Here is a 115343-nt window from a genome sequence, read left to right as displayed (position 1 = left end):
TTTCCTGGTTGCGGACATAACGCACGGCAAAACGCTTTATGGCGCCCAGCACAAAGAATATGCCCGTGCCGATGATCGAAGCAATGATCAGCTCGACATAATGGAGGGTTATCCATTCTGTACTCGCGACAATGAAGCGGTCGATGGTTCCCGCGAAATCAGGAATTTCTGGGATAATGGTCGGATCTGTCGATGGGGTCATGGCGGTAATCGCTAATGAGGATGGGCTCGAAAAACAACCCGTGTGTTCGCTGGAACCTCGATCAACCGGCTTTTCGCGCCGCGATCAGAAATTCGACATTGCCCTTGGGCCCGGTTATCGGACTTTGCGCCAGGCCATCAACCAGCCAGCCCGCAGCTTCCAGCCATGCGGCAATTTTCTGGCAGACCTGATCATGAACAGCGGCATCGCGGACGACTCCGCCTTTCCCAACCGCATGACGCTCCGCCTCGAATTGCGGTTTGATCAGCGCCACCAGGATCGCGCCAGACTTGGTAAATTCCAGCGGCCGCTCCAGGACCTTTGTCAACGAAATGAAGCTTGCATCACAGACAATCACGTCAACCGGTTCGGGAATATGCTGGTCGGTCAGAATACGGGCGCTGGTTTGTTCATGGACGATCACCCGGTCATCCTGGCGCAGTTTCCAGGCCAGTTGGTTGGTGCCGCTGTCCACTGCATAGACTTTGCGCGCGCGCCGGCTGAGCAAAACATCCGTAAACCCGCCCGTGCTGCTGCCGACATCAATCGCAATGGCCCCTTCGACGCTCAGATTGAAATGATCGAGACCATGATCCAGCTTGATACCGCCGCGCGAAACCCAGGGATGGTCCTTGCCCTTCAGATCAATCGCGACATCGGCCGCAAATTTCTGCCCGGGCTTCTCCACTTTCTGATCTGCCACGATCACCAACCCGGCCATCACATAGGCTTGCGCTTTTGCACGGCTCTCCGCCAATCCGCGATCGACCAGCAACTGGTCGATGCGGGCCTTAACCGTCTTGCTTGGTTTGGTTTCTTCGGAGGCCATGGTCGAATGGGACTAGCCGAACGGAGAAGTTTTGACCATATTCAAACCCTATGAGAATCAAAAAACCCCTGTCCGCCCAAACGGTGGGATCCATCCTGCTTTCATCGGCCGTCCTGATCAGCTGTGTACCGGCCCAGTCTGAACCCACGCCGGCGCCGGCGCCTGCAAAAGCGGCCCAGCCCGCTGCGGCCCCTGCCCCGGCTATGCCGGTTGCCGTTGCGGCGACACCGGCCGTTGTTCAGCCCAGCGGTGCATGGACCGATTGGCCGATTACCTCGGGCGACTGGGTTTATCGCCAGGATGCGCGGGGCTCGATTGCGCTGTTCGGACCGCCCAATGTGGATGCAACCTTCATCATTCGCTGCGACCAGGCCCGCAATATGCTGTTCCTGTCGCGCGAAGGCACGGTCAGCGACGGCGCGCAAATGACAATTCGTGCGAGTTCGGGATTGCAGAGCTTTCCTGCACGCAATAGCGGCGGACCAGTCAATTATGCAGCGATCATGGTTCCAACCGACGACTATATGATGGACCGGATCATTTTCAGCCGCGGACGCTTCGCGGTTGAAACCGACGGTTTGCAATCGCTGGCTATTCCGATCTGGCCCGAGTTTACGCGCGTGGTTGAAGATTGTCGGCGCTGATCGCTCGGCTCAGCCGATCGATTCGATAACCGCTTCAAAAGGATTGGAATTCCCAAATCGCCCTCGGGCGAACCGGAATTTTCGATTGTGACAGCAAATAAATTAATTTCAAGCCTTGTTCCCGGTTGGCGAATGATTCACATTCCAATCATCGAACAAGCGGAGAAAATTCAATGCAACAGTTCGTACTTTTTCAACAAGCGAAAGGAGGTGGTCCGATGTCTCATGGTTCAGCACAGGGGTCGGAAAAATCCGTTCGGGGGGCACCGTTGATCTAGCGATCAAGCAACCCGGCAGCGGCACTTCCAACCGCTGACCCATGCTTAGAGGCTGTTGATCCCAGAGATCGACAGCCTCTTTTCATTGGACCTATCGGTTTTCCGCAGCTTCGGTTTTTTCGAGATATTCTTCGCGGATCATGAAGTCCTTGATACCGATCCGCACTTCCCGGAGGAACTGGATCAGCGCGATTGACAGCAGGCTCATCGCGATGATGAACGCCCCGGCGATCACGCCCGACAAGTCGAAGCCGGTCAGGCCCATGACAAACAGCAGACCGATCAGCACACAGGCGACAATCGCGCTGATGACGCTGAGATAGATCGCGCTGTTGACGATCTTGATCCGCAGCTGGAGGTCGTGCAGCTCGTCGACAATGCATTGATGTTCATAGCCTTCGGTTTCGCCAAAGCGGTCCTGCAATATCCGCGACCGGTCGATTATGCGCGCCAGCCGTCCGGCAAACAGGCTCAACATGCCGCCGACAGCGACCAGCAAGAAAGCCGGTGCCAATGCGGTCTGCAGCACCGTGATGATTTCGCCCTGTCCCAATGCCAATGTCATGCCAGCCCCTCTTCCCGTCTAGCGATAGCGGATCACCAATGTGAGCCCTGTGACCTGTGTCGCATCGAAGCGGTCCAGATCAAAACGCTCGGCATCGGCGCGCGCACGGACCAAAATCGCTTCAGGCACGCTGCTTTGCGCATAGATGGCATCCGCCTGCCCCAAGAGCCGTGCCTGTCTGATCGTCAGATCGTCGGGATCCGCGCTTTCCAGTAGAAGCTCCACCAACCCGGTCGGATTGCCTTCCCTGGGGTCGGCCAACCAGCGGTCCAACGCCTCAGCGCCATGGTCGACAAACGGGTCCAGCGGACCGCCGGGACTCAGCGCCGCATCAATTGCCCGGCGGCGATCGGCGCCGTCTGTCCATATCTGTTTCAGCCGGTCTCGCGCGGCGAATAGTCCTTCGGCCAGAGCGCCCAGTCCCGCCGGCAGCAACCGTTCCAGCCGCTGCCGTATCGCTTTGGCAAGCCCCGCGGACGCGCCGCCGGTCCCGATGGCAATCAGCACCGGGTCGCGATCAATGATCGCCGGGGTGGTGTAGTCACAAAGCGCCGACCGGTCGACGGCGTTGACCAGCAACCCGCGCGCCCTGAGACGCTCGACCGCTGCGGCCGCTTCATCATCCTCTTCGCAAGCGACGACGGCCAGAGCGGCATCGGCCTGCTCATCATCGGTGATGATTGCTCCGGCGCGTTCGTATAGCCGCCGTTTCGCATCCGCCATTTCTCCGCTGCCGAGCAATATGACCTTGCGTCCTTTCAGCGTCACAAAGATCGGTAGCTGCTCCATGGTCTATTTCAGCCAGTCCGGCACATGTTCGGCCGCCATGATCGTCGCCGGTTCAATCCGCTCGGCCACCACCGCAAATTTGGCGCCATCGACCAGCACCTCCGGCACCAGCGGACGGCTATTATAAGTATTCGCCATGGTCGCGCCATAGGCACCAGCGGTGCGGAAAATCCCGAGATCATCCGTGTCTACCCGGTCAACATTGCGCTCCTTGGCAAAAATATCGCTGCTTTCGCAAATCGGGCCAACGATCGATGCCGTCATGCTTTGCCCGTTTGGCTGCACCGCCTCAAAATGATGCCAGGCATCATAAATGGCCGGCCGCATCAGATCATTCATCGCCGCATCGACAATCACGAAATCGCTGTTCACGCCGGGCTTGATCCGGATGACCTGTGTCATCATCACGCCGCTATTGCCGGCAATCACCCGGCCCGGCTCGAACATCAAGGTCACATCCCAACCCTGGGTCACGCGCGCAACCATGGCGCCGTAATCGGCAGGGCTTGGAGGATTTTCCTCCGGCTTGTAGGGCACGCCAAGGCCGCCACCGAGATCAACATGAGTGATGGTGTGGCCAGCGGCGCGCAGATCGCCGACCAGCTGTCCCATGCGCGTATAGCATTTTTCCAGCGGATCGAGCTTTTGCAGCTGGCTGCCGATATGCACCGCGACCCCGCGCAGGTTCAATCCGTCCAGTTTCGACAATCGCGCAAAAATATCCGGGGCGACATCAATCGCAACGCCAAATTTATTCTCGGCTTTCCCGGTCGAGATTTTCGCATGGGTCCCGGCATCGACATCCGGATTGACGCGCAGAGTGGCAGACGCCGCTTCTCCGCGCGCCGCTGCGATCTCCGCGAGCATCTGGCCTTCTTCCTCGGATTCGAGATTGAATTGACCAATGCCTTTATCGAGACCCAGAGTCAGCTCCGCCCGGCTTTTGCCGACGCCGGAGAAGACAATATCTTCCGCCTTCATCCCAGCGGCCAGCGCCCGCTCCAGCTCGCCGCCCGAAACGACATCGGCGCCATAGCCCTGGTTGGCGAGAATCTTGAGCACCGCCAGATTGGGATTGGATTTGACCGCGAAAGCAAGATGCACCTTCCCGGCCTCTGCCAACCCTTCGCGAAACACGCGGGCGTGGCGTTCCAGCGTCGCGCGGGAATAGACATAAACCGGTGTACCCACCTGCGCGGCAATCGTCGGCAGCGGAACATCCTCCGCATGCAGCACGCCATTTTTCAATTGAAAATGATCCATCAGGAAGGGCTTTCAGACAAGGGCCCGGCAAAGGGGGCGGTTAAACAGGAAGGGGATGCTAGCCTGGAGGCGGCAGGTCAAACTTGTCGTCCTGCCGTTTTTCGGACCGCCGCAACAATTCGTCGCTGCGCTCGGGTTGCGCCTGGGACGACGGCGTGATCAGCTCTTCTCCGGTCGGTCTTTCGGATTCGCCATAGACCGCCTGCGGCAGCGACTGCCCCTTGGGGGGCTCCAGCGCGCCGCGATTGCCGCACGCCGCCAACAGGGTCAGGGTTACCAGAGCGGTGATTTTTCCAACTGTTTTCATAATCGATTCGTCTGTTCGAGCCTCATGATTTGCTGCCTTACCTGCTCGGGCGCGGTTCCGCCATAGCTGGTCCGGCTGGCGACCGACCCTTCGACGCTCAAATCCGGCATCTCATGGCCCGCCACCCGGGCATCGATGGCCACCAGATCTTCCGCGGTCAGATCGGCCAGGCCGCAGCCGCGTTCCTCGCAGAGTTTTACCGCCGCACCGGTGATATGATGGGCTTCACGGAACGGTATGTTCACCGCCCGCACCAGCCAGTCGGCAAGATCCGTGGCCGTCGAAAAGCCGCTATCCGCCGCTGCGCGCATGGCTTCAGGAACAAAGGTGATCGATTGAACGATGCCAGTCATCGCGGCCAAAGACAGTCCGAGCAGATCATGCGCCTCGAAAACCGGCGGCTTGTCGTCCTGCATATCCTTGGAATAGGCGAGCGGCAGGCCTTTCATCGTCATCATCAGCGCGTTGAGACATCCGGTGATCCGTCCGGCATGACCGCGAATCAGTTCCGCGGCATCGGGATTGCGCTTTTGCGGCATGATCGAGCTGCCCGTCGACCACTGATCGGAGAGCTTTGCAAAGCCAAAAGGCTGCGACGCCCAGATGATGATCTCTTCGGCCAGTCGCGAGAGATGCAGGGCGGTTTGCGAGGCTGCCATCAGATAGTCGAGCGCAAAATCGCGATCCGAAACGCTGTCCATCGAGTTGCTGGTGACCATCGCGATATTGTCATCATTGACTTTGGCGCTGAACCCCAGCGTCTCCGCCGTATAGTCCCGGTCGACCGGAAATCCGGTGCCGGCCAGCGCCGCAGCGCCAAGCGGGGATTGGTTCAAGCGTTGCTTCGCCGCCCAGAACCGGCTGCTGTCGCGCGCAAACATTTCATAATAAGCGAGCAAATGGTGACCCATGGTGATCGGCTGGGCGACCTGCAAATGGGTGAAGCCCGGCATGATTGTATCGGCCTGCTCCTTGGCCCGCGCGATCAGCGCCTCGCGCAACGCCCAGAGGCCGTCGGACACATCATCCATCGCATCGCGCACCCACAGACGGAAAGACGTCGCAACCTGATCATTGCGCGAACGGGCGGTGTGGAGCCGCCCGGCGACGGGACCGACAATCTCGGTCAGCCGCGCCTCGATTGTCATGTGGATGTCTTCCAGATCTAGATCTTCCGGAACACCCTGGGTTTCATATTCCTGCGCGATCTGATTGAGACCTTCGATGATCCGGGTCGCGTCTTCCGCTTCGACAATATTCTGCTTTGCGAGCATGGCGACATGAGCGAGCGACGCGCGAATATCCTGGCGCCATAATTTCTTGTCGAACGGGATCGACGCGTTTATCTCACGCATGATCGATGACGGGCCGTCGGCGAACCGGCCGCCCCACATCGTGTTGGAACTCTGATTATTGGAATCTGATTTGCGATTGGTAATACGACTATTCCTGTTTTTGAGCCTGCCAGCCATGCTGTCCGCTTGCGATAAGCAATCTGATCCAGCGGAGCAAGTTAATGATGGCGCGCCGGCAGGCGAGACATTCGAGAGCGACAGCGGTCTCGTCGGTCGTCTGGACATTGCGCAGCGCGGCAGCGCGATGGTCGACACGCCGTTCAAGGATCCGGACGGCAAGACGGTCCGCCTGTCAGATTTTACCGGCAAGCCGGTGCTGGTCAATATCTGGGCAACCTGGTGCGCGCCCTGTATTGTCGAAATGCCGATGCTCGACGCACTGGCAGCCCGGGAGAAAGACCGGATGAAAGTGCTGGTTGTTTCCCAGGACATTCAGGGCGCCGAGAAAGTGGACCCGTTTTTTGAGAAAGCCCAGTTCAGCGAGCTCGAAGCCTATACCGATGAAGAGAACGGATTGAGCTTCGGCTTTGGATCGGGCTTGATGCCAACCACTGTGCTTTATGATGCCAAGGGCAAAGAAGTCTGGCGCGTCATCGGCGCAATGGACTGGGACGGCCCCCGCGCGGCGATGCTGATGGAAGAAACGCTGTCGGAGGGGTGAAGCTGGACGGAGACTTTATTAGACCTCAGGCGCCGGGATTCTTTGTTTAACCTCAGGCGCCGGGCGGCGACATCCGTCGCCTTGGCTTTCCTCCCCCGGATCAGGTCCGGGGTCGGGCGCGCGGTCGCGCTTGCCGACGCGATGCGTCGGTTTGGTATTTTCGTTGGCGTCGGTGGCTGGCGGAGGATGGAGTCTTTTTTAACCTCAAGCGCCGGGCGGGCGCATCCGCGCCCTTGGCTTTCCTCCCCCGGATCAGGTCCGGGGTCGGGCGCGCGGGCGCGCTTGCCTCGCTTCGCTCGGTAGACAAACCTCATTGGCAGGCACCAAACCGAGCGAAGCGAGGCAAGGCCGACCGGCCGCCGCGCCTATTGGCGCGATAGCCAAGGCGACGGATATCGCCGCCCGGCGCCTTAGGTTAAGGAAATAAAAATGGTGGGCGATGACAGGCTCGAACTGCCGACATCTTCGGTGTAAACGAAGCGCTCTACCAACTGAGCTAATCGCCCTTCAGCGGGCGAGGCCCGCAGAACGTTTGGGGCCATTGCCAAATCACGAGCGCTTTGGCAAGCTTCTTTCCGATCTTCTTTTCATTGGTCTCTTGAACAGCAAAATTTTCGGCTTGGCGCACCAGCACCTAACACCTCTGGCGCGGCAGAATTGAAAACATAAGCTTATCCCGCGATCTCGCAATAGCTGCCGGATTATCCACAGCTATTTATTATTTATTTTCAATGACTTAAAAAGATCATGCGAAATTTCCACAGGTTGTCCATGTCAATCTAATTATTTCATTTTTTTTACATCCATGGCCTTGCTCGACTCGCTCGAAGGCGCTTACTAAGAAGATCGGCTGGCGGTCAGGAATTGGTAATTCGGGCCTCTATGAAATTTGAAACAAAGCGTTGAAAGCCTGTTTTTCAACTCTGGTTTTCTGTGTCTGTTGATTCCTTTGGCTGGGGATCATGTGGACGGACGGAGAAAGCTGTCTCGAATTTTTGCCGATCAGCGGCCCCGCCTCACAACGGTTGAAGCGGGTAAGAAAGAGATAATCGGGGGATGTTAGTGGTACAAGATTCTGGAAAACAGGGCGTCAACAAAGCCAATAAGGCAGTGTCTGTTAAAGTGAAAAGCGAACAACCGGTAGAACAGGACAGTCTGTCCGATGCGCTCGCCGCGCATTGGCAAACCATCTGTTCTGGCTTGCGCCGGGACCTTGGCGCTCAGATTTTTGGCCAATGGATAAAACCGATCAGCCTGTCCCGATCTCGATCTGACCACCGGCGCACTGCACTTTGTCCTGCCTTCCGAGTTTGCGGCCAACTGGGTCCGCGAACGCTATGCGGAGCGCTTGCTGCTCGCCTGGAAGACTCATTTTGCCGATGTGAAGACGGTGGCCTTTTCGGCCAAGGCCGGTGGCGCGCGCATCGCTCAGGTAAAACAGGACCAGCATCGCGTGGCTGACAATAACGCAGCAGGTCACGGCGCGGTTGCGACCCAGACCGGCAAATTTCGTCTCGATCTCGATCCGCGGATGACCTTCGACGAATTTATCGCCGGCCACTCCAATATTCTCGCCCAGAACGCGGCGCAGCGCATGGCGGCCCCTGAGCGGCCGCTGTTCAGCCCGCTCTATCTGCAATCTTCGACCGGACAGGGCAAAACCCATTTGATGCATGCGATCGGCCATGCCTATCGCGCAGAATTTCCAACCGCCCGGATCATCTATATGTCCGCGGAACGGTTCATGATTGAATTTGTGTCGGCGATGCGGCGCAACGAGGCGATGGAATTCAAGGCGGCGTTGCGGGAAGCCGATCTGCTGATGATCGACGATATCCAGTTCATCGTCGGCAAAAATTCCACTCAGGAGGAATTTCTCCACACGGTCGATTCTGCTGATCAGTCAGGGCAAGCGGGTTGTCGTGGCCGCGGATCGTCCGCCGCAAGCGCTGGACGGAGTTGATCAACGCCTGTTGTCCCGCCTGTCGATGGGACTGGTTGCGGACATCCAGTCCGCTGGCCTGGAACTGCGCCGCGACATATTGCAGCACCGGCTATCATCCATGCCGCACCAGGACGTCCCCGAAGATGTGGTCGAATTTCTCGCGCGCACGATCAGTCGCAACCTGCGCGAACTCGAGGGTGGTTTGAACAAACTGCTCGCTTATGCGCAATTGACGGGTCGCCCGATCACCAAGGAACTAGCCGAAGAACAGCTGTCCGACATTTTGAGCGCCTGTCGCCGGCGCATCACGATTGACGAAATCCAGCGAACAGTTTGCGAATATTATCGCCTCGACCGCAATGAAATGTCCTCCAAGCGCCGCGCCAGAGCGGTGGCCCGGCCACGACAGGTCGCGATGTATCTGGCCAAGGTCATGACCCCGCGCAGCTATCCGGAAATCGGACGCAAATTTGGTGGGCGTGACCACAGCACCGTCATTCACGCGGTGAAGCTGGTTGAGCAATTGCGCGGCGAAGACACCGAGATGGATAATGATGTGCGCATGTTGCTGCGGCAGCTGGAAAGCTGATCAGCCCAGCCGTTAGATCAAGGGTGACGGCGTTCCCGCCGCAACGGGAACGCGGACGTCATCCTGCAATGGAAACAGTCGGCCCTTGCCAGGCGCCGCCTCAAAGCGGTCGGTTTATTTCTTTTCCGGAGCGACCGAGATGCGGACTTTTTCACCGCTATTTCCAGGGAAATCGGTGAACATCGCTTCGACCAGATTCGGCACCAGATAAGTCAGGTTCTTCGAACGGGACAGCGCTTCCGCCTTGCCCTCGAACAACCGCTCGCCGTCAATCTGCCGATCAATCTTCATGTCCAGCTCGGTCGTGTAGACCGTAAAGCTGCGCACCCCGCCATAGCCGGAGAAGCCGTGGCCGCCGAACAGGAACGGGTCATGGAAACCGTAGCGATAGCGGTGGCGTCCGTAAAACAGGCCGCGGCGATACGGGCGGTACCCGACTGAGAAAAAGGGATCATAGTCGGACACGACTTTTTCCCGGCCCTTGTCAATGTCATAGTCGACGCTGACGACCAGCTGAGCGGCCGCCGGATCTTCGGTGCGTTGATAACCGAGATCAACCATCCGTTGTTCAACCAGCGCGGCATATTGGGCAAATTCCAGTCCGCCGGCCAATTCAGGATCCGACGCAACCACGGTGAAACTCTGTCCGGTCGTATCGGGAAGCGCAACGAACCGCTGCACATCGGCCCGAAAGGGTGTGGCGCATGCGCTGAGCGCCAATACAGCGATCGGAGCCAGCAAAAACGTCCTGCGTTGCGTGCTTTTGCTGATTACTGAACTTTTCTTACATGACCCTGTCATAATCAATCCTAACTCGTTGCCCACCACCGAATTTACGGTCTAGCAATATCATACTGAACCACCATTGAACGACAGAATAATGGCGTTCGTCGCAGATTGCATCCATTTTGAATATGTTACGACGGGATTCCGTCGGCCGCTATCTGCATACTTTTATGGTTAAAAGATGCGACTCGCGGGAATTTTGAGATTTTCCCGGATTGTCCATCCGCATCGATTGGAGCCGAAATGGAGGTTGATTGGTTCGACTTCCCTCCGAAACAGACCTTACGTCGGGAAAGGGGAAAGTTTTGGCGCAACAGGAGGGCAGAAAATAATGGCCGAAAACGACAAACCGAGTCTTCAGGAAACGATTCAGAGCTACTTTACCAACGACAATCACCTGGAGGCGACCGTATCGCATTTTGGCCCGGTTTCGTTGTTTGGGGACAGCCCATCCGTTCTCGAACAATGCAGGACGACGATCGGCATGACCGGGCATCGCGTGTCTGGCATAACCGGAATAGCCGCCGCTGCTGCCTGTCTGGAACGCCAGCTCAATAGCGCTGCAGTCGTTGTCCACGTCGCTAAGCTCGATCGCGCCGCGAAAACAGCGCTGAAACAGATTGAGGCGCAGTGCATTCGCGCAGCCACACCGTTGATTCTGATTCTGGACCTCGCGTCGCTTGATGAAATTCTGGCACTGATTGGCCATTCTCAGGTGGAGCATATATTCTTGGATGACAAAGCGGGTCTGAACAGCGCCGCTGTCGCGGAATTGACGGTGGCCCTGCCACAATCGATCCAGCGGTCGGACATTGGCACGCTGCATGATCGGGAAGAGATCGACATTGTTGATCTGAAGAAGATCTCCGCCGATGTCGAACGCATTGCCCGGGCCTTGAATCAAATGTCGGATGCGCCGCCGCGGTCCGATCCGGAACTGTCCAAAGGCCCTGGCTTCGAACCTTTTGTCCAGCCGCCCGAAGCCCGGGATTCGGTGATATTTGGAGCGCCGGATGCCATCGATCGATCCGATGACAAGGCCAGCGCTGCGGTCGCAACCCAGGAAGCCATGCAGCCGGTTTCTGCGGAACTGGTCCGCAAATTGATTCGGGCCCGGCGCATGCGGGATCAATATTTTGATGCTGAACTGTTTGCCGATCCGGCCTGGGACATGCTGCTTGATCTGCTTGCCGCGCGGCTGGAGGGGGTAAAAGTCTCGGTGTCGAGCCTGTGTATCGCGGCCAGTGTTCCGCCAACCACGGGTCTGCGCTGGATCAAGACGATGACCGAAGAAAAGATATTCCTGCGCAAGGCCGATGCCGAAGATGGCCGGCGGATTTTCATCGAACTGAGCGAAGAGGCAACCGCCGGGATGATCGGGTTTTTCTCGATGGTCCGGCGCAACCAGATGATGATGATCTGACGCGAATCGGATCCGTGCTCAGCAGGCATCTTCAGCGGGCAAAAGAAAACCCGCCGGAAACGGGCGGGTAATTTCTCTTTGGTTCGTGGCGGTGCGATTATCCGATCGCAGCAACGCTCTTGGTCAGACGACTGAATTTCCGTGAGGCCGTGTTCTTGTGAAACACGCCTTTGGCAACACCGCGCGCCAATTCAGGCTGAACCGCAGCAAGAGCAGCGGTTGCAGCGGCTTTGTCGCCCGCTTCCACAGCCAGTTCAACTTTCTTGATCTGGGTCCGAATCTGGCTCACGCGGTTCTTGTTGACCACGGTGCGACGCCCATTGCGGCGGATACGTTTCTTTGCTTGCGGCGTATTAGCCATGAAATTTCCTCAAATACTGAAATTGGTCTGCTGCGAATTGCCAACGCATCCGTAGCTCAAGTCGGCGGTCATTAGCGGGGTTGATGATTCCCGTCAATAGCTGAGTTGCGGGGATTTTGGAGAATGATCAACTTTGGCATTTCGCACAAAAAAAGGTCGAACGACCACTATCAACCTTGCGGCGAACCACCGCACCGCAAGCGCAATCCTCTCCCTCCCGGCCATAGACCAGCCAGGCTTTCGAGAAATAACCCAGTTCTCCATCCGGCTGAACAAAATCGCGCAGGCTCGATCCGCCGGCTGCGATCGCCGAATCGAGCACCTGCTTGATCGCCAGCACCAGCGCTTCATAGCGCGCCCTGGAAATGCTGGCGCCCGTCCGGCTCGGGCGGATGCCCGCCATGTGCAGCGCCTCGCAGACGTAGATATTGCCCAGCCCGGCCACGGTGCGCTGATCGAGCAGTATCTGCTTGATCGGTGCCTTGCGGCCTTTGGTGAAGGCCTTGAGATAGGCGCCGGTAAAATCATCGCTGAGCGGCTCGGGCCCGAGCGTCCGAAAGGGTCCGAACCCATCCAGTTCATCGGTGCGCACGAGATCCAGCGAGCCAAAACGCCTGGGGTCGTTGAGCACCAGCTGCCGGTCGTCTTCGGTTTCGAGGATCAGATGATCATGCTTCTCGAGTTCCGCCGGATCAATCCGCCAGCGCCCGGACATGCCGAGATGAAAAATCAGGACGTCCCCGCGGTCGGTTTCGATCAAGCCATATTTGGCGCGGCGAAAAAGTCGGGTCACTCGCGCGCCGGTCATGCGCTGGCGCAAATCAACCGGGATCGGGCGCCGCAAATCCGCCCGGCGCGGCTCGACGCGGGTCAGGCGCTTGCCTTCCAGCGCTGGCCGCAAACCGGCGACCGTTGTTTCAACCTCTGGAAGTTCCGGCATAAGCGCCCCTTATATATTCGTGCCTGAATTACTGACGACCGCCAATCGCCAGCTACAGGGAGATTGCAGTGCTGCCAAGCGTCGTCTAATGCAAGGGCAAGCGGTCCCCCGCGGCAAAAGATTCTGTGAACATGAGCAACCCGATATGATTGAAAGCAAAACCGTCTCCTTTGGCTATGATGAAGTGGATGAACGCGAAAAGGCAGGACGGGTCGGACAAGTATTTTCCAGCGTCGCGAGCAAATATGACGTGATGAACGATGCCATGAGCGGCGGCACCCACCGGCTATGGAAGGACCGCTTTGCCCGCCGGGTGAAGCCGCGCGCGGGCGAGGATATTCTGGATATGGCCGGCGGGACCGGCGACATTGCCTTCCGCATGGTCGACAGCGGCGCCCATATCACCGTGGCAGATATCAATCCCGACATGTTGTCCGAAGGCCTCGACCGGGCGATCAAGAAAGGCGAAGGCCGTCTGGTCTGGAGCGAGCAGGACGCGGAAGACCTGCAATTTCCCGATGCCCATTTTGATGCCTATACGATTGTGTTCGGCATTCGCAATGTCACCCATATCGACAAGGCCCTCGCCGAAGCGCATCGCGTGCTGCGGTATGGCGGACGGTTTTATTGCATGGAATTTTCAAAAACCCTGTGGCCAGGCTTTGACAAGGTCTATGACTTCTATTCACACCGCCTGATGCCCAAAATCGGAAAAGCCATCGCCAATGACGAGGACAGCTATCGCTATCTCGCGGAATCGATCGACCGGTTCCCGCCGATGGAAGAGTTTCGCGCGATGATCGCAGCCGCCGGTTTCAGTCAGACCAAGGTCGAACCGATGATGGGCGGTCTGGTTGCCATCCATAGCGGCTGGAAAGCCTGAGTAGCCAAAGCACATGACATCGGCCCGCACCCACATATTTCGCCTGCTCAAATGGGGGCGCACGCTCGCCAAACATGGCGCGCTGCGTGACATTGAACAGCATAAGAGCACCCCGCCCCAGGTCCGCCGCCTGTTCCGGCTCGCGCGGCTGGGCACAATCCAGCCCAAGACACCCAATTATTCCGCGGCGCTGCAAGCCATCGGCCCGGCCGCCATCAAGCTGGGCCAGACGCTCGCCACCCGGCCGGATATTATCGGCGTGGCCGCAGCGCAGGATTTGCTGCAGTTGCAGGACAACCTGCCGCCGGTCGCGTTTGCGGAAATCAAGGACGAGATCGATGCCAGTCTCGGCCGACCGGTCGAAGAACTATATCGCGAAATTGATCCCGAACCGGTTGGCGCCGCATCCATTGCGCAGGTGCACAAGGCGGTAACCGCCGACGGCAAACCGGTGGCGGTCAAGGTCCTGCGCCCCGGGATCATCAAGAAATTCTCGCAGGATATCGACACCTATGAATGGGCCGCAGCGCATCTCGAAGCCATGGGCGGCGAAGCCAAACGGCTCCGTCCGCAACTGGTCATCGCGAATTTCCGGCGCTGGACCATGCGCGAACTGGACCTGCGCCGCGAAGCCGCTTCGGCGTCGGAGCTTGGCGAATATATGGCCAATGTCGATCAGTTCGAGGTGCCGGCCATTGACTGGGAGCGGACTTCCGGCCGGGTTCTGACACTGGACTGGGTTGACGGGATAAAGATATCCCGCCGGGACGATCTGATCGCTGCCGGCCACGATCTCAACGATGTCGCATCGCGGCTCGTGCATACCTTCCTCAAGCAAGCGATCGAAGCCGGCTATTTCCACGCCGACATGCATCAGGGCAATTTGTTCGTGAAGCCCGATGGCACGATTGTCGTGATCGATTTCGGGATCATGGGCCGGATCAACAAAAAAGCGCGCTTCTGGCTCGCCGAGATTCTCTACGGCCTGACGACGGGCAATTATAAGCGCGTCGCGGAAATTCATTTCGAAGCCCAATATGTGCCGGACCACCATAATATGGAAGATTTCGCAACCGCCTTGCGTGCGGTCGGCGAACCGATGCGCGGCAAGCCGGTCAGCGAATTGTCGGTCGGCGACATGCTCGACGGTCTCTTCGCGATCACCCGCGATTTCGACATGGAAACCCAGCCGCATCTGTTGCTGTTGCAAAAAACCATGGTGATGGTCGAAGGCATCGCCACCGATCTCAATCCCGGCATCAACATGTGGGATACCAGCGGGCCTTATGTCAAAAACTGGATCCGCGGGGAATTGGGACCGGAAGCGGCGATTGCCGACCGGATCAATACCGATGTCGACACGCTGATGATGCTGCCGGATATTGTCCGGCGACTCGATGCCCAGCTGCCGCGCAAGGGTGGTGCGCCGCCGCCGCCGCCCGTGGCCGAGGTGGATCTGATCTGGGACAAGCGCAAACCCGGTCAGGGTGGCGGATTCTGGCGCTATGCCTTTACCGCGTTCCTGTCTGCGGCCGTGGGTGCCAGCGCCTTCTGGATGTGGGGATGACGATGATCACACGCTTTTTGACGATCCTGTTCGTTTCGGCGGTTTTGACCCATTCGGTTGCCGCTCAGGACAGGCCCGCAGCGGCTGCTGCGTCGCAATCCCTGTTTCAGAAATTTGACGGAACCTGGACCGCAACCGGCAGCAGCTTTGGCAAGAATACCAGTTCCACCATGACCTGGTCGGAGACGCTGAACCGCAAATTTTACCGGGTGGACTATAGCATTTCCATGCCCGACATCACGCCCACCGGGTTTATCGGCATAGGGCACTACAGGATCAGCGAAGGACCCAAAGTCGAGGGATATTGGGTCGACAATAGCGGTGATTTACACCCGCTCGCGGCAGCGCTGGAGGCCGATCGGCTGGTCACCATATGGGGCAAGGCTGGCAGCAAGATGGGCCGCACGGAATATCGTCTGCTCGGCGAGGATCAGATGCAGGTCAGCGACTGGCTGCTGACCGACAAGGGCTGGCGTGAATTCAACAACACGCTGTTCCAGCGGGAAAAAGCCGCGCAATGACTCGACTCCCCAGCCCCATCAGGCCAGAATGAGCCCATGACGCAAGCCAAACATATTCTTCTGATCATCGGGGGCGGAATTGCCGCCTATAAAGCCAGCGAACTCATCCGTCTGATCCGGAAGTCCGGCATGACCGTGCGCTGTGTGCTGACCGAATCCGGCGCGCAATTTGTAACCCCGATGACCTTGGCGGCCTTGTCCGAAAATGAAGTGCATACGACGCTCTGGTCGCTGAAAGACGAGACCGAGATGGGCCATATCCAGCTCAGCCGCGAAGCGGACCTGGTGGTGGTCTGTCCAGCCACCGCCAATTTGATCGCCAAAATGGCCGGTGGCATTGCCGATGATCTTGCGACAACCTTGTTGCTCGCCACCGACACGCAGGTTCTGGCGGTGCCCGCTATGAATGTGCGGATGTGGGATCATCCGGCGACCCGGCGCAATATCGAACAGCTGCGCGCCGATGGCCTGCAGGTCATGCCCCCCGATGAAGGCGACATGGCGTGCGGTGAATTCGGACCCGGGCGCTTGCCCGAACCCGATGCGGTCATGGCCGAGATCCAGCGACTCCTCGGAACATCAACCAACACCAAGACCGCGCTGACCCGATCCGAACTCGGACCGAACCCGCTCGACGGGCAACCCGCCTTTGCGCCCGATCAGCATCGCCCGCTCCATGGCAAACATGTCCTGATCACCGCTGGCCCGACCCGCGAGCCGATTGATCCGGTGCGTTATATCGCCAACCGGTCATCGGGACGCCAGGGTTTTGCGATCGCCGCAGCCGCCGCCGAAGCCGGCGCACAGGTTACTTTGGTGGCTGGACCGGTGCATCTGTCGACGCCGGCTGGCGTGATGCGGGTTGACGTCGAAACCGCGCTGGAAATGGAAACCGCCGTGCAGGACGCATTGCCAGCCGATATCGCGATCATGGTCGCGGCGGTGGCCGATTGGCGTGCGGACACCCGCTCGGAACAGAAGATCAAGAAAAAGGGTGATGCCCCTGCCCCGCTGCAACTGACCGAAAATCCGGATATCCTGGCGGGACTGGCCAAAAGCGACCAGCGCCCGGGCTTGCTGATCGGATTTGCCGCGGAGACCGAAAAAGTGACCGAACATGCCGAAGCCAAGCTTGCCCGAAAAGGCTGTGACTGGATTGTCGCCAATGACGTGTCCGGCGACGTGATGGGCGGGACCGAAAACAGCGTGCATATTGTCACACCCTCCGGCACCGAAATCTGGGAACGGTTGCCGAAACCGGAAGTCGCCAGACGGCTGATCGACAAAATTAGCAGAGAGATTTGAATATCATGTTCGAGCCCATCGAAATTGCCGTCAAACGGCTGGATCATGCGGGAGACCTCCCGCTGCCGAGCTATGAAACCCCGGGCTCTGCGGGCATGGACGTCCGCGCAGCCGAGGCGGCGGTCATCGCCGCAGGCGCGCGCGGCTTGATCGGCACCGGCTTCGCATTCGCGATTCCCGAAGGCTATGAGGTTCAGGTGCGTCCCCGGTCTGGCCTGGCGCTCAAGCAGGGCATTTCGGTGCTCAACACGCCAGGGACCATCGACAGCGATTATCGCGGCGAAATCAAGGTGATCCTCGCCAATCTCGGCGATGCCGACTTTGTCGTGGAGCGCGGTGATCGCATTGCCCAGATTGTGGTGGCGCCGGTTCAACGGGGCAATCTGGTGGAAGTATCGTCGCTGGATGAGACCGAAAGAGGCTCTGGCGGTTTCGGTTCAACCGGGATATGACGAGTATATAGTTTACAGGAAAGGAAAGATCATGTTTCAGCTTATCAGCATTGCATTGCTCTCGACCAGTACCGTCCCTGCGGACCAGATACCCACTAATGTGGATGAACTGGACACCGCGCAATTTCAGAAAAAAATCTATTATACGCAGCGCCACGAAATGGCTGCCGAACGGATTGCCAAGAAAAATGACTGCCAGTTTCCGGCATCTGCGCGATGGGTAAATGCCCGCATTGACGCCGCCATTCTGGTATCGCCACGCGGAAAACTGCTGAAGATCGTCCCGGTCGACAGCGGCTGCCAGGAGCTGGAAAACTATGCCATGAACCATCTGGCAAAATATGCCGGCCGCGCGAATCCGCTCACGTCGGGCTCCGAAGCCAAATGGTATCGCACGTCGATGCATTTTCACTGGCCTGAATGAGCAATCTTTCCGATGATCAGCTGGATCGCTATGCTCGGCATATCGTCCTCAAGGAAATTGGCGGTCTCGGGCAGAAAAAGCTGCTCGATGCCCATTTTCTGATCATCGGCGCCGGCGGCATCGGCTGCCCTGCGATACAATATCTGGCAGCCGCCGGGGTCGGCGCGCTGACCATCATCGACGACGACATTGTGTCGATTTCAAACCTCCACCGGCAGATTCTGTTCACCGCGGATGATGTCGGCAAAGCCAAAGTCGACGTCGCGCAACAATCGGCGCGAAAAATCAACCCTGATATAAAAATTAATGCTGTTAATCAAAGGCTTACCGCGCAGCATTTTTCCGATGACAGCGCCGCCTTTTTTGCCGATTTCGATGCGATTATTGACGGGTCCGACAATTATCAGACGCGGCTTCTGGTTTCCGACCTTTCCCTGCAACACAAGCTACCGCTGGTATCGGCGGCAATTGGTCAGTTTCAGGGACAATTAGGCACATTCCGCGGCTGGGAAGACGACAAGCCCTGCTATCGCTGCTTCGTTGGCGACGCTCTGGATCCGGATGATTGCGACAATTGTTCCGAACAGGGAGTATTGGGCGCCATGGTTGGCCTGATGGGCAGTTTTGCCGCGATGGAGGCGATCCGTGTTGTCACCGGCTTTGGTGAGGACCCGGCAGGCAAGCTGCAATTGTTCGACGGATTGCGTCCGGCGATGCGCACGATCAAATTGCCCAAGGACAAGCATTGCTCCAGTTGCAGCACCGGTGCCGCGGGATAGCTTGCCTTTTGCGCGCGGCTGAACAACTATAGGACCAATTGAGGGGGAATTATCATGACCATACCTGTTACCGGACTGGCCGCCGCCCTGTGCGCCCTGATGCTGATCTATACCGCTTACGCCACCGTCAAGGTCCGCTTTGCCAACAAGATCGGGTTCGGGGATGGCGACAATCCCGATCTCCTCGCCGCCCGCCGCACCCATGCCAATTTGTCCGAACATGCCCCGCTTTTTCTGATCATGCTGGCGGTGCTCGAACTGGCCGGTGCCCATCACTGGGGGATAACCGCAATTGCCGCGCTTTTCCTGATCGGACGGGCCGCGCATATTGTCGGCATGGCTATCCACCACAAGGGTGGGAAACCGACTTTTCGGCAATTTGGGGTGATCGCCACCTGGCTGACCACAGTGGCGTTGGCGCTCTGGATCATTGTCCTGTTTGTAACCCGGCACCTGTAGAGCCCGCCATTAGTGGGCTTTCGGTTCGCCGCGACCGGCCCGCGATTCAGCGGCGCATCGCCTAGCCGGAGAGCATGTCGCCGACCCATTCGGGCACCAGCGTGCCTGCCTTGCCCATCCGGCTCTCGGCAAAAAAACCGCTGCCGTCCGACGGATCGAGATTCATCTCCAGCGTTGCCGCTCCATAGTGCCGGGCGGTTTGGACAAATCCCGCGGCCGGATAGACCGCACCGGATGTCCCGATCGACACGAACAGATCACATTGCGCCAGCGCCGCTTCGATTTGCTCCATATGATAGGGCATCTCGCCAAACCAGACGATATCCGGCCGCAACCCGCCCGCCTGCCCGCATTGGGGACAGGACGGCGCCTCCGACAAGGGCGCGTGAACCGTGGAACGGTTGCCACAGAAAAGGCACAGGGCTGCCAGCAATTCGCCATGCATATGCACCAGCCGGCGGGATCCCGCCCGGTCATGGAGATCATCCACATTCTGGGTCACCAGCAGCAGCGCGCCATCCCACTGCGCATCCAGTCTCGCGAGCGCCTTGTGGGCCGCATTCGGCACCACGGTTGCGAGTTTGGCGCGACGTTCGTCATAGAATTTCTGCACCAGACGGGGATCACGCGCAAACGCCTCCGGTGTCGCGACATCTTCCACCCGATGCCCCTCCCACAGACCATCGGGTCCGCGGAATGTGGCAACGCCGCTTTCGGCGCTGATCCCGGCGCCGGTCAGGATGACAATATTGTTTATTTCGCGATCAAAAGCCATCATAAGCCTAAGCCAGCAGCTTCCGCGCACAAATGCAAGCCATTGGAACAACATCATGACAGCAATCGGAATTATCGGCAGCAAAGGCAGGATGGGCCAGGCACTGGGCGACGCGATTGCCGAGGCCGGTCACGATCATGCCGGTGGCATCGATCAGGGCGATGATGGCACAGCCTTGATCAGCGCCGCCGACGTGCTGGTCGATTTTTCTGCGCCGAGCGCGCTGTCCGATACGCTGGCTCTGTGCCGGCGACACGGCACGCCAATCGTGATCGGCACCACCGGACTGGAGTCCAGTCACCATGCCCTGATCGACGAGGCGGCCGGTGATATCGCGGTTTTGCAGACCGGCAACACCTCGCTCGGCGTGACCATGCTGGCCGCACTGGTCAAGCAGGCGGCGGCCCGGCTGGGCGATGACTGGGATATAGAGATTGTCGAAACGCACCACCGCCACAAGGTCGACGCGCCCTCGGGCACCGCGCTGCTGCTCGGCGAAGCCGCGGCGGAAGGCCGCGGCATCGACTTGCCATCCCAAAGCGAACGCGGACGGGATGGACAGACCGGTGCGCGCGCGCCGGGGGCAATTGGTTTTGCATCGCTGCGCGGGGGATCGGTTGCGGGAGATCATCAGGTCCTGTTCGCTGGTCCGGAAGAGCGGATCGAACTTGGCCACCGGGCCGAAAACCGGATGATCTTCGCGCGCGGCGCAGTGAAGGCGGCGGAATGGCTGACCACCCAGCCGGCCGGCCGATACACGATGAATATGATGCTGGGTCTGGACTAGGCCGAGATCCATGAAGAAAGACGATATATTCGAGTTTTACAGCCGGTTGGCGGCCGATAATCCGGAGCCCGAAACCGAGCTGAACTATGGCAATGTCTATCAGTTGCTGGTCGCGGTGGTGATGTCGGCGCAATCCACCGACGGCGGCGTCAACAAGGCCACCCGGCTGCTGTTCGAAGATGTCAAAACCCCCGAAGCGATGGTCGCGCTGGGCGAAGAGGGTCTCAAACAGCATATCAAGACAATCGGCCTGTATAATTCCAAGGCCAAGAATGTGATCGCCCTGTCCGAACAGCTTATCGCCGAACATGACAGCGTCGTGCCATCCGATCGCGAGGCGCTGGTCGCCTTGCCCGGCGTTGGCCGCAAGACCGCCAATGTCGTCATGAACTGTGCCTTTGGCGCGGAAACCTTCGCGGTCGACACGCATATATTCCGGGTCGGCAACCGTGTTGGACTCGCGCCCGGAAAGACCCCGCTGGCGGTCGAGAAGAAGCTTGAGAAACAGACTCCGGGACCATTTCGCGTGCATGCGCATCACTGGCTGATTCTCCACGGCCGCTATATCTGCAAGGCGCGCAAGCCGGAATGCTGGCGCTGTCCGGTCGCCGATCTGTGCCGGTTCAAGAAGAAGACCCCCGCACCAGCGACAAAAGCCGCGGCCTCCTCTTCATAAGGGCTGGTAAAAACCCTGCGTAATTGCCGTCAAACATGTTCAGCTTTGGGCAATCCGGGCGAGCGTATTTTTGCCAAAGGATGGGCGGTCAACCTTGCCAAAGGAGAAGCATGATGAAACGAGCAACCCCAATTATAATCGGAACAGTTCTGGCGATGAGCGGCATGGCCGTGGCCGGAGAAAAGGCGTCCAAGGATGACAAATATGTCATCAAGACCGTCGGCGAGCCGAAAAGCTGCGTCAACCGGTCACAGATCCGCTCCACCGACGTGATCAGCGACAAGATTATCGACTTCAAGATGCGCAACGGCGATATCTACCGCAACACCCTGCCCAACCGGTGCAGCGGCCTGGCCTTCGAGGAAGCCTTTTCCTATCGCACGTCGACCAACCGGCTGTGCAATGTCGATATCATCCGGGTGCTCGACCAAACCGCCGGCCGGATCGAAACCCGCGCCGCTTGCGGATTGGGCCGATTCCAGAAAATCGAGAAAACCAAGCGCGAAAACGCCGAAAGCTGAAGATCGCGGCACCGATGATTATTGACTAGCAAAGCGCCAATCGCGATGCTAAGCGCCTCTGCGTTGCTACAACACGCAGGCACCCGTAGCTCAGCTGGATAGAGCGCTGCCCTCCGAAGGCAGAGGTCAGAGGTTCGAATCCTCTCGGGTGCGCCATTATTTCCGTTGCTTCATTTTTCTACGATGGTGGGCCAGCGGTCGCAGAACCGGTTGATCATCATCCCCCGGCCTGCATCGCCAGAAACGCGCCGAAGCTCGGGTCGGGGAATAATTCTTTCACCACATCGCGGATGACTTTTCGTCCCCCGGCGCCATTGGTGAACAGCACCGCGCCCTGTCTTTTTGTCGGAGCGTAGAAGGCCAGGCTATGTTCTCCCGCATCGCCGCCGCCGTGCATGATAATCGGTGCGGATTCGGTTCCATAAATGGTCCAGCCCAGGCCAAATCCCAGGACCGTCGGGCAAAGCGATTTTTCGATCCGGCCGGATGCGCAAAGCCCTTTGGCCTGATTGTCGCGAACCGTGAATCGCGGAGCCGAAAGATCCGGTTTCCGACCGGCGCCGTCCAGTGCCGCCGCCATGAACCGGGCATAGTCGCCAATCGTGCTGTGAACGTCATCTGCGGCATTCCATTGCGCGCGCACCGACATCGGTAACGGCTCTCCATCGGGCCCGTGCGGCACCGCAATCCGCTCACCAAACCACGGCTTTCTGGTGAAACTGGTGCTTTCCATCCCGAATGGGCGGAACAGGGTTTCCGCAACCAGCTCTTCCAAAGGCGTGTTGAGCTTCTTCTCGACAAAGCGGCCGACATAGTTGAATCCCTCGCCCGAATATCCAAATTCCGTATCCGGGTCGGCCTTGAATGCCAGCTTGTCTTCGGTCTGGTAGCGCCAGTTTGGAAAACCGGTCCGGTGCTGCAAAACCAGACGCGGGGTCAGCGCCTTATGACGCGGATCGTCGGCAATATCCGGATCGACCCAGGCGCTCGCCATGCTCTCGTCGAGAGTAATGGCCCCTTGTTCGGCCAACCGCAAAACAGTTTCTGCGACCAACGGTTTGGTCAGCGAAGCGATGTTGTACAATGTATCCCGGTTCGCTGGCTGGCCCTGCGATTGGTTGCCGTAAACCGCCGTCCAGGCGACTTTCCCATCTTCCAGCCAGGCAATGGCAACGCTGGGCACGTTGGCGGCTTCGAGCCATTGCGGCACCAGGCGGTCGAGCCGAGCCCTGTTTGTCTGGGCCGCTGTTGCCGCCGCGGTCGCCGTTGAAGACGAGACCGATTCCGCCTTGGCTGGATTGAGCGAAGCCAGGGCCAGAACGGGGGCGAGCAGAACGGCAGAATAGGGAGTCATGAGGGAAGACCTTTAGCTGAGAACCGGTTATCGTATTTGTGTATTAATACAGCAATACAATCATCCGGCAACCCCTATCTCGGCTCCGACAGACGGATCGCCATCTGATCGAACGGAGGCGCACAGCGGCGTATTCTGACAGCGTGATGGGGGCGCGATCGTCAGACCGCTATTGCCCATTCAGCCAGGCCGCGTGCACAGCCGATTTGGCGATATCACGATCCACCCGGCCCAGATTCATGATGGTCCAGCCCCTTTCCCCCCATTTGTTGGGAACCGGTTCAAAACAGCCGGGATGCATCTCACAACGCATTGCTTGTTCCTCCGGGAGAAACAGCAAGTTTACCGTGGCCTGGTCGGATGCCAATGTTGCAAAATTGCGTTTCGCCTTGAACGCCGCGCGATCAAAATGGGGTTTCTCGGTCACACCGTCGATCGACAAGGCGATTTCCCGCAATACCGCGCCTGATATTGCCATGGCCAGCTCCTCCTGAAATGGGTTGCTCCGCCTGAGGATAGAGCAAAGGTCTGCCGATAGCCAATATCCGCTTTGCCCGCGAAAAGAGCATATCAGAATTTCGGCCCAATCTTGGAGATCACCTGGTATACCGCAAAATTATCCTATTTCGCTGGAAAGTCACAAAGCCGTGTTTTAGGATCGGAACTGTCTATAGCGCTCCCAGACTGAACCAGCCAAATTCCGTCTTTGGGGCCCAAAAATTCCAGGAGTTAGACTTTGCAAAAACTGTCAACCTATCTCATGGGCGCCGTTTGCGCATTGACCGTCATCCCGACCGCTGCTGCACAGGAAAACAAGGATATCGAAGCGCCCGCAAAGGCCGAGAACATTGCAGGGTCCTATCGCCTGACCGGTGTCATGGAAACCGCTTCGCGGCTTCTGCTGGACGCAGATGGCACCTATAAGTGGGTGATGGCTGTTGGCAGTCTGGACCTGTATAGCGAAGGCAAATGGACGCAAGTCGATGGCCAGGTGATATTGGGCCGCCATCAGTTTGCTAGCGGTACACCGGTATTTGCGCTGGGCAGCAGCTATGCCTGGGACCGAGAAGAAAGAACTGCTGCCTATGAAATGGCGCATATCCGGCTCAAAAATCGCGCGAAATGGAATTGTGCCTTTCTCACCGAAGGCGGCTATTACTCCTCTTCCGGTGAAGCGATCTTTCCGAAAGATCTGCCGCCTTCGGAGCAATATGACGCAGCGGTCAAAATCGAACGTGAATTGCGGGAAGCTTACAAGAAGGCGATTGCCGCCTATTTTAATCGGGACATGGCCAGCACGGATGACAGCCCGGAAATCGCTGCGCGCACGGCGCGCCAGGAGTGGCGCCGTGCGGTTGCCTTTCTGGCTGAAAGTGGCCGAGCGGTGGGCAAGACCGGTGAGTATCAACCGCCTTCACTCCCCGCCCAGTGTCTTTTCCTGTCTGACTACACGCCGGATTATTCAGCCGATCAAAACGGAGCCCAAGTGAACTGGAGCGGCGGTGTCGGAATATGGGTGAACCGCCGCGAACGGCCGAACGCCCGTCTGGATATTGATGCCTTGTTCTCGTTCACCGACGGCAGCACGGAAAAGGCAAACAGCTATGAGCTTGGTTTTGCCTTTGTACCCGCCGGCTTTGCTCGGCAGTTGCAATCGATCCGGCTGACATTGCGTCACGACGGAAAAGACTATTCCTCTGAATTTGATGTCCCGGCCGATAGAAACGCACGGGTGTACGAAGTGAAGCTGGACAATCGCGTGTTTGTGAAGCCGCCTTTTGAGGAACTTCGACTGACCGTTTCGGGCGACCGGTTGAACATGACCGATGGCAGCCGCGGTTATTACATCAGGAACAATTGACACGCAGATCGACAGATTTGCCTGGCTCCCAGAATTCGGAACCGTGCAAGTCCGATCGCCGCTGACCGCCCCATGGCCCCGTCAGCGCTTATTCGGTTGCATCCGCGACCAGATGGAAAAGCAGCACGGTCTCCGGCAAAGACAAAGGCAATTGCAGGCCCATCGTCATCAGCGCCTCACCAGTGAACCTCTTGCCTTCACCAGTCAGATCCAGGGCCTCGACGACCGACGGTGTGGTTACGGATTGCCAGTTTTGCGGAGCCAGCAGACGCAGGCGATAGGGCGTGGTCGGATCAAGGCCGTCCAGGATCAGCCTGGTGGGCAGCGTCTCGCGATGGCCGGTCAGCACCGCACAGGAGAACAGCGCTTCGCTCTTGTCCGCCGCAACAATCCCGACGGCGTTCAGATAGTCCGGTGAATCAAGGCGATACATGTCGCCGCTGTGCAGCAGAGCGCGATGGGTCTTGTAGGTCGCGATCGCGTCTTTCAGAATCTCGAGATCGGCTTGCGGTTCGGTGAGCAGGTTCAACTCCACCCCCATATGCCCCATCAAGGCGGTGCCGGCACGCATCGCCATCGCCAAGGTCCGGCCGGTAATATGGCATTGCCGCGGCCCGACATGGGCACCGAGCACGTCGAGCGGCAGAAAATAGCTCGCGCCTTTCTGGATATCCTGACGGTCGAGCGCATCGTTGCTGTCCGAGGTCCAGACCCGGTCGGTATGCGCCAATATGCCCATATCGGCACGGCCGCCACCCGAAGCGCAGCTTTCAATTTCAACCTCCGGATGGGCCGCGCGAACGCGACCGATCAGATCATAGAGCGCCCGCACATGCGCATCCGCACGGGCCTGCCCGCGATCGCCACCGGGATGGTTGAGGTCGCGGTTCATGTCCCATTTGATATAGCCAATGGCGTGATCCCGAAGGATCGCGTCGATCTGCCCAAATAGATAATCGGCGACTTCGGGACGAGCAATATCGAGCACATATTGGTTCCGAAACGGGATTTGGTCGACCCCGGGAATCTGCAGCACCCAGTCGGGATGCTGGCGATAGAGATCACTGTCCGGATTGACCATCTCGGGCTCGAACCACAAGCCCATTTCCATACCGAGACCGGTGACATGATCGACCAGCGGGCCAAGCCCGCCCGGATAAACCGCATCGGATACAAACCAGTCTCCAAGGCCTGCCCGGTCGTTGCGGCGGGATCCGAACCAGCCGTCGTCGAGCACGAACCGTTCGATGCCGATCGCGGCGGCCTTGTCGGCCATGGCTTTCAGGCGATCGGGATCATGATCAAAATAGACGGCTTCCCAGCTGTTATAATGGACCGGACGCGGGCGGTTGCGAACCGCCGGACGCAGCAGATTGTGCCGGACATGATGATGAAACTGGCGGCTGAGCGCGGACAGGCCGTTGCGGCTGTAACCGGCGATGATCGGCGGGCTGCTGAAAGATTCTCCGGGCGCAAGGATGATCTCTCCCGGGTGGAGCAGCGCGCCGAGACTGGCAAACACCCGGCCATCACTTAGCGTGTCGACCCGAATCTGGTGGTTGCCGCTCCACGCCAGATGGAGACCATAAGCTTCGCCCGCTTGCTCACGCGCATCGGCGCTGCACAGCAGAATCGCCGGGAAACTGTCATGGGATGTCCGGCCCCGTTTATTCTCGCGCAAATAGGTGCCGGCAAAGCGCGACAGCCGTTCGCGCTGAAATTCCAATGCCCAGCGGCCGGTAAAACCGATCAGGTCGGTCATCCTGTCCGGAATCGGCAAGCAGGCGGTTGCCATATGGTCGAGCGACAGCGGCTTTGTCCCGCGATTAGTGACATGGGACTCCAGCTGGATCAAACCGGATTCCGGATCGCAGGAAAGCTCATAATCGAGTGCCATGGCGGTGCGCGGATCCTGTGTCCGGATGGTTGCGCCATCGTCCCGGCGTTCGACGGCGTCGACGACAAACCGGCTGGCCCAGTCCTGTCCGTCCCGATGCGCCAAAAGCCCACCTGGCCCCATCAGCCCGAGTCCTGGCTCGAGCGCCAGCGATCCGGCAATCGGGATATTCTCGTTGCCATGCGCGTGCTGGCGGGTACCAAGCCGCGCAACATCATCGGGTTGCACAGAGGCCGACAAGCGTGCGCCCCAATAGACAAAGCGCGGCGGCTGGCCAATTGCGCAGGCCAGGATGAGGGTCATCTCGCCGGCGTCGAAACGGATATGATCGCCATAAATTTCCCGGTCATCGGCCATATCATCACCCTTTCAGTCCTGCCCTTAACACCCGCCTGTCGGGATCTCGATACTTGTGCTTTCGGAAAAGGAAAGTAGTTATTGGAGCCACAGGCCCATAAATCATATTATTCAAACGGGCGACGGTCGGGTGAGGACAGGTTCTTATGTTTGCAGATCAAGGCTCGTCCATCCAGCTGCTGGTCTTCTTCGGATTGATGATCCTCATCGCCGGGCTCGTGTGGAAAAAGGTCAGCAGTGACCGGCGCAAAGCCGGACTGGGCAGTGGCAGCGACAAGGAAGTTTTTCTCGCGGGCGGCGGTCTCAACTGGTTTTTCATCGCCGGAGCCATCACCCTGACCAATCTCTCGACCGACCAGCTGGTCGGGATGAACGGCAATCAGATGCTGCTCCTGGCCTGGTGGGAACTGGCGGGCTTTGCCGGGCTGCTGATGCTCGCCTTTATCTTTGTGCCCATCTATTATCGCAACAATTGCACCACTGTGACGGAATTGCTCGAGAAACGCTATAAGGGCGGCAGCATCCGGACAGTTATTTCGACGCTGTTCCTGATCGGCAATGCGGTCATCTATCTGCCTGCCGTCATCTATAGCGGCGCGCTGTTCATGCAGTCGCTGTTTGGCGTCGACCTGTCCGTCGTTGCAATTGCTGGAATCTTTGCCGCGGTGGGTGCGGCTTATGCGATATTGGGCGGCCTCCGCGCGGTGGCGGTGCTCGATACCTATAGCGGTGTCGGCATATTGGGGCTTGCGCTGGTCGTCGTCTATCTCGCGCTGAAAGCGGTTGATTTTGACATTGTCACGGATGTTCCGGCCGAACGGATCAGCATGATCGGATCAAACAGCTCGCCCATACCGTTTCACACCCTGTTCACCGGCATGATTTTCATCCAGATTTTCTACTGGAGCACCAACCAGAATATCACCCAGAAAGCGCTGGCGGCCCCGACCGTCAAGGAAGCCCAGAAAGGGGTGATGGCAGCCGCACTGATCCGCGTGCTTATCGTTCCGGTGATTGTGGTCGTGCCCGGTGTGGTCGCGTTCAAACTGTTCGGCGATGTCAATGACCGGGCCTATGGCATGCTGGTCGCGCAAGTGCTGCCGTCCTGGACCAGCGGCCTGTTTGCCGCGATGATCGCCGCTGCGGTGCTGACCACCTATTCGGCTGTGCTCAACGCAACGATCACGCTCTATACCGTCGATATTCACCGCAAATTCGTCAATGCCAATGCCAATGCGAAAATCCTGAACTGGATTGTCGGGATCGCGGCGACCGTCCTCGCGATTGTTCTGGTACCGGTCTTTGCCAGCGCCACGAGCATCATCAATCTGTTGCAGGAATTGAACGGCCTGCTGTCGATGCCAATCCTGTCGGCATTTATTGCGGGCCTTCTGTTCCGGGATGTCGATGCGCGGGCGGCGGTGGCGGGACTGATCTGGGGTTTCTGCGCTTATGCCTTCCACAATTTCGTGCTCTACAAGCCCAATGCCGCCTTTGACGGCCTGACCTATTATCAGCATTGGGGCTTGCCCTGGCTGCATTATATCGACGTCATGGTGCTGGTGCTGGCGAGCTCCGTGCTGGTGGCGCTTGCGGTCAACCGGCTGGTGTTTGGCAACCGCGCCATTTTCATCTTCAGTCCCGCCGGGCGCGCCTTGCGTCGGGCGGAAGACCAACAGACGAGCGTGGCGGCATGAGTGGCAATGCGCTGCCCGAGCGGTTCGACCGCGCACTGGACACCATGCCGGTCATCGCCATTTTGCGCGGCGTGCAACCGGATGAAGTGACCAGCGTCGCACAGGCGATTTTCGACGCGGGGATCCGGGTCATAGAAGTCCCGCTCAATTCGCCGGATCCGCTGGAATCAATCCGCCGTCTCGCAGCGCATTTTGACGATCGCGCGATCGTCGGTGCGGGGACCGTACTCCGCGCCGAGGATGCCATCCGCTGTCGGGAGGCTGGAGCTCAGATCATTGTATCGCCCAATATGAATCCGGACGTCGTGCAGGCAACCGTTGCTGCCGGGATGATCTCGGCCCCCGGTTGCCTGACTCCAACCGAAGCCTTTGCGGCGCTCGAAAACGGGGCGCATGCGATCAAGTTATTCCCTGGCGAACTAGTTCCTGCTGCCGCGGTCAAGGCGATGCGGGCGGTGATTCCGACCAACGCCAAGCTGCTCGTCGTCGGCGGCGTTTCAGAGGAATCGGTCGCCAGCTATCTGCAAGCGGGTGCCACCGGCTTCGGTATCGGCGGTGGCATTTATCGCGCTGGTCGCAGCGCCGAAGACGTCGGTGCCAGGGCGACAGCATTGGTGAGCGCGGTTCAGGCCGCTACCTGAACCACCTTATATGTCGCTCGGAATCTTGACCGGTCCGGTCAGCAGCTTCTGCGCTTCCTGCAACAAGGCTCGCATCGCCTCGCGCGCCTGATCAACATCCCCTGCGCGGATAGCTTCGGCAATCACCGCATGATCTTCCACGCTCGCGCGCCGCACGCCCTTGGTCTTGTTGGTCACGCGGATCGAAATATGCAGCGCCACATCGATCGTATGCCGCATATTGATAAAGAACCGGTTCCCGCTGGCATGCAGGATTGCGACGTGGAATTCGACATCGGCGTCCAGCGCATTATCCTCGCCCTGCTCGGCCGCTCGCATCCGATCCAGCGCCTTGAAGATCCCGGCAATCGTCTCCGGATCGCCGCGCTCCGCCGCCAGTGCCGCGGCATTGGGTTCAATGCCCATACGGAAATCGATAAATTCGCGGATCAACGGGACGGTGTTACCCTTGACGTGGAGAAACCAGTCGAGAACATCGGGATCGGAGAGATTCCATATGCGTTCGGCCTGGACAATGCTGCCGACGCTCGCCCGAGAGGTCACTAGCCCCTTGGCGGTCAGCGTTTTCACCGCCTCGCGCATCACGGTCCGGCTGGCGCCAAATTGCTCGCACAGGTCGGCAATCTGAAAAATCGCGCCAGTATCATAGGCACCGGACACAATCGCACGGCCCAGGGACTGCACGACCTGTTCTGTCAAATTGCCATTTTCCGTGCGTGCCAAGAGGGATACCTTCACAGGATTGCTTCGTGATTGCGTTACAGGCCCTTAACGCAAATCTCTTCCGGCCGTCCAGTCACATCCAACCGATAGACCAGCAGCGCGCCGGCCAGGGGTTCTTGCGCAAGCGCGGCCGCGTCCAGATCAACCCGCGCGGTGGTCACACAGAGCAGATCCAGATCGGCGCCCGCAAAGGTCACGCAACTGGGTTGGCTGACCGGCAGCGCCAGGCGCTGATCAACCGTGCCATCCGGGCGATAGCAGACCAGTTCGCCGCCGCCCCATTGCGCGTTCCACACATGGTCGCGGGCGTCGACGCAACTGCCATCGGGATGCACATCGGACGGCGTTCGGGCAAATATCTCGGGCGCACCAACTGGCCCAGCCTCGCTGTCAAAGGCATAGCGCCAGATCGCGTTGCGCGGGGAGTCGGCAAAATACATGATGCGGCCATCGCCGCTCCAGCACAGGCTGTTGGGAATGCGTACATCGTCAATATGTGCGGTGACCGCTTCCGGTCCGGCATAGCGCCACAAGGATCCCAGCGGACTGCCCTCTTTCTCGGCCATTGAGCCGGCCCAGAAATGCCCGGTGCGATCGACGCGGCCATCATTCATCCGGAGATGATCGGATTGCCTGGTAATCGGCGCAAGTGGTTCGAACAGCGGCTGCTTGACGGAAAATCTGGCAAAGCCGGACTCGAACGCGCCGAGATAGATATCCGGATCGGCGGTCAGCGCGAAACTGCCCAGCCGCTCCGGCAAGTCAAAGCGTTGCGGGGGCTGATCGCTAATGTCCCACTGCCACAAACAGGCCGATTCAATATCCGTCCATTGCAACAGCTGTGTCCGATGATCCCAGATCACACCCTCACCCAGTTGGTTCTGCACTTCGGCGATTCTGACGGGTTGAGTCATGAGGCTGTGTCGCTTTCGGCTGTGAACAATTTGACCAGGCCCGCAAGACTGGCGGCATGCCCCTCAATCTGCCGCGAGGGAATTTCGAACACCGACAAAGCTTCGGCATAGAGCGCGATCAGATTTTCCGACCCGATCAGATCAACGCCCTGGTTCAATTTATAACCGGCGTCCATCAGCCGCAGCGCCGACCGGATCTCGCACCCAATCGCGAGGCCAGCCAGATAGCCATCGGCATCATCCGCGGCCAATGTCCCAGTGATCTGGCGACTCCGGGCGGTGAACAGCAGCGATTCCAGTCCCCCGGCGCTGGCCCGCGCCGCGGTCACACCGTCCCGAAAAGCCGGTCCCGGCTGCGCCAGGACCGGTCGCTTCGGGTCGAGCAAGATGCTCTGCCGCCCGACTATGTCGAGCAGCTCGCCGGTCAGCGCCGTGTGAAAGCCAGTAACCTTGCCGCCGACGAGGCGTGCCCATTTGCTGTGCGTGCCTGGCAAACAGACCAGCCCATCCTCGGTCCTGGCACCAAAAATCTGTACTTCCTCGCCGCGCATAACATCGGGCAGACCATCAGGACGGACCGCAGAGAGGCCTGGAACGACGAGAAAATCGGTATCCCGCGCCCGGAACCGACAGATATTGGCGCTCAGACCCGCAATGTCTGCCGGTGTGGTAACGTAGCCAGCAGCCTGCCAGCCGATATTGGATCCGACCATGCCCGCCATCAGCACCGGAATGTCAGGATGCGTGGTCAGCCAGTCGCCAATAATCTCAAAGCAGGTCTGTTCGATCGCTTCGGCAACGGCGATCTGTGCGATTCCCGGTCCGGATCGCTGTTCCATAAGCGCGCCGTGCTGATCTATCAGCAGAAAGCGGCCATTGCTCGTGCCCCAGTCGACGCCGACAAAAGCCGCTTCTTGCGCCATGGCTCAGTGGGATTCCCGGGTCACGGTCGAGCCGCTTTTCCCGACCAGGAAATCGAGATCACAGCCATGTTCGGCCTGCATGACGTGCTGGACATGCAGATGCGCATAGCCGCGATCCGCATTGGGCGGGGTCGGCGGTGCAGGCAAGGCGGCCTGGCGGCGTGCAAGCTCATCGGCGTCGACCAGCAGGTCGAGCGCGCGACCGGGCCCATCCAGCCGGATGATATCGCCATTTTGCACCAGCGCCAGCGGTCCGCCCATATGCGATTCCGGAGACACATGCAGCACCACCGTGCCATAGGCCGTGCCGCTCATCCGCGCGTCCGATATCCGCACCATGTCGCGCACACCGGCTTCGAGCAGTTTCTTGGGCAATGGCATATTGCCAACCTCGGGCATGCCGGGATAGCCTTTCGGCCCGCACTGTTTGAGCACAAGGATTGAGGATGCGGTCACATCGAGAGCGGGATCATCGATGCGCGCCTTGAAATCCTCAATCGATTCAAACACCACCGCCGGCCCTTCGTGGGTCAGCAATTCCGGCGTCGCCGCATTGGGTTTGATGATCGCACCGCCGGGTGCCAGATTGCCGCCCAGCACCCAGGTTCCGGACGAAGCGCGGACCGGATTATCCAGCGTCCGGATGACATCATCCTGATAGCATTCGCCGCCGGCAGCGATTTCGCCAATGGTTTGGCCGGAAACGCTCAAAGCATCGGGCCGCAACCATTTTTCAATCCGCTTCATGATCGCTGGCATCCCGCCGGCATAGTCGAAATCTTCCATCAGATGAGCACCCGAGGGCAGCAGGTTGGCGAGCAGCGGAATATCCCGTGACAATTTGTCAAAGTCAGACAGCTGCAACTCTATCCCGCAGCGCCCAGCCAGCGCGAGCAAATGTACCACGGCGTTGGTCGATCCGCCGACCGCCGTGTGCACAAGGATCGCATTTTCAAACGCTGCGCGGGTGAGGAATGTCGACAGCGGCTTGTCCTGCTCGACCAGATCGACAATCGTCCGGCCCGCCATATGCGCCATCGTCCGCCGCCGCGCATCGACCGCTGGCATCGAGGCATTGCCGGGCAAGGCAACGCCCATGGCTTCGCATAGCGAGCCGATCGTGGAGGCTGTCCCCATGGTGTTGCACACGCCCGCGCTGCGCGACATGGCCGCTTCGGCGCTGTAAAATTCCTCCTCGCTGATCTCGCCAGCGCGGGCCGCTTCGCTCAGGCGCCAGACATCGGTGCCCGATCCGATCGTCTGCCCGCGAAACTTGCCGCTGAGCATCGGTCCCGAGGACACCACAATCGTCGGCAGGTCCACCGAAGCCGCGCCCATCAGCTGGCCCGGCGTGGTCTTGTCACAGCCGCCGAGCAACACCACGCCATCCATGGCATAGCCGCGCACGGCTTCCTCGACATCCATCGCCAGCAGGTTGCGGAACAGCATTGCGGTGGGTCGGATCTGCGTCTCGCCGAGCGAGGATACCGGAAATTCCAGCGGAACCCCGCCCGCCTGCCAGACACCGCGTTTGACATGTTCCGCCAATATCCGCAAATGGGCGTTGCACGGCGTCAGTTCCGACCAGGTGTTGCACAGACCGATAATCGGCCGGCCGTCAAAACTGTCATCCGGCAGTCCCTGGCTCTTCATCCAGCTGCGGTGAATAAAACCATCGCGATCCCGTTTGCCATATACAGCAGCGCTGCGGCGCGTCTTTCCTTTGGTCACTGCATCTTCTCCACCGCGCTGTCCGAAACCGGCCTAACACCCTCTGGCCATAGAATGGGCCTATCATGGGTTCGATAAATCATATCAATAAGATTATTGCAAAAGATAATCAGATGTTCGTAAACCAAAAAGCAGGATAGGGATATGCGGACTTTCCCCCTATGCCGATAATGCAGGAGCGTTCATGTGTCGCCAGTCAAGATTGCCATTGTCGGATACGGAAAAATTGCCCGCGACCAACATGCCCCTTCGATAGCCGAAACCGATGGCCTGGACCTGGTTGCAACCGTCAGCCGTCGCGGCGATGCACCGTCTGGCATTCCCGCCTTTCCTGATATCGACGCGCTGGCGCAAAGTGGCCTGGCGGTCGACGCCGTCGCGCTGTGCACACCGCCGGAAGGCCGCAGCGATTACGCCAGAGCGGCGGCCGATCACGGCTGGGACATCCTGCTCGAAAAGCCGCCAGGCACCGATGTCGAAGAGGTGCAGGCGCTGGCGGACTATGTCGCCAATACCGGGCAGATAGTGTTCACCACCTGGCACGCGCAATATAATGCCGCCGTCGCCGCCGCCGCCGAGCGACTGGCTGGGCAAAATGTGGTCGCCATGCGGATCGACTGGCGCGAAGATGTCCGCAAATGGCACCCCGGTCAGGACTGGATCTGGGAGAAAGGCAGCTTCGGCGTGTTCGATCCCGGCATAAATGGACTGTCGATCGCCACCAAGATCATGCCCCGGTCGCTGGTCGTGCAGGATGCAGAATTGATCATCGCTGCCAACCACCAATCGCCGATTGCGGCGCAGATCGGATTTGGCGACCGGCTGTCTGCCCATTTCGACTGGCGCGAAACCGGGGCGGAATGCTGGACAATCACCGTCGAAACCGAACGGGAACAGCTCCGCCTGGACAGGGGTGGTAGCGCGCTGTGGGTCGATGACGCGTGCCTGGTTGCCGAGCCATCGCGCGAGTATCGCGCAATCTACACCCGTTTCGTGGACCTTATCCGGACGCGCACTAGCCATATCGACACCGCGCCGCTGGCGCTCACCGAAGCGGCGTTCGAAATCGGCGTTCGCCATTCAACCGAGGCGTTTATGCCCTGAGGACGACTAACGGCATGGCCGCTCCACCTTAATCCTTGGGTTGGGCCGAGGGGAGAGTCGTTGCGCGTTTGTCCGACGGGGGATGCTGAACGGGCGGCAGGGCACCGATCATGCCATCCGGCGTCGCAATCGCTCGCATCCGGATATAGGCCGGGCGGGCTTCAATCCGCTTTTGCCACGCCTGGATATTCGGAAATTGCTCCGAATCAACCAGGTTCAGTTTGAACGCTACGTTGAGCGGCCAGTTCATCATGATATCCGCCGACGAAAACTCCGGGCCGCCAAACCACGGATTGTCCTTCAGATAATCTTCGGCATATTGCACGACATTCTCGCTATCGACCAGCATTGAACGCTGGGTTGGCGGGTTGACCCGCCATGCGCGATAGTCGCTGAACAGACGCGCCGCGAGCGATCCTTCGGCATAATGCATCCATTTGATATGATGCGGATAGGCCCGACTGTCGAGCGCGGGCACCAGCTTGCCTGGCGCGTGCCGACTCAGGATCGTGTCGATAATCGCTCCGGATTCAACAATGATGTCGTCACCGTAAACAACTGTCGGCGCCATCGGCATGCCATGGCCCAATGCATGAATTTGCATCATCGAGGCCCGCAGGTCGCCGCGAACAAATTTCAGTTCATAGGGCAGCTCGAGTTCTTCCATCAGCCAGATAATCCGTTCCGACCGTCGGCCTTCAAGATGATAGATGGTTATTTTCGGCATGGCATCCTCCGTTCCGGCATCTTGGGAACTGGCGGCGATAACCGCAGAACTGGTGGTATAATCCGACGCGCTTGCGGTCCCCGAAAAGCCAAAAGTGGCGAAGCTGACAGCCGCAAGGCTCACGATAATATTGTTGATCATAAAATCTCTCCCGATGCACATCTACCACACCAATCCCAGAACCGTAAACAACCGGAGATACGATATTGCAAAGTTCGTCAATAATGATAGGGCAGACGCCATCAACAATAATCATACTTTTGGGAGAGAGAACATGATGACCGACAAAAAGACACTATTCACGCGTCGCCTGTTATGCGGCGCCGGGGCTCTGGCGCTCGCCAATCCAGCTGCAGCGATTGCACAAAATGCCGGAGATGGCGCAGACGAGATTGCCGATGACAATGTCATCATCGTGACCGCGTCGAAACGCGAAACAACCCTGCAGGAAACACCGATCGCGGTTTCGGTGACCAGCGCCAAACAGATTGAAGAAGCCCAGGTCCGCGATTTGCTCGATCTGCAAACCCTGGTCCCGTCGTTGCGCGTCAACCAGCTGCAAAGCTCGGCCAATACCAATTTCATCATTCGTGGCTTCGGCAACGGCGCCAATAATGCTGGCATCGAACCATCGGTCGGCGTCTTTATCGACGGCGTCTACCGTTCGCGGTCCGCCGCCCAGATCGGCGATCTTCCAAACCTGCAACGGGTCGAGGTTCTGCGCGGACCACAATCCACGCTGTTCGGCAAAAACGCATCCGCAGGCATTATCTCCATCGTAACGCGCAAGCCGCAATTTGAATTTGGTGGCAGCGCCGAACTGTCTTACGGCAATTTCAACGCGATTGTTGCCAAGGCCGACATTACCGGCCCGATCAGCGACAATGTCGCGTTCAGCCTGGCCGGCAACTATAACCGGCGCGACGGCTATGTCGAAGATCTCGCGCTGGGCCGCGATGCCAACGAACGCAACCGCTATGGCGTGCGCGGGCAATTGCTGTTCGAACCAAGCGATGATCTCAGCTTCCGCTTCATTGCCGATTATGACAAGATTGACGAAGATTGCTGTTCGGTGGTCAATATCGTCGACGGCCCAACCGGCAATGCGGTCCGTTTTCTGGGAGGACAAATCGATTCCAACAACCCGTTTTCGCGGACCAGTTTCCTCAACTTTCCATCCACCAACGAAATCGAAAATTACGGCGTCTCGCTCCAGACCGACTATAGCACGGGTCCGTTCAACATCACCGCAATCACGGCCTATCGCGGCATCCGGTCCGACACCAATCAGGATTCGGATTTTACCAGCGCAGACCTGATCGGCGTGAACGACACCCAGGCGGCACTGGACACCTATACGGCGGAATTGCGGGTCGCATCGGACTTTGACGGGCCCATCAATTTCCTTGTCGGCGCCTATTATTTCAAGGAAGATATTGAAACCAGCGGTTCGCTGCTTTTCGGTGCCGATTTCAAAGGCTATGCGGATCTGCTCAGCGGCGGCCAATATAGCGCGCTCGAGCCCACATTGCGTGCGCTGGTCCCCGGCATTCCGGCGGGCACTTTTGGTGCCGAAGGCCAGGGCCGCTTCACCAACTTCACCTATGACAATGATGCGTTCTCGCTGTTCGGTCAGGTGGATTTTGAACCGCTTTACGGCCTCGTGTTCACCGTCGGCGGCAACTATACCAAAGACCGCAAGCTGGTTACGCACAACAACGTCTCGACCGATGTCTTCTCGAGCATCGATCTGGTACAAGCCGGTGTGAATGCCGGTGTTCCGGCCACGGTTGCAGCGGATCCCGATTTCAACCCGTTTCTCGGCCTGCGCGGGCTCCAGTTCATTCCGCCCTTCCTACCGTTCCCGAACGCGGTTGAAGACGGACGGACGAAAGATTCGGATTTCTCCTATACCTTGCGTCTGGCCTATGAAATCAACGATAATTTCAACGTCTATGCAACCTATGCAACGGGCTTCAAGGCGTCATCGGTCAACCTGTCCAACGACAGTTTGCCGCCACCCGAGCTATTTACACCCGGCTCGCCATTTCAGGTGCCACCACCAGCAGCATCGCCGATCAGAACCGCTTTTGGCGCTGATCTGCCAAACAATGTCGGTGTCGGCTCGCGCTTTGCGGAACCGGAAGAATCCGAAGTCTATGAAATTGGCCTGAAAGCCAATTTCCCGGGCTTGGCGTTCAACCTGGCGCTGTTCGAACAGTCGCTGAAAAACTTCCAGGGCAATATCTTCACCGGGACGGGCTTTGTCCTCGGCAATGCGGAGAAACAGTCGGTTCGCGGTTTTGAATTTGATGCTTCGGTTTCCCCGATTCCGAACCTGACCTTCACCGGTGCCTTGACCTATCTTGATGCGAACTATGACAGCTTCCCGGGCGGTACCGCGCTGTCACCCGCCTTTTCGACCGTGCCAACCGATCTGACCGGACGCCGGCCAGCAGGAATTCCGAAATATTCGCTGAGTGTGGGCGGTACTTATACCGCACCAATCGGTGACAACAGCCTGATTTTCCACACCGACTTCCTGATGGAAAGCAACACGCAAATTGCCGAGGGCTTGCCGGAATTCCGCCGCGCTGTCGAAACGCTCAACGCGTCGATCAGCTTTGCCATGGACAATGGCTTTTCGGTCACCGCCTGGGGTCGCAATCTGACCAATGATGTCTACACGTCGACCATCTTCCCGAGCGTTGCCCAGGGCGGATCGTTGTCCGGATATCGCAACCAACCGAGAACTTATGGCGCGTCGGTCAAATATAAGTTCTAACTCTTGCATTTGATCCTTCTCTCTCGTTGGATCGTTGGGGCGAGCGGTGCACACCGCTCGCCTCTTTTTATGGTGCGGCAGACATCCTGTTCAGAAAGGCTGATCCGATGAAAAAAACAACCATGGTTTTGGCGGCATTCGGAGTGCTTGTCGTGGGTGCGGGCACCACCGCCTATGTCGTGTCTCCCACGATCCATGCCGGACAGACGGGCGAAGCGCCGGAACTCGGCCGTACCGGCAGTTATGCGATCGGAACCAGCGTCGAACAATATGCGCTTTCGGGACGGACAAGGATCACCGCCTGGGGCGCGCTGTCGGGCAATCTTTCCGAGACCGAACGCACGCTTTCGGTGCGGTTCTGGTATCCGGCAACACCCCAAAAAAGCGCCAAGACCGCGCGCTATGAGCATATCATACAACGCGATGGTGAAGACAGCCTGACCATCGCCAGCGACGGGATTGCGGTACCGGATGCGCCGGCCATTGCTGACCAGAAATTCCCGCTTGTGCTGATGTCCCATGGCTATCGCGGATGGAATACCCAGTTCAGCCATCTGGCCGAGCATATCGCCTCGCATGGCTATGTTGTCGCTTCGATCGATCATGCCGACATGCCGATTGAAGGAGTCACCTCCTTCCTGCTGTCCTTTGGCAATGTGCTGGTCGACCGGACACTGGACCAGCGCCAGATCCTGACGCAGATTTTGGAGGACAGCCAGACCCGGTCCACCGGCTATGCGGCGCAGATCAACCCCGACGCGATCGGGCTGATCGGCTATTCCATGGGCGGCTATGGCGCGATTGCCTCGGCCGGCGCGGCTTATGACTATGCCAATGATCCGATGGCCAATGTCCCGGATAGCGCCAAAAGTGCGATGCAGGAGGCCGCCAAGCAGGATCTGCCGATCAAGGCGCTGGTTGCCATCGCCCCATGGGGCGGGCAACCCGATAGCCGGGCGTGGGCCGCCGAAAGCCTCGCCAGCATCACCCAGCCGGTCCTCGTCATTGCCGGCAATCAGGATGATGTCGTCAATTTTGACGAAGGCGTATCATGGCTGTTTGAAAACATGACCAGCGCGGACCGCCACATGCTGGTCTTCCGCGAAGCCCGGCATAATATCGTCGGGAATGATTTCACCGTCGACCAGGACACCGGCTTTGCCGCGCTGGAATTTTTCAAGGAACCGGTGTGGCGGAGCGACCGGCTAAATGCCATTAATCAGCATTTCGTGACCGCCTTTCTCGACAGCACGCTGAAAGATGATACGGAGAAAGTCAGCTATTTGAACGTGCCCACGGCGGATTCCAACGCCAGCGAATGGCCGGTTGGTTTTGGGGAGCAGTTAAATGGAAAATTGGCAGGCCCTGAGCAGGACAAGCATTGGCGGGGTTTTCAGCGGCGCTGGGCTGTCGGCCTCGAAATGCGGAAGCTTGATAAACAGCCATGAGGCGATGATCAGAACGGCGGGAGCGAGATTTGGCTGCGGATAATCTGATCCTCACCATCGCCAGCTGCCTGTTCTTCATGGGGCTGGTGGCGTGGATTTCGTGGCGCAAGACTCGCGGCGGCGTCGATGATCCGGATGGCTATTTTCTTGCCGGGCGCGGACTCAGCAGCGTTTTCATCGCCGGGTCGCTGCTGCTGACCAACCTGTCCGCCGAGCAGCTTATCGGCCTCAATGGCTCCGCCTATGGCTATAATCTCAGCAGCATGGCCTGGGAGGTCACCGCCGCGGTGGCAACCATCGCGATGGCGCTGATTTTCCTGCCGCGCTATCTGGCCGGCGCGTTCACCACCTTGCCGGAATTTCTCAACGACCGGTTTGATGCCGATGTCCGGCGGATGTCGGTGGTGCTGTTCATGCTCGGCTACGGGCTGGTGACCATACCGTCGGTGCTCTATTCCGGCTCGATCGCGGTGATGCAGCTGTTCAATGTCCCCGATCTGCTCGGTCTGGATTATTTCGAGGCGCTGGTCACCACCGTTATCGCGATCGGGCTGGTCGGCGCGCTCTATGCGATTTTCGGCGGATTGAAGGCGGTCGCCGTGTCCGATACGATCAATGGTATCGGGTTGTTGATTATCGGCATATTGGTGCCGGTTCTGGGTCTGATCGCTCTGGGTGACGGACAATTTGGAGAGGGCCTGGCCAAATTGGTCAATGACCATCCGGACAAGCTCAACGCGATTGGCACCCCGTCGGATCCGACGCCGTTCGGCACGCTCTTCACCGGCATGCTGTTCGCCAATCTGTTCTACTGGTGCACCAACCAATATATCATCCAGCGGACACTCGGCGCCGCGTCGCTCGCCGAGGGGCAAAAAGGTGTGCTGTTCTCCGGTTTCTTCAAGGTGCTGGTGCCGTTTCTGATGATGATCCCGGGGGTTATTGCCTATCATCTCTATGGCCCCGGCCTGGCATCGATCGACCAGGCCTATCCCCGCCTGATCCGCGATGTGATGCCGGTATATCTCGCCGGCTTCTTTCTTGCGGTCCTGCTGGGCGCGGTCTTCAGTTCCTTCAACTCGCTGTTGAACAGCGCCGCCACCTTGTTCTGTCTTGATGTCTATCGCCCCTGGCGCAAGGGCAAGGCCAGCGACCAGGAGGTCATTCGGGTCGCCAAGATTGCCAGTGTCGTCATCGCCCTGTTCTCGTTCGGGGTCGCGCCGCTGCTCTATTTTGCGGAACAGGGCCTCTGGCAGATCATCCGCATATTCACCGGTTTCTACAATATCCCGACAGTGGTCATTGTCATCATGGGCCTGTTCACGCGGCGTGTGCCCGCGCTGGGAGCGAAGCTGGTGATCGGCTTTCATGTCGTTGCTTACGGCTTGCTGCGCTTCGTGCTCGATGATGTGGTAACGATCCATTTCCTGCATCAATATGCGCTGCTGTTTGCCATCGAAGTCGCGATCATGCTGGTGGTCGGCTATGTCCGGCCGCGCGATTCCGCCTGGCAGTTCACGCCCAATGCCAAGGTTGATCTGACCCCATGGCGCTTTGCCAGACCGTTGGCGGTGACGCTGTTTTCCTGCGTTGTCGGGCTTTATCTGCTGTTCTCGTCGGTTGGCCTGGCATCGGCAGAAGGACCAGGAGCGCTGTTCGGATCGCTGATCCTGGCGATCGTGATGGCCAATATCATTTATTGGGTCTGGGCCGCCCGCCGCCAGCCGGAGCCCGCCCCCGCAGCGGTGCAATAAGAACCGCTAGCGGATCAGCGAAGCGAGGACCTTGCGGGTGCCCGTAAACGGCCGGCGGCCATGCATGACGCGGTAATTGTCGACCAGCGCGACATCGCCCGATTGCCATTCGAGATCGAAACTCAGGTCATCCGCCAGCGCGATCGCCGCCTGCATTTTCTCGGCGGCAATTTCCGATCCGTCGCCAAAGCAGATCGATTTGGACGGGTCATTGCGCTTGTCCGCCCAGCCGCGATAGGCGGCAATCAGCTGGTTGAAGAAGGACCGTTTGCCATCCGGCAGATCCCTGATCGCATGGAGCCGCGGCGAGGTGACGCGCAAGGCGCCGTCGTCCATCCACTGCCATTCATATTTGAGATCCTCGAGCCGTTGCTTGGCCTCCACGACATCGGTCACGCCCAAGGTGCTCCGCCAGCTGCGCCCCTGCCCCGATTGCGCGTCGTCTTCGGCTGGCATGACATGGGTGTAGCGGACGCCTTTCGCCGCAAATTCAGAGACCAGGTCGGGATATTGGGCGGATAGCTGGTCGAGCAATATATCCGACCGGCAGAGCGGCGTCGCACCGCCGGTTTTTGCTGCAATATTGCAGTAGAAAAACAACTTGGACGGAAAAATCGGCGTCTGTGCCATTTCGTGATGCAGGAAAATGCTGGTCTCGGGCGGCGCTTCATTGGCGGTGAAGACCCGCGGCGTCAGATTGATGCGCACGGCGTTGGACAGGGATTCGGCATAAGGGAAATTCGGTTCGCCATAAGCACAAACCGCAGAATCAAAGGCCGCAACGGTCGCCACCTTGAACCCGCGGAACAAGACCGCACCGGTTTCCGCCAGCGCCGCATTCACTGCGGCCTGATTGGCTGCGAGATAGTCCGCCAGCGTTTCTGATTTTGCAGCTTCGACAATCGCGGGGAAGGCAATGTCATTCCAAGTCTGTTGTGTCATCATCTGCGGATCAATCATATATCGGGTTGAAAAGGCCAAAGGCTTGTTCACAGAACACGCCCGGGTCATTGAACCGGCGGTCGGCGTTAAGCGCGGAGATATCAGCCATCTGATCGCCGCTCAGCGAGAAATCCTGGAGCGCCAAGTTTTCCCGCATATGCTCGGGATTGCTGCTTTTGGGAATCACCGCAGTGCCCCGCTGCACGGCCCAGCGCAGGACCACCTGGGCGGGTGTCTTGCCGAGCGCCTCCGCGGCTTGTGTCACCGCAGGCTCGGTCAGCACGCTGTCCGATTCCTCGGCCATGGCGATTTCGACATAGGATTTGGAAGCGAGCGGCGAGAAAGCGGTCACTTTCAAGCCATAGTCCCGCGCCAGCCGAATCAGTTTTTCCTGCGTCAAATAGGGATGCGCCTCGATCTGGAGCATCGCCGGTGCAATCCGGCAATAGGCCATGAGATCATGGATCAGCGCGCTGTTATAATTGCAGACCCCGATCTGCCGCACCAATCCGGCATCGACAAGGCCTTCCATTGCCCCCCAGGTGGCATGAAGCGGAACGGCGGCGCGGCGCATTTCCGGTTGATCCGCATCGGGATCCACCAGCCATTCGGGCGGATAGCGGGTCGCGAAATCGACATATTCCAGCGCGATCGGGAAATGGATCAGATAAAGATCGAGATAGTCGAGCCCGAGATCATCCAGTGACCGGCGGCAGGCTGGTTCGACATGCTCGGGCGCGTGAAACGTGTTCCATAGCTTGGAGGTGATCCAGAGGTCTTCTCGCGTGACCAGACCGTCGACGATCGCCCGCCGCAGGCCGGCACCGACCTCCGCTTCATTGCCGTAGTCGGCCGCGCAATCAAAATGCCGATAGCCCGCCTTGATCGCTTCGACGACGATATCGGCACAATCCGAACGGCTCACTTTCCAGAGACCAAATCCGATGTCAGGCATGCGTTCCATAGTCTATCCTTTTGTCATCACACCGAAATCCAGGGTCACTGGCAATCCGGTATCAATTGATTGATGCGCCGCTGCGCCCATCTGGACCGCCCGCAGGCCATCCAGAGGCCCGACGTCCGCCGTCCCGCCTTCGCTCATGGCCGCGTGAAAGCGGGACAGCTGGTAAAAAGTCGCACCATGATGGTCGCCCGCTTGCAAGGCCTGTTCGGGGGTGTCGATCTTTTCGACCACTGCGCCGCTTTTGTCGCGCGGAGACCAGGTCAGTTCGGCTGAAGGGATGCCCACTTCCAGCTTGCCAATGGCGCCGAGCGCATGGATTTGTTCCTGCTCTTGCGACCCCTCGGCAAACATGCACAGATCGAGCAGCGCGCGGGTGCCCGTGCTGAAGTCGACGACAACCAGCGCATTGTCGAGAATATCCGGTTGCCGGCCGTCATAGCGCTCGTCGAGATGGTTCACGTCCTGACCACCCGAGGCAAAGATACGCACCGGCTCGTCACGCAGGATGTGGCGCATCAGGTCAAAGAAATGGCAGCATTTCTCGACCAATGTGCCCCCGGTATTGGCGCTGAACCGATTCCAGTCCCCAATCTTGGGCAGGAAAGGAAAGCGATGCTCGCGGATGGACAGCATTTTCACATCGCCGGTAATCCCGCTATGCACCCGTTCGATAAAGCGCGAAACCGGCGGCATGTAGCGATATTCCATGCCAATCCAGATCAGCCCGTCATAGCTTTGCGCCATGCTGTGCAAAGCTTCCGCATCGGCAATGGTCGTGCACATGGGTTTTTCAAGCAGAATGGCGACAGGATGCTGCATGACCTCCTGCATGATCGCAAAATGGGTGTGATTGGGCGCAGCGATGATCACTGCATCTAGCTGGGTGCCGGCAAACATTTCGGCGATGGTCGGATAAACGGATGGCGCGAACCCATGGTTCTGCGCATGAGCGCCGGACTGGTCCAGCGATGGCCGATGGGGATCACACAGAGCAACCAGTTCCGCGCCGTCAACAAGGGCCAGATTGCTGATATGCTCCCGGCCCATCATGCCGGCGCCGATAATCGCGTAGCGTTTCACTCTATCGCTCCTGCCCGTTATATCCAGCCGCTGTTGCCAGCGGATTTTCATCGCTGCCTCTACATGCCCCACCCCCGATTAGGAAAGCGCTTTGTAGATCACAAAAATCGCTGTTTGATCCGCAACGGGAAAGTCAGTCGGAACTGCCCGGAAATTTCTGGGTACCCGGTTTCCGCCGCAGCTTCTGATGCCGCATGCTGTAGTCATTTTTCAGCGCGTTGAGCGTTCCGAGGATCATCGTCACGGTGATATTCTCGATCTCTTCGCGGCTCATGTCGCTGTGCAGGAAATAGGCGCCTGCAGTGGCCGGAATGCCAAAGGAAATATCGGTTGCCGCGCGGGCCAGATCGTCCGGCAGATCGAAATTGGTTGCGACAATGTCGGCGACATAATCCACCGCGTCATTCCGGCTGTAATCGGTCGGATCATGCCCGCCCGACACGCTCGGTTCCGATTGCAGGCGCTCGATAATCAGGCCGCGTTCTTCGATATATTTGAGATATTGGTGGGTGACCCCGCGCACCAAGGCCTCGAAAGTTTCGGCTTCATTCGCCTCTTGCGCCTGCAATTTGCGCAGCCGTTTCAATTCGCGCTTCAACAGGGCGCGGAGCAATTCCGTCAGATTGTCGAAATAGGTATAGACCAGCGACTTGCTGATTCCCGCCTCCTTGCCAATCCGTTCCATGGTCAGCGCGGCCACGCCGTCACGCGCCACCATTTCAGCCGTATGGTCGAGGATCAGCGACTTGCGCTTCTCGGGATTGAAGCGGCGGCGTTTGACGGGAAGCTGTTCATTCATATCAGTTTTCTAGCATATCGGAGCGATCTGTTGAACCATGTTTGCGATCAATCGGGTTACGCCTATCGCATTTAGAAGGTGGTTGGGTCGATCCACATCATGGCGTCAATCGACTCACTGACGGGCGCCGTCATATTCTGCTGAATAGCGATCACATTGCCGTCCGGGTCATAGGCGTAGTAGATTTTCCAGCCCTTGCTCATCCTGGCAGGCCCGATCATCGCAATACCAAGCTGCTCCAGACGGTCCCGTTCCGCATCGGCATCGGTCACTTCAAAAGCGGTCATGTTATAGCCGATCTGATCCACCTTGGCGGGCGCGTCCCGGACCGGAGTCGCGGGTTTGACATATTGCCAGAACTCGATCTCCAGATTGCGCACCACAAACCAGGAACTCCGCAGCACGAGGCCGTCAATATCGGCGACCTGGTCGAGTTTGGGATTGCCCGAATATTCGCCGCGTCGGCGGGCGCCATAACCGATGAATTTCGTATAGAACGCGACCATCGCGTCCACATCTGACGTGGCACCACCAATATGCGTGATCCACGCCCTGTCCGACCGTCGCGGCTTGTCCACGGTTTCATTCTCGATCATCGTGCCGTCCGGGTCCCGGCCATAGGCATAGGTCACGCCATAGCCGCCAATGTCGACCGGATCCTCCCCGCGAGTCACCATGGTCAGACCGGCTTTGCGGAATTTCGAGAAAGCGGGATTGGTGGCCGGGGACTGGAAGCAGATATGGGTGTAACCGGGGCCGTAGACCGGCTTTACGAAAGGGGATTCCTTCTTTGCAGGGTCAAAGTCGACCAGCTGGACAAAGACTGTGGGCGTCCGGATCAGCGCGATTTCGATTTCACCGTGCGGGTTGGCCATCATCTGTCGATCATAAACTTCGCGCGCTGGCACCCGATAGCGGCTGACCAGCGTGAACGGCACCGCCTGCTGATAGAAAGCAATCGTGTCATCAATGTCGGACACGGTCGACCCGATATAGCGAACCCCTTTGATCCGGGTATCGCCCAGATCAGCCGGCCGGAAAAATCCGGACTGGACCGTCCGTGCGGGCGCCTCGGGCGCAGGATCGACCGCCGCTTGAGCGGATTTCGCCGGAACGGTCTGCGTGCAAGATGATAGGCAAAAAGCCAGCCCCAGACCGGTCATTATGGGCTTGACGTTCATCGTCCTTCTCCTGTTCATTCCAGTCCGTATACCAGCATCACATTGCCGGGAATCTGGCTGAATTTGTCATAGCCGCTGTTGACGATCAGCAAACCGCCGGCAACCACCGGGCCGCCGGAATCGATCGATCCGCCTTTGGCGTCAATCGCGTTGACGGTCTTATAGTCCCGCCGGGTATCGCGGCTCCATAATATCGCCCCGTTCTCGGCATCATAGGCCCGCAACAACCCGTTCAGCGCACCGGCAAAAACCACGCCTGGCGTGATGGTGGGCGGCGCAGACAGGGCGGTCCGGCATTTATGCGCATCTTCATCGCAGACATTGGGTTCGAACTTGCTCCACAGGGCCTTGCCGGTGGCCGGGTCATAGCCATGGAGTCCCTGTCTCGACGGCCCCTCGGCAAAGCGATTGCCGGGCGTATCGGCAATACCGACAAACAGCGTCTCGCCGTCGGTTGCCATCCCCCAGTGGACGCCCCCATTAAAGCCGCCCATACCCGCGCGGGTCTGCCACAGGATCTTGCCCTCTTGATCGGGATCCATCCCGAAGAGCATGCCCGATTTCTGACCGGCGAGAATGATATCGCGCCCATCTGCCAGCCGGGTCAATATCGGGGGTGCGCCAAAATCAAAGTCGGGACCGTCTTCGGCCGGGCAATTGACCTGCGATCCGTATTTCCCGCAAGCGGCGTTCCAGGCGTCTCCCGCAATGGTCTGCTGCACCCACTGCACCGCCCCGCTGTCGAGATTGAGCGCGATGATCGAATCGCTCATGTCAGTGGCGGGAGAAGAATAATTCTCGCCAGTGCCAATATAGAGCAGCCCGCGCTTGGCATCGATGGTCGGGGTGGACCAGACCGGCACACCGGATGGCCCGAAGCGATCGGCCCCGGCGCTGTTCTTTCCGGTTTTCTGCGGCTCGGCAACGGAGTGAAAGCGCCATATCTGTTCGCCCGTTTCAGCATCCAGCGCGATGACACCGCCGCGGAAGGTACAGCATTCATAGGTCGTACCATAGGCATTGACGACTTCGGTCGACGACATCGGAACGAACAGGCGTCCGTCATGAAGGGTGAGCGAACCGGTGATCGTCCCCGCCGGATGATCCTTGATCGAGCGGGTCCACAAGAGCTTCCCGGTCGCCGCTTCGACCGCGTAGACATTGGCGTTGAAATCGCCGAAATACAGGGTTTTGGCGACCCCGTTGCTGTCGGTCGCGATGGTCGGTGCGCTGCGCACTTCTGCGGTGGCCTCAAAGGTCCACCAGACACAGCCGGTCTGGCTGTCCAGCGCATAGAATAATCCGCTCTGGCTGCCGGTGAATATCGCTTCCGGCGTCACCGCTGGCTGCGATCGGGCGCGCGCGGCGCCGGGAAACCCAAAGGCCCATTTCAATTTCAGCTTTGGCGCATCGCTGGCAGAAATACCGGCGCGCGCAGCGGTTTGAAACCGCGTATTGCGTTTGCCATTGCCCCAGCGATTCCACAGCGGCGCGGAAAGGGTCAGCGTCCCCTTGCACTGGTTGGCCTGGGCATTGGCGAGCGCGTCCTCGCTCCGCGGACTGGCGAGATAGTCGGCGAGGATGCGAATCTCGACGGGCGACAGCGCCGCTGCCTGTTCCTTCATGACGCCTGTGGTCATCGCCGCCTTGATGGATTCGATTCCGCCCAGTTGCAAAGCCGCCTTGGTTGGCGCTTCACCGGCGGCGCCGTCATGGCACGCCGCACAATGGGTTTTGTAGAGGATCGCGCCCGGACTGTCATCGATCGCCACTTCTGCAGCCGCTGCCCGATCGCCGCTGTCCGGTCCTTCGGAACAACCCGCAACGCCAATCAGCATCAATCCAATCAGGGTGAATATCGGCGGCAATAAGCGCATGACGGTCAGCTATCCTCGACTTTGACCCGCGCTGAAACTAAGGTTTGACAGCCGGGCCCTTTTGTTGTTGACTATTCTTACAATAACCCAGCAAGGCAATAAAGCAATGGGTAACATCGGCGACCGGGAGCAATCACCATGGCCTTGAAAATCACCATAACGGCTGTGGCTTTCCTCCTGCTTTCCGGATGCATGGCGACTGTTGACGATACAGACCGCACCCGATCCAGCACAGGCGCCGCGCAGACCATGACAGCGGCCGATCCTGCAGTTATTCTGGCCAATGCCAATCGTTCCGGCGCGCAAGCCTATTCGGAAGGCTATTTCGGATCCGGCGACCAGCGCCTGCACTATGTCGAGGCGGGCGAGGGACCGCTGATCATCTTTTATCACGGCTTTCCTTCCTTCTGGTACAGCTGGTTCGACCAGATGGAAGCGCTCAAGGACCGCTATCGGGTCGTCGCGGTGGACGCGCTCGGATCAGGGCTGTCTGCGAAGCCGCAAAGTATCGCGCCTTATAAAATCGAAAATCTGGCCGCCCAGCTGGATGCCTTTTCCCGTCATCTGGCTGGCGACGACAAATATATTCTCATTGGTCATGACTGGGGATCGGTGCTCGCCCTGACCTATGCTCAGGCCTATCCCGACCGCCTGCACAAGGTTGTCGGCATGAGCGCCCCGCCGCTCAACCTGTTTCTTGGCTTTACCGCGGGCAGCGCCGAGCAGCAGCGCCGCACACAATATATGCAGGTCATACGATCCACCACCTTGGCACAGCTGCAGGCGTCCAGGGCGGGAGAAACGGTCGGCCCGCGGTCCTACCAGAAACTCGCTGAGCGCGGCGACCTGACGCTAGAAGAAGTAGAGCTGTTTCATGCAGCGCTGGGCAGCGCCGAGACGATTTACACGGCGATGAACTGGTATCGCGCCAATGTGCCGCCCTTTGATGCAGTAACCGACGCGGACCAATGGCCTGGCCCCGACGCCAAGATCACCATGCCCGGCCTCTTCATATGGGGGGAAGCCGATCAGATTTTTGTGCCCGAACTGATCGCGCAGATGGACAGCACCGGACCCGACATGCGGACGGTGCTGCTTCCCGGGATCAATCACTGGACGTCGATGGAACAGCCCGAACGCGCCACCAGCGCCATTGTCGCTTTCCTCGAAGAATAGCGACACCGCAGCCACTATAGTCTGTCCAAAGCCGGAAAGATCGGCCTATACTGACCCAATAACAGAAGCAGAGCAGGAAACTGCCGGTGTTGGGAGGCACCCGTGATGACAACATCAGGCAATGCACTTTTTCGCGCAATCTCAAGGCTTTTCGTACCCAGCGCAGCCGCGCTGTTGCTATCGGCCTGTGGCGGAGCGCAGCAATCTGTCGCAACCGCCTCGGACGGTCCGGCGCCGGAAGCGTCTCTGGCAGAACGCGCCGCAACGATCCACCGCGCGAGCCTGGTGCTCGATGCCCATGCCGACATCGCCCTGCCCTCAACCTCGAAAACCTATCTCGGTGCGGATGGTCTTTCGAAAGTCGCCCCGGCGAAACTGATTGCCGGCAATGTCGGAGCGGTTGTGCTCTCGGTGGCGGTCTCGCCTGGCCCGCGGACAGCCGCCGCCGAAAAGCAGGCCAGAGCCGAAGCGGATGAGAAGCTCGCAGCGGTGCAGCAAATGGCGGCCAGCGAAGCGATGCTGGAAATCGCGACATCCGCCGATGCCGTCGAAGCGCTCCGCAGCGATGGCAAGATCGCGCTGATATTGGGCTTTCAAAACGCACGGTCGCTGGAAGGCAATGTCGCGGCGCTGGATGATTTCTATCGCGCCGGCGTCCGCATATTCGGCCTCAACCATCTCGGCCACAATGACTTTTCCGACAGTTCCCGCCCAATGTTCAACGGTGAAACCGGCACATATGAAGTGGCCGAGGAACATGGCGGCCTGTCCAAGCTGGGCGTTGCCGCCGTTCAGCGGATCAACCAGCTCGGCGGGGTCGTCGATGTCTCGCAAATGTCCAGGGCAGCGACCTTGCAGGCGGTTGCCCGATCACAGACGCCGGTCATTGCGAGCCATTCCAACGTGCGCGCGCTCTCCGATGTCACGCGCAATCTTTCCGACGAAGAGATTGACCGGATCGCGGAAAAGGGCGGTGTCATCCATGTCGCGGCCTTCGGCGCCTATCTGGTGGATCTGTCCGACCCGGCATTGCTGGCGGCGATCCGGGATGTGCGGATCGGCGCCGGCCTGCCGGAAGCCTATTCCTATCCTTATGAGCTTTATTGGGAAATTCCCGATCCTGCGAAGCGACAAGCGTTTCTGATCGCGATGCGCGACCTGATCGGTCCGAGTTCGATTGACCGGCTGATCGATCATATCGACTATATTGTCGAGCGGGTTGGCATTGATCATGTCGGCCTGGCCAGCGACTTTAATCATGGCGGCGGCATTGCCGGCTTTACCGACGCCAGCGAGGCGCTGAACGTCACCACCGGATTGCTCAAGCGCGGCTATACCAGTGATCAAATCAAACAGATCTGGGGCAGCAATTTTCTGCGGGTGCTCCGCCAGGCCCAAGCGGCCGCGGACCAAACGCCCGACAGCCAGCAATAAGCGCTTATTCCGCGTTCAGCGCGTCATAGACAAATTGGCCTGAAATCCCGCGGAAATCGGTGGGCGGGCCATTTTGCGGAAAGCGCTGAATCATGCCGATAAAGTAGAGATTGTTGACCGGATCAATCCAGAACCATGTCCCGGCAGCCCCGCCCCAGAAATAGCTGCCATCGCCATAGACGGTCTTGCCCGAACCATCGTTGCGGATCACGCCAAAATCGAGACCGAACCCGAGGACTTCGGATTGCGCCTGAGTCAGCGTTCCGGCAATATTGACTTTCTGATCAGCGGTCAGAATATTTGTCCGCATCAGCTTGATAGTATCGGCCTTCAAAATCCGCTTGCCATCCAGCGTGCCGCCATTGGCCAGCATCTGGCAAAACCGGGCATAGTCATCCAGCGTTGCAACCAGTCCGCCGCCGCCCGATTCCATCTTGATGGTTTCCGGTTTGAACATGACCTGCGGAAAGGGCACCCGCATCATCTGCTTGGTGATCGGATTATAACCATAAACATCCGAGAACCGGTCATAATCCTCGGCCGCGACGGCGAAACCGGTATCGTCCATCGCCAGCGGATCGAAAATCTCGGTTTGCAGATAGGCGCCCAATGTCTTGCCTGACAAGCGCTCGATAATCGCCCCTTGAATGTCCACTCCGGCGGAATAGAACCACTGCTTGCCGGGCTGGTACATTAACGGCACCTTGGCGACCTTGTCGATAAAGGTCTTCATATCGGGCGATTGCAGGATATTCTGCGCCTTGAACGCCTTGTTAGCGGGGTCCTCGCCGTAAAGGCCATAAGCAAAGCCCGCCGTGTGGCTCATCAACTGGCGCATGGTTGGCGGTGCGGATGCCGGCTCCAGCACGACGCCGCCTTCCCCATCATAGCTTTTGACAACCTGCAGATCGGCAAATTCCGGAATATATTTGGAAACCGGGTCATCCAGGGAAAATTTGCCGTCCTCATATAGCGTCATCAAGGCCACGCCGGTAATCGGCTTGGTCATCGAATAAATCCGATAGATCGTATCCTCGGTGATCGGCGCGCCATCGGCATCCCGCCTTATCCCCGCCTGCATATGGCTTACCACCTTGCCATCCTTGACCAGCAAGGTTGCGATGCCCTTGGCATCACCATCGGCAACAAATTGCGCCATCCGCGCTTCCAGCGCAGCAATTTTTGCGGGATCGAAGGCCGCACCGGCGGCTTCGGTGCGATAATTCGGAAAGGCCGCTTCAGCCGATTCTTTCGCGAATACGCCAGGCGCCGCACAACCCATGGCTAGCGCGCCCGCCAACAGCAAACTCCTCGTCGCGCGCACAGACTGTGCCATGATATTCGTCGCCATGGTGATACCCTCCCTGAATTTTGTCGACCAGATCGTTCACCAATTGGATCCGAATTGCAAGCTTTGGCGGCATCTCGGCTTTGCAGCCCTATAGTCCGGAAACCTCCAGAATATTGTCATCGCTGTTGCGGTCGATAAATTTATTATAGGGATCGATGCCGACATATTCCGGCGCCTTGGACGAAATCACCCGGATGGTCTGCTGACCGGACGTGACGGGTTGCCTGTTCAACTGGATGACATCCTTTTCGCCAAATGCCCCGAGACCAGGTTTGGCGGTGAACAGACCGATGTCGATATCATCCGCCAGAACAGCCGTTTCTTCCTTGCCCTCGCCATCGGCATAATATTTCGCCGCCGCGACAATTATCGTGGTTTCAAAGCGACCATCATCCAGCTTGCGCACGGTGGCTTCATCGACCTTCATGTCATAAATGGTGATTTTCTCGAGCAAGTCGGTAACCAGTTGCCGCTCGGCCGGATTGCGGGCGAGCGATTTGAACCCGTCAACCAGATCCGTCGCGCTGGCATAAGGCTGGCTCTTGAACCGGTACCGGTCGAGCAGCGCCGCGAGCATCGTGTTGACCCGGTCTTCACCCAGCCGGTCCTGCAGCAGATACATGACTACAGCGCCCTTGCGATAGTGGATATAGCCCTGGTCCTCGACGCGATTGAGCGGCAATTCTTCAATCGCCTCGCTGCCGCGGGCATTGAGATAATTGTCCAGTTCATATTTCAGGAACCGGCAGATCTTGTCCTCGCCATACATCTGTTTCATCACCATCAAGGCGGAATATTGCGCCATGGTTTCGACCAATATGGTGCCGCCCTGCTGGTTCGCGCTGATCAGCTGATGGGCCCAATATTGGTGACCCATTTCATGCGCCGTGACATAGGTGACATAGTCAATTTCATCGGGATCACGGGCATCGGCGAGGAAACCGATTTTCTCCGAATAAGGCACCGTGCCGGCAAAGGCCTGAGCAAAGGTTGCATAGCCGGGAAATTCGATGATCCGGGCATAATCGAACTGATAGGGGCCGAAATTCTGCTTGTAATAGGCGAGCGATTTCTCGGTCGCCGTGAGCATCCGGTCGACATTATACGCGTGGGCCGGATGATAATAGACTTCCATCGTCACGCCATCCGCAACACGCTGCTTGACCTCATAAGCCGCAGATTGCACGGAGAAAAAGGCAAGGATTGGCGCTTCGGATACAGATCGGGCAATGCGCCGGTCGCCTTTCACTTCATCGGAAACCCGGCTGCCCGGAGCGATCGGCGTCTGGTCGCTGCTGGTGCTCACCGTGATGTCGGACATGACCCAGTCGACATTGGCGACATAATTCTGCTCGCGCGCGGATTCATCCTCCAGCTTGGCCGGCCGGAGTTCGGATGGCAGGCCATATTTGCGGCGCTTCACCCGATCGCTGAGCAAACCGGCCCGGTTCATGCCGAGCTGTGGCGCAAATTCACTGTTGTTGAGAAATGTGCCATTCTCGACCAGCCGGGTGTCATTGCCATTGGCCTTGAAACCTTTTTGCTGACGGGCGGTTTCAAAACCGATTGTCCGCTTCTCGCCCACCGCCATCGGCTGGTCGAGCCGGTAGATGCGGTATTTCATCTCTTCGTCATTCATCTCGAGCTTCGCATTCGGCAGATCTACCGAGATAATTTTGACGTCGGGATCCTGAAACCGGACATGCAGGACATCAACCGGCGCGCCGGTGTCGTTGATCATGTCGGCAGTTCCGGATGCGGTCATTTTCAGCTCATCTGGGTAGATGGCGACATCGAGCTTGAAATCGGTAAAGGACGGCTGCTTCAGCTTTTCATATTTGAGATATTTCTTTTCATAGGCGGCCAGCAATTCATCCGATGCATCGCGATTCTGATAGTCGTTCAGCACGTTGGTGTTGTTGAAAATATAAGCGCCACTGGCCGCCGCAGACAGGGCGCCGACGCCGAACACGACACCGGCCGTGCTGAGCAACCGACGGGGCAATTGCCGGATCCGCGGCATCAGGCGCATTTCGGTGCCGCGCCGCCAGAGCAAATGCGCCAGCACTGCGAGCATCAGCGCGAAGGCGCCCCAGTAGAACCGCAACCACCAGGCCCCATAAGACCCGACCGCATCGCCATTCATGTCGGATAGCGGCACCGCAATCCCGCGCCCGAACAGATAGAGCGGATGATTGAGGCCGATGATGTTGAAGGTGATCGTCGCCACCATGTAGAGCACCATGATGCCCCAGCCGATATATTTATTGGGGCTGAGCGCCTGGACAAAGACCGACAGGATCGCGAGCGTGCCCATTTCGACCGTACCCGGCAGAATATACCAGGAAAAATATTTGCCGAGTTCGAAATTCGTATAGCCTTTGCCTGCCTGAACCAGCAACGCGGCCACCACCGAAATCAGCAGCGCAGCGAGCAACACGCCGAATACGGCGAGCGTCTTCGGCACCATGAACGCCCAATTTGGCAAGGATGTGGAATCGACAATTTCGTGCATCTTGCGATCGCGATCGCGCCAGACCAGTTCTCCGCCATAGAAAATCGCGATGATCAGCGGGATGATGGTAAAACTGCCTTCGAGCATATCGATCACCTGGAATGTCATCGGATAGGCGGGCGTGCCGTAAATTTGCGTGGCAAAAAGCAATGCCGCCACGGAATTGAACAATCCGATCAGCACGAGGACGAAAAAGGCCGGGCTTTTGAACACCTGGGCCATTTCGAACCGGGTCCGCGTCCACAGCCGTATGCCCGCCGCCTTGGCAGGATTGGTCGCCGGCAAGTGATCGGTGATCTGCGGCTGTTGGCGGGCCAGCTTGGCCGCCACTTTCTGCTGTTTCCGAACCTTGCGGGCGGACATGCCGCGATCGGCAAAACTGAACCGGAAATAGGCAAAGGCGAGCGCCGCCAGGGCGACTGCAATCCAGATCAGACGGTTGATCATCAGCACGCCGAAAAACGGCGCCATCATGCTGTTGCTCTCCGCTGCGGTCCAATAGCGGGTCAGATATTCATAAGCTGCGCCGCCAAAGGGTTCGAGATAGGCGCTCATCAACAACAGATCGGGGTTGAATTCGGTGGCCGCGCTGAACACCAGATAAAGCACCAGGAACAGCACCACGCCGATATAGCTGTACATCATCGATCGGGTCGCCGTGGCCACCGCGAAAAATATGCACGAGGTCAGGAAAATACCCGGCAAGGCGAGGAGAAAATAGGCGTAGAGAAAATGACTGAGCCGATTGGGGCCAATCGTTTCCGGGTCCATCCACGGCATGTAGGAACCCAGCCAGATGGCGAACGGAACGGTTAGAAAGGCAATGGCCGAAATGCCGAAAGCCCCGGTAAAGCGCCCGATCAGATAGTCAAACTTGCTCACCCGGGTGGACCGGACCATCGGCCCGAAGCCGCTTTCATCGTCACGAACAATAACATTGGCGACAAAGGCGGTGGTCACGAACATGAAGAAGATGGTCAGGATGATCGTGGTTTCGGCCAGCGCAGCGGGGCTGTTGGCATTGACGTTGCCGCCATCGCCGATCTGCAGGTTTTCAGCCGTCACCGCACCGAAGGTCAACAGAAAGAACAGGACCGTCACCACCCAGAAAACCGGGTTTTTGAACTGATAACGAAGCTCAAAGGCAGCTATTTTCGCGAACATGTCCGGTCTCCGCCTTATGCCGCCTGGGATGCGCTGGAGGCCTGCTTGCGGGTCGCCGCAAGCGTGGAGAAATAGACATCCTCCAGACCGCCATCGACAACCGCGAACCCGTCGCCAGGGTCTTCGGATGACAGAATATGGATGATCGTCGAACCGGCGAACAGGCGGGTCGAGATCACTTCATATTTGGCGCGATAGTCATCCAGCTCTTCGCGCTTGATCGTCTTGGACCAGATCGTGCCGGTGGTTTGTGCGATCAGATCCAGCGGCGCGCCTTCGGATTGGATCCGGCCATTGGCAATAACGGCCATGTTGGGACAGAGATCGAGCACATCCTCGACAATATGGGTCGACAGGATGATCACCACATTCTCGCCAATCTCGGCGAGCAGATTGAGAAAGCGGTTGCGTTCTTCGGGATCGAGGCCGGCGGTCGGCTCGTCGACAATGATCAGTTCCGGATTGCCGATCAGCGCCTGGGCAATCCCGAACCGTTGCCGCATGCCGCCCGAAAAGCCGGCAATCGCCTTTTTGCGGACATCCCAGAGATTGGTCTGGTTGAGCAATGTTTCGACGGTCACCTTGCGATCGGCCTTGGACGCAACGCCCTTGAGCACCGCCATATGGTCGAGCATGTCATAGGCCGACACCCGAGGATAAACGCCAAAATCCTGCGGCAGATAGCCGAGCTGCTCGCGCAAGCGCTCGGGATCCTTCAGAATATCGAGGTCACCAAAGTGGATTTCGCCCTGTGTCGGGGTCTGCAAGGTCGCCACCGTGCGCATCAGCGTCGATTTTCCCGCGCCATTGGGGCCCAGCAAGCCAAACATGCCCTTGGGAATGCTCAGCGTGACATCATCAAGCGCCTTGGTCCCGTTGGGATAGATATGAGTGACATTGCGCAGTTCCAACATGCATATTCTCCAATAGATTTGGAGGTGTTATGCATATATAATACACCTTTGACAATAGGCTATTTCAATGGCGCGTAACGATCGCATGGCAGACGCGATGGCTGACACGCGCGGCTATTTCTTGGTAAACACCGCGATGCGGTCCTGCATATCCGGCCCGGTGCCTTCATTTTCCAGCACTTCCCATTGCAGACCAGCATCCAGCGGATCAGCATCGGTGGCTTCCAGCAGGCGTTTGTTGGCAGCATGGGAAAAGACCGAATTGGCCGTGATACGCTCCGCCACAGCGGCAATCTTGGCCTCAAATCCGTCCAGTGGCACGCTATATTCGGCAAGGCCGATACGCACCGCCTCGTTGGCGTCGATCATGTCGGCGGTGAACATCAGCCGCTTGGCGGTTGCGATACCCACCCGGCGCGGCAATCGCTGGCTCATCCCCCAGATCGGGGTCAGCGCCCATTTGGCATGGGTGTCGCCAAAGCGCGCGGTGTCCGCCGCGATGATAAAATCCGCAGCCAGTGCCACTTCCAGTGCACCGGTATAGCAATGACCATGGACCGCGGCGATGACCGGCTGGGGCAGCTTTTCCATCATGCGCAACGTTTCGCTATGCCAGCCGCGCGAGGGCACTGCTTCGCCTTCGGCAATATCGCCGAGATCATGGCCGGCGGAAAAACATTTGCCAGCGCCGCGCAGAACCACGCAACCAATGCCCTCATCCTTGCGAATATCCGCGACATGCGCACGCAGCTCGCGAAACAGCTCTACGGTCAATGCGTTCAGCTTATCCGGACGGTTCAGCGTCAGCCAGGCCACGCCCTTCTTGTCTTCGCGGAGTACCAGATCGGTCATGGGTTGTCCTTCTTCTTGCCTGTTGCCGTTCTTCCCGCCGGGATCTTACGATCAATCCCGGTCTTCTCACCTGTCAATTCGCATAGCCTGCAAGCGGTTGTCATTGTTCATACCGTAACATCATGCCCGTAAATCCAGGCGAGTCGATTATCAGCTTCGTCGGGCTTTACCTTGTTCGCCAGCCACAGCGCACCATAGGTCGCGGTCTTTCCGGGTGATGTCCGCCCATGGAACAAATCCGCATTGGCGCGCGCGGCCGCCTGTACCTTCGCCGTGCGATCCCGGCGCGCCGCGAAATAGGCGGACAGCGCCGTCCGATGATCGGTCTGCTCGGCCAGAAACCGCGCCAGAACATAGCCGTCTTCCAGCGCCTGCACCGCGCCCTGCGCCATGAACGGCAGCATCGGATGACACGCATCGCCAAGCAGCGCCACCCGGCCGTCGACCCATTGCTCGAGCGGATCGCGGTCGAACAGCGCCCAGCGATAATGGGCATCGGCCTGTTCGAGCAACCGGGTGACGGTTGGGTGCCAGCCGTGAAAATCAGCCAGCGCGGCGTCGCGCGTACCTTGTTCTGTCCAGCTTTCCTTCTGCCAGTCCGCCCGTTCAACGACGCCAACAAAATTGGCCAGCTTGCCGCCGCGCAGCAAATAGGTGACCGCATGCTGGCCCGCACCCAACCACAGGCTCGCGACCGGCAGAGGGCCATCGCGACCCAGCTTTGCCACTGGCACTACGGCGCGCCAGGCGACGTTGCCGGTGAAACGCGGCGCATCGGGACCGATCATCTGGGTGCGGATCGCGGATTTGATCCCGTCGGCACCAACGACAATGTCTCCTGCCACTTTCGATCCGTCTGCGAGCATCGCCCAGGCCCGCCGGTCATCTTGGCCATAGCCGGTCACCGCAATACCTGTTCGGATCGCATCCGGCATCCGTTCCGCCAGCGCATGCTGCAGCGTGGCGATCAAATCAGCCCGGTGGATATGCAGATAGGGGGCGCCAAAGCGCCGGTCATAGTCGGTCATGGAGTTGGTGAGCAAAACCCGCCCGGTACGTCCGTCGCGAAACTGGCTGGCACGCGGTCGAAAGCCGGCGGCTTCGACGGTCTTGTCCAAACCAAGTACGCGGAGGACTTTGACCCCATTGGGACTGATCTGAATACCGGCGCCAATCTCGCCCAACGCCGGAGCCTGCTCCAGCAGTTCGACATCCCAGCCTTGATGATGGAAACATAACGCTGCGTTCAGTCCGCCGATACCGCCGCCTGCGATGACTGCCTTCATAGCGGTATGCGTCCCTTTCTCTGGCGACACCTCTTGGGATGCCGACGACGGGGACAAGCCTATGGCATGTCAAATCCAGCGTCCATTGAAAAGTCCGGGCGCTGTCCAAACGGGCAAACTAGTGCTTCATATTCCCGCCACCACGGCCTTCGGTGAGCAGCGATTCGGTCAGAAAGACCAGATAGTCTGGATCCAGCGGTTTCTTGATATAGCCATCCGCCCCGGCAAAAGCCGCCAACTGGACATCTTTTTCACTGCTTCGGCCGGTCAGCATCAACACCGGCAGATTATAGAATTCCGGATTGAGACGAATGGCGCGAAGCACTTCGATGCCGGACAGTTCGGGGATTGTGCAGTCCAGGATGACCAGTTCGGGCCGCTTGACATTAATCGCGCGCAGCGCCGAAACCCCGTCCTCGACCAAACCGACAACATGGCCTTCATGTGCCAGCGTTTCACGGACGACAGAGCCGATGATATCGTCATCTTCAGCGTAAATAATCCGGGCCATTATGCAGCATTGTCCATGTGGCCGACTTTCAGCAACTCCGCGACAACGCTGCGAATATTGTCCGGGCGTTCGGCGCGGGTCCATTCCGCGATGCCGTCTTCCAGAACCCGGGCAATTTTTCCGAGTTCGGTTTCGCCGAACATCGCCGCGGTCCCGGCCAGCTTGTGCAGATGGTCCGAGCATTCTTTAAGTTCGCCGTCGGTAAAACTGTTCATCCGCACGAGACTCGCAAGACTGCAGAGCGCTTGATCCTTGCGCGCCTGATAGCGGTTGTTGAGATCATCCGAGACAGATATTTTCGTGACCGTGTCATCGGTAACGTTCGGGTCCGCGGGTTCGGGACCTTGCGTCGGGACCCATTCCGCCAGAGTCGTGTGGAGATCCTCAAACAGGATCGGTTTGGCGATATGGCCCTGCATGCCGGCGGCCCGGCAACTGTCAATATCTTCCTGATAGGCATTGGCCGAAATCGCGATAATCGGAAGCGTATCGGCGGAAATGCCGCTCGCCCGAACCATGCGCGTGGCTTCATAGCCGTCCATATAGGGCATCTGCACGTCCATCAGAACCAGATCAAACGGCTGTCCGTCAGAAAGCGCGGCATCAATCTTGGCAACGGCGTCGGCGCCGTCGTCGGCCAATTCCGTTGCATATCCAAGGCGTTCGGTCATCGCCTTGATCAACAGACGGTTGACATCATGGTCCTCCACCAGGAGCAATCGTCCCACGCTTGGCGGCGTAACAGCAACATTTTCTGGAGCATGTGATGGATTTTGATGGATTTCAGTCTGCACAAATTGTTCCTTTACGATATCTGGCCTGAATATTCTCGGCTGATCAAAACGGCAGAGACGGGGTGCACCATCCCTTTTTCCCTATTAATCAAGTCAATAAACGGTCAGCGCGCCAAAATGTTTAATGCCAATTTTTCGTCGCTTCCGGAAACCTGCAGAATCGGCGCGGTTGCGCACCAAAAGCCGATGAGCATCGATCAATTTTGAATGGTTGGTAAATCTGAACGGGGAAATGCCGTTATCCCTTGCATAAGCCGTCATTTTAACCATGACTTCGCTCTGACCGGCCCAAGGCAGAGCCGACGCCATGGATTGGAATTGCACGGCTCTGCAATCACAGGGGATTGGCGAGTGGCAAAAATATTATTGGCCGATGACGACGCACTGATCGGGGAAGTTGTTTCCCACATGCTGCGCGAAAATGATCATGAAGTTACCGTGGTAGATAGCGGTGGCAAAGTGATGCCGGCTATCGAGCAAGCCAAACCCGAACTGATCATTCTCGACAATCTCATGCCTGGCCTAAAAGGGATAGAAGTCCTTGTTCTGTTGCAGAAAAATGTCGCGACCGCAGACATTCCGGTGATCATGCTAACCGCCCAGACGGGTCGCAATCATATGATCGAAGCCTATGGCGCCGGGGCCACTGACTATCTGACCAAGCCATTTGATCCGCCGGTACTGATTGCCCGCGTGAGCAGCGCGCTTGGCATTTCCGACAAAGAATCGCCATCGCGGCGTGTAGCCTGAGCATGATGGATCCCCATTTCACGGCTCCCGACGATACCGGGAAAGAGAAACGGACAATTACGCTTATCCGTCTCGTCACCATTGTCGGGATTGCCTTGCTGATGGGTATCACCATCTGGTCCCACCAGGTCGTCTCGGCCACCAGCAGCCAGCGTAACCTCGCGACATTTACGGCTTTGGCTGATGACAATGGCCGGGCGATGCGCAATTTGCTGCATTCCTACAAACAAAGCCTCGACAGCGGTGCGGCGCTGTTCAGCGCGACAGAAACCGTTTCGCTGGCCGAGTGGAAAATCTTTGTCGACGAACTCGATATCAAGGAAAATCTGCCGGGTATCAACGGAATCGGTTATATTCGGCCGGTACTCCGCACCGAGCTCGAAGGTTATCTCCAGTGGACCAGAGACCGGGGCATCGAAGCGATTGATATCCATCCGCAAACCGATTTTTCGGAAATATTCTCGATCACCTATATCGAACCGCAAGAACCGAACAAGGAGGCCGTGGGTCTCGACATCGCGTTTGAAAGTAATCGCCGGCAAGCAGCCTATAAGGCCCGCGACACCGGTCGCGCGACAATTACCAAGCGGATTTTTCTGGTCCAGGACAAGACCAGAAGCGCAGGATTTCTATTGCTGAGACCGGTTTACTTTGCGGGGTTGCCGGTGGACAGTGCCATTGAACGCCGCGCCGCGTTCCGGGGATGGATCTATGCGCCGTTCATTGCGTCACGGTTCATGAAAGGGCTGACGGTGAGTCAGGAGAGCAGCCTTGATATTGAAGTTTATGACGGCACATCCGCGTTGGAATCCGAACTGATTCACGCCAGCAATCAAACCGGGAACAGAGACTGGACACCGCTATATTCGGTGAAGCGGACATTCCCAATGATGGAGCAGAACTGGACGGTCGTGTGGAAAAGCACACCGGAATTTGAAGCCAGCGTCACAACCCAGGAACCCCTGCTGATTCTTTTGGGTGGATCGGCCTTGACCATTGTCTTCATGATTCTGATGCTTTTCTACGCCAGACGGGAAGCCTATGTTCAGGAAGAAGTCCGGCGCAAGACGCAGGAGCTGGTAATCAAGGAGCGCGAAGTCAGCACGGCCCTCGCGCAGGCCGAGATCGCCACCGAAGCCAAATCCAATTTCCTCGCCAATATGAGCCACGAAATCCGCACCCCGATGAATGGCGTCATCGGGTTTACCCAATTGCTCGACGACGGCAATTTGAACGAGCAGCAACAGCGCTATGTCCAGATGATATCGGAATCCGGATCGGCGATGATGAGCCTGCTCAACGATATTCTCGATATTTCGAAAGTCGATGCCGGATTGATGGCGATAACCAGAAATCCAATCGATGTGCGGCATATCCTGGAAAGCTGTGTCAAGCTGGTATCACCAACGGCCGAAACCAAAGATCTCAAGCTGATCCTCGACATCGCCCCGGACTTCCCGCAGCTGGTGATGGGCGATGGCCTGCGATTGCGGCAGATTTTGCTCAATCTGCTGGGTAATGCGGTTAAATTTACCGAGAGCGGGCACATCACCTCGACCGTAAACTATCACCCACCCCGGGTTTTGGGCGGTCAGGTCACGCGCGATGCCGAAATGGTCATCGCTGTGCGGGACACCGGAATCGGGGTTCCGGAAGACCGGATAAATGCGATTTTTGATCCGTTCCAGCAGGCTGACGATTCCACCGCGCGCCAATATGGCGGCACCGGACTCGGGTTGAGCATCAGCAGTCAGCTGGTCACCTTGATGGGAGGCCGCATCATGCTCGATAGCGAAGTGGGTCGGGGTTCGGAATTTACCATCACATTGCCAGTCGAAGAACATGACCCCCAGCGATTGGATGACGATGACTCAGAGCTCCAGACCGCGCCAAAACCCGGCCGGGCCGAGGATCGATCCAGGCGAGATCCTGGTCGCGGAAGATCATGACGTCAATCAGATGCTAATGGGAGAAATGCTTGCCAAATTGGGGTATGAATATGACCTCGCCGCTGATGGTGCAGAGGCGTTTCGCTGTGTTGCCAACGCCGCCGATGAAGGGTGCCAATATGATCTGGTGCTGATGGATATTCAGATGCCCCAAGTCGATGGTCTGCAAGCCACCCGGATGATCAGAAACGAAGGCATTTCAGAAACAGAGCTGCCGATAATCGCGCTGACCGCCAATGCCTTTCAACAGGATGTGAAAAACTGCCTGGCAGTTGGTATGCAAGCCCATTTGGCAAAGCCTTTTGCAATCAAGGGCCTGCAAGAGATATTGACCAAGTGGATCACGGCCGATGCCGGGGAAATGCGGGCCGAGCCGGAACCGGTCGACGCCAATGTGGTCATTTAGGGCGATTTACTGCATCGCGGCATACATCGCCTGAACCAGACCCATGCCGCGCGGATCGCCCAACAGGCCGCCTTCCATCCGGTTCATCACGTAGGACAGACACAAGCCAGCATCCTGATCAACAAGCACCAGCGAGCCGCCAAACCCACCCCAAAAACAAGTGTTTTTATTGGGGCTCAGTGGCAGCAGATCGTTGTTCAGGCCATAGCCCATGCCATAGATCATCGGCACCTGAAGCACGAGATCGACACCGGAAAATTGCTGTTCAAATATCCGCCGGGTCGTAGCCTCGCTCATGATCGTTTTGCCGAACGCGCTGCCGCCATTGGCCATTGGTGTCTGGGCCCGCACAATACTGCGCGCATTGCCCTGGCCGTTGGCGGCGGGAATTTCTGCCGCACGCCAACCGCGTTCTCTGGGCTGGCGCGGATCCACTTTGGGATTGGCAAAGGTCCGTGCGGCAATCGAGATCCTTATCTGCCGGCATGATGGTTTCCGGCGGCGGGATCAGATTGCCGATCCGGCTGTCCATTTCCGGTCCGACACCAATATGAAAATCGGCCTGCAGCGGCGTGGCAATTTCCTGCTGGAAGAACTGACCGAGCGTTTGGCCGGTAACCCGGCGGACCACTTCGCCAATCAGATGACCTTGTGTCAGTCCGTGATAGCCGGCCTGGGTGCCGGGCTCCCACCATGGCGCCTGCCGCGCGAGCGCCGTGGTCATCCATTCCCAATCATAGAGCGCATCACCCTCAACCGGCTCGTCCATGCCTGACAGGCCAGCCATATGACTTAGAAAATGGCGAAGTTCGACGCTGTCCTTCCTGTTCTGCGCAAATTCTGGCCAATAAGTGGCGACGGTTGCATCCAGCGCGACCGCGCCGCGGTCGACCAGCAGCAAAAGCGCCATCGCGGCCATTGTCTTGGTACTCGACCAGACATTGACCAGGCTGTCTTCCTGCCATGGCTCGGTGCGCGCCTCATCGAGATGCCCGCCCCACAGGTCGACCACAAATTCGCCCTGCAAGGTAATCGCGACAGAGGCACCAATATCATTATGCTCGCGAAAATTGGTTTCAAACGCATCCTGCACCGCTGCAAAGCGGGAGTCGCACAGCCCCTGAATGGCGGGGTTAATCTGATCAGCCAAGTGCATTCTCCGTTTTATGAACCATCATCCAGACATCAACAGCGCGGCGCGCCCGTGCCTTCTTGTCGGCAGCGCTCATGTCAACTTTGTGACCATAACGCAGGAAAAGGTCCAGCCGTCCCATGACAAGGCCGGCAAACATTTCGGCCGATGCCATAATATCGGGACTGGTGATTTCGCCGTTTTCCATCGCCACCTGAAGCAGCTTGGTGAGATCACCGAGCAGGGCACGGGGACCATTGTCGAGAAAATAGTCTCCGATTTTGGGGTCGCGATTCACCTCTGCAGCGAGGATCCGTTCAAAGCGCACCATCTCGTCGCGGGTCAAAAAATCAAGCATGCCTTCGGCGGCGTAGAGCAGGACGTCGCGTAGGCTTTGATCCATCAGGTTTTCGACGGTAAAATTTTGCCGCATGTGACTGCATTCGGACTGGACCACAGCGGCGAACAGATTTTCCTTGTCCTGGAACCAGCTATAGATGGTCACCTTGGATACTTCCGCGCGGGCAGCGATCGCTTCGATGCTGGTGGCCGAAAACCCATGCGCAAAAAACTCTGCCCGCGCAGCCGCCAATATACCGGCAATCTTGCGCTGGCTGGCTGGCCGTTCCGCCTGCATATGCGTCTTGCTTTGTTCCGTTGCGATGATCCTGTTCCCCCTGGATCGATATATCATAGCACAAAATGAACGCTATCGTACAAATAAAACGTTGACGTTCATTTTCATCAATGGCATTTTATCCGGGCCTGGTAAAGTCCAGGTCGTTGCGATGACGGATGATCTTTTGATAACGCGCTTTTATAAAACGATAACATCACTTTTGTCGGTCATCGTGGTCACAACTGGCTGCGTCAGCATGGCGCCCGAATCGGCGGCACCGCGTATCGCCGATGGCGTGCCGGCGCAATTTGTGCAGCCATCGGACAGCGACGCGGCCTATCAACCGGCGCGGTGGTGGACGTCTTTTGAAGACCCTGTGCTCAACGCGTTGCTGGACGAAGCGCTGGCCAAAAATCTCGACCTAGCGGAAGCCGCCGCCCGTCTAAAAGCGGCCGAGGCGCAAGCGCGACTGTCGCGCAGCGGCCTGTTTCCGCAGGCCAACGCCACTGTCGGCAGCAGTTATTCGGATTCACCGGCGGCCGGCACCGGTTTTGGCGCAGCCGCAGGCGCGGGGAACCAGCGCATCGAAGTAGAAACCTATTCCTCCAGCCTCGCCTTTTCCTACGAAGTCGACATCTGGGGCAGGCTGCGGGATGATGCGCGCGCTGGTCGGGCCGATACGATTGCCGCCGCCGCCGATCTGCATGCGGTGCGTCTGGCAATCCTGGCCGAGACCATCACCAGCTATTTCGACCTGGTCGACACCCGGCATCAGATCGCGCTGACGACGAAGATCATTGATGTTCTCGGCGACCGCGTCAACCAGACCGAAGAACGCTATCGGCGCGGGCTGGTCACATCGTTCGAGCTCTATCAGGTGCGTCAGGATTTCCGGAATATTCAGGCCAGCCTGCCCCAGCGCGAAAGCCAGCTGGCGGCCACGCGCGGACAGCTGGCGGTGCTGATTGGCCGGTACGCGAATAATATGGATGACTTTCTCAATCAGCGGCTGGCCCCGAAACTCGCCTTTTCCGACATCCCTTCCGGTTTGCCGATCGACCTGCTCGCCCAGCGGCCAGACATTTTCGCCGAAGGCCAGCGCCTCGAAGCGGCGCGGTTCAATCTTGGCGCCCGCAAGGCCGAACGCTTCCCCTCGATCAGCCTGTCAGCCGGCACCGGGACTCAGGCTGGCAGCCCTTCGGGCCTGTTCGATATTTTTGACAAATGGGTATTGAATCTCGGCGCAAATCTGACCGCACCCTTGTTTCAGGGCGGCCGAATCCGCGCCAATATCGCCATCGCCGATGCGCAATATGCCCAGCAAACCGCGGTTTATGCGCGCACGGTGCTGACCGCCTATCAGGAAGTCGGCGCGGCCATCGAACGCTATGAGGAAGAACGCCAGCGCTACCGTTTTCTGTTCTCACAACTCGATGAAGCCAATGCTGCGGCGAATCTGCAATCCCGGCGGTTCGCCAGCGGGGTCGGCAGCTATGTCGATTATCTGGACGCATTGCGGGCGCAATATCAGGTGCAATCGTCGCTGTCATCGGCAGCCCGTGATGTCGCACTGGCGCGGCTCGCGGTGCACCGGGCCCTGGGAGGCAGCTGGGATGCGCCGCAGCCTGTAGCCGTCAGTCCATCCGGCAATCCGGCAAGTGATCCAGAAATCAAACCGGCTCCGGCCAATCAAGGAGACCAGTAAGTGCGTCGACAGTCTGTCATCGGTGGTGTGATCCTGCTGGCCGCCATTGCGCTCGCGGCCTTGCTGATTTTTCTGCGCGAAGAGCCGGAGGAAAAAGCTCCCGATGAAACGATACCGCTGGTTCAGGCTGTCCCGCTCGAGATCCGGTCGGGCAATCTGATGGTCAGCGGTGCCGGCACGGTTCGCGCCCGCGAAGAGGTCACGTTGGCGGCCGAGGTTCCGGGCAAGCTGGTCTATGTCAATCCGAACTTGCGCGAAGGACAGACCATCACCCGCGGCACGATTCTGTTCCGCATCGATACGGCAGATTATCGCAACGCCGTGCAAACCGCACAGGCGGATGTCGCGTCCCAGGATGTCGCCTTGCTGCAGGCCCGCGAGGAAGTCGCGCTGGCCGAAGCGGAACTGGCGCGCTTTGAGGAGCGCAGCGGCAGCGGTGCCGGCAGCGCCTATGCCAGCGTCGACAAGAGCGACTATGCTGCCCAGATCTTGCCGCCCGACAGTCTGGCACGAACCCGGAACCCTACGCCAGACGACCGCGCAGACACCACCAGCACCAACGGTCTGGCCACACGGCAACCGCAACTCAAATCGGCGCAGGCTGGCCTCCGCCGTGCCCGGGCCCAGCTGGCCGATGCCCAGACCGCGCTCAACCGAACCGTTGTCCGTGCGCCCTTTTCGGGTGTCGTGCGGACCGAACAAATCGCCCTGGGCAGCTACGTCCAACCGGGTCAGTCGCTCGGCTCGATGGTTGGCATCGCCGATTTCGAGGCGGTGATCCCGCTATCGGAGAAGGACGCGGCGCTGATTCCCGGGCTATGGCGCGGATCCGGCGGACAAATCGAAGCCTCGATCTTTTCGGACTATGGCGGCAAACGCTATCGCTGGCAGGGTTTTGTCGATCGCGCCAACAGCCTGCTCAATCCCCAAACCCGCACGATTGACGTGTTTTTGCGCATCCCCAATCCGTTGCGCGGCGGCGCACCGGCTGCGACCGGCACTGACGAACAGCAATCGGCTACGGCTTCGGGCGCCCCACCGCTCTTCGTCGGCAGCTTTGTGGATGCCGAGATTACCGGCAAAGCGATTGATCGATATGCCGTCCTGCCCCTGGCCGCGCTGAAACCAGGCAACACGGTCTGGCTGGTTCGCGAGGGACGATTGCGCATCGTGACGGTCGAAATATTGCAGCGGACCGACAAGACGGCCTTGATCAGCAGCGAGGGCCTCGGCAGCAAACCCGTGGCGATTATCGGCAGTCTGAACGTTGCGACCGAAGGCCAGCGGGTCCGCATCGCCGGACAAACCGAGCCCAATCAGAAGACAAAACCGTCTAAACCCGCAGCGCAGAAACCAGCGCAAACGGACTCCGCACCGGCATCATGAGCGCAGACACTTCTTCTGATCAGGCTGCTCCGGAACGACCGAGCAAGGCGGTCATGGAACAGACCGGCGTGGTCGCTTTCATGGCCCGCAACGGCGTCGCAGCCAATTTGCTGATGCTGTTCTTTCTGGTCGCCGGCATCGTGTCCTTCGGGTCGATCGTCCAGGAGGTTTTTCCCGAGAACAGCCTCGACACCGTCCAGATCCAGGTCGCCTATCCCGGTGCGACGCCCGATGAAGTCGAAGAATCCATCATCCAGAAAATCGAGGAGGCTGTGGAAGCCGTCGATGGGGTGAAGAAGGTCAAATCCACGGCCTCTGAAAATCTCGGCTCCGTGTCGGTGGAGCTCGAACTGGGCACCGATATCAACCGCGCGCTGGACGATGTGAAGGCAGAGATCGACCAGATCCAGACCTTCCCCGATGAAGCGGAAGAACCCGAGGTGCGCGAGCTGACCACCCGGCAGAGCGTGTTGCGGATCGCGATATTTGGCGATGTGTCGGAAACCGCACTCAAGGAAACCGCCTATCGGCTGGAAGACTCGCTGTCGGCGCTGCGCGAGATATCCTTTGTCGATACCAGTTCGATCCGGGATTATGAGATATCGGTCGAGGTGCCGCAAAACACCCTGCAAGCCTTTGGCCTGTCGCTGACCGATATATCCCGAACCATCGCACAAAGCAGCCTCGACAGTCCGGCCGGTTCAATCGACACCGATACCGAAGAGGTTCGGGTCCGCACCATCGGCCAGAATTACGATCAGCAGGCGTTCGAGAATATCGTGCTGGTGAGCAACGCAAATGGCACGCTTGTTCGCCTGGGTCAGGTTGCGACGATCAAGGACGAATTTGAAGACGCCGATCTGCTGCCGCTCTACAATGGCAAGCCGGTCGCCTTTGTCGAGGTCTTCCGGACCAGCGATGAACGGGTGCTCGATGTCGCCGCCGCCGCCAAACAGCATCTTGAGGAAGATTTCGCCAAGACCCTACCAGAAGGCATCTCCTATGCGGTGTGGAGCGATGATTCCGAATTGCTCAATGACCGTTTGAGCCTGTTGCTCAAAAATGCCGCCATCGGCCTGTTCCTCGTGCTGCTTGCGCTCACGCTGTTCCTCGATATCCGCCTGGCCGCGTGGACTGCCGTCGGTATTGGCGTGACCTTTATCGGAGCAATCTATCTGCTCGAACTGGCCGGATCGAGCATCAACATGTTCTCGCTATTCGGTTTCATTCTCGCGCTCGGGCTGGTGGTCGATGACGCCATTGTGGTCGGCGAGAATATCTATGCACAGCGCGAAAGCGGCCGCACCGGCCTGGGCGCCTCGGTGATGGGCGCGCGGCGGGTGACCAAGCCGGTGATCTTCGCCGTGCTGACGACCGTTGCGGCCTTTTCTCCGCTGTTCACGATCGGCGGTACGATCGGGAAGCTGGTCGCCGACGTGCCGCTGGTGGTGGTCTGCGTACTGATCCTCTCGCTGATTGAGAGCTTGCTGATCCTGCCCAATCACCTCAGCCATCTGCCGCCGCCGGGCGCCAAGACCCACAATCCCGTCACCCGCTTCTTCGAACGGGTGCAAAAGACCGTCGACACCTATTATCAGGCCTTTGTCGACGGGCCGCTGGACAAGGCGCTGAACTTTTCCATCCGCATGCCTTTCGTGATTGTTTCGGCCGGCGTGGCGCTGTTGATCCTGTTTGCGTCGTTCATTCCGGCGGGCATTATCAAAGTCGGGTTTTTCCCTTCGATCGAAGCTGATGTCGTGACCGCCAGTCTCGAAATGCCGGCGGGCACGCCGATTGAGGAAACCGAACGCGTCGCCCGTCTGATCGAGCAAGGCGGACGGAAAGCCTTTGCCCGGTTTGAAACTGAGCGTCCCGAGGATGAGCCAACGCCGCTGCGGGGCATATTCACGACCGTTGGCCAGGCGGCGCGAACCTCGGGCCCCGAGCCGGGTGGCGGCGGTCTCGCGGCGAATATCGCCAGTGTCCAGTTCAGCTTCGTTCCGGGAGACACCCGCAGCCTGGAAGCCAAGGCGTTTGAAAATGCCTGGCGCGAGGAGGTCGGCCCGCTGGTTGAAGTCCGTTCGCTGGTCTTCGCGTCTGATCTGTTGTCAGCCGGCGCACCGGTCAATGTTCAGCTATCCGATCCGGATCCGGCAATTGTCGATGCCGCCGCCGCGCAACTGATGGCCGAGCTCGGACGCTTTACCGGCGTTTTCGATATCGAAACCGATCAGGATGAAGGACTCAAGGAGATCCAGCTCCGGCTCAAACCGGAAGCCCGGTCGCTTGGCGTAACTTTGCAGGACGTGGCTTTTCAGGTGCGCGCAGCCTTTTTCGGCAGCGAAGCCTTGCGGGTCCAGCGCGGTCAGGAAGATGTCCGGGTCTATATTCGCCTGCCCGAAGAGGAGCGCAATTCGATCAGCGATGTCGAACGGTTCCGGGTTCGGGTGCCCGGCGGCGAAGTCGCGCTGTCGGCGCTGGCCGATGTGTCCTTCGGCCAGGCGCCATCGGTCATTCAGCGCACGGATGGGCGCCGGATCACCACCATCACGGCCGATCTGGATGACGATATTGTCACCAGCCAGGAAATTGCCGAGGTGATTGAAACCGATATCATGCCGAAATTGCAGGCCGATTATCCGCAACTGCTCTACACGCTCGGCGGCGAGCAGGAAGAGCAGGCGGAATCCTTCGGCGATCTCGGCACCGCTCTGGTCTTTGCGCTGCTCGCGATTTACGCGCTGCTGGCGATCCCGTTCCGCTCCTATCTGCAACCGCTGATCATCATGGCGATCATTCCGTTCGGGATTATCGGCGCGCTGATCGGGCATCTTCTGCTCGGTCTCCAGCTGGTCATCTTGAGCGTGTTCGGGATTATTGCGTTGTCGGGCGTGATCATAAACGGTTCGCTGGTGATGATCGATTTCATCAACGAGAATCTGGAGTCGGGCATGCCGATCCACGAGGCGATTATTACCGGGGCAAAGTCCCGCTTTCGCCCGATCATGCTGACTTCACTAACCACCTTTCTGGGTGTTGCGCCGATTACGTTTGAAACCAGCCTGCAAGCCCAGTTCCTGATTCCGATGGCGGCGAGTCTCGGTTTTGGTGTGTTGTTCGGAGCCTTCATCCTGCAATTGCTGATTCCGGCGCTGGTGGTGCTCGAATATCGCGGCAAGCACCGGTTTAAGGCGCTCTGGGCCAATCGGACATCGCGGCAGCATCCGAACGAACAGCTTGCCTCCGATAGCCAGGCATAGCTTCCGAAAATAGCGGTTTGCTGCGAATATCACTGGCCCCGCGGCCAGAAAATCAAAATAATCGTCACAATTTGCCATATCGCAACAAGTGTATTGGCGAGTCATCCTAACAGGGTGTTGCCGCATCATGCGGTGAACAACAGGGCCTCTTAACCCCCTTCCCCGAATGACCGGGGAAAGACGAGATGCCTTAGACCCTAAGGAGAAATACGATGAAAACGACAAAAGTACTGGCGGCTTCAGCTGCAGTGGTTGCTTTGGCCGTTGGCGCACCTGCCATGGCTCAGCAAAACCAGAATAATGATGTAACCGACACCAACAACGGTGCGGTGGTCGTCAATGACCTGCTGGATGTATATCTTGCAGCAGACGCCAGCACGACAAACACGCTGGATGACATCAACAGCAATAACAACAACAACAACGACCTTGTTATTGCGACGCAAACGCTGACCGCTTACAACACCAACTATCAGATGGACGAACTCGTCGATCTCGATGGTGAAGACGGTACACCAGCACCCGTGGGCTATAACAGCGGCGACAACTATGTTCGCGGCAATGCCTTCGCAGCTTTTGCTGGCATCCTGAACCAGTCATGGAACACCGGCATCAACTCCAACGCTCAGTCTGCAACCAACATTGCAGCACAGGGCACCATCAACTTCGGTGATGGCGCTGCTGAAGCGGCTGGTGGCGGAGCCGGTGGCGGCGATTAATCGCCGTCCGCTGACTTGCTGAAGGACGGGCCGGTTTCAGCCGATGGAGCCGGCCCTTCCATCCCCCGACACCCGAATCCCCCAACCGGGAGTAGAACGATGAAAAAACACTATTGGCTTCTTGTAATGGGCCCCTTGGCCATGACCGCTGTTCAAGCCAATGCGCAAGCCGCAGATCAGGGTTCTGCATCCCAGACACCCGCGACTTCGGAGCAGCAATCTCCATCCCAGACCCATTCCACAGACACCGCGCCAAGCCGCTCTCCAATCATGTCGATGGACGAACTGGATGACCTGCGCGGCGGCACACAAATCGCAATAAACGAACAAACCTTCAGCTCGGAAAATACCGGCAACACCATCAATGGCGACTTTGCCGCCGGCGATGTCAGCCTGTCAGACAATGCGCTGTCCGGCTTTAACGGTCTTGGTAACATTGTGATCAACACCGGCGCACAGTCGGCGCTCCAGGCTGGCCTGGCAGTGACGATCAACATTACCGATTGATGAGTAAGGAATAGGCCATGAACCCCACTTCCCCCACCCCGTGTGGCCTATTCCCAGCCTATCCTCCCTTCAGGACAAGCCTGAAGGGAGGACTGCGGGCCTTGACCGGTCTTTCCCTGTTCAGCGCGCTGCTCTGCAGCTCGATAGCCCAGGGTGAAGTCCGCGTTGGCCGCGAAGCCTTGGGTGGGGATTTTACGGTTGGCGTGATGACCTGGTGGGATATCCCGTTCCGCTCCGTGATCCGGCAACGCTATGATTTCAGCTGCGGATCCGCCGCTGTCGCAACGCTGCTGACCTATCACTATCACCGGCCGACAGCCGAGCGCACACCGTTCAAGGCGATGTGGGACCTGGGCGACAAGGAAACCATCAAGAAAGTCGGATTTTCCATGCTCGACATGCGGAAATATCTGAACTCCATCGGCTATCGCGCCGAAGGGTTCAAGCTGACGACCGACCAGCTGGCGCAAGTGAAGCGCCCGGTCATCGTGCTGCTCGACCTGGACGGTTTCAAGCATTTTGTCGTGGTCAAGGGCCAGAATAACGACCAGCTGCTGGTCGGTGATTCCGTGCTCGGTATCAACAAATATTCGACCGCAGATTTCGACAAATATTGGAACGGCGTCGCACTGGCGATTGTCGACGGACCGATCACAAAACGGCCGCGCTACAATCTGGACGGCGACTGGAACCGCTGGTCCACCGCTCCGACCGACCAGGTTTCCGCAACATCGACAATCGGCAATCTAACCAATCACCTTCCCCCCTGTACCAGATCTCGCCCGAGCTGCTGCTCGACGTGAGGGTCGGTACTGTCAGATGAGAGACGCGTCATGAAAAAGAAACATATCGACTTCGCAACCGTGGCCTGCATCGTGTTGTCCAGCGCGCTGCTGATGCCCGAGACCGCCCAGGCTGAACCCGTGCCGGCGGTTGGCTTGCCCGCACTTGTTCCGGACGAAGATCTGGACAAGTTGCGCGGCGGGTTTGTTGTGTCCGGACTGGGCGTGAACTTTGGCGCGGACATTCGCACCTATGTCAATGGCGAGCTGCTGTTGCAAACCGTGCTCAACTGGAGCGACGAAGGCGCACAAACCGTGCAGACGGCAGCGGCTGGTCTTAGCCCGGTGGATATTTCAACGCTCGAAAACGGGGTTTTGTCCAACGGCAATATCCGCATGAAGGTCGGCGATACACCGGTCTATCTGCTCAATGACGGCCAGACCGCGATCGTTCATGAAACCGCAAATGGTGTCCAGAACATGCTGCTCAACACGGCCTCCGGCCTTGAAGCGGTTCAGGAAGTGGATGCGACGCTGACCCTGTCGGGATATGAAAGCTTCAACAGTGACTTGATGATGGACCGGATCGGCAGCGCGCTGAACGACATTGCCGGCCAGGCAGGAATCGGGGCCCTCGGGAACTGAAGGGGCGCAGACCGGTTGCCAATCCAACCGGCCTGAAACTGAAGCACTACCAACCAGTGAGGAGGTTGGTAGTGCTTTTTTTATGATATATTGGACTGATCGGAGGTCGGCCATCCGCACAAAGCCCGCCAATCCAACCGGCTTCAAACGAGAGGGTGACGAGAGCCCCCTTTTGCCATAGGATCTGCCGATGCAATTTGAAATTGCCTTTGCCATTGGCTGGGCGCTTATCCTTACCGTCGGCGGCGGCCTGTTGACTTCGATTGACAGCTGGTATCATCGGCTCGAAAAGCCAAGCTGGCAGCCGCCCGACTGGCTGTTTGGCCCGGCATGGACGATCATTTTGGGATTGGCGGCCTGGGCGTTTGTTCTGGCTTGGAACGGCACCAGCACAGAGGCCGACCGGATGCTGTTGCTGGGGCTATATGGCACCAATTTCCTGTTCCACTTTCTCTGGTCGCCGCTATTTTTCAAGGCCCAGCGACCGGATTGGGCGCTGATCGAGGTACCCTTCCTCTGGGCTTCGGTGCTGGCGCTGTGCATCGGTCTGCGGCCATGGTCGGAATGGGCGAGCTGGATGATTGTGCCTTATCTCGCATGGGTCAGCTTTGCAGCCCTGCTCAACGCCAGTATCGTCCGGCTGAACGGCCCGTTTGGAACGCGGGCCAGCGATTAGCGACCAAACCATCTTGAGGCTGCGACAGGCCTCAGGTGCAGCAGATCAACACAGGATCGCTTTCCTACATCGCGGCCGCTCGCTATCATATTGGTGATTTCGTCCGGCTCTTTCTCATCATGCATAATAGACGCACAACGGGTGTGATTTGTGTGAACTTTCGGCGAGCGCCGGAATCCCGGCACTTATGATCGCCAGCGGTAACTGGGGGTGTGAAATATGTGAACTTTGACGACAACCGCGTGCCGTTGAGAGGGTGTGAAATATGTGAACTTCACACCCTCCCTCGCGACGGGCGTCGGTTTGTCCAATGATCAGAAGCGCAGCGGAATCCGCGCGACGATGCTGACATCAGGGGCATCTTCGGTCATGCCGAATTGAAAGCCGAGATTCAGCGACTGCTTTTCACTGAGACGATAAGACATGCCGAAATTCAGCGATCCAACCTGGATGTCATTGCTTTCCTGCAAGGTGTCGCCAAGCTGGGTCTTGGTCGAGAAAATATAGTTATGACGGTAGCCGAGCGAGAAAGAGAAGCGCGGGTTCAGGGCAAAGCCGAAACCGACATTAGCATTGATCGCATCACCGGGGTCCACTTTGCCGACGAACACATCGCCGACCACGCGGTCGATATTGCGTTCGATATTCCACAAATAGCCGGTGCCGCCATAGATCACGACCGGATCGGACGGCAGCAGGAAGCTCAGGCTGGGCTGGAAACCCCAAAAGCCGGAACCGGTTGCCAGTCCCGTCGCCACACCAAATTCATCAAACGGGATTTCATAAGGACTGGAGCCGGTGTCCGTCTTCACCCGCAAGCCCGCAACCCAGATCGGGGTCTGCGGCTTGGGGCTGTTAAGTTGATAGCGCAGCGCGATTTCGGCATCACCAATCCCGGTTTCCTCGAGACCGATTTCGCGCGTAATCTGTTCCTCGCGTTGCTGGACGACCTGAATCCGGTCCTTGCGATAGAGCAGCGGCACACGGCCTTCAATCTCGAGCCGGTTGGTCAGACCATAGCGCATCGCAAAAGTTCCGATCACCGTGTCGCGGTCGGCATCGCTGGCTTCGATGGCGCCAATCTGGATACCCGGAATCAGCTCGATACCGCGAAACACCAGGCGGTTGGTCGACGACCGTGTATATTCGATCGACGGATCAAGAACGAACTGCCCGCGTGGGGTCAGCACGCCCTGTCCTTCCGGCACCGACTCCACTTTCTGTTCGATATTATTGGCCTGCGGCGGGGCTTCCCCAACCGGTTCTTCGGGCAGAGTCAGCCGGTCGTCAGGCGTCGATCCGATCTGGTTGGCAGCGGTTTGCACCTGCTCCTGCTGGATGCCAGCGCCGCGCATTTCAGACAGATATTGGGACGACTGTACCGGATAGCGGTCCAGTGAAGGCGCATTGGCCCGCACCAGCTGGTTGTGCAATTCCAGCTGCTGAATCTTCTCATTCTGGTTGGCGATCAGCGCCTGTTGTCCCGCCACCAGCTTTTTCTGCTCGGCAAGCTCCGACTGGATCGCGCGCAACGCCGTCATGATCGCGGTGGCATCGTCAGCGGGAGCCGCCGGTGGTTCTGCTACCGTTTTCTCGACAACCGGTACCGGTTTCTGCGCGGCCACAGGCGAAGGTTGCGCCGGTTCTGATGACGCTATGATTTCGGGCCGGGTTTGCCCGGGCCCCGGTTGAGAGCGTCGAACGTCGGCAGATTGTGACAGATCCACCATAGGCTGCGGCGCAGGAACTTGGGTCGGAACTGGTGCCGGAGCTCCGGTTGGAGCGGGTTCACCAGCCTGTCCGCGCAGCGCTTTTAACCGCGCCATGATCTTGGCGGTTTCGGCTGCGGCCTGCTCGGGTGTGAAAGCCGGTCCGCTCTGAACCGGCAACGCAGCGCCCTTGGGGGGTGCGGCGCCGTCACTGGCCCCCCACGCCTCCCCGCCGGACAGGGACAGGATCGGGATAGCGGTGAGATAGAATAGCGGCTTCAATCTTGTAATTGTCATTGGATTTCTCCCATCATGGTCTCGCGCGGGCCGATCAGGCCGCTGATAAAGCGCCGAGACAAAGGTCTGCTGCAGGGTGAATTTCATGTCCGTCCTCGGGCATCAATCCGTCATGATCCTCGCCGGCCAGGCGGCACAGGCCGGCCTTGTCGGTGATCTGGACCGCGTGCCGCCCGTCAATTCTGATCAGCCCGCGACGGGCAAGATCGGAGAATGTCCGGCTCACCGTGTGGACGGTCAGCCCGAGAAAGTCGGCAATATCGCCGCGCGACATCGGCAACCGGATATCAATGCCGCTATTGCCGCGCTGTTGCAGACATAAAAGAAACGCCGCGAGCTTTTCTGTCGCCGTACGGTGTCCCATGATGAACAGATAACGCTGCGCGCTCGACATCGCCCGAAACAGGATCGAGACCGTTTCGTCGAGATCCGGCTTGGGATCTTGCTGGCGGGTAATATCGCCAACGCGATAGCATCGGACCACGACATCGGTCACCGCCTCGGCGGCGGTGCCATAGAAGCCATGATCGGCCCCGAAGACATCGCCGGCAAAATAGAAACCGGTCAGATGGCGATGACCATCAATGTGAAAGCGGCAGGTCCGCACCGTGCCGCGCACCACTTCGTACCAGCGGGTTGCCTTCTGTCCTTCGTCAAAGATCAACCGGCCTGCGCGAAACCGCAGCAAGGTTGTGTGTAAGTTTGTGTTGGGCCCCGATTGCAATGGGGGTGTTGCTAAATCCGTAACCATTCGTGCTGTCTCCTGTAAAAGATCCTAAGCACGACCCTGAATTGCGCTCCGGGCTTGTGGCACCCGGTTACGCGGCCTTGAACGCGGCCTTGTCCTCGACGACAGTAGATACTGGCTTTCCGCTGTTCTGGTCTATCCGGCAATTCGCGTGCCGGGTTTGCCTGACTCAAACCACACGGGTTTTTGCGTGGCAATTATCCCTAAGTAAAATCACCCACTCAACCTGAGTTCAAATGTAAAATGCTGTAAATTCAGATAGTTGGCATAGGCATTTTTGTCCTATACCCCGCACATATCCGCCGTTTATACATCTAACAATCAACCAGTATTAATGGTATGATCACAGTGATTTGGCGATGACCTGTTCTGGAGGGACCCATTAACAGTACGCTATAGTTGGCTTCGCACGCCAGCCCAAGTCGCGCGCATTATCCGGCCGCGCCACCGACATTTGAAACGGTGGTGCCGGGCAAGGTCGGGTGAATACAGGGGGTTATCTTTGTTTGGCAATGTTGCCAGGCAAAAGCTATGAAGAGGTGACCTGAAAATGTTGAACCACAGAGATCTGGCAAGCGATCCGGTTCTCACATCGAGAGAGATGGAGATTCTGGAATATATCGCACAGGGGTTGTCGACCAAGGAGGTCGCTCAACACATACATATCGCGCCACGGACGGTCGATCGGCATGTCGAGAATGTCCGCTTGAAGCTGCGTGCTCGCAATCGGACTCATATGGTCGCCTGTGCGGTCATGGCGGGTTTGCTGCAGGTCGACGACCATCAGTCGGATGTGGCAAATGACGCCAATGGCGCGGGGCATGATCGGACACCGTTTTTCAATAACCAGCCATCCCGTATCGCGGAATGACAGGTACAGATTCTCGTGCGCCTGGGGCTGTCTATGCCCTCGCGCCTGTCATGCATGACCGCCAGCATTCTCGATTGGCGGGCGCCTGAGCCCGTTAGACCAGCCGGCGCGGGGCTCTTCTCGCCTGGTCTCTAGCCGCGGGTACCGGCGAAACCCCTAAAGATCGCTATCCCCCTTGCTCAGATCCGGTTTCCCGTCTGTAAAGCAGCGGGACTCGGACTGATATCAACTGCATCGACAACCCGGTTGCGGCCTTTCGCCTTGGCTTCGTAGAGCGCCATATCGGCCCGGCGCAAAGCCATTTGATAGGTTTCTCCGGCACCGATGCTAGCGAGACCGATACTGACCGTGACATTGTCCTGTTCCGGCAGTTCCGGGTGATGGATCATGCCGATGGCCAGCCGCAAGTGCTGAGCCACAACCATACGATCCTGCGAGCTGACGGCGTCAAGCAGGATGATGAATTCTTCGCCACCGATCCGCGCAACCTCCCCAAAGACGCCACCAAAGACCGCAAGGCTGCGCTCACCCTTTTAAGCACCTGATCGCCGGCATCGTGGCCATAGTTGTCATTCACCTGCTTGAAGCGGTCGAGGTCGGCGATCATCACCGTTCGTCCCATTCCCCGGTCGTCCGCCAGTTCAACAGCGACAAATTCATCGATACCGCGGCGATTGAGCAATCCTGTCAGTGGATCGGTCTTGGTCGCCATCAGATGTTTGGTGATAATGTCATTGCCGATCACAATCAGCATCACGACCCCGCAGGCCAGCGCAGACAAGGCGCTGGTTGAATGCAGAACCAGCGCATAGACCGACTGGTGGTAGTTGGCCGCTGTATAGCTGAGTCCGAAAAACCCGTAGATGATGATCGGCCGCAGCAAATAGGTGAGAACGATGATTGCAATCAAGGCGAACATGATGCGTTCCAGTACACCACGATGATGATTGCCAAGCGGGATCAGCGAGTAGACCAGTATCAGCCCCGCGATCGTCGCGGATATGAAGGATCGCGAGATGATATCGGGGACGATGAAACTGAACCACAGCAAGCCGGCACCGCCGGCAACGATCAGGCTCATAATCCGGCCGATCGGAAAAGGCACCGCATATCGACGATAAATGCCAATGGTCAGCGTCAGGCTAAAGGTCCAGAATGCTGCCTTCGCCGCAAGATCAGACAAAGTCGGATCCAGAAACTCGCGGCCGATATCGAGAATAAATGCGCCCAGACCGCTGGCGAAGGCGATCGCCAGCCATCCTGCGAAAACCTGTTTCCGGTCGAACAGGAACAGCCCGCCGAAGACGCAGGAAAACAAAGCCAGAATGACCCCCGTCAGGGCGCGAAAAAGGATCGCCTCATCCATCCGCGGAAGCTATGCGCAAATTCTCAATATTGGCTTAAAAGTGGTCAAATTGGCCAAAAGCACAGAGATTCCTGTTCAAATTTGTCCGAAAATCATGTATGTGCTTGGAAAATTTATAAGATTTGAGTGTTGGGAGTTTTGCAACGAGCGGCTGATGTGACCAGAAATGATCATCCTTTGCGGCAATGGACCGTGGACGAAATGCACTTGCGTCGATTTGCACCGGTGCCCGATCATTGTGAAATCATCCAGGCGGTACGACTCGTCGATGCCGACCAGAGGCCCGCCGAAGACAGCCGCCTGATCAACCAGAAACCGCCCTTTGACGAATGGAATCTCGCCGCACGCCATGCCGCCGGTCATACCAAATCCGGCATCCATTTTCTTTGGGAACGGCATACCGAAGCGAGCACCATCACGTTGATCTTTCCGCACAACGCACCCGGAAATGTACGCGCACCCTATCTTCAATGGCTGGAACAGTGGGTCGGGTCTGTGGTGCGGGCGACCCGTATTTTTGTCATCCCGAATGACAAGCAGATTGACAACATGTTGGCAAGCCTGGCCATGGCGGAACAAGAAATTGTCTGCTGCGACATCAATGCCGATCTGCGTATCTGGTCGGACTTTGGCATTCATAGCGATGGCTATGGGCGGCTACTGGTCACAGCAGGGTCCGTCAATGACAGCGAACGAGGGCGCATCATTCAGCGCGTTCAAGAGCTCGGAAACTACCGGAACCTGGCCCTTTTGGGTTTTCCCACGGTGCAGAAATATGGCCCTGAAGTGGATGAGCTGGAAAAGAACCTGTCTGATCATGCCGAACAGGTCGCCCGTGCCACAGAAGAGGATGATGACACGGAATTGCTCCAACAGCTCGCCAAGATCTCGGCAAAGCTGGAGCTTATTCGGTCGGCGTCTGGCTTTCGCCTGAGCGCTACGACCGCTTATGCCGAAGTGGCGCTCGATCGCCTGCGGTCCCTGAACATCAAACCGGTTGCCAATTTCCAGAGCCTGACCGACTTTACCGAACGCCGCCTGATTCCGGCATCGCGGACCTGCTCGGTTTTCCAGGACCGCCTGGCGCGCATTGCCGAACGGATTGCGCGGGTCATGCACACGCTTGATGTACGCATCGACACGCGGATCAAAGCCCAGAATTTAAGTCTGACGCAGTCGATGGAACGATCGACCTTGCTGCAATTGCGGTTGCAGACACTGGTTGAAGGTTTGTCAATAATTGCCGCCGCCTATTATCTGGTGGGCCTGATCGGCTATGTCATCAAAGGCGCTGCGGCGTTTCCCGATGGCGCGCAATCCGATCTCGCAATCGGGGCAATCACAATCCCCATCATTCTATTGATCTGGGCCATGGTCCATCGTCTGCGGAAAAAGTACTCAAAGAGGCGGACACAAAAATCAATGCCCCGCCAAATGATTGATTCCCGCCCGGAATTCTGCCCTTTTCTTCGCACCGAAACTAGGCTAAGGTGCTAGAATATTGACTATTTTGTCAATAACACTCGATAGGAGAGATTATGGTCAAGATGAAAGCATTGGCGGGGGTCGTTGCCTTGTCCGCTTTGGCCGCAGCCTGTTCCGGCGGCGGTTCTGAATCCAGCGAACCGGCTGAAACCGCAGCTGAAGCCGAAGCACCAGCCGCCGAAGAGCCGGCTGCTGAAGAGGCCGCCGCGACCGAAGAACCCGCTGCTGAAGAAACGGCTGATGCTGGCGATGATGCTGGCGCCGCGGGCGACGGAATGGCGACCAAAGATGGCGTCACTTTTGCCAGCCTGACCGGTGATGCGGCAGCAGGCAAGCGCGTCTTTGCGCAATGCCGCACCTGTCATGTCACTGATGAAGGCGTCAATCGCACGGGTCCATCGCTCCACAATATCGTGGGACGCGAAGCCGGAACGGTTGATGGGTTTAACTATTCCCCAGCCAATGCCAATAGCGGCCTGACCTGGACCGAAGAGCAGCTCTATGTCTATCTGGAAGATCCTCAGCGGATCGTACCGAAGACCAAGATGATCTTTGCCGGCCTGCCCGATGCGCAGAAACGCGCCGACGTGATCGCCTATCTGAAAGATCCCAGCTGATCCGTTCGCATTGACGATTATCAAACAAAAAGGGCCGGGATATATCCCCGGCCCTTTTTGTTTTGCTGTTGGCAAATGGTGCTAGGCGGCAACGTCCCGTCGCGCCAGTTCACATTGCGACCAGATTTCACTGAGCGCCGATAACAGGCGATCTATATCGTCGTCACTGTGAACCGGCGACGGTGTGATCCGCAGCCGTTCGGTGCCACGCGGGACGGTGGGATAGTTGATCGGCTGTACGTAAATGCCATGATTGTCCATCAGCCAGTCGCTGATAAATTTGCACTTGTGGGGATCGCCAACCATCACCGGAATGATATGGCTCGGGTTCGGCAGATGCGGAATTCCAAGACGATCAAGGGCGCCGCGCACTTTCTCGACGCGCTCCTTCTGCGTGTCCCGCTCCCAGTTGCTTTGCTTGAGATGCTGGATGCTGGCGCAGGCACCGGCGGCAACCGCCGGCGGCAACGCGGTCGTGAAGATAAAGCCGCTCGCGAAGGTCCGGACATAATCGCAAAGGTCTTTTGAGGCAGCAATATACCCGCCCATGACGCCAAAGGCTTTGCCCAGCGTTCCTTCAATCACGGTGATCCGATCCATCAGGCCCTCGCGTTCGGCAACCCCGCCGCCGCGCGGCCCATAGAGTCCGACGGCATGGACCTCATCAATATAGCTCATCGCGCCGTGTTTTTCGCAAACATCCAGGATTTCCGCGATCGGGGCGATGTCGCCATCCATCGAATAGACACTCTCGAACGCGACCAGCTTGGGGCGATCCGGGTCCAGCATAGCCAATTTGCGATCAAGATCTTCCGGCGAATTATGTTCAAAGATCATCCGCTCCGCCTTGCTGTGGCGAATACCCTCAATCATCGAGGCGTGATTGAGTGCATCGGACAGCACGACACAATCGGGAATGCGCGCGGCGAGGGTCCCGAGCGCTGCCCAGTTGGAAACATAGCCGGAGGTGAACAGCAGGGCATCTTCCTTGCCGTGCAAGTCGGCCAGTTCTTTTTCGAGCAAAACATGATGATGATTGGTGCCCGAGATATTGCGGGTCCCGCCGGCACCGGCGCCGCATTCATCGATCACGCGATGCATTGCTTCGGTGACTTTGGGATGTTGCCCCATGCCGAGATAGTCATTGGAGCACCAGACGGTCACGTCACTCACCACATCCTCGACATAGCGTTTCGCATGGGGAAAGGACCCTGCCTTGCGTTCGATTTCGGCGAACACCCGGTAGCGCCCTTCTTCTCTCACAGCTTCCAGTTCGCTGCCGAAAAATGCCTCATAGTCCATGCCCATACTCCCTCTTCACATTCTTATTCGTGTAACGCGTTAAAACGATTCTAAATTTTTGTTCGCCTGCTCCGACTTTCCAGTGCCCATTGCCACAAGGCGGAGTCCCGGAACGGAACTGCAAGAAAAATATGCTCCAGCGCCGCGAGCAAGCAGAGACAGCACAGCAGCGCCGCCTGTACCGCGGCTGGCGCATCGACAGCGCCATAGGCACTCAGCGCGAAATAGCCGGCGAGCGCTAGAATCATGCCGATTGTCAGGGGCAATAGCGGCCGCAGATGCTTCGGTCCAAAATAGCTTTTGAGATAGTCGAGATGCCGCGGCAGCAATTCATCGCTCATATTCGGCACACCGCGATAGATATTCAGTTTCGATGACAAGCGGAAGATCAGCAGCAGCGCGAACGTCAATGCACCGGTCGGATTGGCGGTCACAGCGGCCAGCGACAAGAGCAGGCCCGCTGTCATCGCCAGGGCAATTTCATGATGAATAAGCGCCATGGTCGCCAGCGAGAAACGCTGCCATCCGGCTGCTCCCGGCGGGCAAGGGTCGCGATGGGAGCCGGCGACAGCTCCGGTCAGGAAACTGATTTCGTGCCAACTCCAGATCAGCAGACCGCCGACAAAGGACACATAGATCGACCAGACCGCAGTGGCGTTGCTGGTCCAGACCAGCAGGGACAAGCCGCCTAGGCCGCAGATACTGGCAATGATCAACGCCCGCCCAAAGGATTGCCGCAGGCGATGATTCAGCGCCGCCACAAGGCCCGTACTGACAAACCACAGGGCAATGACCACCAGAAACGGCAGTCCAAGGTCGGGCAGACCTACCATGCGGGTGCCAGCCGAATGGTGCTGGGCAAGGCATTGACCTTGGGTTTCATGAAATACATGCGAAGAAAGGCGATACCGGCCTTGGAGACATGCTTGGCCTGACTCAATTTGCCGATCACACCTCCGCGGGCCTTGGCGTCTTCGATAGCAACCGAAGCCAGACGCAGATCCTCCATCGCCTTGCGGAAGCGCGGGCTATCGGTATCAATCTCAACCGGGAAAACCTGTTTGCTGATCTCGGTACAGATCGCAAAAACGTCATAGCCATAATCGGCCGGATGCACACCCAGTGCCTTGTGGAAAACCGGCCGATTGTGATCGCGCACATACATGGTGGCATAGACCGAAAGCAGGAAGAAACGGATCCACAGCTTGTTCATGCCGGTCAACAGCTTGGGGTCGGCCCGGAGCAGGAGCGCGAAGGCTTCGCCATGGCGAAACTCGTCATTGCACCATTCCTCGAACCAGTCGAAAATCGGATGGAACTTATTCTCCGGATTGCGCGCGAGATGCCGGAAAATCGTGATATAGCGGGCATAGCCGATTTTCTCGGACAGATAGACCGCATAGAAAATGAATTTCGGTTTGAAATAGGTGTATTTCTTGGTCTTGGTGAGAAAGCTGAGATCCACCCCGATACCCGATCCCTTCAGCGTTTCATTGATGAAACCGGCATGGCGGCTTTCATCCCGCGCGAGCAGTTTGAACAGCCGTTTCATATCCGGGTTTTTCGTCCGCTTTGCGATTTCCGCATATAAGATACAGCCGGAAAATTCGGACGTCAGCGAACTCGCCAGAAAGTCGATAAACTCCTTTTTGAGGTCCGGCTCGAGTCCTTCGATAATGCCATCAAACGCATCGGTTTTCTTGAAATGCTTTTTGTTGGGATCGCCTTCCATTTCGGTCATCAGACCTTCCCACTCGCCGCGTACCGACGAGACGTCGATCTTGTCCATCGCATCGAAGTCCGTGGTGTAGAAACGCGGTGCGAGAACCGTGTCCTGGGTTGCAATCGCCATTGTATCCGGCGTGTCCGGCGTAGCGGTTGCGGATGGTTGTATTTTGGTTTGAGCGTTCATCAAAGCCTCCCGGGGGTGAAACTGACTTCATAAAGTTCAGCCATTTCAAAATGGCCGGCGAATTTGGTCCAGGCCCGCCGCAGCAAGCCGGCGCGCTGAACGGTGACGTTGCGATCGAAAACGACCTTCTCGCCGAATGAGACGGTGACGGGATCGCCGTGCACCTGCACACGATCGCCGGGGAAGATCGGGATATTACCATCCAGTTCGACATGTGCGTGAAAATGCTCGGGGCTTTGCTCGATTTCGATCCGGCAACCGGTTTCAAATTTCCGGGATGACAGCAGAGTGGTCATGCGCCTGGCTCCTTCAACATTTCGGCAAAGACCCTGGAATGGTCAGGCCCAAATCCATGTATTTCGGCTTCGCCGCCCGTTTCCGGGTCGTTCAGTGACAAGGCGCCATCTTCCCAGAGGATCAGCGTGAACGGCACTTCAGCGCCGGCACCCTTGGCCAATCTGGCTTTGGCCATCCGGCGCATGGTCGCGCGGACGAAACCGCCTTCGCCATAGCCAATCACCTTCACCGTGGCGCCGGTTACCGCATCGGTTATGACAACCGCGCCATCGGCCCGATCCCTGAAATAGAGCTGCCGCTCCTGCGCAGGGGCCACCTGGGCCGCGCTGCGGTTCAATTCGGGATTGGCGGATTGCGGAATCAGACCCCAGGAAACAGCGCCGGTCAGCGCCATCACAAACAACAGCAACGCCGCCGCTCCGATCAGAGCGCCGCGCGGAACCGTGGGATCATGATCATGGGCGTGGCTCATGCTGGCAGACCTTTCAGCGGGATATCACGGGATTGATCCGTGGATGATGTGGCGGGCGCTACCGCCTGCACATCCTTGGTCGCCGCAAACAGGGCTTGCGCCACCTGGGTGGCCTCGGGAATCGCGCGCAGCATCGGTTGCGGTCGCGCGAAGCGGAGCGAGCGGGCGTGCGGCCAGAGCATCAGATAGCCCAGCCGCGGCATGCCTTTGAGACGCAGCACAATATTGCCATGCCCATGGCCAAGCGCCTTCAGATTGGCGGATTCGATCTGGCTGAGCGGGATATTGATGCACTTGTTGAGCGCGACGCCGATGCGCAGCACGATCCGCTTGTTGGTCAGCGTATAAACCGTGGTGCGGTCGACACCCCAGGCGAACAGCGTGAACAAGGCCGCCACGATCGTGCCCAGTCCGAGCATCGCGACACCGGTGCCCCAGTCGCCCTGAAACAAGGCAATCGCAGCGATTGTCAGAAAATAGATGGCGGTCAAACGGATGTGCAAAGCCGATATCGCCATGGCTTTCCAATCGGGCGCGCCTTGCCAGATAATATGCTCATCCTCGGGCAGCGCTTCCGGCAATCCGCGGATCGGTTCATGATCATATTCGCTCATATCAGCGGCTCCTGCCGTTCGCGATTGGCATAGAGATAGCCGCCACCGAAATAGGCAACGACGCGTTCTTCCTCGTAAAAGGTGATTTCACCATCCTTCGCCGGGACCGGTGCGGCCGCAAAATCGGCAGCATTCAAGGCATCGATGACAACCGTGTTTTTCTTGCCCTTCACTTTCGACATCGCCATCGGCGCCAAGACCTTTTTGGCGCCAGTATCAATCTCGAGATAGCGGAGCTGATGTTCCGCCCGGTCAACCCAGAGATCGGACACAGTACCCGCCACTTCCCCATCGGCACCGACCACGGTCATGCCGCGCGGATCGGGATCCTTGCGGTGCACGGCGATATGTTCAGCCAAGCCAATAGGAACAATCCGGTTGCGCCCTTCGGCGTCGAGATCGGGATGACGGGACCGCTCTGCCCAGGCTGCCGGGCCAAGGCCATCTTCGAGGGGATTGCCGGTCGGATAATAAGGCGCACCGGGAGACCGGAATGTCCGCGCGCCGGCAACATCGACCTTTTCCCGTCCCTGGGTTGGCGTTGAAACCGTACCCCGGCCGAATGGCATCAGGAATGTTTTCGGTGTTGCGGTGAGCAGCGGACCGCCGGACGTATCGACACGGCCGGTTGTTTCATCCTCCAGCGGATAGCCTTCGCGGCGATCTTCGCGGCGGAGATAAAATACCAGTGCCAGGAAAAACAGCACGAACGCGAGAAACACCATCTCGGTCACATCAAATGTGCCTATCAGTTTTACATCATCCATCTTACATTCTCCCTTTCGGTTCGTGTCTTCACTATCATGTCGGAAATTCGGTCAGGCCGAATTGCTTGGCTGGCGCAGCGGTCCGCTTCAGGCCGATGACCGGTCCCAAAACGACCAGTGTCACTAACAACAAAATAATTTCGAGGCTGTAGACGACGCCGTATCCCGTCGCCCGATAGGCCAGCGTCGCGCCCATGGTTTCCGCCAGTGCAAGACCGCTCATGCCGTCGCGGATCAACCCGCCCAGAGCGATGCCCAGTCCGGCGCAACTGGCCTGCACCGCCCCCCAGGCGCCCAGCGCCAAGCCAGCCGAATCCTTTTGCGCCAGACCCATCGCGGCGATCATCGTACCAACCGAGAAAAGCCCCGTGCCAAAACCGATAATCGTCGCACCGACAAACAGCAGAATGACGGAGTCAAGCGGCGCCGCAAACAGCGTCATCAAGAAAGCAGCCACCCCGATCACGCCGCCATAGCCGGCCAGCCGGAGCGGATCGGATCCCGCCGACAATTGCTGGCCGCAAAATGCAAAGGCGAGCAGCGCGCCGAACGCCCAGACGCCGGTCAGAGCGGTGGTTGAACCTACGGACAGGCCGAGAACCTCTCCGCCATAAGGTTCGAGCAACGCATCCTGCATCGCAAAAGCCATGGCACCGAGACCGATCGCGATCAGCAGCCGTTTGGCATTGGGTTGCGAGGCAAAGGACGCCCAGATTTCGGAGAAAGGCAGCCTTGGCGTGTCAGACATGGTGATTGCGCGGTTGCGGGCTTCCTGCTTCCACAGCGCAACAATGTTCAGCACCATCGTCAGCGCGGCTGCGCCCTGGATAACCTGGATCAATTTGGTTGCAGTAAAACCCGCCAGCAGATTGCCGATTGTGAACGAGGCAACCATCATGCCCACCAGCAGCATCACGTAAAGCAGCGCCACAACCCTTGGTCGCTTGTCTTCCGATGCGATGTCAGTGGCGAGTGCCAGGCCCGCGGTCTGGGTGACATGCATGCCGGCGCCGGTCAGCAGAAACGCCAGACAGGCGGCGGTGACACCGGCGACAAACGTATCGGGTCGGGTCATCAGGACCAGAGCGAATGGCATGATCGCCAGCCCGCCGAACTGGCCCAGCGTACCGAACCAGATATAAGGCACCCGGCGCCAGCCCAGCACCGACCGGTGGGTGTCCGAGCGATAGCCGATCAGCGCCCGGAACGGCGCAATCATCAGCGGCAGCGCTATCATCAGCGCCACGATCCAGGTCGGGATTTGCAGTTCCACAATCATCACCCGGTTTAGCGTGCCATTGAGCAATACCGCCGCGATGCCGACACTGATTTGAAACAGGGAAAGCCGCAGGAGACGGGATAAAGGAAGATCTGCGCTGGCCGCATCCGCGAACGGCAGAAAGCGTGTACCCACGCTCTGCCAGAAAGTCACAGATGATGGCCGCTGGGTCATTGGCGACTGACCCCCATGGCCTGTGACTTGTAGAAGCCGCTGGATATGCGCTGGGTGAAATCGATCTTCCAGCCGGGCAAGGCCTCGTCCAGCTCTGTACGCAAGTGATTCTCTGCCACCGGTTTGATCGCCGGTGACCGGTCATTGCGCGGGAACAACTTGCCGACCCTGTGCATGGTCCGCAGCAGCGCCGTGCTGGGCGCGAAGGTAAAGGCAATTTCATTGGCGCGATCCGCCCAGGCGTGCAGCACGGCAACCACGTCGTCGGCATCATAGTGGATCAGCGAATCCATCGCGACGATATGATCGAAAATCCCGAGATCACGGTGGCGCATGTCGCCCACGCGCCAATCGATCGACAATCCCGTAGGCGCGCGTTTCTGGGCGACATCAATCAAACCCTGCGAGACATCAATGGCGATCACATCGGCACCCCGTTCGGCGGCGGCAATGGCCAGCGCCCCGGTTCCGCAACCGGCATCCAGCAACCGCATGCCATGCATGTCCGAAGGCAGGGAGGATAGCAGCACATCACGCATCGCATCACGCCCTGCCCGTACCGTGGCCCGAATGCCGCTGACCGGCGCGTCGGATGTCAGGTCTTCCCAGGCCTTCCGCGCGGTCTTGTCAAAATAGGTTTCCAGCCGGCTGCGGCTTTGCTGATAGGTTGTGGAGGTCAGGCTATGTTCCATCATTCAAACCCCAGAAATTCGAAAATATCGCGATCCTTCATTGGTTTCGCTTCCAGCGGATCCACGCCGTCCCACAGTTTTTTCGCGAGATTCAGATATTCCTGCCGAGCCTCTTCGACTTCCGGGCTGTCTTCCATCTCGAACAGGGTGCATTTTTTCAGGCGCGACCGACGAATGGCATCAAGATCAGCAAAATGCGCGAGCCGCCGCATGCCGATACTGTCGCTGAACCGGTCAATTTCATCGGTCTCCGCCGACCGGTTGGCAACGACTCCGGCGAGACGGACATTATAATTTTTCGACTTGGCGTTAATCGCCGCAACAATCCGGTTCATCGCGAAAATGCTGTCGAAATCATTGGCCGCGACGACAATCGCATTGTCGGCATGTTGCAGCGGCGCAGCAAAGCCGCCACAGACCACATCGCCGAGCACGTCAAAAATCACCACGTCGGTATCTTCGAGCAGATGATGCTGCTTGAGCAGTTTGACGGTTTGACCCACCACATAGCCTCCGCAGCCCGTGCCGGCCGGCGGGCCACCCGCCTCAACACACATCACCCCGTTATAGCCTTCAAACATATAGTCCTCGGCGCGGAGTTCCTCGCTGTGGAAATCGACGGTTTCGAGAATATCGATCACCGTCGGCACCATTTTCTTGGTGAGGGTGAAGGTCGAATCATGCTTCGGATCACAACCGATTTGCAGGACCCGGTGGCCGAGCTTGGAAAAGGCCGCCGACAGGTTGGACGAGGTGGTCGATTTGCCGATCCCCCCTTGCCATAAACCGCAAAGACTTTTGCGCCCTTGATTTCATCCGTAGGGTCCAGAGCAACTTGTACGCTGCCTTCACCGTCGGGTGGGCTTTCGCCATCCAGTAACGTCATGATATTGCGCTCCTCATTCTGCTGCGACCAAGCCTTCGAGCCGGTCTTCCAAGTCGTCGCTGGCAGCCTGCAAGGCCGCCAGGGTTTCTGCATCCGGTACCCACAAGTCGCGATCGCAGGCTTCGAGCAGGCGATCGGCCACGCGAGCCGAAGATTTGGGATTTAGTTCCGCCAGCCGCGCCCGCATCTCGTCATCGAGCACGAAGGTTTCGCTGATTTTCTGGTAGACCCAGGGAGATACGGTACCGGTGGTTGCCGACCAGCCCATTGTGTTGGTGACATGGGTTTCGATATGCCGGACACCTTCAAAACCGTGCTTCAGCATGCCTTCATACCATTTCGGGTTGAGCATCCGGGTCCGGGTCTCGAGATCAATTTGTTCGCCCAGCGTCCGCACCTTGGTGTCGCCCTGGGTGGCATCGACCACATAGACCGGACTGGCCGACCCGCGAGCCTTTTCGACCGCCTTGCTCATGCCGCCAAGCCCATCGACATAGTGATCGATATCGGTCACGCCGAGCTCGACCGATTCCAGATTCTGGTAAGTCAGTTCAACCCCGGCCAGTTCGCTTTCGAGCAGTGCGCGCTGCTGACAGGGAACACCGTTGCGACCATAGGCATAGCCCTTGTGCTGCTCGAACATGTTGGCGAGCTCGTCGGGATCGGCCCAGGTCCCGCCATCGATCATCATGTTGACATTGGCACCATAGGCACCCTGTGCATTGGAAAAAACCCGCAGGCTTGCGGTTTCCAGATCGCAGCCATGCTGTTGCTGATGCGCGAGACTATGCTTGCGGACAAAATTCTGCGCAATCGGCTCGTCTGCCGCGCTGGCCAGCCAGGTGGCTTCGGCAATCATCCGGGTTTGCAGCGGCAGCAGGTCGCGGAAAATACCGGAAAGGGTAACCACCACATCAATCCGGGGCCGTCCCAATTCTTCCAGCGAGAGCAATTCGGCACCGGCGAGACGGCCATAGTCGTCAAAGCGCGGCCGGGCGCCGATCAGCGCCATCGCCTGGGCGATTTGCGCGCCTTCGCTTTTCAGATTGTCGGTGCCCCAAAGCACCATCGCGATACTTTCCGGCAGTTTGCCGCCGTCGGCTTCATGCCGGTGGATCAACTGACCGGCCTGTTCAGCGCCCTGTTTGCAGGCAAATGCGCTTGGTATACGAAACGGATCAAAACCGTGGAGATTGCGGCCGGTTGGCAAGACATCCGGATTATGCAGCAGATCGCCGCCTGGTGCCGGTGCGACAAACGCGCCGTCCAAGGCCTGCATCAGCGATCCAAGCTCGTCATTGGCATCGAGCTTCGCTTCAATATCCGTCCGTTCGATCGCCGGGCTGGCCTCGACCATCGCATCGACGAGACCGTCGCGCTCGTCTTCCGCCAGCGCGGCACCAAAGACGTGCAGTCCGTGGGGAATCAGTTCACGCTCGAGCTCGTACAGACGGCCGGACAGGCTATCCATATCCCCGGCTTCAATATCGAGATCCGCGCATTGATCCCGGATCATCTCTTCGAGATCCCGGCTCTGTGCATCGCTCTTGTCAGTCGTCCGGAAGCGCTCGAGCAGCGCCTTGAGGTCGGAAAAGCCCTTGTACAGGCCCGCTTCCGCGAGCGGGGGTGTCAGATAGCTGATCAAGGTGGCGCCGGAGCGGCGCTTCGCGATAATACCCTCGGAGGGATTGTTGGCCGCATAGAGATAGAAATTCGGCAGATCACCGATCAACCGTTCGGGCCAGCAATCGCCGCTCATCCCTGCCTGTTTGCCGGGCATGAACTCCAACGCGCCATGGGTGCCAAAATGCAGCGCGGCATGCGCCCCGAAATCCTCGCGGATATAGCGGTAAAAGGCTGAAAATGCGTGGGTAGGCGTAAAGCCGCCTTCAAACAGCAGGCGCATCGGATCGCCTTCATATCCGAAGGCCGGCTGGACGCCGACAAAAATATTGCCGAAATGCGCGCCGAGAACATGGATCGCCTGACCGTCGCTTTGCTGCCGACCGGGTGCCGGACCCCATTGGGCCTCGATGGCCTTCAGATGGGGCTCGCGGCGAACATGATCGTCGGCACTGATTCGCGCGGCGACATTGGCATCGGCCCCATAGCGTTCGGCATTGCCCTGTAGCAGGGCGGCTTTCAAATCATCGACCGATGCCGGAACCTCGACGGCGTAACCTTCGCTGTGCAGACGTTGCAGCGTTGCGTGCAGCGATTCAAACACCGCAAGATGGGCAGCGCTGCCCGTTGCACCGGCGTTGGGCGGGAAATTGAACAGGACAATGGCAAGCTTGCGCTGCGCCTTTTTGGCCTGTCGCAGGGCAATCATTTCTGACACTTTGCGAGCCAGCGTCGCCGCCCGCTCCGGGCAGCTTTGCATGGCGCGAACGGCATCATTGGTGCCAAATTTGCAGTTTCTGCTGCAGCCGGTACATCCTTCCGGCGCGCCATCGGAGCGGCCGCCAAAGACGCTGGGCGCAATCGCGCCATCCAGTTCGGGAATAGCCAGCATCATCGTTGTTTCGAGCGGCAACAGGCCCATCCGGCCCTGGCCCCATTGTTCAAGCGACTGAAACTCGATCGGATGGGCGGCAACATAAGGCACATCCAGATCAGACAGGATTTCAACCGCGGCATCGACATCATTATAAGCCGGCCCGCCGACCAGCGAGAAACCGGTCAGGTTGATCACCGCATCGACGGTTGCCTTGCCATTCTCGGTAAAATATTGCGCGATCGCCGGCCGGGAATCGAGACCATTGGCAAAGGCTGGGATGACCTGCAATCCCGCTGCTTCCAGCGCTGCGATCATGCCATCATAATGACCGGTATCGCGGCCAAGCAAATAAGAGCGGAGCATCAGCACGCCAACGGTGCCGGTCGCTTTTTTGACTTTTGGCAATTTGCTCGCGTCTTCCGACAAGCGATCCGCCATATCGGGATGGTAGACCCCCACTTCCGGATATTCGCGCGGTGGTTCGGCCGCCATCTGGCCCTGCAGGGCTTCCCGTTCGCCACTGGCATAGCGATCGATCAGCGCCCGCACCATGTCGACAACATTGTCATCGGATCCGGCGAGCCAATATTGCAGAGTCAGAAAATATTGCCGTACGTCCTGCGCCGCGCCGGGCACAAACCGCAAAATCTTGGGCAGCCGGCGGAGCATGCGCATCTGGCCGGCACCAGAACTGCCTCCAGCTTTTTCGAGCCGCGCAATTTCTTGAGCAGAGCCAGCGGCCCCTTGGCGGGCTTGTCCATGCTGTAATTGCCCAGCCGGGTCAGTTTGACGATATCGGCGGTCGACATGATGCCGACCATCGCATCACAATCCTCGCGGCGGGCCAGCAGGCTGGGATGAATGGCGCGCACATGATCCTCGAGGAACAACATGGTCGCGATAATGATATCGCCCTGGGCAATATCCGCCTTTGCACGCTCCAGCACCGACGGATCGCGATCCCAATCCGAAGCGGCATAGAAGCCAATGCTGACATTGTCCGCAGCCAATTGGGCATTGGCGCGCGCGACCGCACCAGCAAGGTGATTGTCGAGTGTGACAATGACCACGCGGACAGAGGGGCGAGCGCTACCTGGCATAATGGGCCTTTGCTTCATAAAGCGTCGCCAGTTCGATCGTGCTGACTCCGTGGTCCGCTGCGAATGTCTCGGTGTTGCGACGCGCCTTGCCGCGCACGAAAAAAGGTATTTTCTTCAATTCACGCTCAGCATCGGCGCTCCACACGGCTTCGGTGTCATTGGCCGGATCGGCACCGCCTTCCATCCCGATTGCAGCGGTTGCCGCACCATGACCGGGGCCGAGATGCGATGGCCCTGCCCCATCGTGAAATTCAAAGTCATCGCGGAACATCGTCAGCAAATGTTCTTCCAGGCCCATGACCAGCGGATGGACCCACTCGTCAAACAGCACATTGGCGCCTTCAAAGCCCATATGCGGCGAATAGCGCGCGGGGAAATCCTGGACATGCACGGGGGAGGAAATTACCGCGCAGCCGACGCCCAACCGCTTCGCGATATGGCGTTCCATCTGTGTGCCGAGAACCAGTTCCACCTGCGCCTCGGCAATCGCCTTTTCAACCTCGAGATGATCGTCGGTGATCAACGGTTCGACATCGTAGAGTTTCGCAGCGGCCCGGACGTCCCTGGCATATTCACGATTGTAACAGCCCAAGCCGACAACCTTGAAGCCAAGTTCTTCACTGGCGACGCGGGCGGCTGCAACCGCGTGGGTGCCATCGCCAAAGATAAAGACCCGCTTGCCGGTCAGATAATTGGAATCAACCGAGCGACTCCACCAGGACATCCGGGACAGGCCCTCGCGCAGCATCGGCTCCGGATCGATACCGGTCAATCCCGCCAGTTCACGAACGAAATCCTGGGTGGCGCCCACCCCGATCGGAACCGTGCGCACAACCGGTTGGCCAAATTCCCGCTTCAGATAGTCGGCCGCGAGATCGCCGGTTTCGGGATAAAGCACGATGTTGAAATCGGCTTCGCCCAGGCCGGCAATATCCGCCGCGTTGGCCCCGAGCGGTGCCACAACATGACAGTCAATGCCCATCGCATCAAGCAGTCGTGTCACCTCGATAATATCATCCCGGTGGCGGAACCCGAGGGCAGTTGGTCCCAACAGATTGGCCTTGGGCCGCCGGTCGTTCATCGGAGTCGGCCGCCGCGTCTTGTCAGACAGCTTGCGGACAATCTGGTAAAAAGTCTCGGCCGCGCCCCAATGTTCCTTGCGCTGATAACTCGGCAGTTCCAGCGGAATGACCGGGATCGGCAAACCCATATTCTCGATCAGGCCAGCCGGATCATCCTGAATTAGCTCGGCGGTACAGGATGCGCCAACCAGCATTGCATCCGGTGCGAAACGCTCCACCGTATCGCGTGCCGCCGCCTGGAACAGTTCCGACGTGTCCTTGCCCAGATCGCGGGCCTGGAAGGTCGTGTAGGTCACCGGTGGGCGCTTACCGCGCCGCTCGATCATCGTGAACAGCAGATCAGCATAAGTGTCGCCCTGGGGAGAATGCAACAGATAGTGAATGCCTTCCATCGCCGTGGCCACACGCATAGCACCAACATGGGGCGGGCCTTCATATGTCCAAACGGAAAGCTGCATATCTATACCCTCAGCACGTCGCGCCGCCGCAGCGGGCGGGCAAATAGTTCAGCCAGGTCACCCGCCTGGTCGAACCCGTGAATGGGAGAGAAAACCAGTTCGATGGCCCATTTGGTCGACAGGCCTTCGGATTCCAGCGGATTGGCCAGACCTAGACCGCAAACCGTCAGATCAGGGCGACTATCGCGGACCCGGTCCAGTTGCTTGTCGACATCCTGACCCTCACTGATCTGCACCCCGGCCGGCAGGGCCGCCAACTCGCGCGCCAAATGGGTGCGATGCAGATAAGGCGTACCAACTTCGACCAGAGTCATCCCCATTTCGTCTGCGAGAAAGCGCGCAAGCGGGACTTCCAGCTGCGAATCCGGCATGAAGAAAATCGATTTTCCCGCCAGTTTCTCGCGCTGATGATCGAGGGCCTTGACCGCTCGTTGCTGATAGGGCTGCAGCGTCTGCGCGAAATGCGCCATATCCACACCATAGGCTTCGGCCGCTGCGCGCAACCAGTCGGTTGTGCCATTGACCCCAAATGGAAACAACGCATCAATCCGCTGCGCGCCACGTTCCTTGAGCCGTTGCGCCGTGTCGCCGAGAAACGGCTGAGCGAGCAGGAACCGGGTATTCGGTCCGACGCCAGGCAGATCAGCCACGGCGCGCTCGGGCAGACTGGCCACATTGGCAATGCCCAGATCCGCAAACAACCGCATAAACTGGTCTTCGACAATATCCGGCAAAGAACCAACGACGATCAAATTGGATGGTGCGTCAGCGGGAAGCGTCGGCATCTCCGGCACCAGCGCCGCGAGGCAGGCATCTTCACCTTCGGTAAAGGTCGTTTCGATTCCGCTGCCGGAATAGTTGAGAATCCGCACCTGCGGCGCATGCTTGGCACCCAGACGCTGCGCGGCCTTGGCCAGATCCAGTTTAATCACTTCCGACGGGCAGCTGCCAACCAGAAACAGGGATTTGATTTCGGGACGCCGGACCAGCAACTGGTCCACAATCCGGTCAAGCTCGTCATTGGCATCCGCCAGACCCGCCAGATCCCGCTCTTCCATGATCGCGGTGGCAAACCGGGGTTCGGCGAATATCATCACGCCAGCAGCAGATTGCAACAGATGCGCACAGGTCCGCGATCCGACCACGAGGAAAAAGGCATCCTGCATCTTGCGGTGCAGCCAGATAATGCCGGTGAGTCCGCAAAATACTTCGCGCTGTCCGCGCTCTTTCAGAACCGGCGCGCAGTCACCACCCGCAGCGTCGCGCGTCAATGGCGTTATCGGCAGCGTCGCGTTCATTGGGCAGCCACCATCTGACCCTGCATGTCGAGGCGGGCCATGCGCAATTTGCGCAGAAACTGTCCGGCATTGATGACATAAGCGGCATAGGCAGCCAGTGCGACATACATCCTCTCATGGACACTGCCCCAGTCATTGAACAGCATCACAATATAGGCGCTGTGCAAGGCCAGCACCGCCATGCTGAAAACATCTTCCCAGAAAAACGGTTTTGCAAACAGCCATTCATCGAACACGACCTTTTCCCAGATCGAGCCGGTGACCATGATCGCATAAAGCACAAATGTTTTCAGCAGGATGGACCATTCGGCAGCCGCCTCGCCTTGTCCGGTCAGCAAAAATCGTATCACCAGCAGCAGACTGATGCCAAAGATCAGGAACTGCACCGGCGCCAGAATGGCCTGAACCAGAGTCCATTTCGAATCATCGCGGCGCTTTCGCTGAGCGGATGTATATAGTTGAAATGGCGCGTCAGACCGGGCCAGAGCTAGCGGTCTGGTTGGTGTTTCTCCGGATTCAAGATGTCTGTTTCTGGACAGATCACTGGCTCCCCTAAATGGAAACCAGAGACTGTGCCTTTTTCGGGAAAGTGTCAAGTTTTTTAGACGTCTAAAATAATTGACACTAGGCGGATTGTTTTCTGTTTAAATATACTATACTCTCCGAGTCTCATGAAGCAGAAAACTGCTCATGCGGCCGACGTCATTCTACGCCGACCAGACTTCGAGGAGAGTCTGAATATGGCTGCTGTTTTTGGAATATCCGAGCTCCGGTCGAAATTGGACGACTGGCGCTCAAACCGCAAAAATCCGGTAAACGAACGGCAAGATATTGCCGACCCATCGCTCGAACAATATGCCATGCTCGATGGCAAGAACACGGCACATGACCTGTCGATTTTGCTCGAAAATCTGGTGATACCCAAGCTGATCGCTGATCAGCACGATCCTCATAACCGGCTGGATCAGAAAGCGTTGGTACCGCATTCCTACGGACCTGCCCATCCTTCGATTACCGAAAAGGAAGTCCAGGAATTCACCCTGCTGAGTGTAGATGGTGATGCCGAATCTCTATTCGAGTTTCTGGAACATTGTCTGGCCAAGGGCAGCACGGTGGAAACCCTCTATGTCGATTTGCTTGCCCCGGCTGCCCGTTTGCTTGGCACATTCTGGGAAGATGAAAAAGCGGATTTCGTCGAAGTCACAATGGGCTTGTGGCGCATTCAGGAAGTGCTGCGGGAATTGACCCAGCGGATCCCGCCTCTGGCGGTGGAAGGCATGGGGCAACGGTCAGCCCTGTTTTCGACCATGCCGGGCGAACAGCATAGTTTTGGAACAATCATGGTCGCCGACTGTTTCGAGCGCGCCGGTTGGGACACCGATATCCTGATGGAACCGAGCCAGTCCGAACTGCTCGGAAAATTCGCCAATTGCCGATATGATCTGATCGGATTGACGATCAGCTGTGATTGCGCTACCCGCCGCATCGCGGACCTGGTGAGCGCTATTCGAGCGGTTTCAAGCAATCCGGGAATCTGTATCATGATGGGGGGCCGAGTGATCAACGAGAATCCAGACCTTATTGACCTGTGCGGCGCCGATCTCACCGCCAAGGATGCGCCCAGCGCAGTGGAGCTAGCCAATAATCTGGTACCACTGAATACGGATGTGTTCGAGCAGCTGACTTAGGACGGAACGGTCCGATGAATCTGGAATCAACTGGCAATCACAAAATCCCGTTCAACGATCCAGACACCATGTTTGAGGGATTTTCCAAAGCAGATATTATCGAACTGGCTTATTGTTCGGGCGATTTCATGCTGGCCATCGACGAGCATCAGGTTGTTCGCGATATTGCTGTAAATGTCAGTGATCATGGGCTTGCCAACCAGTGGATCGGCAAAAAATGGACCGACACGGTCACCATCGAAAGCCGCCCCAAAATCGAGAAACTGCTCAATGACGACGTAACCTCGGACAGCGTCTGGCGACAGGTCAATCACCCCTATGACGCCGAAGATGTTCCGGTTTCCTATAAAGTCATCAAACCCGAAAAAGGCCCCTGGATGTTTGCCATTGGCCGTGATCTGCGATCGATTGCCGCTTTGCAGCAACGCTTGCTCAAGACGCAACAATCGATGGAGCGCGACTATTTGAATCTGCGCCAGACCGAGACACGGTATCGGGTGCTGTTTGACAATATTTCCTATCCGGTGCTGATCATCAATGCCGAAACCAACGAAATCCAGCAAGCCAATCGCGCCAGCCACACGTTGATGAACGCTGCCGCAGGCGCCCTCGAAAATCGGAACCTGCTCGACCTGGTTGAACCCAAATTTCGCGACGCGATCATTGCCTATATTGGAGCGGTGTCAGTCAATGGAGCAAAAGATCCGGTCAGCGTTCAGCTCCTCGGCCGGGATGGTTTCGTCAAGATGTCGGCGTCCGCCTTTCGTCAGTCCGGCAACCAATATTGGTTGATCAACATCGAAGATGGTTTGCACGAGGTTCCGAACCGGCGGTCCGATCAATATGTTCTCGATGCGGTCGAAAAAATGCCGGACGCGTTTGTGCTGACCGAAGAAAACCAGCAAATTGTCATCGCCAACCGCGCCTTTGCAGAACTGGTTCAGGCTGGATCGGTTGAGCAACTGATCGGTGTTTCACTGAACCAGTTTGTCGGTCGCCCCGATGTTGATCTCAACCTGCTCAAGAAGCAGTTGAAGGATCACCAGAACGTCCGCAATTTCAGTTCGGTCGTCAACGATCTCAATGGCGGGGAAGAACCGGTCGAGATCTCGGCGATCATGATCGAACGCGATCAGCCGCTATTCGGTTATTCGGTTCGCAGTATCGGACGGCGTGAACGCGACCTGCCGCAATCGGACCGGGACCTTCCGCGCTCGGTCGATCAGCTGACCGAACTGGTCGGGCGCAAACCGCTCAAGGAAATTGTCCGCGAAAGTACCGATCTGATTGAGCGGATGTGTATCGAAGCGGCGCTCATCCACACCTCCGACAATCGCGCATCCGCTGCCGAGATTCTTGGCCTCAGCCGGCAGAGCCTCTACTCCAAATTGCACCGCCACGGCCTCGGCAACTTGTCCGGAAAAGACTAGCTTTCCGGCAGCCAAAATCGGCCGAAAAACTGGACAGATTAAATGTCCAAATAATTTGACACTCTCTATGATGTGGCATAGCCTTTGGACATGGCAGACTCGGCCCTTTCCAAAACGCCCTGGCGCGCTCCGGCGCTTTCGGATGTCGTTGAACTAACCAAGCCGGTCACCTGGTTCCCGCCGATGTGGGCGTTCATGTGCGGCGTCGTGTCGTCCGGCGCTTCACTCACGCAAAACTGGGTATTTCTGGTGGGCGGCATATTGCTGACCGGTCCGATTGTCTGTGGCACAAGCCAGGTGATCAACGACTGGTGTGACCGCCATGTCGATGCAATTAATGAACCCGACCGCCCGATCCCTTCCGGCCGCATTCCGGGCCGCTGGGGGATTTGGATCGCGCTGGTCGGCACGGCCTTGTCTCTGGTGGTTGGCGGATTGCTGGGTCCATGGGTCTTTGTGGCGACTTGCGTTGCCCTGTTTTTCGGCTGGGCCTATAGCGCACCACCGCTGCGCCTGAAGCGCAGTGGCTGGCTGGGGCCCGCGGCCTGTGCCTTGAGCTATGAAGGCTTGTCCTGGTTTACCGGTGCCAGCGTGATGGTCAGCGCATTGCCCGCCACCAATATTATCATCATTCTGGTGCTCTACAGTATTGGCGCCCATGGCATCATGACGCTGAATGATTTCAAGGCGGTCGAGGGCGACCGTACGATGGGCTTGCGATCCTTGCCAGTGACCCTGGGAGTCAAGCCGGCTGCGCTCTATGCCTGTGCCATCATGGCGCTGGCGCAGGTGGCGGTTATCGCATTGCTCGCGCTGCAAAGCTTCCATCTGTCGGCGATGATTGTCGGCTTGTTCCTGTTGATCCAGCTGGGCTTGATGGTCCGCCTGGTCCGGAACCCACGGAAATATGCGCCCTGGTATAACGCCACCGGCATTTCACTTTATGTCTTTGGCATGCTGGCGGCTGCGCTGGGATTGGGAGGATATATCTGATGGCAAGCTTGCCCCAGAATCGGGATCACACGGTATCGCGACCGAAAAGCGAAGGGCTCGGCTGGATTGGTATTTTCCGGCTCGGCACGGTGCAAGCGGCGATCGGGGCCATTGTCATGCTCGCAACGTCCTTGCTCAACCGGGTTATGGTGGTGGAATATTCCACCGCTGCTGCGATCCCTGCCGCACTGGTGGCCTGGCACTATGCCGTTCAGTTGAGCCGGCCGCTATGGGGCCATAAATCAGACCAGGCCGCCCACCGAACACCATGGATTGTGGTCGGCCTCAGCATGCTGGCACTGGGCGCGATCCTTGCGGTTGATGCCACGATCATGATGGCCAACCCGAGCCTGTTCGCCATTTCGCTAGCCATTCTTGCCTTCACCATGATCGGTTTTGGCGTTGGTATATCCGGCACCGCCCTGCTCGCCTTGCTCGCTTCGCGGGTAGCCACCGAGCGCAAGCCCGCAGCCGCTGCGATCAGCTGGACGATGATGATCGCCGGTATTGTTGTGGCCGCGGGCATCTCGGGCGAATTTCTCGATCCGTTCAACGCCACACGCCTGGCCATCGTCTGCAGTCTGGTCGCCCTTATTGCCTTTTGTGTCGCGATGGTCGCACTGCGTGGACTGGAGGCCAATTCACAGGTTGTTCGTCGTCCGAATGCACGTTTGCAAACACCGGATCTGAAGCAGGCACTGCACGAAATCTGGCAGGAAAAAGAGGCGCGGCGGTTCACCTTTTTCGTCTTCATCTCGATGCTGGCCTACAGCATGCAGGATCTGATCATGGAACCCTTTGCCGGATTCATTTTCAACATGACGCCGGGAGAATCCACCCAGCTTGCCGGCATACAACATAGCGGAATACTTCTCGGGATGCTGATCTCGGGTGTCGGCGGCAGCCTTTATGCCAAACGCTTTGGCCAGAATCTCAAATTGTGGATCGTCCTAGGCTGCGTCGGATCAGCGGTGATGCTCGCCGGCCTCTCCTTTGCAGCCACGGCAGGCATGTCCTGGCCGCTGACCGCCAATGTGTTCGGCCTCGGCGTCGCCAATGGAATCTTTGCCGTTGCCGCGGTCGGCGCGATGCTCGGCCTGGCGAGCAAGGGACGCGCATCGGGCGAAGGCGCGCGCATGGGCGTCTGGGGCGCATCGCAGGCCATTGCCTTCGGCATGGGCGGCCTGACCGGGGCCATCATCGTCGATCAGCTGCGAGCGCTGACCGGAGAAGATATGACCGCTTTCCAGATTGTCTTCGGAATTGAAGCCCTGATGTTCCTGTTTGCGGCGGTGGTCGCCACCGGGACGACACTGGTTCGTGCCAAACACCCCCAAGCCGAACCCACTAACTGAGGATAGAAACGATGAACCAGCCAGCCGAGTTTGATGTTATTGTCGTTGGTGGTGGCCCTTCCGGCGCCACTGCCGCTCATGATCTCGCCGTCCAGGGACACAAGGTCATGTTGCTCGACAAGGCCGGCCGGATCAAACCCTGCGGGGGCGCGGTTCCGCCCCGGCTGATGAAGGATTTCGATATCCCGCAATCGCTGCTGGTTGCCCACGCCCACAGCGCGCGGATCATTGCGCCATCGAACAAGACCGTGACCATGCCGGTGGGTGACGGCTATGTCGGGATGGTCGATCGGGATCAGTTTGACGAGTGGTTGCGCAATCGGGCCGCCAGCGCCGGGGCCGTTCGGGCGACCGGGCGCTGCGAGACGGTCACGCAGAATGAGGGCGACATCGCAACCGTTTCCTATCGCTCCAGCCGCAACGCCGCGCTGCAGTCGGTCACCGCACGCGCCGTCATCGGCGCCGATGGCGCGCGCTCCAAAGTCGCGGAACAATCGATCAAGAACGCATCGAAAGTCCCTTGCGTCTTCGCCTATCACGAAGTGGTCAAGGTGCCGGAAAACTGCACCGATGATTATGAGGAAGACCGCTGCGACGTCTATTATCAGGGCCATTTGTCGCCGGATTTCTACGCCTGGGTCTTTCCCCATGGCAAGACCGCCAGCATCGGGCTGGGCAGCGCCAACAAAGGCTTTCCCCTGCGCGAAACCACGCGGCAGATGCGCGAGCAAACCGGCCTTTCCAAATGGGAAACCATTCGCAAGGAAGGCGCGCCGATTCCGCTCAAGCCTCTGAAACGCTGGGACAATGGCAGAAATGTTCTGGTCACGGGCGACGCGGCTGGCGTGGTCGCCCCGTCTTCCGGCGAAGGCATTTATTATGCGATGACCGCCGGTCGGCTGGGGGCCAATGCGGTGCATGAATTTCTCGAAACCGGCGATGCCAAGGCGCTGCGCGGCGCCCGTAAAGCCTTTATGAAAGCGCATGGCAAAGTTTTCTGGATTCTCGGGATGATGCAATATTTCTGGTACCAGAATGACAAACGCCGGGAGCGTTTCGTCAAAATGTGCGATGATCCCGATGTCCAGCGCTTGACTTGGGAAGCCTATATGAACAAAGAATTGGTGAAGCGTGACCCCATGGCGCATGTGAAAATATTCTTCAAGGATTTGGGGCATTTGGTTGGATTGAAAGCTGTAGAGAGATGAACCGAGCCGCCCTTTTTCCGATCGTGATTGCTGGCGGCCTCGCATTCATGGTCGCGATCATGGGCGGAACCATCACCGTATTGGACGAGTGGTATTACGGCCTCCAGCAACCCCAATGGGCACCGCCCGGCTATTTGTTCGGGGTTATCTGGACGACGATCTTTGCGCTTATTGCCCTGGCCGGGTTCCTGGCCTGGCAGAAAGCACCGACGCGACGCCATGCCGAATTGTTGCTGGGCATGTTCGCATTGAACGGCTTTCTCAACCTGTTATGGAGCTTCCTGTTTTTCAGAATGCAGCGGCCGGATTGGGCGATGATCGAGCTGGTCGCCTTGTGGATTTCGATCGCCGTTCTGATTGCCTTTTGCAGCCGTTTTTCAAAAGGCGCGGCGCTGCTGCTGGTGCCCTACTTGATCTGGGTCTCGATCGCCGGCGCGCTTAACTATCAAGTGATGCAGCTCAACGGTCCCTTTGGCTAGGCACCGGTCATGACCGAATTTTTCGCCAGCGGCCGAGCGGTGGACGTGGTGCTCGCGGTGCTGGTTGTCGAAGCCTTTTGGCTCCGCATCCGTGGTCATCCCTGGCGGACCATATTGCCCGCGCTGGTTCCTGCGATTTTGATGATGATCGCCTTGCGGGCGGCGCTGACCGGTCTGCCCTGGTATCTGGTTTCGATTCCCTTGACCCTCGCTTTTCCCGTGCATCTCTATGACCTTCATCGCCGCAAGATGCTGGGTCGCCACAATCGGGACCAGCGCTAAGGCAATCCGGTGCTGGCCGCCCGGTCAGCACTGCCACACAATAAAAACCCGGCCTGTCGAGACCGGGTTTTCTTGTTATCCCGGGGAATGGGAATAACCGTTTGGAGATGCAGTCCGTTTAATATTCCGGCGCATAATGGTGCTCAATCGCCCACAAATACCAGTTATCGACCACCGTTCCGGTCAGCAATATGCCGATGCCGCCGGTAATGCCGACAAGCACGGCAAACCACCAGGCCCAGCGATGGATCGATTCCATCGTTGCGTTAAAGCCCATGGTCCATCTCCAGAACAGCGCAGCGCGCTCGGAAGCGGTCCCGCGATCGGTAATCTGCTCCAGTTCACGTTCGCCACCATAGCGGCCAACTGCCAGGATCGTGGCGCCGTGCATCGCAAAGAGCAAAGCCGATCCGTAGAGGAACACAATCGAAAGCGCGTGGAATGGGTTATAGAAGAGATTCCCGTACATCAGCGAAAAATTATTGGTCCATTCGAGGTGCGAGAATATGCCAAAGGGTACGGCTTCGGACCAGCTGCCCATGAAGAAGGGGCGGATGAAGCCCAGCACCAGATAGAGCCAGATCGCGCTCATAAACGCCCAGGCAACATGGGTTCCCATGCCGAGCGCGCGCGCGCGGCGATATGTTCGGACCCACCATAGCAGGATGGACAGGGTCAGGAAAAAGCCGGCCAATATCCACCAGCCGCCTTCGTTAAGCGGGACGAAGGGCGAAAAGCCATATTCGGGTCCCGGCGGATCAAGGGTCAGCCAGAAAAACTGGCGGAGAAACTCGGAAGGGTTCCAGTTGACCGACGCCAGCATGTTGAAGCCGATAATCTCGATCGCAAAAAAACCGAACAGCAACGAAGCGATGCCGAGCCAGCCGAGATAGATCGGACCAATCTGGGCTTGCCCGAATTTCCCCATCCAATAGCTGAAAGCCGTTTCTTTCGTCCGGTCTGCCTGTTCATTGGGCGGCAGAGCCACTCCCATTTCCGGGGAATGCTGCAACTGCACTTGCGTGAATATATTCTGATACCGTGCCATTTGCTATTTCTCCCCTCAGTTCCAGATCGGCATGTTGCGCCACCATTCCCACCATTCCGGCCAACCTTCGGTCCAGAGTGGGCCAGCGATGAAAATACAAACAGCGCTCCAGAAGCCGGCGTTGAGCGCCAGGAACAAACCAACCCGGTGGATACCGATGGTACCAACCGAATAGCCGATAAAGTCCCGGAAAAACGTGTCTTCATATTCCGGCGTCTTGACTTCCTCGCCCTTTTTCGGATTGACCGCCGACAGGATCAGGGCCCCGTGCAGCGCAAGCGCCAGAGTCGTCGTGAAGAAGAATGATACGGCGATCATATGCGCCGGATTGTAATGGAAGTTCACATATTGATAGCCAACGTTGGATACCCAATCGAGATGGCTGAAAATTCCGTATGGGAAGCCATGCCCCCATGCGCCCAAGAAAAAGGGCCGGATGATAACCAGCGTGACATAGGCAAATATCGCAAAACCAAAGGCGATCGGGACATGATAGCCCATGCCGAGTTTGCGGCAAATCTCTACTTCCCGCAAGGCCCAGGTGACGAAGGCGCCCGTCGCGCACATCGTGATGATTTGCCAGAATCCGCCCTCCTTGAGCGGTGCCAGACTGAGTCCGTAGCTAATGTCTGGTGGATTTATGGAAATGAGCCAGGGGTTCCAGGTTGGCCCGATCGCTGCTGCATAAAATATCAGCGCGGTCCCCAAAATCGTGAATATTGCACATAAAACGCCGAAAAACCCGACATAGAACGGGCCGATCCAGAAATCGAAAAGATCCCCGCCGATCAACGTCCCGCCGCGGACACGATATTTTCTTTCAAAGCTTAACAGCGACATTGCAATATCCTCTGTACATGATTCGTAGGCACCGCAAAGCGGTACGCACTCAAAGCATCTTCAAAATCTCATCCCCGATGAGAGGCACGATGCTCTCGCATCGTGACCTCTATGGGGCTTGGGTTCAGGTCAATCGTTCAGACTGTTCCAGCGAAGCCGTTGCAGCCGGTCCGGCGCCAGGGCCTTCAATCCAGTTGAAACGATCAGTGCTGAGCAGAATGAAATGGATCAAGAGCGCCAGAACGAACAGGAAGATTGCAAGCGCAACCAGGGTCCTGCGTGGGTCAAATATTAACCAAAGTCTCCACATGATACTGTCTCCCTAAACCAGGAACGCGGTGATGGTTGCTTGCGCGACCTCGACACCGTCATTCAACATTGCATAGCCATTGACTCCTGGGAACCAGGGCCGCCACATCCACACCAGCACATGCGCAATGATTGCGATGATGGTGAATCCGATGAAGCTGCTCACAAATATTTTGTGAAACTCCTTGGCCTCCTCAGGGGTCAGATAGGCCCCCGGACCGAAGCGGTCGTCATTTGTATCGCTCATATTTCCTTCTCCAGTTTAGCCCCAAGCAAGTCGCCAGAGGCGCCTCCCACGGGTATTGCCTTGACGACACCCATTGCCGTTAAGGTTGCGGACATCAGGCCAGGGCCTGACGAATATCGGGAGCGGTTCATGCGTTCGCTCCTTGAAGTAAGGCGGCCGCAAGGCGGTCCGCGGAAACGGTTTTCTCGCCAGCACGGCGGGCCTGCCGCTCGGCTGCATCGCGCAGGTTCTTGGCTGCCGAGATACGCACCAGCACCGGTTGCGCTTCGACAATTGCGTCGAGTTTTTCCTTGGCATCCGTATCCCAGTCGAGCGGCGCCTCGGGATGGCGCGCCGGGGTTGCTTCGCCAGCATCCATCTGAGTCGACAGGGGCAGGATATGGAACAGCGCATCGAACAGCGCGTTACAGACTTCCTGCACAAGATAGGTCGCGCCGGAATAACCCATATAAGGCGTGCCAGTGTGCCGGCGGATCGCGGCGCCGGGAAAAGAAGCCGGTATGTACATGCCGCGCGCATTGGCTTCGGCCATGTACATGCGTTCGTTATAGCTGCCGAAAACCACCAGCGGCGGATTGTCGAAAATGGCATCGCGTACCGCCTGATTGTCCGGCTTGACGCCAGCGGTGTGGCTAAAGGAAAATGCACAGGGCAGGCCCATGTCATTTTCAAGGAAATTGCGGATTCGCGGGCATAAGTCTCATTGGCGACGATGCCAAAATTGGCGGTGCCGAAAAAGTCCTGGGTGACCGAGCGCCACAGATCCCACAGCGGCTTGATGGTCGTATGCTTTTCTTTTTCGATAAACGGTTCGGCATCAAGGCCGGTCAATTCTCCCAGCTGACGCAGGAATTTTGTCGTCGAGTCGAGGCCCACGGGAGCCTGCAAATAAGGCCGCTCGAGCAGCTCGCAAAGATTGCGGCCAAATTCCCGATACATGCAGATATTGACCGACGCATTGGCCAGTTGGCGGATGTCGGCGAGATGGCTGCCCAAGGGGAAAACCATATTCACTTCCGCGCCGAGGCCTTCGATCAGGCGGCGAATCTCTGCCACATCGGACGGCATATTGAACATGCCATAAGACGGTCCGATAATATTGACCTTGGGCTTTTCGCCGTCTTTCAGGGCCTTTGGCTTGGGCATTTTCTTGGGCCCGAATTCGGTCCACAGCCAGGACAAGGCGCGATCTTCTGATTGCCACTGATCCTCGTCAATCGTGCGCGGCAGGAAGCGTTTGATATTGGTGCCTTCGGGGGTTACGCCGCCGCCGATCATCTCGGCAATCGAGCCCGTCACGACAACGGCTGGCAGATCGGGGTCGAGCGATTTCCACGCCCGCTTCATTGCGCCTTCGGTGCCGGTCTTGCCGAGCTCTTCCTCGCCGAGACCGGTGACGACAATCGGCAATTCATGCGGCGGCAGACCGTCGGTATAATGCAAGACCGAAGTCACCGGAAGATTTTCGCATCCGACCGGGCCATCGATAATGACCTGCAGGCCCTTGATCGCGGTAAACGCGTAAACCGCGCCCCAATAGCCGCCCGCGCGGTCATGATCGAGTATCAACGTCATGATCCAACCGCCTCTGCGGCCTTGGCGGCAGCAGCGTTTTGCGCGGCATATTTCTTTTTGAATTTGGGTCGATCGGTCGGCGTATCTTCCCAGATGCCGGCTGTATGGCCTTCGCCAACGCCTTCGAAGAAAGCGGTCATGCGATCGAAGCGCTCCTTGTTGCCCATCGCCGCATTGACCACCTGCGCGAGACTGCCGGCCCCGGCCGGCCCCATCAGCGGACGGGCGGAAATCAAATTTGTGAAATAGAGCGCCGGAATGGCCTTTGCCTTGGCATGCTGCACCACCGGCGTTGTACCGATCGACAGATTGGGTCCGAATTCTTCGACCGCAGCAATATCCTCTTCAAGGCTGGCGCGATAATTGACCCGAACGCCTTTGGCTTCGAGCCACTGCCGGTCGGGATCTGACCATTTTGTCTGCGGACAGGCGGTACCAACATAGGGCACATCCGCTCCGCTTTCGATCAGCAAACGCGCAACCAGCAATTCGGACCCTTCATAGCCCGAGACGGTGATTCGCCCCTTGATCGGCATGGCGCTGAGCGCACCGTCAATGGCCGGCAACATGGCATTTTGCGCGGCGGCAATCTGGTCGGCGCTGGCGCCAGTGGCCTGGCCAATCGCTTCCAGCCACGCAGCGGTGCCGTCGCGACCCACCGGGGCAGAGCCGACAACCTTGCGGCCGGCGGCTTCAAATTCTCGGATGCTGGCGGTGTAGAACGGATGTATCGCGGCAATCACCGCCCCATCAAGCGCCGTGTAGAGCTCTCGCCATTCGCGCGTCGGCACAACCGGTCCAGCGGCCAGGCCCAGCGGCGCGAGCATCTGGCCGATCCCGACCGGGTCGGCCGGGAACATTTCGCCAAGCAGGGTAACAGAGGGCTTGTCCGCGCGCTCGGTAGGCGCCGCAACCGGTCCCTGCTCCGCTTCTTCCCGCGCATATTTAAGCATCGCGCCAGCCAGGACATCCTTGGCCTCGGCATGGGTCGGCACACCAAAGCCGGGCACATCAATGCCGACAATGCGCACGCCGTTTATAGCGTCAGGGAGCAACCGCAACGGCACACCGCTGGCGGTCGGCACACACAGGTTGGTGACCACGATCGTGTCATATTTCTCGGGATCGGCCATCTGCTCGACCGCTTCCTTGATATCTTCGAACAGCTTGCCGGTAACCAGCGTTTCCGAGCTGAACGGGACATAGCCGACGCTGCGCCGCGCGCCGTAAAAATGCGAGGTGAAGGTCAGGCCGTAAACACAGCAGGCCGAACCCGACAGAATCGTCGCCGTGCGTCGCATCCGTAAACCGACGCGCAGCGAACCAAAGGCCGGGCACATGGACTGCGGCTGGTCATGGGGACCCACCGGATAGTCTTTTTCATATTGTTCGAGAATTTCCGTCTTGCCGGCTTTCTTCGCCGCCTCGCGCATCGTCTCTGCACCACCATGACACCCGCTACCGTCTGCTTCGGGAGCAGCCGGTGACGACAGATCAATGCGATCCGGCGCGCGGGCTTTTGCTGTCATGGTCGTCTCGTCAGTCACGCATCACACCTCATCGTAAATCACTTCAAGCGACGGTTTTTCTTCGTAGGTGCCGCCGCGCATGTCGGCCTGAGTGGCAGGGACCAACTGGATCGCGCCGCCGGTTTCTTCCGGTGAGAACAAACCAAGCAGGCCATCTTGCTCCAAGGGCTTGGGCTGTCTCGGCGGCGCTTCGGCAACATTGGTGGCGAGCTCCTCGAACAGACCGCCCCATTCGCTGCCCGGTGTTCCGACAATCTGGTAATTGGCGGACTTGCGACGGATATCTTCATTGGCCGGAATCGCGGTCAGCACCGGAATATCGACGGCGTCCGCGAAGCCCTGCGCTTCACCAGTGCCATCATCTTTGTTGATGATCATCCCGGCAACGCCGACATTGCCGCCCATTTTGCGGAAATATTCCACCGCCTTGCAGACATTATTGGCAACATAGAGGGACTGCATGTCGTTTGAGCCGACAACGATCACCTTCTGGCACATGTCGCGGGCAATCGGCAGACCGAAGCCGCCACAGACCACGTCGCCGAGAAAATCGAGCAGGACATAGTCAAAGCCCCATTCGTGAAAGCCGAGCTTTTCGAGCAGTTCGAACCCGTGAATAATCCCGCGTCCGCCGCAACCGCGACCAACTTCGGGACCGCCGAGCTCCATGGCAAACACGCCATCGCGCTGGAAGCAGACATCCTCGATGGAAACCTCTTCGCCAGCGAGCTTTTTCTTCGAGGAGGTTTCGATAATCGTCGGACAGCTTTTGCCACCGAAGAGCAAGGAGGTCGTATCGGATTTGGGATCACAGCCGATCAGCAAGACCCGCTTGCCCTGCTGCGCCATCATATAGCTGAGGTTGGACAGAGCGAAGCTCTTCCCCGAGCCGCCCTTGCCGTAGATGGCGATGACCTGTGTCTCTTTCTTCACTTCACCCGTGGGCACGGGATCCGGTTCAATAGCGGCCTCTTCGCGCAGCGCATCAACATCAAGCATGGTCATTCACAATCTCTCCAGTCGAGCACCATTTTCAGGCAGTCAGGATTTTCAAAAGCTTCGGGATAAGCCGTCTCCGCTTTGGCAGCGGGCGCGATATCGGTGATCAGACCGGACAGGTCGAGCGCGTCGGTTGCGATCAGCGCATCGACCGACGCCAGATCGTCCGGCTGCCATTCCGCGGCGATACGCAAGCGTGCCTCGCGCTGAAACGCCGGAGGAAAGGCGAATTGAATGGGGTCCATATAAAAGCCGGCGAGGACGAGTTCGCCACCCTTGGCCAGACGACCAATAAACGCTTCGATCGACCCGGCATCACCACTGACATCGTAGATATGGCCATAATCATGGCGGTCGTCATCATCGGGATGAATCACCTGATAGCCAGTCGCGCCATCCTGACGCGCGGTGTTGGTGTCCCAAACCACCGGCGCTGGTGCCCCGGCAGCGATGGTAAGCCGTGCCAGCAAACGCCCGAGGACGCCATGACCGACAATCAGCTCCGGCGGTTCGCCGTGACTAATGGCGTGCAAGGCTGTGGCCGCCAGCGCGTATAATATTCCGTCTTGGGCAAATTTTTCAGACACCGGCAAAGCCCGGGCTGACGCCACTATGACCCGGCGCGCCGAACCGCCAAACAGGCCGCGCGCATCGCGATAGCAACTGGCCCCGGGGACGAAGACCCACTCGCCGATGCGATCTTGCGCATCGGAACCGGCTTCGACGACTCGGCCGACCGATTCATAACCCGGTACAAGGGGATAACCCATGCCCGGAAAATTCGGCATCTTGCCTGTCCAGAGCAGCTTTTCGGTGCCTGTGCTGATTCCGCTCCAATGGATTTCAACCGCGACATCCCCCGCTTCCATGGGGTTCAATGCGGTATGCCGCATCGAAAGACTGCCTGGTGCATCGAGAATGATGGCGGACGTTAGCAAAAGACCCCTCTCTCTTACGGCCTCCCTGCAAAAAGGGGAGACTCCGATAAAGTGTCAAACTATAGAAACACTATGATATGTCAACTTATTTGGACACTTTGGAGTCATTTTTCGGCGACAAGGGCTCGGGCAATGATCGGCAAGGGCGTTTTGACTTCGGTCAGTCTGGAAAATCCGGCCTCTGACAGCAGTTTGCAATTTTCCGAAAAGGACCGCGGCCAGCCCGATCCCATTGCCCACAAATAGAGCCCGAAATAGGCATCTCCCATGGCCTCGGCTCCAGCCGTTTCCGCCATCGGCTCGACAATCAGCAGGCGGCCGTTGCGTGGCAAGGCGCGATGAATTGCCACCAACAGATCGCGCACAACCGGATCGTCATGGTCATGCAAAATGCGGATTAGCGTGATCAAATCATAACCGCCGGGAATCGCATCCGTCTTGAAGCTCCCAGGAACCAGCGACACCCGCTTTTCCATGGGCGAACCGGCAAAGCGTTCACGGGCCAGCGGAGCAACAGCCGCCAGATCAAAAACCCCCAGCTCGAGCGCTTCATTCGCGGTGCCGACGGCCTCCACAAAGGCACCGGATCCGCCGCCGATATCCAGCATCCTGTCATGTCTTGCAAAATCATAACGCCCCAGAATCTGCTGCCAGATCATCGGTTGCGTGGCCGCCATAAGGTTGGAATAGCTCTGGTCATCGCTGTCAACCGACCCTGGCTTTTGGGGATCGCCAGCATAAGACCAGAAGGCCGCCAGCTTGCTGCTCTGCTCGCCCTTACGCGACAACAGAGCGAAGGGATCGGCCAGATCCTCATAGAGCAGCTGATGATGGATGATCATCGCCATGGCACCGGCATTGGCTGACAGCGAAGCGCCCTCTTCGCCCAATGTCCAACATCCCGATTGGGGCGACTCGGCGATTCTGAGCGCCGCACCAGCGCGCAGGATTCGGTCGGTCGCCGCTGGTTCAAATCCAATCAGGCTGGCGATTTCCTGGGGTGTGCGCAACGCGTCCTTGAGATGCATGAGCAGTCCCGAGCGGACGTAAACATAGAGTATCTGAGTGTAGACAAATCCAGCCACTAGATCGAATTGGTGCGCCGCCTTGCGCCGGGCAACCGTCCGGAAAATAGGTGTTTTTGCTGCCCAGCGCTGAAAGCGGGCGCTGCCCAATATCCGGTTCCGACGGAGCACCCATCGCGTCTTCCAGCCCAAGGCTTGATCATCAAAGTCAATATTTTCAGACATATTATTATGTCTATTGAGATGGACTTCTGATAGCTTTGCGTCAAACTGAAACTGGCCTTGAGAATACAAAGGAGCATCACAAACCGCTGTGGCAGAGACGGCAAACACCGACCAGACGATCATTATCGGAGCCGGAATCGGCGGCCTGGTGAGCGCCGCGCTGCTATCGGCGCGCGGCATTCCGGTGACCGTTGTGGAAAAGGAAAACCAGCCGGGCGGTAAAATTCGGCAACTGGATGTGCAAGGAGCCGCTGTCGACGCAGGGCCGACAGTTTTCACCATGCGGCCGGTTATCGATGCGATTTTCACCGCTGCCGGGGCTCGGACCGACGACTATCTGACGCTGCATCGTGCGGACCGGCTCGCCCGCCATGCCTGGGGCGAGAATGAGCGACTCGATTTGTTCGCTGATCCCGCGAAAAATATCGATGCCATCGGTCAGTTTGCCGGAGCCAAGGCGGCGGCGGGTTTTCAAAGCTTTTCCGCCGAGGCGAAACGGATCCATGACATTCTTGACCAGCCTTTCCTGAAGCGGACCAAGACCTATCCGCCGGGTCTGATGTGGCGCATCGGTCTCTGGCGGGTCGGCGCATTGCTAGCGATCCGGCCTTATGAAAGCCTGTGGAAGGTGCTCGGAGAGCATTTCGAAGACCCCAGACTGCAGCAACTTTTCGGTCGTTATACGACTTATTGCGGATCATCGCCGTTTCGCACACCAGCAACCCTGATGCTGATTGCCCATGTCGAATCACAAGGCGTCTGGAAGATTGACGGCGGCATGAATGCCTTGGCAGCAGCGCTCGAGACCGTCGCCCGGCAAAATGGCGCGCGGTTTCGCTATGGCGAATCCGTGAAAGCGATTCGGACCGGAAACCGAAAGGTCTCCGGTATCGACATGGCCAGTGGCGAACATCTGTCTGCCAGTGCAGTCATCTGCAACGCGGATCCCTCTGCACTGGGTTCCGGATTGTTCGGAGCAGCAGTCAAACAGGCGGTCCGTCCGACACCTGTCAGGCACAGATCCCTGTCCGCAATGGTGTGGATGGCCAAAACCCGAACCAGTGGCTTTGCGCTCGACCATCACAATGTCTTTTTCTCGCCAGACTATCGCGCAGAATTTGACCAGATCGGACGCGGCGAAGTGCCGCGCAATCCCACCGCCTATGTGTGCGGACTGGATCGTGGCGCGGGGACGCCGCCTGATGGCGCGGCGGAACGCCTGCAAATTATCGTCAATGCCCCGGCCAATGGGGACAGCAAGACCTACGATGCCAAGGAGAGAGAGACATGCACAGCGAATCTGCGGAACCGTCTGGAACGATGCGGCCTCGAACTGGATCATCCGTTGCCGCACCGTCTGGTCACACCCAGAGATTTCGCGCAGCTGTTTCCGGCGACGGGTGGAGCCCTTTATGGACGGGCTTCGCACGGATGGGCGGCATCCTTCCTCCGCCCCGGGTGCCGGACTCGGATCCGTGGGCTTTATTGCGCGGGCGGGGCGACCCATCCGGGGGCCGGCGTGCCGATGGCCGCCTTGTCGGGGCAGCGCGCGAGCGAAGCTGTGCTGTCCGACCATATTTCGACACGCTGGTACCACCGCAAGGCTATCGCTGGTGGTATGTCGACGCGCTCAGCGATGACCAACGCTTTGGGCTGACCATCATCGGGTTTATCGGCAGTGTTTTTTCTCCCTATTACAAGCGATCGGGCCGCGACAACCCGCTCGACCACACGTGCCTCAACATCGCGCTTTACGGACCGGGCAGTTCCCGCTGGGTGATGACCGAGCGCGGCCAGCAGGATGTCGAGCAGGAGCGGGACATGCTGACCATCGGCCCGAGCGCCATGCGCTGGGACAAGGACCGGCTG

The 115343-nt window shown here is 58.3% G+C and carries 105 protein-coding genes, 2 tRNA genes and 5 pseudogenes (2 of these 112 cut by a window edge); 48 read left to right on the top strand and 64 right to left on the bottom strand.

Going from position 1 to position 115343, the window contains the following annotated elements; genetic code table 11:
• Both ACZ1GS_RS02120 and ACZ1GS_RS02115 read right to left on the bottom strand, forming a co-directional pair.
• A protein-coding gene (locus tag ACZ1GS_RS02120; protein WP_472696846.1) for a mechanosensitive ion channel family protein crosses the window boundary here: on the bottom strand, window positions 1-202 show its beginning. 965 nt of this gene lie to the left of the window's left edge; 202 of the gene's 1167 nt are visible here — the first part of the coding sequence; the start codon lies at window positions 200-202; its stop codon lies off the left edge, out of view.
• Between the two features lie 61 nt (window positions 203-263).
• The gene (locus tag ACZ1GS_RS02115; protein WP_472696845.1) at window positions 264-1031 is read right to left on the bottom strand and encodes a TlyA family RNA methyltransferase; all 768 of its coding nucleotides are present in this window, start codon (window positions 1029-1031) and stop codon (window positions 264-266) included.
• A gap of 50 nt (window positions 1032-1081) precedes the next feature.
• Here ACZ1GS_RS02115 and ACZ1GS_RS02110 point away from each other — a divergent pair, with 50 nt between their 5' ends.
• Window positions 1082-1675: a hypothetical protein gene (locus tag ACZ1GS_RS02110; protein ID WP_472696844.1), complete on the top strand. Its 594-nt coding sequence runs from the start codon at window positions 1082-1084 to the stop codon at window positions 1673-1675.
• Between the two features lie 369 nt (window positions 1676-2044).
• Here the strand turns inward: ACZ1GS_RS02110 and ACZ1GS_RS02105 are convergent, their stop codons facing one another.
• Genes ACZ1GS_RS02105 through argH form a run of 5 tightly spaced genes read right to left on the bottom strand, consistent with a single transcriptional unit; the run spans window position 2045 to window position 6271 of the window.
• Entirely contained in the window at window positions 2045-2518 is a 474-nt protein-coding gene (locus tag ACZ1GS_RS02105; RefSeq protein WP_472696843.1) for a DUF2721 domain-containing protein, read from the bottom strand.
• An 18-nt stretch (window positions 2519-2536) separates the two neighbouring features.
• Window positions 2537-3307, bottom strand: coding sequence for a precorrin-2 dehydrogenase/sirohydrochlorin ferrochelatase family protein (locus ACZ1GS_RS02100; RefSeq protein ID WP_472696842.1), 771 nt, complete (start codon window positions 3305-3307; stop codon window positions 2537-2539).
• Between the two features lie 3 nt (window positions 3308-3310).
• Window positions 3311-4570 carry a diaminopimelate decarboxylase gene (lysA, locus tag ACZ1GS_RS02095; protein ID WP_472696841.1) on the bottom strand — a complete coding sequence of 420 codons (1260 nt, stop codon included), beginning with the start codon at window positions 4568-4570 and terminating at the stop codon, window positions 3311-3313.
• A gap of 58 nt (window positions 4571-4628) precedes the next feature.
• Entirely contained in the window at window positions 4629-4877 is a 249-nt protein-coding gene (lptM, locus tag ACZ1GS_RS02090; RefSeq protein WP_472696840.1) for an LPS translocon maturation chaperone LptM, read from the bottom strand.
• Window positions 4874-6271 carry an argininosuccinate lyase gene (argH, locus tag ACZ1GS_RS02085; RefSeq protein ID WP_472696839.1) on the bottom strand — a complete coding sequence of 466 codons (1398 nt, stop codon included), beginning with the start codon at window positions 6269-6271 and terminating at the stop codon, window positions 4874-4876. The genes lptM and argH overlap by 4 nt, the downstream gene beginning before the upstream one ends.
• Window positions 6272-6302: 31 nt before the next feature.
• Here argH and ACZ1GS_RS02080 point away from each other — a divergent pair, with 31 nt between their 5' ends.
• Complete coding sequence (locus tag ACZ1GS_RS02080; protein ID WP_472696838.1) at window positions 6303-6893, top strand: TlpA family protein disulfide reductase; 591 nt, start codon at window positions 6303-6305, stop codon at window positions 6891-6893.
• 430 nt (window positions 6894-7323) lie between these two features.
• Here the strand turns inward: ACZ1GS_RS02080 and ACZ1GS_RS02075 are convergent.
• Window positions 7324-7399: transfer RNA gene (locus ACZ1GS_RS02075), tRNA-Val, on the bottom strand.
• A gap of 550 nt (window positions 7400-7949) precedes the next feature.
• On the opposite strand from ACZ1GS_RS02075, the pseudogene dnaA reads away from it, so the two are divergent.
• Window positions 7950-9427, top strand: a pseudogene (gene dnaA, locus ACZ1GS_RS02070) (chromosomal replication initiator protein DnaA).
• A 114-nt stretch (window positions 9428-9541) separates the two neighbouring features.
• On the opposite strand, the gene ACZ1GS_RS02065 reads toward dnaA, so the two are convergent.
• Window positions 9542-10168: a DUF4136 domain-containing protein gene (locus ACZ1GS_RS02065; RefSeq protein ID WP_472696837.1), complete on the bottom strand. Its 627-nt coding sequence runs from the start codon at window positions 10166-10168 to the stop codon at window positions 9542-9544.
• Window positions 10169-10544: 376 nt separating this feature from the next.
• On the opposite strand from ACZ1GS_RS02065, the gene ACZ1GS_RS02060 reads away from it, so the two are divergent.
• Complete coding sequence (locus tag ACZ1GS_RS02060) at window positions 10545-11636, top strand: hypothetical protein (protein ID WP_472696836.1); 1092 nt, start codon at window positions 10545-10547, stop codon at window positions 11634-11636.
• A gap of 97 nt (window positions 11637-11733) precedes the next feature.
• Here ACZ1GS_RS02060 and rpsT read toward each other — a convergent pair whose 3' ends face one another.
• Window positions 11734-11997, bottom strand: a complete 264-nt coding sequence (gene rpsT / locus ACZ1GS_RS02055; protein WP_472696835.1) for a 30S ribosomal protein S20 — start codon at window positions 11995-11997, stop codon at window positions 11734-11736.
• A gap of 127 nt (window positions 11998-12124) precedes the next feature.
• Window positions 12125-12937: a bifunctional DNA-formamidopyrimidine glycosylase/DNA-(apurinic or apyrimidinic site) lyase gene (gene mutM / locus ACZ1GS_RS02050; protein WP_472696834.1), complete on the bottom strand. Its 813-nt coding sequence runs from the start codon at window positions 12935-12937 to the stop codon at window positions 12125-12127.
• A 145-nt stretch (window positions 12938-13082) separates the two neighbouring features.
• Between mutM and ACZ1GS_RS02045 the strand changes: the two genes are divergently transcribed.
• The 8 genes from ACZ1GS_RS02045 to ACZ1GS_RS02010 are packed head-to-tail and all read left to right on the top strand — an operon-like array spanning window position 13083 to window position 19327.
• Entirely contained in the window at window positions 13083-13820 is a 738-nt protein-coding gene (locus ACZ1GS_RS02045; RefSeq protein ID WP_472696833.1) for a class I SAM-dependent methyltransferase, read from the top strand.
• A 13-nt stretch (window positions 13821-13833) separates the two neighbouring features.
• Entirely contained in the window at window positions 13834-15387 is a 1554-nt protein-coding gene (gene ubiB / locus ACZ1GS_RS02040; protein ID WP_472696832.1) for a 2-polyprenylphenol 6-hydroxylase, read from the top strand.
• 2 nt (window positions 15388-15389) lie between these two features.
• Complete coding sequence (locus tag ACZ1GS_RS02035; RefSeq protein WP_472696831.1) at window positions 15390-15908, top strand: hypothetical protein; 519 nt, start codon at window positions 15390-15392, stop codon at window positions 15906-15908.
• A 36-nt stretch (window positions 15909-15944) separates the two neighbouring features.
• Window positions 15945-17213, top strand: a complete 1269-nt coding sequence (locus ACZ1GS_RS02030; protein WP_472696830.1) for a bifunctional phosphopantothenoylcysteine decarboxylase/phosphopantothenate synthase — start codon at window positions 15945-15947, stop codon at window positions 17211-17213.
• Window positions 17214-17218: 5 nt separating this feature from the next.
• Window positions 17219-17665: a dUTP diphosphatase gene (gene dut / locus ACZ1GS_RS02025; RefSeq protein WP_472696829.1), complete on the top strand. Its 447-nt coding sequence runs from the start codon at window positions 17219-17221 to the stop codon at window positions 17663-17665.
• A 31-nt stretch (window positions 17666-17696) separates the two neighbouring features.
• The gene (locus ACZ1GS_RS02020) at window positions 17697-18089 is read left to right on the top strand and encodes a hypothetical protein (protein ID WP_472696828.1); all 393 of its coding nucleotides are present in this window, start codon (window positions 17697-17699) and stop codon (window positions 18087-18089) included.
• A complete protein-coding gene (locus ACZ1GS_RS02015; protein WP_472696827.1) occupies window positions 18086-18868 on the top strand; it encodes a HesA/MoeB/ThiF family protein in 783 nt (260 codons plus the stop codon). The genes ACZ1GS_RS02020 and ACZ1GS_RS02015 overlap by 4 nt, the downstream gene beginning before the upstream one ends.
• 54 nt (window positions 18869-18922) lie before the next feature.
• A complete protein-coding gene (locus ACZ1GS_RS02010) occupies window positions 18923-19327 on the top strand; it encodes an MAPEG family protein (protein WP_472696826.1) in 405 nt (134 codons plus the stop codon).
• Between the two features lie 61 nt (window positions 19328-19388).
• Here ACZ1GS_RS02010 and ACZ1GS_RS02005 read toward each other — a convergent pair whose 3' ends face one another.
• The gene (locus ACZ1GS_RS02005; protein WP_472696825.1) at window positions 19389-20105 is read right to left on the bottom strand and encodes an NAD-dependent deacylase; all 717 of its coding nucleotides are present in this window, start codon (window positions 20103-20105) and stop codon (window positions 19389-19391) included.
• 52 nt (window positions 20106-20157) lie between these two features.
• On the opposite strand from ACZ1GS_RS02005, the gene dapB reads away from it, so the two are divergent.
• The 4 genes from dapB (at window position 20158) to ACZ1GS_RS01985 (ending at window position 22242) form a co-directional block, all read left to right on the top strand.
• Window positions 20158-20889, top strand: a complete 732-nt coding sequence (gene dapB, locus ACZ1GS_RS02000) for a 4-hydroxy-tetrahydrodipicolinate reductase (RefSeq protein ID WP_472696824.1) — start codon at window positions 20158-20160, stop codon at window positions 20887-20889.
• A gap of 10 nt (window positions 20890-20899) precedes the next feature.
• The gene (nth, locus tag ACZ1GS_RS01995; protein ID WP_472696823.1) at window positions 20900-21565 is read left to right on the top strand and encodes an endonuclease III; all 666 of its coding nucleotides are present in this window, start codon (window positions 20900-20902) and stop codon (window positions 21563-21565) included.
• Window positions 21566-21675: 110 nt separating this feature from the next.
• A complete protein-coding gene (locus ACZ1GS_RS01990; RefSeq protein WP_472696822.1) occupies window positions 21676-22086 on the top strand; it encodes a hypothetical protein in 411 nt (136 codons plus the stop codon).
• Window positions 22087-22165: 79 nt separating this feature from the next.
• Window positions 22166-22242: transfer RNA gene (locus ACZ1GS_RS01985), tRNA-Arg, on the top strand.
• Between the two features lie 61 nt (window positions 22243-22303).
• Here ACZ1GS_RS01985 and ACZ1GS_RS01980 read toward each other — a convergent pair.
• Window positions 22304-23440 carry a serine hydrolase domain-containing protein gene (locus ACZ1GS_RS01980; RefSeq protein ID WP_472696821.1) on the bottom strand — a complete coding sequence of 379 codons (1137 nt, stop codon included), beginning with the start codon at window positions 23438-23440 and terminating at the stop codon, window positions 22304-22306.
• Between the two features lie 169 nt (window positions 23441-23609).
• Entirely contained in the window at window positions 23610-23918 is a 309-nt protein-coding gene (locus ACZ1GS_RS01975; protein ID WP_472696820.1) for an MmcQ/YjbR family DNA-binding protein, read from the bottom strand.
• A 258-nt stretch (window positions 23919-24176) separates the two neighbouring features.
• Between ACZ1GS_RS01975 and ACZ1GS_RS01970 the strand changes: the two genes are divergently transcribed.
• Window positions 24177-25301: a hypothetical protein gene (locus tag ACZ1GS_RS01970; protein ID WP_472696819.1), complete on the top strand. Its 1125-nt coding sequence runs from the start codon at window positions 24177-24179 to the stop codon at window positions 25299-25301.
• Between the two features lie 88 nt (window positions 25302-25389).
• Here the strand turns inward: ACZ1GS_RS01970 and ACZ1GS_RS01965 are convergent, their stop codons facing one another.
• A complete protein-coding gene (locus ACZ1GS_RS01965) occupies window positions 25390-27555 on the bottom strand; it encodes an alpha-galactosidase (protein ID WP_472696818.1) in 2166 nt (721 codons plus the stop codon).
• Window positions 27556-27701: 146 nt separating this feature from the next.
• Between ACZ1GS_RS01965 and ACZ1GS_RS01960 the strand changes: the two genes are divergently transcribed.
• Both ACZ1GS_RS01960 and ACZ1GS_RS01955 read left to right on the top strand, forming a co-directional pair.
• Window positions 27702-29252 (top strand): sodium:solute symporter family transporter, encoded by a 1551-nt coding sequence (locus ACZ1GS_RS01960; protein WP_472696817.1) that lies wholly within the window; start codon window positions 27702-27704, stop codon window positions 29250-29252.
• Window positions 29249-29893, top strand: a complete 645-nt coding sequence (locus ACZ1GS_RS01955; RefSeq protein ID WP_472696816.1) for a 2-dehydro-3-deoxy-6-phosphogalactonate aldolase — start codon at window positions 29249-29251, stop codon at window positions 29891-29893. The genes ACZ1GS_RS01960 and ACZ1GS_RS01955 overlap by 4 nt, the downstream gene beginning before the upstream one ends.
• Before the next feature lie 6 nt (window positions 29894-29899).
• Here ACZ1GS_RS01955 and ACZ1GS_RS01950 read toward each other — a convergent pair whose 3' ends face one another.
• From ACZ1GS_RS01950 to ACZ1GS_RS01935, 4 genes are read right to left on the bottom strand one after another with little or no spacing between them, the layout of a single operon-like run.
• Window positions 29900-30616, bottom strand: coding sequence for a FadR/GntR family transcriptional regulator (locus tag ACZ1GS_RS01950; protein ID WP_472696815.1), 717 nt, complete (start codon window positions 30614-30616; stop codon window positions 29900-29902).
• Between the two features lie 35 nt (window positions 30617-30651).
• Window positions 30652-31530 (bottom strand): SMP-30/gluconolactonase/LRE family protein, encoded by an 879-nt coding sequence (locus ACZ1GS_RS01945; RefSeq protein ID WP_472696814.1) that lies wholly within the window; start codon window positions 31528-31530, stop codon window positions 30652-30654.
• Entirely contained in the window at window positions 31527-32453 is a 927-nt protein-coding gene (locus ACZ1GS_RS01940; protein ID WP_472696813.1) for a 2-dehydro-3-deoxygalactonokinase, read from the bottom strand. The genes ACZ1GS_RS01945 and ACZ1GS_RS01940 overlap by 4 nt, the downstream gene beginning before the upstream one ends.
• Window positions 32454-32456: 3 nt before the next feature.
• Entirely contained in the window at window positions 32457-34184 is a 1728-nt protein-coding gene (locus ACZ1GS_RS01935; protein WP_472696812.1) for an IlvD/Edd family dehydratase, read from the bottom strand.
• Window positions 34185-34370: 186 nt separating this feature from the next.
• Between ACZ1GS_RS01935 and ACZ1GS_RS01930 the strand changes: the two genes are divergently transcribed.
• Window positions 34371-35288 carry a Gfo/Idh/MocA family protein gene (locus ACZ1GS_RS01930; RefSeq protein ID WP_472696811.1) on the top strand — a complete coding sequence of 306 codons (918 nt, stop codon included), beginning with the start codon at window positions 34371-34373 and terminating at the stop codon, window positions 35286-35288.
• 28 nt (window positions 35289-35316) lie between these two features.
• Here the strand turns inward: ACZ1GS_RS01930 and ACZ1GS_RS01925 are convergent, their stop codons facing one another.
• Complete coding sequence (locus tag ACZ1GS_RS01925; RefSeq protein ID WP_472696810.1) at window positions 35317-36156, bottom strand: glutathione S-transferase family protein; 840 nt, start codon at window positions 36154-36156, stop codon at window positions 35317-35319.
• Window positions 36157-36289: 133 nt separating this feature from the next.
• On the opposite strand from ACZ1GS_RS01925, the gene ACZ1GS_RS01920 reads away from it, so the two are divergent.
• From ACZ1GS_RS01920 to ACZ1GS_RS01910, 3 genes are all read left to right on the top strand, one after another.
• A complete protein-coding gene (locus ACZ1GS_RS01920) occupies window positions 36290-38800 on the top strand; it encodes a TonB-dependent receptor (protein ID WP_472696809.1) in 2511 nt (836 codons plus the stop codon).
• Between the two features lie 107 nt (window positions 38801-38907).
• Window positions 38908-40248 (top strand): alpha/beta hydrolase family protein, encoded by a 1341-nt coding sequence (locus ACZ1GS_RS01915; RefSeq protein ID WP_472696808.1) that lies wholly within the window; start codon window positions 38908-38910, stop codon window positions 40246-40248.
• A gap of 29 nt (window positions 40249-40277) precedes the next feature.
• Window positions 40278-42002: a solute:sodium symporter family transporter gene (locus ACZ1GS_RS01910; protein WP_472696807.1), complete on the top strand. Its 1725-nt coding sequence runs from the start codon at window positions 40278-40280 to the stop codon at window positions 42000-42002.
• A gap of 6 nt (window positions 42003-42008) precedes the next feature.
• On the opposite strand, the gene ACZ1GS_RS01905 is transcribed toward ACZ1GS_RS01910, so the two are convergent.
• The 6 genes from ACZ1GS_RS01905 to ACZ1GS_RS01880 form a co-directional block, all read right to left on the bottom strand.
• Window positions 42009-42995 carry a TauD/TfdA family dioxygenase gene (locus ACZ1GS_RS01905; protein ID WP_472696806.1) on the bottom strand — a complete coding sequence of 329 codons (987 nt, stop codon included), beginning with the start codon at window positions 42993-42995 and terminating at the stop codon, window positions 42009-42011.
• Complete coding sequence (locus ACZ1GS_RS01900; protein ID WP_472696805.1) at window positions 42955-43908, bottom strand: aldo/keto reductase; 954 nt, start codon at window positions 43906-43908, stop codon at window positions 42955-42957. Before ACZ1GS_RS01900 ends, ACZ1GS_RS01905 begins: the two co-directional genes overlap by 41 nt.
• Before the next feature lie 3 nt (window positions 43909-43911).
• Complete coding sequence (locus ACZ1GS_RS01895) at window positions 43912-44988, bottom strand: Gfo/Idh/MocA family protein (protein WP_472696804.1); 1077 nt, start codon at window positions 44986-44988, stop codon at window positions 43912-43914.
• 133 nt (window positions 44989-45121) lie between these two features.
• Complete coding sequence (locus tag ACZ1GS_RS01890) at window positions 45122-45787, bottom strand: TetR/AcrR family transcriptional regulator (protein ID WP_472696803.1); 666 nt, start codon at window positions 45785-45787, stop codon at window positions 45122-45124.
• A gap of 71 nt (window positions 45788-45858) precedes the next feature.
• A complete protein-coding gene (locus ACZ1GS_RS01885) occupies window positions 45859-46968 on the bottom strand; it encodes a VOC family protein (RefSeq protein WP_472696802.1) in 1110 nt (369 codons plus the stop codon).
• Window positions 46969-46982: 14 nt separating this feature from the next.
• A complete protein-coding gene (locus tag ACZ1GS_RS01880) occupies window positions 46983-48845 on the bottom strand; it encodes an outer membrane protein assembly factor BamB family protein (protein WP_472696801.1) in 1863 nt (620 codons plus the stop codon).
• Window positions 48846-48983: 138 nt separating this feature from the next.
• On the opposite strand from ACZ1GS_RS01880, the gene ACZ1GS_RS01875 reads away from it, so the two are divergent.
• Window positions 48984-50021, top strand: a complete 1038-nt coding sequence (locus ACZ1GS_RS01875; protein ID WP_472696800.1) for an alpha/beta fold hydrolase — start codon at window positions 48984-48986, stop codon at window positions 50019-50021.
• Window positions 50022-50126: 105 nt separating this feature from the next.
• Window positions 50127-51455 (top strand): dipeptidase, encoded by a 1329-nt coding sequence (locus tag ACZ1GS_RS01870; protein ID WP_472698052.1) that lies wholly within the window; start codon window positions 50127-50129, stop codon window positions 51453-51455.
• A gap of 4 nt (window positions 51456-51459) precedes the next feature.
• Here ACZ1GS_RS01870 and ACZ1GS_RS01865 read toward each other — a convergent pair whose 3' ends face one another.
• The 8 genes from ACZ1GS_RS01865 to ACZ1GS_RS01830 all read right to left on the bottom strand — a co-directional run bounded on the left by ACZ1GS_RS01865 (window position 51460) and on the right by ACZ1GS_RS01830 (window position 61151).
• Complete coding sequence (locus tag ACZ1GS_RS01865; RefSeq protein ID WP_472696799.1) at window positions 51460-52806, bottom strand: serine hydrolase domain-containing protein; 1347 nt, start codon at window positions 52804-52806, stop codon at window positions 51460-51462.
• 88 nt (window positions 52807-52894) lie between these two features.
• A complete protein-coding gene (locus tag ACZ1GS_RS01860) occupies window positions 52895-56485 on the bottom strand; it encodes an ABC transporter permease/M1 family aminopeptidase (RefSeq protein WP_472696798.1) in 3591 nt (1196 codons plus the stop codon).
• A gap of 14 nt (window positions 56486-56499) precedes the next feature.
• Window positions 56500-57399 (bottom strand): ABC transporter ATP-binding protein, encoded by a 900-nt coding sequence (locus tag ACZ1GS_RS01855; protein WP_472696797.1) that lies wholly within the window; start codon window positions 57397-57399, stop codon window positions 56500-56502.
• A gap of 114 nt (window positions 57400-57513) precedes the next feature.
• On the bottom strand, window positions 57514-58251 hold the full coding sequence (locus tag ACZ1GS_RS01850) for an enoyl-CoA hydratase/isomerase family protein (protein WP_472696796.1): 738 nt from the start codon (window positions 58249-58251) through the stop codon (window positions 57514-57516).
• Window positions 58252-58358: 107 nt separating this feature from the next.
• A complete protein-coding gene (locus ACZ1GS_RS01845) occupies window positions 58359-59537 on the bottom strand; it encodes an FAD-dependent monooxygenase (protein WP_472696795.1) in 1179 nt (392 codons plus the stop codon).
• A 118-nt stretch (window positions 59538-59655) separates the two neighbouring features.
• A complete protein-coding gene (locus ACZ1GS_RS01840; RefSeq protein WP_472696794.1) occupies window positions 59656-60048 on the bottom strand; it encodes a response regulator in 393 nt (130 codons plus the stop codon).
• The gene (locus ACZ1GS_RS01835; RefSeq protein WP_472696793.1) at window positions 60048-60776 is read right to left on the bottom strand and encodes a response regulator; all 729 of its coding nucleotides are present in this window, start codon (window positions 60774-60776) and stop codon (window positions 60048-60050) included. The genes ACZ1GS_RS01840 and ACZ1GS_RS01835 overlap by 1 nt, the downstream gene beginning before the upstream one ends.
• Window positions 60777-60935: 159 nt before the next feature.
• On the bottom strand, window positions 60936-61151 hold the full coding sequence (locus tag ACZ1GS_RS01830; RefSeq protein WP_472696792.1) for a hypothetical protein: 216 nt from the start codon (window positions 61149-61151) through the stop codon (window positions 60936-60938).
• A 42-nt stretch (window positions 61152-61193) separates the two neighbouring features.
• On the opposite strand from ACZ1GS_RS01830, the gene ACZ1GS_RS01825 reads away from it, so the two are divergent.
• From ACZ1GS_RS01825 to ACZ1GS_RS01815, 3 genes are read left to right on the top strand one after another with little or no spacing between them, the layout of a single operon-like run.
• A complete protein-coding gene (locus ACZ1GS_RS01825; RefSeq protein WP_472696791.1) occupies window positions 61194-61592 on the top strand; it encodes a response regulator in 399 nt (132 codons plus the stop codon).
• 2 nt (window positions 61593-61594) lie between these two features.
• Complete coding sequence (locus ACZ1GS_RS01820) at window positions 61595-63541, top strand: CHASE domain-containing protein (RefSeq protein ID WP_472696790.1); 1947 nt, start codon at window positions 61595-61597, stop codon at window positions 63539-63541.
• Between the two features lie 16 nt (window positions 63542-63557).
• Window positions 63558-63947 (top strand): response regulator, encoded by a 390-nt coding sequence (locus tag ACZ1GS_RS01815; RefSeq protein WP_472696789.1) that lies wholly within the window; start codon window positions 63558-63560, stop codon window positions 63945-63947.
• Window positions 63948-63953: 6 nt separating this feature from the next.
• Here ACZ1GS_RS01815 and ACZ1GS_RS01810 read toward each other — a convergent pair whose 3' ends face one another.
• The 3 genes and pseudogenes from ACZ1GS_RS01810 to ACZ1GS_RS01800 form a co-directional block, all read right to left on the bottom strand.
• The gene (locus tag ACZ1GS_RS01810; RefSeq protein ID WP_472696788.1) at window positions 63954-64382 is read right to left on the bottom strand and encodes a serine hydrolase; all 429 of its coding nucleotides are present in this window, start codon (window positions 64380-64382) and stop codon (window positions 63954-63956) included.
• Between the two features lie 139 nt (window positions 64383-64521).
• Window positions 64522-65103: pseudogene (locus ACZ1GS_RS01805) on the bottom strand (serine hydrolase domain-containing protein); the annotation flags it as partial.
• Window positions 65090-65716, bottom strand: a complete 627-nt coding sequence (locus tag ACZ1GS_RS01800) for a TetR/AcrR family transcriptional regulator (protein WP_472696787.1) — start codon at window positions 65714-65716, stop codon at window positions 65090-65092. The gene ACZ1GS_RS01800 and the pseudogene ACZ1GS_RS01805, both read right to left, overlap by 14 nt.
• A 238-nt stretch (window positions 65717-65954) precedes the next feature.
• Here ACZ1GS_RS01800 and ACZ1GS_RS01795 point away from each other — a divergent pair, with 238 nt between their 5' ends.
• The 8 genes from ACZ1GS_RS01795 (at window position 65955) to ACZ1GS_RS01760 (ending at window position 75378) form a co-directional block, all read left to right on the top strand.
• A complete protein-coding gene (locus ACZ1GS_RS01795; RefSeq protein WP_472696786.1) occupies window positions 65955-67403 on the top strand; it encodes an efflux transporter outer membrane subunit in 1449 nt (482 codons plus the stop codon).
• Complete coding sequence (locus ACZ1GS_RS01790; RefSeq protein ID WP_472696785.1) at window positions 67404-68789, top strand: efflux RND transporter periplasmic adaptor subunit; 1386 nt, start codon at window positions 67404-67406, stop codon at window positions 68787-68789. It begins immediately after the preceding gene.
• Window positions 68786-72049 carry an efflux RND transporter permease subunit gene (locus ACZ1GS_RS01785; protein WP_472696784.1) on the top strand — a complete coding sequence of 1088 codons (3264 nt, stop codon included), beginning with the start codon at window positions 68786-68788 and terminating at the stop codon, window positions 72047-72049. The genes ACZ1GS_RS01790 and ACZ1GS_RS01785 overlap by 4 nt, the downstream gene beginning before the upstream one ends.
• Before the next feature lie 212 nt (window positions 72050-72261).
• Window positions 72262-72768 (top strand): hypothetical protein, encoded by a 507-nt coding sequence (locus tag ACZ1GS_RS01780; RefSeq protein WP_472696783.1) that lies wholly within the window; start codon window positions 72262-72264, stop codon window positions 72766-72768.
• A gap of 141 nt (window positions 72769-72909) precedes the next feature.
• The gene (locus ACZ1GS_RS01775; protein WP_472696782.1) at window positions 72910-73275 is read left to right on the top strand and encodes a hypothetical protein; all 366 of its coding nucleotides are present in this window, start codon (window positions 72910-72912) and stop codon (window positions 73273-73275) included.
• A 101-nt stretch (window positions 73276-73376) separates the two neighbouring features.
• Entirely contained in the window at window positions 73377-74078 is a 702-nt protein-coding gene (locus ACZ1GS_RS01770) for a C39 family peptidase (protein ID WP_472696781.1), read from the top strand.
• A 30-nt stretch (window positions 74079-74108) separates the two neighbouring features.
• Window positions 74109-74702 carry a hypothetical protein gene (locus ACZ1GS_RS01765; protein WP_472696780.1) on the top strand — a complete coding sequence of 198 codons (594 nt, stop codon included), beginning with the start codon at window positions 74109-74111 and terminating at the stop codon, window positions 74700-74702.
• Between the two features lie 190 nt (window positions 74703-74892).
• Window positions 74893-75378 (top strand): TspO/MBR family protein, encoded by a 486-nt coding sequence (locus ACZ1GS_RS01760; RefSeq protein WP_472696779.1) that lies wholly within the window; start codon window positions 74893-74895, stop codon window positions 75376-75378.
• A gap of 314 nt (window positions 75379-75692) precedes the next feature.
• On the opposite strand, the gene ACZ1GS_RS01755 is transcribed toward ACZ1GS_RS01760, so the two are convergent.
• Both ACZ1GS_RS01755 and ACZ1GS_RS01750 read right to left on the bottom strand, forming a co-directional pair.
• Window positions 75693-77384, bottom strand: a complete 1692-nt coding sequence (locus ACZ1GS_RS01755) for a transporter (protein ID WP_472696778.1) — start codon at window positions 77382-77384, stop codon at window positions 75693-75695.
• 34 nt (window positions 77385-77418) lie between these two features.
• Entirely contained in the window at window positions 77419-78072 is a 654-nt protein-coding gene (locus ACZ1GS_RS01750) for a helix-turn-helix domain-containing protein (protein WP_472696777.1), read from the bottom strand.
• 610 nt (window positions 78073-78682) lie between these two features.
• Between ACZ1GS_RS01750 and ACZ1GS_RS01745 the strand changes: the two genes are divergently transcribed.
• Entirely contained in the window at window positions 78683-79003 is a 321-nt protein-coding gene (locus ACZ1GS_RS01745) for a helix-turn-helix domain-containing protein (protein ID WP_472696776.1), read from the top strand.
• A gap of 179 nt (window positions 79004-79182) precedes the next feature.
• On the opposite strand, the gene ACZ1GS_RS01740 is transcribed toward ACZ1GS_RS01745, so the two are convergent.
• Window positions 79183-79458: a diguanylate cyclase gene (locus tag ACZ1GS_RS01740; RefSeq protein ID WP_472698051.1), complete on the bottom strand. Its 276-nt coding sequence runs from the start codon at window positions 79456-79458 to the stop codon at window positions 79183-79185.
• On the bottom strand, window positions 79389-80369 hold the full coding sequence (locus ACZ1GS_RS01735) for a GGDEF domain-containing protein (protein WP_472696775.1): 981 nt from the start codon (window positions 80367-80369) through the stop codon (window positions 79389-79391). Before ACZ1GS_RS01735 ends, ACZ1GS_RS01740 begins: the two co-directional genes overlap by 70 nt.
• Window positions 80370-80525: 156 nt before the next feature.
• Between ACZ1GS_RS01735 and ACZ1GS_RS01730 the strand changes: the two genes are divergently transcribed.
• Entirely contained in the window at window positions 80526-81866 is a 1341-nt protein-coding gene (locus ACZ1GS_RS01730; protein WP_472696774.1) for a DUF3422 family protein, read from the top strand.
• Window positions 81867-81907: 41 nt separating this feature from the next.
• Window positions 81908-82471: a c-type cytochrome gene (locus tag ACZ1GS_RS01725; RefSeq protein WP_472696773.1), complete on the top strand. Its 564-nt coding sequence runs from the start codon at window positions 81908-81910 to the stop codon at window positions 82469-82471.
• An 81-nt stretch (window positions 82472-82552) separates the two neighbouring features.
• On the opposite strand, the gene hemA is transcribed toward ACZ1GS_RS01725, so the two are convergent.
• The 14 genes and pseudogenes from hemA to bchF all read right to left on the bottom strand — a co-directional run bounded on the left by hemA (window position 82553) and on the right by bchF (window position 97900).
• Entirely contained in the window at window positions 82553-83773 is a 1221-nt protein-coding gene (hemA, locus tag ACZ1GS_RS01720; protein WP_472696772.1) for a 5-aminolevulinate synthase, read from the bottom strand.
• Window positions 83774-83823: 50 nt separating this feature from the next.
• Window positions 83824-84606, bottom strand: coding sequence for a putative photosynthetic complex assembly protein PuhE (puhE, locus tag ACZ1GS_RS01715; protein WP_472696771.1), 783 nt, complete (start codon window positions 84604-84606; stop codon window positions 83824-83826).
• The gene (gene acsF / locus ACZ1GS_RS01710) at window positions 84600-85685 is read right to left on the bottom strand and encodes a magnesium-protoporphyrin IX monomethyl ester (oxidative) cyclase (protein ID WP_472696770.1); all 1086 of its coding nucleotides are present in this window, start codon (window positions 85683-85685) and stop codon (window positions 84600-84602) included. The genes puhE and acsF overlap by 7 nt, the downstream gene beginning before the upstream one ends.
• Complete coding sequence (locus ACZ1GS_RS01705; protein ID WP_472696769.1) at window positions 85685-85981, bottom strand: hypothetical protein; 297 nt, start codon at window positions 85979-85981, stop codon at window positions 85685-85687. The genes acsF and ACZ1GS_RS01705 overlap by 1 nt, the downstream gene beginning before the upstream one ends.
• The gene (gene puhC / locus ACZ1GS_RS01700; RefSeq protein WP_472696768.1) at window positions 85978-86454 is read right to left on the bottom strand and encodes a photosynthetic complex assembly protein PuhC; all 477 of its coding nucleotides are present in this window, start codon (window positions 86452-86454) and stop codon (window positions 85978-85980) included. Before puhC ends, ACZ1GS_RS01705 begins: the two co-directional genes overlap by 4 nt.
• On the bottom strand, window positions 86451-87068 hold the full coding sequence (puhB, locus tag ACZ1GS_RS01695) for a photosynthetic complex putative assembly protein PuhB (protein ID WP_472696767.1): 618 nt from the start codon (window positions 87066-87068) through the stop codon (window positions 86451-86453). Before puhB ends, puhC begins: the two co-directional genes overlap by 4 nt.
• A complete protein-coding gene (gene puhA / locus ACZ1GS_RS01690; RefSeq protein ID WP_472696766.1) occupies window positions 87065-87835 on the bottom strand; it encodes a photosynthetic reaction center subunit H in 771 nt (256 codons plus the stop codon). The genes puhB and puhA overlap by 4 nt, the downstream gene beginning before the upstream one ends.
• A gap of 34 nt (window positions 87836-87869) precedes the next feature.
• The gene (locus ACZ1GS_RS01685) at window positions 87870-89267 is read right to left on the bottom strand and encodes a BCD family MFS transporter (protein WP_472696765.1); all 1398 of its coding nucleotides are present in this window, start codon (window positions 89265-89267) and stop codon (window positions 87870-87872) included.
• Between the two features lie 17 nt (window positions 89268-89284).
• Window positions 89285-89983: a magnesium protoporphyrin IX methyltransferase gene (bchM, locus tag ACZ1GS_RS01680; RefSeq protein ID WP_472696764.1), complete on the bottom strand. Its 699-nt coding sequence runs from the start codon at window positions 89981-89983 to the stop codon at window positions 89285-89287.
• Window positions 89980-90866 (bottom strand): annotated as a pseudogene (gene bchL / locus ACZ1GS_RS01675) (ferredoxin:protochlorophyllide reductase (ATP-dependent) iron-sulfur ATP-binding protein). The gene bchM and the pseudogene bchL overlap by 4 nt, the downstream one beginning before the upstream one ends.
• A gap of 13 nt (window positions 90867-90879) precedes the next feature.
• Window positions 90880-94466, bottom strand: a pseudogene (locus ACZ1GS_RS01670) (magnesium chelatase subunit H).
• The gene (gene bchB, locus ACZ1GS_RS01665) at window positions 94456-96006 is read right to left on the bottom strand and encodes a ferredoxin:protochlorophyllide reductase (ATP-dependent) subunit B (RefSeq protein ID WP_472696763.1); all 1551 of its coding nucleotides are present in this window, start codon (window positions 96004-96006) and stop codon (window positions 94456-94458) included. The pseudogene ACZ1GS_RS01670 and the gene bchB overlap by 11 nt, the downstream one beginning before the upstream one ends.
• 2 nt (window positions 96007-96008) lie before the next feature.
• Window positions 96009-97304 (bottom strand): ferredoxin:protochlorophyllide reductase (ATP-dependent) subunit N, encoded by a 1296-nt coding sequence (locus tag ACZ1GS_RS01660; RefSeq protein WP_472696762.1) that lies wholly within the window; start codon window positions 97302-97304, stop codon window positions 96009-96011.
• Window positions 97301-97900, bottom strand: coding sequence for a 2-vinyl bacteriochlorophyllide hydratase (gene bchF / locus ACZ1GS_RS01655; RefSeq protein ID WP_472696761.1), 600 nt, complete (start codon window positions 97898-97900; stop codon window positions 97301-97303). Before bchF ends, ACZ1GS_RS01660 begins: the two co-directional genes overlap by 4 nt.
• A gap of 144 nt (window positions 97901-98044) precedes the next feature.
• On the opposite strand from bchF, the gene ACZ1GS_RS01650 reads away from it, so the two are divergent.
• The 7 genes from ACZ1GS_RS01650 (at window position 98045) to ACZ1GS_RS01620 (ending at window position 104739) form a co-directional block, all read left to right on the top strand.
• The gene (locus tag ACZ1GS_RS01650) at window positions 98045-98992 is read left to right on the top strand and encodes a cobalamin B12-binding domain-containing protein (protein WP_472696760.1); all 948 of its coding nucleotides are present in this window, start codon (window positions 98045-98047) and stop codon (window positions 98990-98992) included.
• Between the two features lie 14 nt (window positions 98993-99006).
• Complete coding sequence (ppsR, locus tag ACZ1GS_RS01645; RefSeq protein WP_472696759.1) at window positions 99007-100422, top strand: transcriptional regulator PpsR; 1416 nt, start codon at window positions 99007-99009, stop codon at window positions 100420-100422.
• Between the two features lie 90 nt (window positions 100423-100512).
• On the top strand, window positions 100513-101415 hold the full coding sequence (gene chlG, locus ACZ1GS_RS01640) for a chlorophyll synthase ChlG (protein ID WP_472696758.1): 903 nt from the start codon (window positions 100513-100515) through the stop codon (window positions 101413-101415).
• Window positions 101415-102770, top strand: a complete 1356-nt coding sequence (locus ACZ1GS_RS01635) for a BCD family MFS transporter (RefSeq protein WP_472696757.1) — start codon at window positions 101415-101417, stop codon at window positions 102768-102770. The genes chlG and ACZ1GS_RS01635 overlap by 1 nt, the downstream gene beginning before the upstream one ends.
• An 11-nt stretch (window positions 102771-102781) precedes the next feature.
• Window positions 102782-103978 carry a geranylgeranyl diphosphate reductase gene (locus ACZ1GS_RS01630; protein ID WP_472696756.1) on the top strand — a complete coding sequence of 399 codons (1197 nt, stop codon included), beginning with the start codon at window positions 102782-102784 and terminating at the stop codon, window positions 103976-103978.
• Window positions 103975-104457 (top strand): TspO/MBR family protein, encoded by a 483-nt coding sequence (locus ACZ1GS_RS01625; protein ID WP_472696755.1) that lies wholly within the window; start codon window positions 103975-103977, stop codon window positions 104455-104457. The genes ACZ1GS_RS01630 and ACZ1GS_RS01625 overlap by 4 nt, the downstream gene beginning before the upstream one ends.
• Before the next feature lie 9 nt (window positions 104458-104466).
• Window positions 104467-104739, top strand: coding sequence for a hypothetical protein (locus tag ACZ1GS_RS01620; protein WP_472696754.1), 273 nt, complete (start codon window positions 104467-104469; stop codon window positions 104737-104739).
• A 118-nt stretch (window positions 104740-104857) separates the two neighbouring features.
• Here ACZ1GS_RS01620 and pufM read toward each other — a convergent pair whose 3' ends face one another.
• From pufM to ACZ1GS_RS01575, 9 genes and pseudogenes are all read right to left on the bottom strand, one after another.
• The gene (pufM, locus tag ACZ1GS_RS01615) at window positions 104858-105787 is read right to left on the bottom strand and encodes a photosynthetic reaction center subunit M (protein WP_472696753.1); all 930 of its coding nucleotides are present in this window, start codon (window positions 105785-105787) and stop codon (window positions 104858-104860) included.
• 15 nt (window positions 105788-105802) lie between these two features.
• On the bottom strand, window positions 105803-106627 hold the full coding sequence (gene pufL / locus ACZ1GS_RS01610) for a photosynthetic reaction center subunit L (protein ID WP_472696752.1): 825 nt from the start codon (window positions 106625-106627) through the stop codon (window positions 105803-105805).
• A gap of 124 nt (window positions 106628-106751) precedes the next feature.
• Window positions 106752-106937 carry a light-harvesting antenna LH1, alpha subunit gene (gene pufA, locus ACZ1GS_RS01605; RefSeq protein ID WP_207989776.1) on the bottom strand — a complete coding sequence of 62 codons (186 nt, stop codon included), beginning with the start codon at window positions 106935-106937 and terminating at the stop codon, window positions 106752-106754.
• A 12-nt stretch (window positions 106938-106949) separates the two neighbouring features.
• Complete coding sequence (pufB, locus tag ACZ1GS_RS01600) at window positions 106950-107183, bottom strand: light-harvesting antenna LH1, beta subunit (protein WP_472696751.1); 234 nt, start codon at window positions 107181-107183, stop codon at window positions 106950-106952.
• Window positions 107184-107310: 127 nt separating this feature from the next.
• Window positions 107311-108758, bottom strand: a pseudogene (gene bchZ / locus ACZ1GS_RS01595) (chlorophyllide a reductase subunit Z).
• A complete protein-coding gene (gene bchY / locus ACZ1GS_RS01590; RefSeq protein ID WP_472696750.1) occupies window positions 108755-110287 on the bottom strand; it encodes a chlorophyllide a reductase subunit Y in 1533 nt (510 codons plus the stop codon). The pseudogene bchZ and the gene bchY overlap by 4 nt, the downstream one beginning before the upstream one ends.
• 21 nt (window positions 110288-110308) lie before the next feature.
• A complete protein-coding gene (locus ACZ1GS_RS01585) occupies window positions 110309-111292 on the bottom strand; it encodes a chlorophyllide a reductase iron protein subunit X (protein WP_472696749.1) in 984 nt (327 codons plus the stop codon).
• Window positions 111289-112224 carry a chlorophyll synthesis pathway protein BchC gene (bchC, locus tag ACZ1GS_RS01580; RefSeq protein ID WP_472696748.1) on the bottom strand — a complete coding sequence of 312 codons (936 nt, stop codon included), beginning with the start codon at window positions 112222-112224 and terminating at the stop codon, window positions 111289-111291. The genes ACZ1GS_RS01585 and bchC overlap by 4 nt, the downstream gene beginning before the upstream one ends.
• Window positions 112225-112328: 104 nt before the next feature.
• Entirely contained in the window at window positions 112329-113474 is a 1146-nt protein-coding gene (locus ACZ1GS_RS01575) for a methyltransferase (RefSeq protein WP_472696747.1), read from the bottom strand.
• A gap of 88 nt (window positions 113475-113562) precedes the next feature.
• Between ACZ1GS_RS01575 and crtD the strand changes: the two genes are divergently transcribed.
• A complete protein-coding gene (crtD, locus tag ACZ1GS_RS01570; protein ID WP_472696746.1) occupies window positions 113563-115131 on the top strand; it encodes a 1-hydroxycarotenoid 3,4-desaturase CrtD in 1569 nt (522 codons plus the stop codon).
• A protein-coding gene (locus ACZ1GS_RS01565; RefSeq protein ID WP_472698050.1) for a hypothetical protein crosses the window boundary here: on the top strand, window positions 115062-115343 show its beginning. 645 nt of this gene lie beyond the right edge of the window; the window shows 282 of its 927 coding nt (coding positions 1-282); the start codon lies at window positions 115062-115064; its stop codon lies off the right edge, out of view. Before crtD ends, ACZ1GS_RS01565 begins: the two co-directional genes overlap by 70 nt.

Source organism: Parasphingorhabdus sp. W113 (assembly GCF_055693205.1).
This window is presented reverse-complemented; position numbering and strand designations above follow the sequence as displayed.

Coding starts and splice junctions, on each gene's coding strand:
- ACZ1GS_RS02115 (WP_472696845.1), bottom strand. CDS start 1,031: ATGGCCTCCGAAGAAACCAAACCAAGCAAGACGGTTAAGGCCCGCATC.
- ACZ1GS_RS02110 (WP_472696844.1), top strand. CDS start 1,082: ATGAGAATCAAAAAACCCCTGTCCGCCCAAACGGTGGGATCCATCCTG.
- ACZ1GS_RS02105 (WP_472696843.1), bottom strand. CDS start 2,518: ATGACATTGGCATTGGGACAGGGCGAAATCATCACGGTGCTGCAGACC.
- ACZ1GS_RS02100 (WP_472696842.1), bottom strand. CDS start 3,307: ATGGAGCAGCTACCGATCTTTGTGACGCTGAAAGGACGCAAGGTCATA.
- lysA (WP_472696841.1), bottom strand. CDS start 4,570: ATGGATCATTTTCAATTGAAAAATGGCGTGCTGCATGCGGAGGATGTT.
- lptM (WP_472696840.1), bottom strand. CDS start 4,877: ATGAAAACAGTTGGAAAAATCACCGCTCTGGTAACCCTGACCCTGTTG.
- argH (WP_472696839.1), bottom strand. CDS start 6,271: ATGTGGGGCGGCCGGTTCGCCGACGGCCCGTCATCGATCATGCGTGAG.
- ACZ1GS_RS02060 (WP_472696836.1), top strand. CDS start 10,545: ATGGCCGAAAACGACAAACCGAGTCTTCAGGAAACGATTCAGAGCTAC.
- rpsT (WP_472696835.1), bottom strand. CDS start 11,997: ATGGCTAATACGCCGCAAGCAAAGAAACGTATCCGCCGCAATGGGCGT.
- mutM (WP_472696834.1), bottom strand. CDS start 12,937: ATGCCGGAACTTCCAGAGGTTGAAACAACGGTCGCCGGTTTGCGGCCA.
- ACZ1GS_RS02045 (WP_472696833.1), top strand. CDS start 13,083: ATGATTGAAAGCAAAACCGTCTCCTTTGGCTATGATGAAGTGGATGAA.
- ubiB (WP_472696832.1), top strand. CDS start 13,834: ATGACATCGGCCCGCACCCACATATTTCGCCTGCTCAAATGGGGGCGC.
- ACZ1GS_RS02035 (WP_472696831.1), top strand. CDS start 15,390: ATGATCACACGCTTTTTGACGATCCTGTTCGTTTCGGCGGTTTTGACC.
- ACZ1GS_RS02030 (WP_472696830.1), top strand. CDS start 15,945: ATGACGCAAGCCAAACATATTCTTCTGATCATCGGGGGCGGAATTGCC.
- dut (WP_472696829.1), top strand. CDS start 17,219: ATGTTCGAGCCCATCGAAATTGCCGTCAAACGGCTGGATCATGCGGGA.
- ACZ1GS_RS02020 (WP_472696828.1), top strand. CDS start 17,697: ATGTTTCAGCTTATCAGCATTGCATTGCTCTCGACCAGTACCGTCCCT.
- ACZ1GS_RS02015 (WP_472696827.1), top strand. CDS start 18,086: ATGAGCAATCTTTCCGATGATCAGCTGGATCGCTATGCTCGGCATATC.
- ACZ1GS_RS02010 (WP_472696826.1), top strand. CDS start 18,923: ATGACCATACCTGTTACCGGACTGGCCGCCGCCCTGTGCGCCCTGATG.
- ACZ1GS_RS02005 (WP_472696825.1), bottom strand. CDS start 20,105: ATGATGGCTTTTGATCGCGAAATAAACAATATTGTCATCCTGACCGGC.
- dapB (WP_472696824.1), top strand. CDS start 20,158: ATGACAGCAATCGGAATTATCGGCAGCAAAGGCAGGATGGGCCAGGCA.
- nth (WP_472696823.1), top strand. CDS start 20,900: ATGAAGAAAGACGATATATTCGAGTTTTACAGCCGGTTGGCGGCCGAT.
- ACZ1GS_RS01990 (WP_472696822.1), top strand. CDS start 21,676: ATGATGAAACGAGCAACCCCAATTATAATCGGAACAGTTCTGGCGATG.
- ACZ1GS_RS01980 (WP_472696821.1), bottom strand. CDS start 23,440: ATGACTCCCTATTCTGCCGTTCTGCTCGCCCCCGTTCTGGCCCTGGCT.
- ACZ1GS_RS01975 (WP_472696820.1), bottom strand. CDS start 23,918: ATGGCAATATCAGGCGCGGTATTGCGGGAAATCGCCTTGTCGATCGAC.
- ACZ1GS_RS01965 (WP_472696818.1), bottom strand. CDS start 27,555: ATGGCCGATGACCGGGAAATTTATGGCGATCATATCCGTTTCGACGCC.
- ACZ1GS_RS01960 (WP_472696817.1), top strand. CDS start 27,702: ATGTTTGCAGATCAAGGCTCGTCCATCCAGCTGCTGGTCTTCTTCGGA.
- ACZ1GS_RS01955 (WP_472696816.1), top strand. CDS start 29,249: ATGAGTGGCAATGCGCTGCCCGAGCGGTTCGACCGCGCACTGGACACC.
- ACZ1GS_RS01945 (WP_472696814.1), bottom strand. CDS start 31,530: ATGACTCAACCCGTCAGAATCGCCGAAGTGCAGAACCAACTGGGTGAG.
- ACZ1GS_RS01940 (WP_472696813.1), bottom strand. CDS start 32,453: ATGGCGCAAGAAGCGGCTTTTGTCGGCGTCGACTGGGGCACGAGCAAT.
- ACZ1GS_RS01925 (WP_472696810.1), bottom strand. CDS start 36,156: ATGATCAACAATATTATCGTGAGCCTTGCGGCTGTCAGCTTCGCCACT.
- ACZ1GS_RS01920 (WP_472696809.1), top strand. CDS start 36,290: ATGATGACCGACAAAAAGACACTATTCACGCGTCGCCTGTTATGCGGC.
- ACZ1GS_RS01915 (WP_472696808.1), top strand. CDS start 38,908: ATGAAAAAAACAACCATGGTTTTGGCGGCATTCGGAGTGCTTGTCGTG.
- ACZ1GS_RS01900 (WP_472696805.1), bottom strand. CDS start 43,908: ATGGAACGCATGCCTGACATCGGATTTGGTCTCTGGAAAGTGAGCCGT.
- ACZ1GS_RS01890 (WP_472696803.1), bottom strand. CDS start 45,787: ATGAATGAACAGCTTCCCGTCAAACGCCGCCGCTTCAATCCCGAGAAG.
- ACZ1GS_RS01885 (WP_472696802.1), bottom strand. CDS start 46,968: ATGAACGTCAAGCCCATAATGACCGGTCTGGGGCTGGCTTTTTGCCTA.
- ACZ1GS_RS01880 (WP_472696801.1), bottom strand. CDS start 48,845: ATGCGCTTATTGCCGCCGATATTCACCCTGATTGGATTGATGCTGATT.
- ACZ1GS_RS01875 (WP_472696800.1), top strand. CDS start 48,984: ATGGCCTTGAAAATCACCATAACGGCTGTGGCTTTCCTCCTGCTTTCC.
- ACZ1GS_RS01870 (WP_472698052.1), top strand. CDS start 50,127: ATGACAACATCAGGCAATGCACTTTTTCGCGCAATCTCAAGGCTTTTC.
- ACZ1GS_RS01865 (WP_472696799.1), bottom strand. CDS start 52,806: ATGGCGACGAATATCATGGCACAGTCTGTGCGCGCGACGAGGAGTTTG.
- ACZ1GS_RS01860 (WP_472696798.1), bottom strand. CDS start 56,485: ATGTTCGCGAAAATAGCTGCCTTTGAGCTTCGTTATCAGTTCAAAAAC.
- ACZ1GS_RS01855 (WP_472696797.1), bottom strand. CDS start 57,399: ATGTTGGAACTGCGCAATGTCACTCATATCTATCCCAACGGGACCAAG.
- ACZ1GS_RS01850 (WP_472696796.1), bottom strand. CDS start 58,251: ATGACCGATCTGGTACTCCGCGAAGACAAGAAGGGCGTGGCCTGGCTG.
- ACZ1GS_RS01845 (WP_472696795.1), bottom strand. CDS start 59,537: ATGAAGGCAGTCATCGCAGGCGGCGGTATCGGCGGACTGAACGCAGCG.
- ACZ1GS_RS01840 (WP_472696794.1), bottom strand. CDS start 60,048: ATGGCCCGGATTATTTACGCTGAAGATGACGATATCATCGGCTCTGTC.
- ACZ1GS_RS01830 (WP_472696792.1), bottom strand. CDS start 61,151: ATGGCGTCGGCTCTGCCTTGGGCCGGTCAGAGCGAAGTCATGGTTAAA.
- ACZ1GS_RS01820 (WP_472696790.1), top strand. CDS start 61,595: ATGATGGATCCCCATTTCACGGCTCCCGACGATACCGGGAAAGAGAAA.
- ACZ1GS_RS01815 (WP_472696789.1), top strand. CDS start 63,558: ATGGGAGAAATGCTTGCCAAATTGGGGTATGAATATGACCTCGCCGCT.
- ACZ1GS_RS01800 (WP_472696787.1), bottom strand. CDS start 65,716: ATGCAGGCGGAACGGCCAGCCAGCCAGCGCAAGATTGCCGGTATATTG.
- ACZ1GS_RS01795 (WP_472696786.1), top strand. CDS start 65,955: ATGGCGCCCGAATCGGCGGCACCGCGTATCGCCGATGGCGTGCCGGCG.
- ACZ1GS_RS01785 (WP_472696784.1), top strand. CDS start 68,786: ATGAGCGCAGACACTTCTTCTGATCAGGCTGCTCCGGAACGACCGAGC.
- ACZ1GS_RS01780 (WP_472696783.1), top strand. CDS start 72,262: ATGAAAACGACAAAAGTACTGGCGGCTTCAGCTGCAGTGGTTGCTTTG.
- ACZ1GS_RS01775 (WP_472696782.1), top strand. CDS start 72,910: ATGACCGCTGTTCAAGCCAATGCGCAAGCCGCAGATCAGGGTTCTGCA.
- ACZ1GS_RS01765 (WP_472696780.1), top strand. CDS start 74,109: ATGAAAAAGAAACATATCGACTTCGCAACCGTGGCCTGCATCGTGTTG.
- ACZ1GS_RS01760 (WP_472696779.1), top strand. CDS start 74,893: ATGCAATTTGAAATTGCCTTTGCCATTGGCTGGGCGCTTATCCTTACC.
- ACZ1GS_RS01755 (WP_472696778.1), bottom strand. CDS start 77,384: ATGACAATTACAAGATTGAAGCCGCTATTCTATCTCACCGCTATCCCG.
- ACZ1GS_RS01745 (WP_472696776.1), top strand. CDS start 78,683: ATGTTGAACCACAGAGATCTGGCAAGCGATCCGGTTCTCACATCGAGA.
- ACZ1GS_RS01735 (WP_472696775.1), bottom strand. CDS start 80,369: ATGGATGAGGCGATCCTTTTTCGCGCCCTGACGGGGGTCATTCTGGCT.
- ACZ1GS_RS01725 (WP_472696773.1), top strand. CDS start 81,908: ATGGTCAAGATGAAAGCATTGGCGGGGGTCGTTGCCTTGTCCGCTTTG.
- hemA (WP_472696772.1), bottom strand. CDS start 83,773: ATGGACTATGAGGCATTTTTCGGCAGCGAACTGGAAGCTGTGAGAGAA.
- puhE (WP_472696771.1), bottom strand. CDS start 84,606: ATGGTAGGTCTGCCCGACCTTGGACTGCCGTTTCTGGTGGTCATTGCC.
- acsF (WP_472696770.1), bottom strand. CDS start 85,685: ATGAACGCTCAAACCAAAATACAACCATCCGCAACCGCTACGCCGGAC.
- ACZ1GS_RS01705 (WP_472696769.1), bottom strand. CDS start 85,981: ATGACCACTCTGCTGTCATCCCGGAAATTTGAAACCGGTTGCCGGATC.
- puhC (WP_472696768.1), bottom strand. CDS start 86,454: ATGAGCCACGCCCATGATCATGATCCCACGGTTCCGCGCGGCGCTCTG.
- puhB (WP_472696767.1), bottom strand. CDS start 87,068: ATGAGCGAATATGATCATGAACCGATCCGCGGATTGCCGGAAGCGCTG.
- puhA (WP_472696766.1), bottom strand. CDS start 87,835: ATGGATGATGTAAAACTGATAGGCACATTTGATGTGACCGAGATGGTG.
- bchM (WP_472696764.1), bottom strand. CDS start 89,983: ATGATGGAACATAGCCTGACCTCCACAACCTATCAGCAAAGCCGCAGC.
- bchB (WP_472696763.1), bottom strand. CDS start 96,006: ATGCAGCTTTCCGTTTGGACATATGAAGGCCCGCCCCATGTTGGTGCT.
- ACZ1GS_RS01660 (WP_472696762.1), bottom strand. CDS start 97,304: ATGAACGCGACGCTGCCGATAACGCCATTGACGCGCGACGCTGCGGGT.
- ACZ1GS_RS01650 (WP_472696760.1), top strand. CDS start 98,045: ATGGCTGCTGTTTTTGGAATATCCGAGCTCCGGTCGAAATTGGACGAC.
- ppsR (WP_472696759.1), top strand. CDS start 99,007: ATGAATCTGGAATCAACTGGCAATCACAAAATCCCGTTCAACGATCCA.
- chlG (WP_472696758.1), top strand. CDS start 100,513: ATGGCAGACTCGGCCCTTTCCAAAACGCCCTGGCGCGCTCCGGCGCTT.
- ACZ1GS_RS01635 (WP_472696757.1), top strand. CDS start 101,415: ATGGCAAGCTTGCCCCAGAATCGGGATCACACGGTATCGCGACCGAAA.
- ACZ1GS_RS01630 (WP_472696756.1), top strand. CDS start 102,782: ATGAACCAGCCAGCCGAGTTTGATGTTATTGTCGTTGGTGGTGGCCCT.
- ACZ1GS_RS01625 (WP_472696755.1), top strand. CDS start 103,975: ATGAACCGAGCCGCCCTTTTTCCGATCGTGATTGCTGGCGGCCTCGCA.
- ACZ1GS_RS01620 (WP_472696754.1), top strand. CDS start 104,467: ATGACCGAATTTTTCGCCAGCGGCCGAGCGGTGGACGTGGTGCTCGCG.
- pufM (WP_472696753.1), bottom strand. CDS start 105,787: ATGGCACGGTATCAGAATATATTCACGCAAGTGCAGTTGCAGCATTCC.
- pufL (WP_472696752.1), bottom strand. CDS start 106,627: ATGTCGCTGTTAAGCTTTGAAAGAAAATATCGTGTCCGCGGCGGGACG.
- pufA (WP_207989776.1), bottom strand. CDS start 106,937: ATGTGGAGACTTTGGTTAATATTTGACCCACGCAGGACCCTGGTTGCG.
- pufB (WP_472696751.1), bottom strand. CDS start 107,183: ATGAGCGATACAAATGACGACCGCTTCGGTCCGGGGGCCTATCTGACC.
- bchY (WP_472696750.1), bottom strand. CDS start 110,287: ATGACAGCAAAAGCCCGCGCGCCGGATCGCATTGATCTGTCGTCACCG.
- ACZ1GS_RS01585 (WP_472696749.1), bottom strand. CDS start 111,292: ATGACCATGCTTGATGTTGATGCGCTGCGCGAAGAGGCCGCTATTGAA.
- ACZ1GS_RS01575 (WP_472696747.1), bottom strand. CDS start 113,474: ATGTCTGAAAATATTGACTTTGATGATCAAGCCTTGGGCTGGAAGACG.